The 103,893-nt window shown below is 67.6% G+C and carries 94 protein-coding genes, 3 tRNA genes and 1 pseudogene; 71 read left to right on the top strand and 27 right to left on the bottom strand.

The window, feature by feature from the left end; genetic code table 11:
• Positions 1-414 (bottom strand): chaplin family protein (locus AC1DES_RS14070; RefSeq protein ID WP_476896321.1); only part of this gene is annotated, 414 nt, incomplete at its 3' end.
• Positions 415-2,260: 1,846 nt separating this feature from the next.
• Between AC1DES_RS14070 and AC1DES_RS14065 the strand changes: the two genes are divergently transcribed.
• The 17 genes from AC1DES_RS14065 to AC1DES_RS13985 all read left to right on the top strand — a co-directional run bounded on the left by AC1DES_RS14065 (position 2,261) and on the right by AC1DES_RS13985 (position 24,865).
• Positions 2,261-3,928: a GspE/PulE family protein gene (locus AC1DES_RS14065; protein ID WP_476896320.1), complete on the top strand. Its 1,668-nt coding sequence runs from the start codon at positions 2,261-2,263 to the stop codon at positions 3,926-3,928.
• Between the two features lie 29 nt (positions 3,929-3,957).
• Positions 3,958-5,436: a type IV pilus twitching motility protein PilT gene (locus tag AC1DES_RS14060; protein WP_476896319.1), complete on the top strand. Its 1,479-nt coding sequence runs from the start codon at positions 3,958-3,960 to the stop codon at positions 5,434-5,436.
• Positions 5,437-6,666: a type II secretion system F family protein gene (locus tag AC1DES_RS14055; RefSeq protein ID WP_476896318.1), complete on the top strand. Its 1,230-nt coding sequence runs from the start codon at positions 5,437-5,439 to the stop codon at positions 6,664-6,666.
• 194 nt (positions 6,667-6,860) lie between these two features.
• A complete protein-coding gene (locus AC1DES_RS14050) occupies positions 6,861-7,298 on the top strand; it encodes a type II secretion system protein (RefSeq protein WP_476896317.1) in 438 nt (145 codons plus the stop codon).
• Positions 7,299-7,454: 156 nt separating this feature from the next.
• A complete protein-coding gene (locus AC1DES_RS14045; protein WP_476896316.1) occupies positions 7,455-8,825 on the top strand; it encodes a type IV pilus modification PilV family protein in 1,371 nt (456 codons plus the stop codon).
• Positions 8,826-8,887: 62 nt separating this feature from the next.
• Complete coding sequence (locus AC1DES_RS14040; protein ID WP_476896315.1) at positions 8,888-9,565, top strand: hypothetical protein; 678 nt, start codon at positions 8,888-8,890, stop codon at positions 9,563-9,565.
• Positions 9,562-11,433 (top strand): hypothetical protein, encoded by a 1,872-nt coding sequence (locus tag AC1DES_RS14035; protein ID WP_476896314.1) that lies wholly within the window; start codon positions 9,562-9,564, stop codon positions 11,431-11,433. The genes AC1DES_RS14040 and AC1DES_RS14035 overlap by 4 nt, the downstream gene beginning before the upstream one ends.
• Positions 11,430-12,278 (top strand): prepilin peptidase, encoded by an 849-nt coding sequence (locus AC1DES_RS14030; protein ID WP_476896313.1) that lies wholly within the window; start codon positions 11,430-11,432, stop codon positions 12,276-12,278. The genes AC1DES_RS14035 and AC1DES_RS14030 overlap by 4 nt, the downstream gene beginning before the upstream one ends.
• 57 nt (positions 12,279-12,335) lie before the next feature.
• The gene (pilM, locus tag AC1DES_RS14025; RefSeq protein WP_476896312.1) at positions 12,336-14,168 is read left to right on the top strand and encodes a type IV pilus assembly protein PilM; all 1,833 of its coding nucleotides are present in this window, start codon (positions 12,336-12,338) and stop codon (positions 14,166-14,168) included.
• On the top strand, positions 14,165-14,821 hold the full coding sequence (locus AC1DES_RS14020) for a hypothetical protein (RefSeq protein ID WP_476896311.1): 657 nt from the start codon (positions 14,165-14,167) through the stop codon (positions 14,819-14,821). The genes pilM and AC1DES_RS14020 overlap by 4 nt, the downstream gene beginning before the upstream one ends.
• Before the next feature lie 195 nt (positions 14,822-15,016).
• A complete protein-coding gene (locus AC1DES_RS14015; RefSeq protein ID WP_476896310.1) occupies positions 15,017-15,859 on the top strand; it encodes a hypothetical protein in 843 nt (280 codons plus the stop codon).
• A complete protein-coding gene (locus AC1DES_RS14010; protein ID WP_476896309.1) occupies positions 15,843-16,592 on the top strand; it encodes a LamB/YcsF family protein in 750 nt (249 codons plus the stop codon). The genes AC1DES_RS14015 and AC1DES_RS14010 overlap by 17 nt, the downstream gene beginning before the upstream one ends.
• A gap of 123 nt (positions 16,593-16,715) precedes the next feature.
• The gene (locus tag AC1DES_RS14005; RefSeq protein ID WP_476896308.1) at positions 16,716-20,426 is read left to right on the top strand and encodes a nitrate reductase subunit alpha; all 3,711 of its coding nucleotides are present in this window, start codon (positions 16,716-16,718) and stop codon (positions 20,424-20,426) included.
• Entirely contained in the window at positions 20,426-22,117 is a 1,692-nt protein-coding gene (gene narH / locus AC1DES_RS14000) for a nitrate reductase subunit beta (RefSeq protein WP_476896307.1), read from the top strand. The genes AC1DES_RS14005 and narH overlap by 1 nt, the downstream gene beginning before the upstream one ends.
• Positions 22,114-22,734: a nitrate reductase molybdenum cofactor assembly chaperone gene (gene narJ, locus AC1DES_RS13995; protein WP_476896306.1), complete on the top strand. Its 621-nt coding sequence runs from the start codon at positions 22,114-22,116 to the stop codon at positions 22,732-22,734. Before narH ends, narJ begins: the two co-directional genes overlap by 4 nt.
• Positions 22,735-22,736: 2 nt before the next feature.
• Positions 22,737-23,576 (top strand): respiratory nitrate reductase subunit gamma, encoded by an 840-nt coding sequence (gene narI, locus AC1DES_RS13990; RefSeq protein ID WP_476896305.1) that lies wholly within the window; start codon positions 22,737-22,739, stop codon positions 23,574-23,576.
• A 44-nt stretch (positions 23,577-23,620) separates the two neighbouring features.
• On the top strand, positions 23,621-24,865 hold the full coding sequence (locus AC1DES_RS13985) for an MFS transporter (RefSeq protein ID WP_476896304.1): 1,245 nt from the start codon (positions 23,621-23,623) through the stop codon (positions 24,863-24,865).
• A gap of 32 nt (positions 24,866-24,897) precedes the next feature.
• On the opposite strand, the gene AC1DES_RS13980 is transcribed toward AC1DES_RS13985, so the two are convergent.
• Entirely contained in the window at positions 24,898-26,103 is a 1,206-nt protein-coding gene (locus AC1DES_RS13980) for a DUF445 domain-containing protein (RefSeq protein WP_476896328.1), read from the bottom strand.
• A 191-nt stretch (positions 26,104-26,294) separates the two neighbouring features.
• On the opposite strand from AC1DES_RS13980, the gene AC1DES_RS13975 reads away from it, so the two are divergent.
• From AC1DES_RS13975 to AC1DES_RS13950, 6 genes are all read left to right on the top strand, one after another.
• Positions 26,295-27,194, top strand: coding sequence for a glycerophosphodiester phosphodiesterase (locus tag AC1DES_RS13975; protein WP_476896303.1), 900 nt, complete (start codon positions 26,295-26,297; stop codon positions 27,192-27,194).
• A gap of 67 nt (positions 27,195-27,261) precedes the next feature.
• A complete protein-coding gene (locus AC1DES_RS13970; protein WP_476896302.1) occupies positions 27,262-27,744 on the top strand; it encodes a DoxX family protein in 483 nt (160 codons plus the stop codon).
• Positions 27,741-28,493 (top strand): AzlC family ABC transporter permease, encoded by a 753-nt coding sequence (locus AC1DES_RS13965; RefSeq protein WP_476896301.1) that lies wholly within the window; start codon positions 27,741-27,743, stop codon positions 28,491-28,493. The genes AC1DES_RS13970 and AC1DES_RS13965 overlap by 4 nt, the downstream gene beginning before the upstream one ends.
• The gene (locus AC1DES_RS13960; RefSeq protein WP_476896300.1) at positions 28,490-28,801 is read left to right on the top strand and encodes an AzlD domain-containing protein; all 312 of its coding nucleotides are present in this window, start codon (positions 28,490-28,492) and stop codon (positions 28,799-28,801) included. The genes AC1DES_RS13965 and AC1DES_RS13960 overlap by 4 nt, the downstream gene beginning before the upstream one ends.
• Before the next feature lie 157 nt (positions 28,802-28,958).
• Positions 28,959-29,165, top strand: coding sequence for a hypothetical protein (locus AC1DES_RS13955; protein WP_476896299.1), 207 nt, complete (start codon positions 28,959-28,961; stop codon positions 29,163-29,165).
• Positions 29,165-29,893 carry an ANTAR domain-containing protein gene (locus AC1DES_RS13950; RefSeq protein WP_476896298.1) on the top strand — a complete coding sequence of 243 codons (729 nt, stop codon included), beginning with the start codon at positions 29,165-29,167 and terminating at the stop codon, positions 29,891-29,893. Before AC1DES_RS13955 ends, AC1DES_RS13950 begins: the two co-directional genes overlap by 1 nt.
• A gap of 12 nt (positions 29,894-29,905) precedes the next feature.
• Here the strand turns inward: AC1DES_RS13950 and AC1DES_RS13945 are convergent, their stop codons facing one another.
• Entirely contained in the window at positions 29,906-30,538 is a 633-nt protein-coding gene (locus AC1DES_RS13945; protein WP_476896297.1) for a TetR/AcrR family transcriptional regulator, read from the bottom strand.
• Between the two features lie 176 nt (positions 30,539-30,714).
• On the opposite strand from AC1DES_RS13945, the gene AC1DES_RS13940 reads away from it, so the two are divergent.
• From AC1DES_RS13940 to ppsA, 7 genes are all read left to right on the top strand, one after another.
• Positions 30,715-31,047 carry a thiamine-binding protein gene (locus AC1DES_RS13940; protein ID WP_476896296.1) on the top strand — a complete coding sequence of 111 codons (333 nt, stop codon included), beginning with the start codon at positions 30,715-30,717 and terminating at the stop codon, positions 31,045-31,047.
• A 54-nt stretch (positions 31,048-31,101) separates the two neighbouring features.
• A complete protein-coding gene (locus tag AC1DES_RS13935; RefSeq protein WP_476896295.1) occupies positions 31,102-31,779 on the top strand; it encodes an O-methyltransferase in 678 nt (225 codons plus the stop codon).
• A 161-nt stretch (positions 31,780-31,940) separates the two neighbouring features.
• Positions 31,941-33,047 carry a hypothetical protein gene (locus tag AC1DES_RS13930; protein WP_476896294.1) on the top strand — a complete coding sequence of 369 codons (1,107 nt, stop codon included), beginning with the start codon at positions 31,941-31,943 and terminating at the stop codon, positions 33,045-33,047.
• The gene (locus AC1DES_RS13925) at positions 33,041-34,462 is read left to right on the top strand and encodes a PIG-L family deacetylase (RefSeq protein ID WP_476896293.1); all 1,422 of its coding nucleotides are present in this window, start codon (positions 33,041-33,043) and stop codon (positions 34,460-34,462) included. Before AC1DES_RS13930 ends, AC1DES_RS13925 begins: the two co-directional genes overlap by 7 nt.
• A gap of 5 nt (positions 34,463-34,467) precedes the next feature.
• The gene (locus AC1DES_RS13920; RefSeq protein WP_476896292.1) at positions 34,468-35,262 is read left to right on the top strand and encodes a glycosyltransferase family 2 protein; all 795 of its coding nucleotides are present in this window, start codon (positions 34,468-34,470) and stop codon (positions 35,260-35,262) included.
• A 158-nt stretch (positions 35,263-35,420) separates the two neighbouring features.
• Positions 35,421-38,063 carry a cation-translocating P-type ATPase gene (locus AC1DES_RS13915; protein ID WP_476896291.1) on the top strand — a complete coding sequence of 881 codons (2,643 nt, stop codon included), beginning with the start codon at positions 35,421-35,423 and terminating at the stop codon, positions 38,061-38,063.
• Positions 38,064-38,128: 65 nt separating this feature from the next.
• Entirely contained in the window at positions 38,129-40,519 is a 2,391-nt protein-coding gene (ppsA, locus tag AC1DES_RS13910; RefSeq protein ID WP_476896290.1) for a phosphoenolpyruvate synthase, read from the top strand.
• On the opposite strand, the gene AC1DES_RS13905 is transcribed toward ppsA, so the two are convergent.
• Positions 40,467-42,410, bottom strand: a complete 1,944-nt coding sequence (locus AC1DES_RS13905; RefSeq protein ID WP_476896327.1) for a heavy metal translocating P-type ATPase — start codon at positions 42,408-42,410, stop codon at positions 40,467-40,469. The two genes, ppsA and AC1DES_RS13905, sit on opposite strands and share 53 nt — an antisense overlap.
• A gap of 251 nt (positions 42,411-42,661) precedes the next feature.
• Between AC1DES_RS13905 and AC1DES_RS13900 the strand changes: the two genes are divergently transcribed.
• The 4 genes from AC1DES_RS13900 to AC1DES_RS13885 all read left to right on the top strand — a co-directional run bounded on the left by AC1DES_RS13900 (position 42,662) and on the right by AC1DES_RS13885 (position 48,126).
• Positions 42,662-43,765 (top strand): SDR family oxidoreductase, encoded by a 1,104-nt coding sequence (locus AC1DES_RS13900; protein ID WP_476896289.1) that lies wholly within the window; start codon positions 42,662-42,664, stop codon positions 43,763-43,765.
• A gap of 134 nt (positions 43,766-43,899) precedes the next feature.
• Entirely contained in the window at positions 43,900-44,889 is a 990-nt protein-coding gene (locus tag AC1DES_RS13895) for a polysaccharide deacetylase family protein (RefSeq protein ID WP_476896288.1), read from the top strand.
• 58 nt (positions 44,890-44,947) lie between these two features.
• A complete protein-coding gene (locus AC1DES_RS13890; RefSeq protein ID WP_476896287.1) occupies positions 44,948-45,775 on the top strand; it encodes an HAD family hydrolase in 828 nt (275 codons plus the stop codon).
• Positions 45,688-48,126, top strand: a complete 2,439-nt coding sequence (locus AC1DES_RS13885; RefSeq protein ID WP_476896326.1) for a glycoside hydrolase family 65 protein — start codon at positions 45,688-45,690, stop codon at positions 48,124-48,126. Before AC1DES_RS13890 ends, AC1DES_RS13885 begins: the two co-directional genes overlap by 88 nt.
• A 44-nt stretch (positions 48,127-48,170) precedes the next feature.
• On the opposite strand, the gene AC1DES_RS13880 is transcribed toward AC1DES_RS13885, so the two are convergent.
• The 6 genes from AC1DES_RS13880 to AC1DES_RS13855 all read right to left on the bottom strand — a co-directional run bounded on the left by AC1DES_RS13880 (position 48,171) and on the right by AC1DES_RS13855 (position 53,392).
• Positions 48,171-49,181: a zinc-dependent alcohol dehydrogenase family protein gene (locus tag AC1DES_RS13880; RefSeq protein ID WP_476896286.1), complete on the bottom strand. Its 1,011-nt coding sequence runs from the start codon at positions 49,179-49,181 to the stop codon at positions 48,171-48,173.
• 38 nt (positions 49,182-49,219) lie between these two features.
• A complete protein-coding gene (locus AC1DES_RS13875) occupies positions 49,220-50,140 on the bottom strand; it encodes a universal stress protein (RefSeq protein ID WP_476896285.1) in 921 nt (306 codons plus the stop codon).
• Positions 50,141-50,242: 102 nt separating this feature from the next.
• Positions 50,243-51,361 (bottom strand): YihY/virulence factor BrkB family protein, encoded by a 1,119-nt coding sequence (locus AC1DES_RS13870; RefSeq protein WP_476896284.1) that lies wholly within the window; start codon positions 51,359-51,361, stop codon positions 50,243-50,245.
• 83 nt (positions 51,362-51,444) lie between these two features.
• Positions 51,445-52,041, bottom strand: a complete 597-nt coding sequence (locus AC1DES_RS13865; protein ID WP_476896283.1) for a DUF3618 domain-containing protein — start codon at positions 52,039-52,041, stop codon at positions 51,445-51,447.
• A gap of 14 nt (positions 52,042-52,055) precedes the next feature.
• Positions 52,056-52,457 (bottom strand): phage holin family protein, encoded by a 402-nt coding sequence (locus AC1DES_RS13860; protein WP_476896325.1) that lies wholly within the window; start codon positions 52,455-52,457, stop codon positions 52,056-52,058.
• Between the two features lie 29 nt (positions 52,458-52,486).
• Complete coding sequence (locus AC1DES_RS13855) at positions 52,487-53,392, bottom strand: hypothetical protein (protein WP_476896282.1); 906 nt, start codon at positions 53,390-53,392, stop codon at positions 52,487-52,489.
• A 208-nt stretch (positions 53,393-53,600) separates the two neighbouring features.
• Here AC1DES_RS13855 and AC1DES_RS13850 point away from each other — a divergent pair, with 208 nt between their 5' ends.
• The gene (locus tag AC1DES_RS13850) at positions 53,601-54,563 is read left to right on the top strand and encodes a spermidine synthase (RefSeq protein ID WP_476896281.1); all 963 of its coding nucleotides are present in this window, start codon (positions 53,601-53,603) and stop codon (positions 54,561-54,563) included.
• A gap of 28 nt (positions 54,564-54,591) precedes the next feature.
• Here AC1DES_RS13850 and AC1DES_RS13845 read toward each other — a convergent pair whose 3' ends face one another.
• A complete protein-coding gene (locus tag AC1DES_RS13845) occupies positions 54,592-55,509 on the bottom strand; it encodes a LysR family transcriptional regulator (RefSeq protein ID WP_476896280.1) in 918 nt (305 codons plus the stop codon).
• A 131-nt stretch (positions 55,510-55,640) separates the two neighbouring features.
• Here AC1DES_RS13845 and AC1DES_RS13840 point away from each other — a divergent pair, with 131 nt between their 5' ends.
• Both AC1DES_RS13840 and AC1DES_RS13835 read left to right on the top strand, forming a co-directional pair.
• A complete protein-coding gene (locus AC1DES_RS13840) occupies positions 55,641-57,023 on the top strand; it encodes an MFS transporter (RefSeq protein ID WP_476896279.1) in 1,383 nt (460 codons plus the stop codon).
• 109 nt (positions 57,024-57,132) lie between these two features.
• On the top strand, positions 57,133-57,882 hold the full coding sequence (locus AC1DES_RS13835; RefSeq protein ID WP_476896278.1) for a 3-hydroxybutyrate dehydrogenase: 750 nt from the start codon (positions 57,133-57,135) through the stop codon (positions 57,880-57,882).
• Between the two features lie 150 nt (positions 57,883-58,032).
• On the opposite strand, the gene AC1DES_RS13830 is transcribed toward AC1DES_RS13835, so the two are convergent.
• A complete protein-coding gene (locus AC1DES_RS13830) occupies positions 58,033-58,686 on the bottom strand; it encodes a LysE family translocator (RefSeq protein WP_476896277.1) in 654 nt (217 codons plus the stop codon).
• A 174-nt stretch (positions 58,687-58,860) separates the two neighbouring features.
• Between AC1DES_RS13830 and AC1DES_RS13825 the strand changes: the two genes are divergently transcribed.
• Positions 58,861-59,832 carry an NAD(P)-dependent alcohol dehydrogenase gene (locus AC1DES_RS13825; protein WP_476896276.1) on the top strand — a complete coding sequence of 324 codons (972 nt, stop codon included), beginning with the start codon at positions 58,861-58,863 and terminating at the stop codon, positions 59,830-59,832.
• Between the two features lie 9 nt (positions 59,833-59,841).
• On the opposite strand, the gene AC1DES_RS13820 is transcribed toward AC1DES_RS13825, so the two are convergent.
• Entirely contained in the window at positions 59,842-60,285 is a 444-nt protein-coding gene (locus AC1DES_RS13820; RefSeq protein WP_476896275.1) for a protein-tyrosine phosphatase family protein, read from the bottom strand.
• A 234-nt stretch (positions 60,286-60,519) separates the two neighbouring features.
• On the opposite strand from AC1DES_RS13820, the gene AC1DES_RS13815 reads away from it, so the two are divergent.
• The 15 genes from AC1DES_RS13815 (at position 60,520) to AC1DES_RS13745 (ending at position 76,721) form a co-directional block, all read left to right on the top strand.
• Positions 60,520-61,398 carry an IclR family transcriptional regulator gene (locus tag AC1DES_RS13815; protein ID WP_476896274.1) on the top strand — a complete coding sequence of 293 codons (879 nt, stop codon included), beginning with the start codon at positions 60,520-60,522 and terminating at the stop codon, positions 61,396-61,398.
• A 218-nt stretch (positions 61,399-61,616) separates the two neighbouring features.
• Positions 61,617-63,314, top strand: a complete 1,698-nt coding sequence (locus AC1DES_RS13810; protein ID WP_476896273.1) for a urocanate hydratase — start codon at positions 61,617-61,619, stop codon at positions 63,312-63,314.
• A 207-nt stretch (positions 63,315-63,521) separates the two neighbouring features.
• Positions 63,522-65,126, top strand: coding sequence for a histidine ammonia-lyase (hutH, locus tag AC1DES_RS13805; RefSeq protein WP_476896272.1), 1,605 nt, complete (start codon positions 63,522-63,524; stop codon positions 65,124-65,126).
• 152 nt (positions 65,127-65,278) lie between these two features.
• Positions 65,279-65,524, top strand: coding sequence for a hypothetical protein (locus tag AC1DES_RS13800; RefSeq protein ID WP_476896271.1), 246 nt, complete (start codon positions 65,279-65,281; stop codon positions 65,522-65,524).
• Positions 65,525-65,832: 308 nt separating this feature from the next.
• Positions 65,833-66,942 (top strand): DUF475 domain-containing protein, encoded by a 1,110-nt coding sequence (locus AC1DES_RS13795; RefSeq protein ID WP_476896270.1) that lies wholly within the window; start codon positions 65,833-65,835, stop codon positions 66,940-66,942.
• Between the two features lie 59 nt (positions 66,943-67,001).
• Positions 67,002-67,592: a TerD family protein gene (locus tag AC1DES_RS13790; protein ID WP_476896269.1), complete on the top strand. Its 591-nt coding sequence runs from the start codon at positions 67,002-67,004 to the stop codon at positions 67,590-67,592.
• 36 nt (positions 67,593-67,628) lie between these two features.
• A complete protein-coding gene (locus AC1DES_RS13785) occupies positions 67,629-68,210 on the top strand; it encodes a TerD family protein (RefSeq protein WP_476896268.1) in 582 nt (193 codons plus the stop codon).
• Positions 68,211-68,278: 68 nt separating this feature from the next.
• Positions 68,279-68,860, top strand: a complete 582-nt coding sequence (locus AC1DES_RS13780; RefSeq protein ID WP_476896267.1) for a TerD family protein — start codon at positions 68,279-68,281, stop codon at positions 68,858-68,860.
• A 32-nt stretch (positions 68,861-68,892) separates the two neighbouring features.
• On the top strand, positions 68,893-70,089 hold the full coding sequence (locus tag AC1DES_RS13775; protein WP_476896266.1) for a toxic anion resistance protein: 1,197 nt from the start codon (positions 68,893-68,895) through the stop codon (positions 70,087-70,089).
• A gap of 34 nt (positions 70,090-70,123) precedes the next feature.
• The gene (locus AC1DES_RS13770; protein WP_476896265.1) at positions 70,124-70,633 is read left to right on the top strand and encodes a hypothetical protein; all 510 of its coding nucleotides are present in this window, start codon (positions 70,124-70,126) and stop codon (positions 70,631-70,633) included.
• Positions 70,634-70,641: 8 nt separating this feature from the next.
• Complete coding sequence (locus AC1DES_RS13765; protein WP_476896324.1) at positions 70,642-71,184, top strand: TerD family protein; 543 nt, start codon at positions 70,642-70,644, stop codon at positions 71,182-71,184.
• A 328-nt stretch (positions 71,185-71,512) separates the two neighbouring features.
• Positions 71,513-71,968 (top strand): hypothetical protein, encoded by a 456-nt coding sequence (locus tag AC1DES_RS13760; protein ID WP_476896264.1) that lies wholly within the window; start codon positions 71,513-71,515, stop codon positions 71,966-71,968.
• 36 nt (positions 71,969-72,004) lie between these two features.
• A complete protein-coding gene (locus tag AC1DES_RS13755) occupies positions 72,005-73,189 on the top strand; it encodes an HpcH/HpaI aldolase/citrate lyase family protein (RefSeq protein ID WP_476896263.1) in 1,185 nt (394 codons plus the stop codon).
• Positions 73,186-75,831: a phosphoribosyltransferase domain-containing protein gene (locus AC1DES_RS13750; RefSeq protein WP_476896262.1), complete on the top strand. Its 2,646-nt coding sequence runs from the start codon at positions 73,186-73,188 to the stop codon at positions 75,829-75,831. The genes AC1DES_RS13755 and AC1DES_RS13750 overlap by 4 nt, the downstream gene beginning before the upstream one ends.
• Positions 75,828-76,721, top strand: a complete 894-nt coding sequence (locus AC1DES_RS13745) for an HAD family hydrolase (protein ID WP_476896261.1) — start codon at positions 75,828-75,830, stop codon at positions 76,719-76,721. The genes AC1DES_RS13750 and AC1DES_RS13745 overlap by 4 nt, the downstream gene beginning before the upstream one ends.
• Here the strand turns inward: AC1DES_RS13745 and hutG are convergent.
• Both hutG and AC1DES_RS13735 read right to left on the bottom strand, forming a co-directional pair.
• Positions 76,702-77,664, bottom strand: a complete 963-nt coding sequence (gene hutG, locus AC1DES_RS13740) for a formimidoylglutamase (protein ID WP_476896260.1) — start codon at positions 77,662-77,664, stop codon at positions 76,702-76,704. The two genes, AC1DES_RS13745 and hutG, sit on opposite strands and share 20 nt — an antisense overlap.
• 89 nt (positions 77,665-77,753) lie before the next feature.
• Positions 77,754-79,196 carry an NCS2 family permease gene (locus tag AC1DES_RS13735; protein ID WP_476896259.1) on the bottom strand — a complete coding sequence of 481 codons (1,443 nt, stop codon included), beginning with the start codon at positions 79,194-79,196 and terminating at the stop codon, positions 77,754-77,756.
• 109 nt (positions 79,197-79,305) lie between these two features.
• Between AC1DES_RS13735 and AC1DES_RS13730 the strand changes: the two genes are divergently transcribed.
• Positions 79,306-79,917: a copper resistance CopC family protein gene (locus AC1DES_RS13730; protein WP_476896258.1), complete on the top strand. Its 612-nt coding sequence runs from the start codon at positions 79,306-79,308 to the stop codon at positions 79,915-79,917.
• A gap of 112 nt (positions 79,918-80,029) precedes the next feature.
• Here AC1DES_RS13730 and AC1DES_RS13725 read toward each other — a convergent pair whose 3' ends face one another.
• A complete protein-coding gene (locus AC1DES_RS13725; RefSeq protein ID WP_476896323.1) occupies positions 80,030-80,659 on the bottom strand; it encodes an FAD-binding protein in 630 nt (209 codons plus the stop codon).
• A gap of 472 nt (positions 80,660-81,131) precedes the next feature.
• Here AC1DES_RS13725 and AC1DES_RS13720 point away from each other — a divergent pair, with 472 nt between their 5' ends.
• The 7 genes from AC1DES_RS13720 (at position 81,132) to AC1DES_RS13690 (ending at position 88,045) form a co-directional block, all read left to right on the top strand.
• Complete coding sequence (locus tag AC1DES_RS13720) at positions 81,132-82,166, top strand: universal stress protein (protein WP_476896257.1); 1,035 nt, start codon at positions 81,132-81,134, stop codon at positions 82,164-82,166.
• 52 nt (positions 82,167-82,218) lie between these two features.
• Positions 82,219-84,969 carry a PEP/pyruvate-binding domain-containing protein gene (locus tag AC1DES_RS13715; RefSeq protein ID WP_476896256.1) on the top strand — a complete coding sequence of 917 codons (2,751 nt, stop codon included), beginning with the start codon at positions 82,219-82,221 and terminating at the stop codon, positions 84,967-84,969.
• A 285-nt stretch (positions 84,970-85,254) separates the two neighbouring features.
• A complete protein-coding gene (locus tag AC1DES_RS13710) occupies positions 85,255-85,593 on the top strand; it encodes an ArsR/SmtB family transcription factor (protein WP_476896255.1) in 339 nt (112 codons plus the stop codon).
• A 1-nt stretch (position 85,594) separates the two neighbouring features.
• Entirely contained in the window at positions 85,595-86,239 is a 645-nt protein-coding gene (locus tag AC1DES_RS13705; RefSeq protein ID WP_476896254.1) for a dihydrofolate reductase family protein, read from the top strand.
• A gap of 10 nt (positions 86,240-86,249) precedes the next feature.
• Entirely contained in the window at positions 86,250-86,720 is a 471-nt protein-coding gene (locus AC1DES_RS13700; protein ID WP_476896253.1) for an SRPBCC domain-containing protein, read from the top strand.
• A 127-nt stretch (positions 86,721-86,847) separates the two neighbouring features.
• Complete coding sequence (locus AC1DES_RS13695; RefSeq protein ID WP_476896252.1) at positions 86,848-87,411, top strand: GNAT family N-acetyltransferase; 564 nt, start codon at positions 86,848-86,850, stop codon at positions 87,409-87,411.
• A gap of 226 nt (positions 87,412-87,637) precedes the next feature.
• On the top strand, positions 87,638-88,045 hold the full coding sequence (locus AC1DES_RS13690; RefSeq protein ID WP_476896251.1) for a VOC family protein: 408 nt from the start codon (positions 87,638-87,640) through the stop codon (positions 88,043-88,045).
• A gap of 134 nt (positions 88,046-88,179) precedes the next feature.
• On the opposite strand, the gene AC1DES_RS13685 is transcribed toward AC1DES_RS13690, so the two are convergent.
• Positions 88,180-88,839, bottom strand: a complete 660-nt coding sequence (locus tag AC1DES_RS13685) for a dihydrofolate reductase family protein (RefSeq protein ID WP_476896250.1) — start codon at positions 88,837-88,839, stop codon at positions 88,180-88,182.
• Between the two features lie 206 nt (positions 88,840-89,045).
• Between AC1DES_RS13685 and AC1DES_RS13680 the strand changes: the two genes are divergently transcribed.
• Genes AC1DES_RS13680 through AC1DES_RS13670 form a run of 3 tightly spaced genes read left to right on the top strand, consistent with a single transcriptional unit; the run spans position 89,046 to position 92,071 of the window.
• The gene (locus AC1DES_RS13680) at positions 89,046-90,176 is read left to right on the top strand and encodes a LolA family protein (RefSeq protein ID WP_476896249.1); all 1,131 of its coding nucleotides are present in this window, start codon (positions 89,046-89,048) and stop codon (positions 90,174-90,176) included.
• A 34-nt stretch (positions 90,177-90,210) separates the two neighbouring features.
• Positions 90,211-91,200: an ABC transporter ATP-binding protein gene (locus AC1DES_RS13675; protein WP_476896248.1), complete on the top strand. Its 990-nt coding sequence runs from the start codon at positions 90,211-90,213 to the stop codon at positions 91,198-91,200.
• Positions 91,201-91,237: 37 nt separating this feature from the next.
• The gene (locus tag AC1DES_RS13670; protein ID WP_476896322.1) at positions 91,238-92,071 is read left to right on the top strand and encodes an ABC transporter permease; all 834 of its coding nucleotides are present in this window, start codon (positions 91,238-91,240) and stop codon (positions 92,069-92,071) included.
• Positions 92,072-92,141: 70 nt separating this feature from the next.
• Here AC1DES_RS13670 and AC1DES_RS13665 read toward each other — a convergent pair whose 3' ends face one another.
• The 5 genes from AC1DES_RS13665 to AC1DES_RS13645 all read right to left on the bottom strand — a co-directional run bounded on the left by AC1DES_RS13665 (position 92,142) and on the right by AC1DES_RS13645 (position 97,192).
• The gene (locus AC1DES_RS13665; RefSeq protein WP_476896247.1) at positions 92,142-93,563 is read right to left on the bottom strand and encodes a C40 family peptidase; all 1,422 of its coding nucleotides are present in this window, start codon (positions 93,561-93,563) and stop codon (positions 92,142-92,144) included.
• 281 nt (positions 93,564-93,844) lie between these two features.
• The gene (locus tag AC1DES_RS13660; RefSeq protein ID WP_476896246.1) at positions 93,845-94,765 is read right to left on the bottom strand and encodes a cation diffusion facilitator family transporter; all 921 of its coding nucleotides are present in this window, start codon (positions 94,763-94,765) and stop codon (positions 93,845-93,847) included.
• A 10-nt stretch (positions 94,766-94,775) separates the two neighbouring features.
• Positions 94,776-95,201 (bottom strand): metallopeptidase family protein, encoded by a 426-nt coding sequence (locus AC1DES_RS13655; RefSeq protein WP_476896245.1) that lies wholly within the window; start codon positions 95,199-95,201, stop codon positions 94,776-94,778.
• A 23-nt stretch (positions 95,202-95,224) separates the two neighbouring features.
• Entirely contained in the window at positions 95,225-96,211 is a 987-nt protein-coding gene (locus tag AC1DES_RS13650; protein ID WP_476896244.1) for a DMT family transporter, read from the bottom strand.
• Positions 96,212-96,307: 96 nt separating this feature from the next.
• Positions 96,308-97,192 (bottom strand): ArgP/LysG family DNA-binding transcriptional regulator, encoded by an 885-nt coding sequence (locus AC1DES_RS13645; RefSeq protein WP_476896243.1) that lies wholly within the window; start codon positions 97,190-97,192, stop codon positions 96,308-96,310.
• A 69-nt stretch (positions 97,193-97,261) separates the two neighbouring features.
• On the opposite strand from AC1DES_RS13645, the gene AC1DES_RS13640 reads away from it, so the two are divergent.
• The gene (locus AC1DES_RS13640; protein WP_476896242.1) at positions 97,262-97,864 is read left to right on the top strand and encodes a LysE/ArgO family amino acid transporter; all 603 of its coding nucleotides are present in this window, start codon (positions 97,262-97,264) and stop codon (positions 97,862-97,864) included.
• A gap of 21 nt (positions 97,865-97,885) precedes the next feature.
• Here the strand turns inward: AC1DES_RS13640 and AC1DES_RS13635 are convergent, their stop codons facing one another.
• On the bottom strand, positions 97,886-98,905 hold the full coding sequence (locus AC1DES_RS13635; protein ID WP_476896241.1) for a PHP domain-containing protein: 1,020 nt from the start codon (positions 98,903-98,905) through the stop codon (positions 97,886-97,888).
• 187 nt (positions 98,906-99,092) lie between these two features.
• Between AC1DES_RS13635 and AC1DES_RS13630 the strand changes: the two genes are divergently transcribed.
• The 4 genes from AC1DES_RS13630 (at position 99,093) to AC1DES_RS13615 (ending at position 101,039) form a co-directional block, all read left to right on the top strand.
• Positions 99,093-99,165: transfer RNA gene (locus AC1DES_RS13630), tRNA-Glu, on the top strand.
• 96 nt (positions 99,166-99,261) lie between these two features.
• Positions 99,262-99,335, top strand: a tRNA-Asp gene (locus AC1DES_RS13625).
• A 48-nt stretch (positions 99,336-99,383) separates the two neighbouring features.
• A tRNA-Phe gene (locus AC1DES_RS13620) sits at positions 99,384-99,459 on the top strand.
• A 206-nt stretch (positions 99,460-99,665) separates the two neighbouring features.
• Positions 99,666-101,039, top strand: a complete 1,374-nt coding sequence (locus AC1DES_RS13615) for a sensor domain-containing phosphodiesterase (protein WP_476896240.1) — start codon at positions 99,666-99,668, stop codon at positions 101,037-101,039.
• Positions 101,040-101,172: 133 nt separating this feature from the next.
• Here the strand turns inward: AC1DES_RS13615 and AC1DES_RS13610 are convergent, their stop codons facing one another.
• From AC1DES_RS13610 to AC1DES_RS13600, 3 genes are all read right to left on the bottom strand, one after another.
• Positions 101,173-101,427 carry a hypothetical protein gene (locus AC1DES_RS13610; protein WP_476896239.1) on the bottom strand — a complete coding sequence of 85 codons (255 nt, stop codon included), beginning with the start codon at positions 101,425-101,427 and terminating at the stop codon, positions 101,173-101,175.
• A 199-nt stretch (positions 101,428-101,626) separates the two neighbouring features.
• Positions 101,627-102,073 carry a MarR family winged helix-turn-helix transcriptional regulator gene (locus tag AC1DES_RS13605; RefSeq protein ID WP_476896238.1) on the bottom strand — a complete coding sequence of 149 codons (447 nt, stop codon included), beginning with the start codon at positions 102,071-102,073 and terminating at the stop codon, positions 101,627-101,629.
• Between the two features lie 159 nt (positions 102,074-102,232).
• Complete coding sequence (locus AC1DES_RS13600; RefSeq protein WP_476896237.1) at positions 102,233-102,484, bottom strand: PRC-barrel domain-containing protein; 252 nt, start codon at positions 102,482-102,484, stop codon at positions 102,233-102,235.
• 475 nt (positions 102,485-102,959) lie between these two features.
• Between AC1DES_RS13600 and AC1DES_RS13595 the strand changes: the two genes are divergently transcribed.
• On the top strand, positions 102,960-103,193 hold the full coding sequence (locus AC1DES_RS13595) for a lmo0937 family membrane protein (RefSeq protein WP_476896236.1): 234 nt from the start codon (positions 102,960-102,962) through the stop codon (positions 103,191-103,193).
• A 117-nt stretch (positions 103,194-103,310) separates the two neighbouring features.
• Positions 103,311-103,547 (top strand): hypothetical protein, encoded by a 237-nt coding sequence (locus AC1DES_RS13590; RefSeq protein WP_476896235.1) that lies wholly within the window; start codon positions 103,311-103,313, stop codon positions 103,545-103,547.
• 141 nt (positions 103,548-103,688) lie between these two features.
• Here the strand turns inward: AC1DES_RS13590 and AC1DES_RS13585 are convergent.
• Positions 103,689-103,893 (bottom strand): annotated as a pseudogene (locus tag AC1DES_RS13585) (TetR/AcrR family transcriptional regulator); the annotation flags it as partial.

Genomic DNA, 103,893 nt, shown 5'->3' with positions numbered 1-103,893 from the left:
GGTCCCTGCCGTGCCGTTGGTTTGTGCGGTCGGGGCGCCGAGTACGCCTACCGAGGTCGCGCCGGGGGTGACCGGTGCGGTTACCGGTGCCACGATTTGGGTGCCGGAGAGCACACCGTCGGAGCCGGTGGTGGTGCCGGTGGTGGTGTCGGGGTTTTGGGCCGGGGCGGTTGCCGGCTGTCCGGCGGTCCCGTCCGTGCCGTTGGTTTGTGCGGTCGGGGCGCCGAGTACGCCTACCGAGGTCGCGCCGGGGGTGACCGGTGCGGTTACCGGTGCCACGATTTGGGTGCCGGAGAGCACACCGTCGGAGCCGGTGGTGGTGGTGTCTGCCGCGCTGGCGGCGGCGCTTCCAAGGGCTAGCAGCCCTCCAGCGAAGAGGGTGCCGAGCAGCCCCCGTCGAATGATTTGATGCATGATGATTCTCCTGAGAAGTTGTTGGCGGGCGCAGGTGCGGCCCGAGTGGCCTTAGTCCGCGCCGGGGCGCGGAAGACACTCAACTAGTCAGGGGACGACCCGGGGTCGAACGACACCGGTGAAGGCGCCTGCAGCAAGGCGGCCTGGACGGGGAACCCAGCCAGGGCTGGTACCTCGAAATGATGGTCAGACAACCACGCGACAGGGGATGGGCCAGCACCCGAGGTGCTGTTTCCGGCCGAACCGGATCCGGGCGCCGCAAGCAGACGCTCGGGAAGTGCGTGCAGGGGGTACTCCGCCGGATACGCGGGTACCGCAGCGGCAGCATCGGTGATCCGTGATTCCACCAATAGGCAGGGCGCGGGCGTGACAGCAGCACCAGAAGCCGGCGGCGACAGGATCGCGGCCCGTGCCCAACCCGGTGTGGCGGTGGTCGGCAGGCTCGTGGTCGACGCCCCGGAGTCTTTCCGGCTGACGGACGGTTCTGCCTGGCTCGAAACCTCACGGCCAGCCCCGCCGTCAGCAATGATTTGCGGCAGCCGGGTGCCCGTGCCAGGAGCCGGTGAGGCAGGGGGGACGATCCCCGCATCGATGACCGGATCCAGTCCCGAGTCCAAGACCGCAATTGCGGCGCTAATCGGAGGGAGTGCCGTTTCGGAAGCCGTGTCAATTGCTGCGTCAGCCAGCTGTAGGACCGGGTCCGTCAATGTCGTTGCGGATTCCGCAGGTATGAACGCTGGCACGATAGGAACACTTTGCAGGATGTCATCTGCGGCCGTCGTGACCACGTGGACTGTAGGCAGGAGCGTTTGGCGGGCGGCTGACGGCGCAGGGTCTAAGGATGTTACGCGGCTGACTTCCGGCGCCCTCTCCGTTGAAGGGAGGAGTTGATGTCCATCTGGGTCAGCAGAGGCGGGGGTGAGGGCTTCGACTGATGAGCCGATGCTCGTAAGGAGTGAGTTTGGGTCAGCCGACGCGTCCGCGGTGGCCGCAGAGGCCGACAGCGCGATCCATGACGTCGCCGCCGCGGCGGCAAGAACGACGGGGCGAAGCAGACGCCATACCGGACGTGTGTCTTCCACTCGGAACGCCTCCCCCCAGGATCAGCGAAATAGCCTTTGGTGCCACCCTAGGCACAATCCGGAAGGCAAGTCCAGAGGTTTTGGGCATAAAATCCGCCGAATGGATAAACGTCTGATCTCTCACGATGCCAGAGGAACGCCTCGGCCGGCCGGAAGAGAAAGACCGCCGGGCCCAGGCTGGGGCAGCGGACTGCGGCGATCGGGAGCCAGTTGAAGCGGCGGTGAATGCACCGGACCAGCCCGCCGCGGGTCGCGGGCCCGGGGGCCGCCGTCGCCATATCCCTGGGGCCGGACGTCGTCGTTGGCCAGTATGCGGGCCGGAGGTTCGACGTCGGGCCGCCAAACGGGGTCAGTACGAAGGCGGCCGGCGACCGCGGGGAGGGCTGGCAGAATGCCGGGGGCTGGACCACTTCACCCACGCGCTGTTCATCGACCTCGACGACACCCGCGGCAACACGATCGCCGTACTTCGATCCGCGACTCCCGGCCGAATGGGACGGACTGGCCCCGTGACCGTCCCCGAGTCAACGGTCTTCCCCAGCGGGCTTCCGGCGGCGTCGATCCCGGTCGTTCGCGCCCGCATCTGAGACGCATGAAGCCGGGCAGGAGCGGGCCGGCTGCGCACGCCGCCACGGCCCTGCCCGGTGGCGGGGTGTTCGGTTCTCGCTCCGGGGCGGGTTAGTCTGGGCAGGCTTGTCGACGAATGATGGGCATTCGTGTTTGGCCGACGGACGTGCCTGCTGCGTCCTCTGAAGGAGGCGCGTGTGGCATCCTTGACGGAAATTTTGGCGCTGGAGGGACTGCTGACTCCCGAGCACGTGGCTCGGCTCGGAAGGTACCGCTCCAACGACGCGGCGGCCATCCGCACCCTGCTCAGCGACGGCGACGTGACGAGTGCGCAGGTTGCCAGGGCGCGTGCCGTGCAGGCCAACCTGCCTTTTGTCGAGTTGCTCGTCGTCCCGATCGACCGGGCCGCGGTGTCACGGGTGTCGCCGTCGTTGTGCCGAAGGCATGAGGTGTTGCCGCTTTCCATTGCCGATGGCCGTGTGACCCTGGCGATGTGGGACCCGGGAAATGTCATTGCGATCGACGACGTGCGCGCCGCCACCCAGCTGCCGGTGGACGTTGTTGTCGCCGACCGCCCCGACCTGCTGTCCGCCCTCGACCGGTCACTGCGCGCGGACGATGAGCTGAACCATCTCACCAACACCCTTGAAGAAGAAAGTGCCGGGGCAGAGGACGACGGCCGGACTATCGGCTCCTTCGAGGACGACGTGCCGATCGTCCGGTTCGTCAACCTGCTGGTGAGCCAGGCGATCCAGGACCTCGCCTCCGATATCCACATCGAGCCGACCGCCAGCGAGGTGCGCGTCCGGTACCGGATCGACGGCGTGCTGCACGAGATGCAGAGCGCACCCAAGAGCATCCAGAACGGCGTGATCTCCCGGCTGAAAATCATGAGCGACATCGACATCGCGGAGCGGCGCAAACCGCAGGACGGCCGGATGTCCGTCAGGCATGGCAGCCGCATCGTGGACCTGCGCGTCGCGACGCTGCCCACGGTCTGGGGCGAGAAGATCGTCATGCGAATCCTGGACAACAGTGCCTCGACCGTCTCGCTGCGTGACCTGAACCTGCTGGAGCGCAACTACGAGGCGTACAAAACGTCCTACACGAAGCCGTACGGCATGATCCTGGTAACCGGGCCGACGGGTTCGGGGAAGTCCACCACCCTCTACACGACGCTCAAGACGGTGGCGCGGCCGGAGATCAACGTGATTACGGTGGAAGACCCGGTGGAGTACCGGATGGACGGCATCAACCAGGTCCAGGTCAATCCGAAGGCGGGGCTGACGTTTGCCAGCGCCTTGCGGTCCATCCTGCGCAGCGACCCGGATGTGGTGCTCATTGGCGAGATCCGCGATCACGAGACCGCGCAGATCGCCGTGGAGGCGTCGTTGACCGGGCACCTTGTCCTCTCCACGCTCCACACCAACGACGCGCCGAGTGCCATCACCCGACTGACCGAGATGGGAATCGAACCGTTCCTGGTGGGGACGGCCGTGGACTGCGTGGTCGCCCAGCGCCTGGCGCGCAGGCTTTGCGACCGGTGTAAGCAGCCGGTGGACCATGATCCCGAGAAGCTCGCCGCGCTGCGCTTCGGTTTCGATCCCGACAGGCCGCCGCCGGTGCTGTACCGGCCGGTCGGCTGCACGGGCTGCTCACAAACGGGCTACCGTGGGCGCATGGCCGTGCACGAGGTCATGACGGTCACGGAGGAGATCGAGCGCCTGGCCGTCGCCCGGTCCTCAAGCGCCGAAATCGCCCGTACGGCGCGTGAGCAGGGGATGCTGACCTTGCGCGAAGATGGTTGGGAGAAGGTCCGGATGGGCCTGACATCAATCGAAGAGATATTGAGGGTAGTGGCCTAGTGGTTCGTCGAATGCCGGAAGGGCAGTGAATGGTGGAGCGACCCGTCTATGAGGTTCCGATGGTGCAGCCCGGCGATTCCGCGGCGGGCTGGGCGCCTGAGCGCCTCGTGCCCGGAGGCCGCCGCGCGGCCCGGCTTGAGCCGGAGCCCGCAGTAATGCCGGACTTCACGGCGGATCTTGAGGGTGAGCCGGGGCCTGTTGCCGGGCGGCTATGGGACGTCACGGATCCGGCGTCCGCGGACCCTATCGACGTCGGCCGTCCGGACGCCGTCGACGCACTGGTTGACGACGCCAATGCACTGCCTGGCCGGACGCGCATTCCGGCGGCCGCGGGCCAAGACCTGGCTGGTGAGTCCGCGGGTGGCACCATCGACCCCGACCTGCTGGCGGCCCTGCACGCGGTGCTGAACCAGGGGGCGTCGGACCTTCATCTGACCGCCAACGCCCCGCCGATGATCCGCGTCGACGGCGGGCTCCGGCCGGCTGGCCGCACGGAGCCGTGGCAGCGGGACAAGGTGCTCTCCGCCCTTGGCAGCCTCCTGACCGACGAGCAGCGGACCATCTTCGATACGGAGCTGGAGCTGGATTTCGCCTACACGCTCCCGGACACCGCACGGTTCCGGGTGAACTACTATCAGCAGCGCGGTTCGCTCGGCGCAGCGTTCCGCTTGATCCCCTGGGAGATCAAGCAGTTCGGGGAACTCGGGATCCCAGAGCGGATCGGAGAGTTCGCCAAGCTGCCGCGCGGCCTGGTGCTCGTGACCGGGCCCACCGGCTCCGGCAAATCGACGACGTTGGCGGCGATGATCGATCTCGTCAACCGTACGCGGGCGGACCACATCGTGACGGTGGAGGACCCGATCGAGTTCCTGCATTCGCACCAAATGTCGCTCGTCAACCAGCGCGAGGTGGGCAACGACACGCACAGCTTCGCGGCAGCGCTCAAGCACGTACTGAGGCAGGATCCGGACGTTATCCTGATCGGGGAACTGCGTGACCTGGAGACGATGTCGGTAGCCTTGACCGCGGCAGAGACCGGCCACCTGGTCTTCGCCACCCTCCACACCCAGGACGCCGCCCAGACCATCGACCGCGTGATCGATGTCTTCCCCCCGCATCAGCAGGGGCAGGTACGCTCGCAGCTCGCCGGAGTGCTGCAGGGTGTGGTCTGCCAGACGCTCGTGAAGCGTGCCAGCGGCGTTGGCCGCGTGGTGGCCACAGAGGTGCTGGTGGCCACCCCCGCCATCGCCAACCTGATCCGGGAGGGCAAGACCTACCAGGTGCACTCCATGATGCAGGCAGGGCGCGGCCTGGGAATGCACACAATGGACCAGCATTTGGCCGAGCTGGTTGGCTCCGGCCGGATTACCCGCGCCGCGGCCAACGAGAAAGTGCATGATCCGGAGACCTTCGATCGGCTCCTTGAGCGTGGCGACTCCTCCGGCGCCATGGCCGAGCGGGCAGCCGGAATCGATTTCGGCGACTCGTTCTCGTCCGAGGCCGGCTAGGTGGGCGCCGCGCAGGCCTTTGCCTACACCGGCAGGGACAGCAACGGCAAACTCGTCAAGGGACGCCTGGAGGCCTCCAGCGAGGCCGCCGTCGCCGCACGCCTGAAAACCATGGGCCTTTTCCCTGTCACCATCGCGGAAGCGCCAGTGGGAACCGGACTGAACCGCGAGATCTCGATCTCGGGAGTCCAAAAAAGCGTCAAGGTCAAGGACCTGGCCATCATGAGCCGGCAACTGGCCACCATGGTCGGCGCCGGGCTGTCGCTGTTGCGCGCACTCAACATCGTCGCTGAGCAAACCGAGAGCAAACCGCTCGCTAAGATCCTCACCGACGTGCGCGACGACGTCGAGACGGGGATTTCGCTGTCGGACTCCATGCAGAAGCACCCCGCCGACTTTCCCCCCATCATGATCAACATGGTGCGCGCGGGGGAGATCGGCGGATTCCTGGACGGCGCGCTGGAGTCCATTGCGGACAGCTTCGAGGCGGACGTCAAACTCCGGGGCACCATCAAGTCGGCGTTGAGCTACCCCATGATCGTCCTGATCATGACGGTGTTCTCGGTGGCGGCCATGTTGATCTTCATCGTGCCGGTGTTCAAGACGATGTTTTCCAACCTTGGCGGTACCCTGCCGCTGCCCACCCAGATGCTCGTGGTGCTCTCGGAACAGATGGTCTGGCTGGCGCCCGTCGTCGTCGTCGCCGGCCTGGGCTTTTCGCTGTGGTGGAGGAAGAACAAGAACTCGCTGGAAGTGCGCAGGGTGGTGGATCCGCTCAAGCTCAAGCTTCCGGTGTTCGGGCCGCTGATGACCAAGCTCGCCGTCGCCCGGTTCAGCCGGAACTTCTCCGCCATGATCGGTTCCGGCGTGCCGATCCTGCAAGCACTGCGGATCGTGGGGGAGTCGAGCGGCAACTGGGTCATGGAGTCGGCGCTGAACGAGGTGGCGGAATCTGTGCGTCAGGGCGAGTCCATTGCCGGTCCGCTGGCCAAGTCTCCTGCCTTTCCCGCCATGGTGACGCAAATGATCGCTGTCGGCGAAGACGCAGGCGCCCTGGAGCAGATGTTGGGCAAGATTGCCGATTTCTACGACGCCGAGGTCCAGGCGACAACGGAACAGCTCACGGCACTGATTGAGCCCCTCATGGTCGCGTTCCTCGGAATCGTGGTGGGCGGCATGATTGTGGCGCTGTACCTGCCAATCTTCAACATCTTCACGCTGATAAAGTGACCGAGGCCGCCTTGGGACCAGCAGGATTAGCGCACTATTAGCGCAAAAAGACAGCGCTCCCGCCGTATTTCCGGGGACCTCGGTAATTGTTCCCAAAGATTTCCAACTGATGACGCTGACGCGTAAATTCCTCCGATACAGTTCATTTCGGCTCGCAATTGTGCGCCCTTCTTTTTAGTAATTAGGGGAATTTCATGGTCTCACGTGCTTTCCAGGCGCTCGCCGCCCGACGCAGCGCCCTCGCCGAGAAGGAAAAGGGATTTACCCTGATCGAACTCCTCGTCGTGGTCATCATCATCGGCATTCTTGCCGCCATCGCCATCCCGGTTTATTTGAACATCCAGGGCGGCGCCAAGGACAGCGCGGTCCAGTCGGACCTGACGAACGCCAAGACGGCGGTTGTCACCGCGCAGACGCAGACCACCGGCGGCGCGCTGCCCACCTCTCTTACGGCTCAGCCGGCTGCCGATAACTACAACAGCACCGGGCCACTCTCATACGCCACAAACGGCACAGACAAGTTCTGCATCGCGGGCGTTAGTAAGAGCGGCACGTCGTTCGCTATCGATGCGACCCGATCCGTTGTGAAGGGCACCTGCGACGCCGCCAACTACGTGGTCAACCCTTCCTAGTAGGAACCGCCTAAGCAGCGACCGCTGCATCGAACACTGGTGGGATGCCCGTGGGGCCGCATCCCGCCAGTGTTCGTTTCGCATTACTGCTCCCTGGAGCAAGTCCTAAACAACCACAAGAGTGCTGCCTGGTAACCCCGCTGAAAGAGGTGCACCGTGAGGTCTTTCCCCGCGCGCCTGCGCTTAGTCCTGGGGCCGGACACTCCGCCGGAGGACGGTTTCTCCCTCGTTGAGGTCCTCATCGCCATGCTGGTGTTCGCCGTCCTCTCAGTGGGTATCGCCTACTCGTTGCTCTCCGTGCTCGCCATGACCAAGGAGGGCCGCGCCCGGGAGATGGCCACGAACCTTGCCGGCCAGGAGATCGACCTGGACCGCTCGGCGAAGGACGTCTTCACGCTCGGCGATTCCACCCGGACGATCGCCAATGCCGTCGGCAGCTTCGTCGTGCAGCGCACGACCCAGTGGGTCACCGGCGCCGGTGAAGGCAACGGCTGCGGCTCCGGAACCGGTGTGCTCCAATACAAACGCATCAACGTTTCCGTCACCTGGGACGGCATGCGCGCCGGGGCGGCGCCTGTCCGCACGGACACGCAGCTGGCGCCCAAAAACGTGATCAACGACCCCGCCCTCGGCACGATCATCGTCGCCACCTTGGCCGCGGGCGGCGCCGGGAGCGCAGGGGTCTCGGTCTCCGCAGCGCCCACCCCGGGAGTGGCCGGCAACACCGCCGTCGCGGTCACGGGGGCGGCCACGAATGCCCAGGGCTGCAGCTACCTGCTGAAGGTGGTGCCCGGCACCTACGATGTCACAGTCTCCCGCGCCGGCTACATCGACAACGGCCAGGTTCCCACCAGCACCAAGGCCACCAGGATCGCCGTCACCGCCGGGACGTCCGCGTCCGCGGGGTTCGTCTTCGACCTCGCCGGCTCGTTCTCCGTCAACTATGCGTCCAACGCCGCCGCCGGAACGGCGCAGTTCCCGAGCAACCTGGACACAACCTTCCTCAGCACGGCCGGTGTCTACGTCTCCCCTGGTGCCGCCGCCGCTGCCAGCCGCACGCTGCAGCTCTTTCCGTTCCCGGGCGGCTACGCCGTCATGGCCGGTAAATATGTGGCCCCCAGCCAGAGCTCACCAGGATGCATTTCAGTTGATCCGGAGGCCTGGCCCGCGGATCCCACCCTCAAGGCGGCCGTCCGGACGCCATCGACCACGACGACGGCGGCCGCCTTGCCGATGGGGCTGCTCACCATCTCCGGCGCCGCCGGCAAGTTCGTCACAGCGGTATCGGCCGCCGGGGCGGGCACCGGCGATCCGGGCTGTTCCGTGCCGATGACGTACACCTTCGACGCCCTCGCAGCCGCCGGGAAGATTGCATTGCCCTACGGCTCATGGACCCTGTACACCGGGTCATCCAAGGGTGCGCAGACCACGGCCCTCGCTGCAGGCTCCATCGCCGTGGCGGCCCCCAGCACCGTTTCGTCCAGTGGCGTGGCGACGCTCGACCCGCGCACGGTGGTGGCGCCATGACCGCGCTGACCGCAGCATGCCGGGCGCGGTGGCGGCGCCTTTCAGCAGGCCCGGAGCGCGGCATGAGCCTCACCGAACTGCTGGTGGCCAGCATCGTGCTCATGATCGTCCTCACGGTCGCCGCCAACCTTTTCATCAACTCCACGAAAGCGATGGCCCTCGCCTCGGCCGTCAACGCCAATACCGCCAACGCCGCCAACGGCATGGATGAGGCCGCACGCGTTATTCGGTCCGGCACGTCCAACCCCGTGCAGGCACAGCTCCTGGACAATCCCGCGTTCGTCGAGGCCAAGCCGGAATCAGTCATTTTGTACTCTTTCGTGGGCGGCGACCGCACTGATCCGCATCCGGTGATGATCCGGCTCTCCCTGAATGCGCAGCGCCAACTGGTCGAAGACCGCTGGGCGGCCACGGTCCTGGCCGGCGGCTATTCGGGGTTTCCGTCGCCCTACGTCGGGGCGCCCGGATACGTCGCCCCGCAGGCGACCCGCATCCTGACCACCACGGTTTCGCCGCGCACGGGGGCGGCGCCATACCTCTTCACCTATTACAGCGACGTGCCGGGAACGGTTCCCCTGGCCCCGGCCGGAACTGATGTCCCTGCGGCGAGCCTCGCCGCGATCGTCACCGTGAAGGTCAGCCTGACCGTGCAAAAAAGCCTGACCGACAGGACGTCTCCCGTCACGCTCGAAAACCTCGTCGGCATCCCGAACCTCAACGCGTCGGCGACGATTTCATGATCGGAAGCAGAGTGGCCAGGCGGCTGTCCGCGGAAACACCCGGCCCGCGGCGCGAAGAGGGCGTGGCCCTGATCGTGGTGATCGGCATCGCCGCGGTCCTGACCGTGCTCGTTACCACTGCCCTCAGCGTCTCGCTCGGCAGCCTGGTCAGGGCCAGGACGGACCAGGACTGGAACGCGGCCATAGCCGCCGCCTACGCCGGGGTCGACGAGTATAAGAGCAAGCTCGCCAATGACAACACGTACATGCAATACGGCAATCCGGACTCCCCGTTCAGTGCCACGAGCAAGGCGGCCGGTGCGTTGGCCCTGCCGACGGGCTCCGCAACCAACCCGGCGTTCGGCATCGGCCCCACCGGCTCCTGGGCCACGGTTCCCGGCAGCGGCGGGACCGCCTCCTACCGCTACGAGGTGGACAATTCCAACTACTGGGCCACCGGAGTGCTCCGGCTCCAGTCAACCGGACGCGTCGGAAACCAGGTGCGGAGCACCGTGGTCAATCTCAAGCAGGCCGGGTTCATCGACTTTCTCTACTTCACCAACTATGAGGTCCAGGACCCCGACCTGACCGGCATGAACGGCACGAACGGACAGCCCAATTGTGCCCAGTACAAGTGGCAGGGCCGCTCCAGCTCGTGCGCCCAGATCCAGTTCGGATCCGGTGACGTGATCAACGGCCCGCTGCATTCCAATGACACCCTCTACATCTGCGGCGCCACCTTCAACGGCCCCGTGACGACTTCCAACACCGCGAACCCGCCGCGGTACGACAAGCCGTCGTCGGGTTGTTCGCCCACCTTTTCGGTTCCCGGCAGCCCGGCCTACGCTGCCGCCGTCGCCATGCCGCCGTCGAACGCCAAAATGAAAGACGAGACACGCACCGATATCCCGGCCCTCGTGCCGCGCCCGGGTTGCCTTTACACCGGGCCTACGAGCATTGTCTTCAACGCGGACGGAACCATGACGGTGCGATCGCCCTGGACGAAGGCCACCCGCGTCGTCGGAAGTCCCGCGACGGCAGTCGGCACGCCGCCGTCCGGGTCGTCCTCCTGCGGTATGCCGGGTGACCCGACGAAGAACGCCGCCGGCAACTCCGGGACGCTGGCGGGCGCGACGGGCCAGACGTTTCCCGTGCCGGCCAAGAACCTGGTCTATGTGCAGAATGTGCCCTCCAGCGGTGCCGGCGACCCCAACTTTTGGGCGTCGTCGAGCACTCCGCCGGGCCTGAGCTGCACTGGCCTCACGGGCAGCAGCGGCGCCGGCAACGGAATCGGGTACCCCACCACCAACGAGTACGCTCCCACCGCGACGTCCGGAACCCAGGCCTACGGCTGCCGTAACGGCGATGCCTTCGTCGAGGGCCAACTGCACAGCGCCGTCACGATCAGCGCCGCCAACTACCTGTACGTAACCCGAAACATCACCTATGTGGACCCGAAGGCGGACATCCTGGGGCTGGTGGCTGAGAACGCGATCTGGGTGTGGAACCCCATGCAGCGCACGTGCACGAGCAACTGCTCGGGCAGCAACCCGACCTACAAGTTCACCCCGCTCCTGAACGACAGCGCGAAGGACAACGGAAGGACGATCAATGCTGCCATCCTGTCGGTCAACCACACCTTCCAGGTGCAGAACTACGACAAGGGCAACCTGCGCGGCACCCTCACGGTCAGCGGGGCGATCGCGCAGAATTTCCGCGGCCCCGTCGGCACCAGCGGGTCCACCGGCTATGCGAAGGGCTATCTTTATGACCAGCGGTTCCGGAACATTGCACCGCCGAAGTTCATGGTTCCGGTTTCCACCACGTACGGCGTGAGCGTCCAGGTTGAGGTCGGCAAAGCCTTCAACGCAGACGGGAGCGCCGGATGAGCTTGACCAGCCCCGGCCTTTGGCTTACCTTCCTCGCCGCGTACGCAGGCATCTTCGGGCTGCTCATCGGCTCCTTCCTGAACGTTGTCGTCTACCGTGTACCGAACGGTCTCTCCATCGTGTCCCCGCCGAGCGCCTGCCCCGGCTGCGGCCATGTCATTAAGGCCTACGACAATATCCCTGTCCTGTCCTGGCTGATCCTGCGCGGAAGATGCCGCAGCTGCGCGAAGCCGATCTCCAAGCGGTACCCGCTCGTGGAGGCCGGGACCGGAATCGCCTTCGCCGGGGTCGCCCTGTGGGCGTGGACAGGCGGCGTGACGGCGGGCCGTCCCACCGAGGGCGCTCCGGGCATCCTCGTGCTCGTCGGGTTCCTGTACCTGGCGGCGGTCACCGTGGCGCTCGGACTGATAGACCTCGACACCCGTCGCCTGCCCGATGCCATCGTCCTGCCCAGCTACCTCGTGGGCGCCGCCCTCTTCACCTTGGCCGCAATCCTTTCCGGCGATTATTCCGCGCTGCTGCGCGCCGGCGCCGGCATGGCCGTGCTCTGGACCGCCTATCTGCTCATGGCGCTCGCTTACCCCGGAGGCATGGGATTCGGCGACGTCAAGCTGGCCGGACTGTTGGGACTCTTCCTGGGCTGGGTGGGCTGGGGCCCGCTGCTGGTTGGAGCCTTCGCCGCATTCCTGCTGGGCGGACTGTTCTCGGTGGGGCTGCTTGTAGCCCGGAAGGCGAACCGGAAGAGCGGCATTCCCTTCGGCCCCTGGATGCTTGCCGGAGCCTGGATCGGCATTATTGACGGCGGCTCATTGTGGAAAGGCTATCTTGCGCTGGTCGGACTCTAGAAACACAGGATCACCGGAGATGCGGGCATCCCCACTGACAGGGAAGGATCAGGGAACTTGGTACAACGCATAGGAGTGGACATCGGCAGTACCGCGGTGCGCGCCGTCGAAGTCCGTCATCCGGACAAGACCAGGCCCACCGTGCTCCGGTACTTCGAGGTTCCGCTGACGGACGGCGCGGTCAGCCGCGGCGTGGTGATTGACCCGGACGCCGTGGCTGCAGCCCTCAAACAGCTGTGGTCCAAGGGCGGTTTCAGGTCCAAGAGCGTGGTGCTTGGCATCGGAAACCACCATGTGCTGGTGCGTGACCTCACCGTCCCCGGAGCCACCCTGGCCGCGATCCGGGAATCGCTGCCGTTCCAGGTCCAGGACATGCTGCCCATGGCGGTTGCCGATGCCCAGCTGGATTTTTACCCGACATCGGACGTCCAGGGAGGTGACGGGGCCGCCGTCGCCGGGCTGCTGGTCGCCGCGGGGAAGGAAGCGGTGCTGGGCAATATTGAGGCCGCGGGCCGCGCCGGGCTCCGGACGGTCGACGTGGACCTCATCCCGTTCGCCGCCAGCCGCGTGTTGCTTCCGCGGGAGGACGGCGACGGGCTGGTGGCAGTCATCGATGTGGGCGCGAGTACCACCAGCGTGCTCATCGCGAAAGACGGCGTTCCGCAGTTCGTGCGTCTCATCCCGGCCGGTGGACGGGATCTCACGAGTGCGCTCGCGACCCGCCTGGGGATGATTCCCGCCGACGCGGAACTGCTCAAGCGACAGCTCGGACTTGGCTCGCGGAAGGGGGTGCCGGAAGAACATCACGAGGCCCTCGGAATCATTTACGAGACGACCAGTGAACTCTTGATCAGCCTCCGCAACACGGTCCAGTACTACCTGAACAGCCGGCCGGACGAGACCGTGCGGCAGCTGGTGCTGAGCGGCGGCGGAGCCGCATTGCCCGGTTTCGCGGAGAGCCTCGCGGAAGTGACCCGCCTGGAAGTGGTCACGGGGGACCCGTTCCAGCGTGTCGACCTGTCGCGACGGCTCCAGGCGGGGGAGCACGGACAGGGCCACTCGGCCCTGACCGTGGCACTCGGCCTCGCGATCGGCGACGGCGGCGCTCCAGCCGGCACCGGCAGCGTCGCCGTTGCCGCCGGAACCGCCGCCGGCGCGGGCCCGGTCCGGAAGCGGTGGAGTCTTGCCGCTGCCGCCAAAAAGCCGGTCCGCCTGCCATCGCTGCGCCCCAAGCGGCCCGCGCGCGGTGGCGGCATCGTCGTCGGCGGAAACCGCCAGATCGATCTGCTGCCGACGGAGACGCGCCAGCTCGTCGCCGCCAGGAAGTTGCGGGACCGCCTGGGACTGGCAGTCGTGGCCGTGCTGCTGCTCACGGTGCTCGGCTGGGGAGGCGCCGGCGTGGCCGCGCTCCTGGCGCAGGGCGAGCTGACCGCGGAACAGGCACAGACGGGCCTGCTCCTGGCCGAGCAACGGAAATATGGTGAAGTACGGCAGGTCCAGGATGAGGTGGCCTTGATCCAGGCCGCCCGTGGGATCGGCATGAACTCTGAAATCGATTGGAAGGCCTACCTTGATGACGTGCAGAAGACGCTGCCCGGGGGCATGACCATCGATACGGTGCAGATCGACTCGTCGTCGCCGCAGGCGGCATTCGTCCAGTCCACCGCACCCTTGCAAGGAAGCCGGGTAGCGACGCTGAGTTTTAGCGCAAAGAGCCCCACGCTCCCCGTGGTCCCGCCCTGGCTGGACCGGCTGCAGGCCCTGCGGGGCTTTGCCGATGCGCTGCCCGGTTCCGTCGTCAAAAACCCGGACGGCGGCTACATGATCAACATCACGATGCACATCAACGAGGCCGCATTCTCGAAGCGTTTCCCCGCGGGGGCAAAGTGATGGATAAGAACAGGATATTTTTGATCGGCGCGGTGCTCGCGATGGCCGTTATCGTGCTGTTCGGGTTTCTCGTTGGCGTCCAGCCCCAGCTCGCCGCCGCAGCCACGGCCCACGAGAACGCTGCGGCAGCGCGGGCTAAGAATGCCGCTAGCGCCAATGGCCTGGCTGTTTTGAAGCGGGATTACGCGACGCTGGATGTGCTGAAGCAGCAGCGTGACGCGCTGCGTCAGGCCATCCCGTCAGGCACGGACATGTCATCCTTCATCGCCGAGATCCATTCCCTGGAGGTGGCCAACGGTGTGAGCCTCACGGCATTCACCGTGACCGATGGCCAGGCCTATCTGCCGGCGAAGGCTGCGGCGCCGGCTGCGCCGGGGGCTGAGGCGCCGGCCGCTTCGCCGGCCGCGGCGTCCAGCGCCGGAGTGAATTCAAAGAACTTCACCTTGATGCCGATCCAGCTCACGGTAACCGGGCAATATGGCAAGGTCCTGGATTTCGTTCATGGCTTGCAGACCGGGACGAGGCTCATGCTGGTGACCACCTATTCGAGTTCCGCCGTGGCAGCGGGTTCTTCCCCGGACGTCAGCGCCTCGATCGGTGGCTTTGCCTATGTGCTGTCCGACCGGCAGACGGGCTCGGCGCCAACCGGGTGACAGCTGGAGCCCGGACCCGGGGGCGCCGCAGACTGGCGTGGCAGCGGGTGTGGCCGAACCGGGTGCAGATCAGGGCGGATGGCCGGCGTCGATCCGCCCTGATCTGCCCGCATCCGATCGAGGCGCGGGCTCGGCGTGGCCTAGTGTTTAGACTGGACGAAGTTCAGCACACTTATGGTTCACGGAGAGGCGACGATGGCCAAGCGCAGCAACCCTGCAATGAAGATTGCCCAGAAGACCGCACACAATGCCATGTTCGACGCCGACGGCAAGCCCAAGCCGGGCGTCCACAGCATGCTCCTGCGCGCCGTCGACGTCCAGCGGCCGCTCGTGCTCGCAAACCTCCGGCGGCTGCAGCGGAAACACCCGCAGGCGACGGCGGCGCAGCTTGCGGCGAAGCTGGAGCGCGACTACTTGGTGGCCGTCACCGGCGGCGGTGCCCTCGTCGGCGGATCGGCCGTGATTCCGGGTGTCGGGACCGTGGCTGCGCTGGGTCTTTCGGCGGCCGCGACCGTCGGCTTCCTCGAGGCCACGGCATTGTTCTCCACTTCCCTGGCAGAGCTTCACGGCGTGCGGATGGTGGATCCGGACCGCGCCAGCACCCTGGTCATGGCCATCATGCTGGGCGAGGAAGGAACGGAGCTGCTGAGCTCGCTGAGCGGCCAGGCCGCCGGCCGCAGCAAGGGGCCGTCCCAGGCCTGGGGCTCGGCGTTCGCGCGCCGCGTGCCGTCGGCCGGTTTCGGCTCGGTGCGTGAGCGGATCCAGGCGATGTTCCTGCGGAACTTGTTGAAGCGCCAGGGAACCGCGCTGCTGGGCCGGGCGCTGCCCTTCGGCATTGGCGCCGTCGTCGGCGGCGTCGGCAACCGGCTGATGGGGCGCGCCGTCATCGCAAACGCCAAGGAGGCCTTCGGCCCCCTGCCGGACACGATCCCGGGGGAGCTGCTGGCTAGCCCAGGAATGAGCTCCGAACGAAACACGGCCGGAACCCCGGCCGGGGACGTTGAGCTGGAAGGGAGAATTCATGGATCTGAACGCTGACCTCGGCGAGTCCTTCGGCACCTGGACGATGGGCGATGACGCCGCCATGTTCCCGCTCGTCACGAGTGCCAGTGTGGCCTGCGGACTGCACGCCGGGGACCCTGTGACCATGCTGGACACGTGCCGTGCGGCCTACGAACTCGACGTCAAGGTTGGCGCCCACCCCGGCTACCCGGACCTGGCCGGCTTCGGCCTCCGTTCCCTGGATATGACGTTCGATGATCTCTTCGGCGCCGTGCTCTACCAGCTCGGCGCACTCGACGGCGTGGCCCACGCGGTCGGCGCGTCGGTGGACTACGTCAAGTTGCACGGGGCGTTATACGACCGCACGGTGCGCGACGCCGAGCAGGCCTCCGCTGTGATCGCCGCCATCCAGGCCTACGATCCCGGTCTTCCCGTCCTGGGCCTACCGGGCTCCGCCCTGCTGGGCATCGCCCGGGAAGCCGGTCACCCGGTGTTCGCCGAGGCCTATGCAGACCGCGCCTACCTCCCGGACGGCACCCTCGTGCCGCGCTCGCAGGAAGGCGCGCTGCTGCACGACGAGGGGCAAATCGCCGAGCGCGCCGTGCGCCTGGCCACGACGGGCGAAGTCGAGGCCGTTGACGGCACCGTGCTGCGGCTCGAGCCGCAGTCTCTGTGCCTGCACGGCGACACCCCGGGCTCCGTCGCTACGGCCGCCGCGATCCGTGCCGCGCTCGAAGGCGCCGGGGTTGAGCTGGAGAGTTTCGCCTGAGTTTGTCGTGAGGAAGGCCGGCGGGATTCCACCGCCGGCCGGTGCCTGCCCGGTGCCTGCCCGGTGCCTGCCCAGTGCCGTAAGGCCCTATCGGGCCCAGAAAGCGCCACCTAGCTTGAAGGCATGACTGCCGGAGGCCCCGCGGGGTTAGATGGACCTGCCTCGGATGCAATGTTGAAGCTTGGCCGATTCTTCACGAAATGGGACCAGACCGACGACGGCAGGGCGGTGTTCAGGGAGGGCGGCCGCAAGGGCGACATCTTTTACCGCGACCGGTGGAGCCACGACAAGGTGGTCCGCTCCACGCACGGGGTGAACTGCACCGGATCCTGCTCGTGGAAGGTGTACGTCAAGGACGGCATCATCACGTGGGAGTCCCAGCAGACCGACTATCCGTCCGTGGGGCCGGACAGCCCGGAATACGAGCCGAGGGGCTGCCCGCGCGGGGCGGCCTTTTCCTGGTACACCTACTCACCCACGCGGGTGCGCTTCCCTTACGCCCGCGGCGTCCTGGTGGAAATGTACCGCGAAGCCAAGGCCCGGCTGGGCGACCCGGTGCTGGCCTTCGCCGACGTCGTGGGGGACCCGGAACGGCGCCGCCGCTACCAGCAGGCCCGCGGCAAGGGCGGCCTGGTGCGCGTTTCCTGGCAGGAGGCGATCGAAATCGCCGCCGCCGCGCACGTGAACACGATCAAGGCCTACGGGCCGGACCGCTGCGCCGGCTTCTCGCCGATCCCGGCGATGTCCATGGTCTCGCACGCGGTCGGGACCCGCTTCATCCAGCTGATCGGCGGGGTGATGACGTCCTTCTACGACTGGTACGCGGACCTGCCGGTGGCCAGCCCGCAGGTGTTCGGCGACCAGACCGACGTCCCGGAATCCGGTGACTGGTGGGACGCGAGCTACCTCATGATGTGGGGCTCCAACGTCCCGGTGACCCGGACCCCGGACGCGCACTGGATGGCGGAGGTGCGGTACCGCGGCACCAAGGTGGTCACGGTCAGCCCGGACTATGCGGACAACACGAAGTTCGCCGACGAGTGGCTCCCCGCCCAGGCCGGAACGGACGCCGCACTGGCGATGGCCATGGGGCACGTCATGCTCAAGGAATTCTTCGTCGACCGCGACGTGCCCTTCTTCTCGGACTACGTCCGCCAGTACACGGACCTGCCGTTCCTGGTCCGGCTGGAACGGCGCGACGACGGCTCACTCACGCCGTCCAAGTTCCTCACCGCCAGGGACCTCCCGGCCGAGGCCGGGGCAGAGGATGCGGCGTTCCGCACCGTGCTGTTCGATAAGGCCACCGGCCGGCCCGCGGTCCCCAACGGCTCCATGGGATTCCGCTACTCCGGCAGCGGCGAGGGCAAATGGAACCTGGACCTTGAGGGGATCGAACCGGCGTTGTCGCTCCGCGAAGTCTCCGGGGAAAGCGCCGAGATCCTGCTGCCGTGCTTCGAGGACGCGGGCGGGGCCGGCAGCGTGTTCCGGCGCGGCGTGCCCGTCCTTGAGCTGGAAGGCCAGCTGGTCACCACAGTCTTCGACCTCATGCTTGCGCAGTACGGCGTGGGCCGCGAGGGGCTCCCGGGCGAGTGGGCCGCCGGTTACGACGACGCCGCCACCCCGTACACCCCGGCCTGGCAGGAGGAGATCACGTCCGTCCCGGCGCAGGCCTGCATCCGGGTCGCGCGGGAGTTCGCCCGCAACGCGGAACAATCCAAAGGCCGGTCCATGATCATCATGGGTGCAGGGATCTGCCAGTGGTTCCACGGCGACGCCACCTACCGGGCCGTGTTGGCCCTGGTGATGCTGACCGGCTGCATGGGCCGCAACGGCGGGGGCTGGGCGCACTATGTGGGGCAGGAGAAGACCCGGCCCGCCACTGGCTGGGTGTCGCTGGCAAACGCGCTGGACTGGGCCCGGCCGCCGCGGACCATGATCGGCACCGGCTACTGGTACATGCACACGGACCAGTGGCGCCAGGACGGCTACTCCGCGGACGCGCTCAAATCCCCGCTCTCCACCGGAGCGTTGGACGGGATGCACACCGCGGACGCGCTGGCGCAGTCCGCCCGGCTCGGCTGGATGCCGTTCTACCCGCAATTCGACCGGAACCCGCTGGACGTGGCGGATGAGGCGGAGGCCGCCGTCGCCGCCGGAACGGCCAAGGACACCCCGGGCTACATCGCCGACGCCCTGAAGAACCGCACCCTCAACCCGGCGATCGAGGACGTGGACGCCCCGGAAAACTGGCCCCGGACCCTCGTCCTGTGGCGCTCCAACCTGTTCGGCTCCTCGGCCAAGGGCAACGAGTACTTCCTCCGGAACCTGTTGGGAACCCACAACAACGTCCTCGGCCAGGACCACGCCGAAGGGCTCAAGCCCCGGGACGTGAAATGGCACGAGCAGGCGCCGGAAGGGAAACTGGACCTGCTGGTCTCCGCGGACTTCCGGATGACTTCCACCACGCTGCTGTCCGACGTCGTGTTCCCGGCCGCCACTTGGTACGAGAAACACGACCTGTCGTCCACCGACATGCACCCCTTCGTGCACGCCTTCACTCCCGCGATCGATCCGCCGTGGGAGACCAAGACCGACTTCGAGACCTTCCACCTCCTGGCCCGGGAGTTCTCCCGGATGGCGAAAACCCACCTCGGGGTCCGGCGGGACCTCGTGAGCGTGCCGCTGCAGCACGACACCCCCGGCCAGCTCGCGCAGCCCGGCGGGATAGTCCGGGACTGGAGGGACACCTCCATCCCGGCGGTGCCCGGGCAGAACATGCCCATTTTTTCCGTCGTGGAGCGGGACTACACGGCCATCGCTGACAAGCTGGCCGCCGTCGGGCCCCTGGCGGACAAACTCGGTTTCACGGTCAAGAACGTCACCTACAAACTCGCCGGCCCGCTGGAGAGACTGAGCCGCTCCAACGGCGTCATGCTCGGCGGCGCCGCGGACGGCCGCCCCGCGATCGACACCGACGCGAAAATGGCCGAGGCCATCCTGGCGTTTTCCGGCACCACCAACGGGGCGCTGTCCGTGCAGGGCTTCAAGGACCTGGAAATCCGCACCGGGAGGAAGCTCGCGGACCTGTCCGAGGGTTCCGAGGAAAAATTCATCACCTTCGCCCAGACCCAGGCCGGCCCGGTTCCTGTCATCACCTCGCCGGAATGGTCCGGGTCCGAAACCGGCGGCCGGCGCTACGCCCCGTTCACCATCAACGTCGAACGGCTCAAACCCTGGCACACGCTGACCGGACGGATGCATTTCTTCCTCGACCACGACTGGATGATCGACATCGGCGAGGCCCTGCCGATCTACCGCCCGCCGCTGGACATGCACCGGCTGTTCGGGGAACCCAAACTCGGCCAGGACGGGGCCATGGAAGTCGTGGTCCGGTACCTGACCCCGCATTCGAAATGGTCCATCCATTCCGAATACCAGGACAACCTGCTCATGCTCTCGCTGTCCCGCGGCGGACCCACGGTCTGGATGAGCCCGTCCGACGCCGCCGCGATCAAGGTCAAGGACAACGACTGGGTGGAGTGCCTGAACATCAACGGCGTCCTCGTGGCCCGGGCCATTGTCAGCCATCGGATGCCGGCCGGCGTGGTCTACGTGCACCACGCGCAGGAACGCACCATCGACGTGCCGAAGTCGGAGGCCACCGGCCGGCGCGGCGGCATCCACAATTCTGTGACCCGGCTGCTGGTCAAGCCCTCGCACCTGATCGGCGGCTACGCCCAGCTGGCCTACGCGTTCAACTACCTTGGCCCCACCGGAAACCAGCGCGACATGGTTGCCACCGTCCGCCGTCGTTCCCAGGAGGTGCAGTACTGATGCGTGTCATGGCTCAAATGGGCATGGTCATGAACCTGGACAAATGCATCGGCTGCCACACCTGTTCCGTGACCTGCAAGCAGGCCTGGACCAACCGTGCGGGCACCGAATACGTCTGGTTCAACAACGTCGAAACCCGCCCCGGGCAGGGGTATCCGCGCCGCTACGAGGACCAGGAGAAATGGCAGGGCGGCTGGTCGCTGAACAAGCGCGGAAAACTGGTCCTCAAGGCGGGCGGCCGGGTCAAGAAGCTCTTCGGGATCTTCGCCAGCCCGGTCCAGCCCGAGCTCAAGGACTACTACGAACCGTGGACCTACGACTACAAGACCCTCGTGGACGCACCCCTCGGCGACGACTTCCCGGTGGCCCGGCCCAAATCCCTCATCACGGGGGAAGACACCAAGATCACCTGGTCCGCCAACTGGGACGATGACCTCGGCGGCTCCACTGAGCACGGCCACCTTGACCCGATCGTGGAGAAAATCCGGCGGGAATCCGAGGACAAGATCAAGTTCGCGTACGAGCAGACCTTCATGTTCTACCTGCCGCGGATCTGCGAGCACTGCCTGAACCCGTCCTGCATGGCTTCCTGCCCCTCCGGCGCGATCTACAAGCGCGTGGAGGACGGGATTGTCCTGGTGGACCAGGACAAGTGCCGCGGCTGGCGCCAGTGCGTCACCGGCTGCCCGTACAAGAAGATCTACTTCAACCACAAGACCGGCAAGGCCGAGAAATGCACCTTCTGCTATCCGAGGGTGGAAGTGGGGCTGCCGACGGTCTGCTCCGAGACCTGCGTCGGGCGGCTGCGGTACCTGGGCCTGTTCCTGTACGACGCCGACGCCGTCACCGAAGCGGCGTCCGTCACCGACCCGCAGGAACTCTACGACGCCCAGATGGACGTGCTGCTGGACCCGAACGACGCCGCCGTCCAGGCGGAGGCGCGGGCGCAGGGCATCCCGGAGGACTGGATCGACGCCGCCCGCCGCTCGCCCGTGTACGCCCTGGCCAAGGTCTACAAGGTGGCGCTGCCGCTGCACCCGGAATACCGGACCATGCCGATGGTCTGGTACGTCCCGCCCCTCTCGCCCGTAGTGGACCTCCTGCGGGACCAGGGGCACGACGGCGAGGACGCCGGCAACCTCTTCGGCGCCATTGATGCTCTCCGCATCCCGGTGGAGTACCTCGCGGAACTGTTCACTGCGGGCGACGCGGACCGCGTCACGGCCGTGCTGAAGAAGCTGGCCGCGATGCGCTCCTACATGCGCGGGATCAGCCTCGGCAACGACCCCGAGGATTCCATCCCCGAGGCCGTGGGCATGGACGGCCAGAGCATGTACGAGATGTACCGGCTGATGGCGATCGCGAAGTACGAGGAGCGCTACGTCATCCCGAAGGCCCACGTGGAACAGGCGCACGACCTCGAGGAAATGGGCTGCTCACTGGACTTCGAAGGCGGCCCGGGCATGCAGGACTCCGCGCCGTTCGGCGAGGCCAGCGGCAGGCCCGTCCCCGTGGCGGTGGAAACCTTCAATGCGCTGCGGGACCGGCAAACCTCCGGCTCCGCACCCGGAGAGGCGAGCCTGCGCGGCAGGGTGAACCTGCTCAACTGGGACGGCACCGGCGCGCCGGAGGGGATGTTCCCGGCCAAACCCGGTCCGTCTGGTCCGCCGCCGGCGGGGGACCAGCGGTGACGCGGCGCACCCAGGTCCTCTATCTGGCCGCGGCCTGGTGCCTGTCCTATCCGGACGAGGAACTCATCGGCCGCGTGCCGCTCATGCGGGCCGCGCTCGCCGAGTTCCCGGGCTCTGCGGCGGACTTCGCGGAGGTCCTGGACCGGCTCGAGTCCACCGCTCCCATGGAAATCCAGGCACACTACGTGCGCGAGTTCGATCTCGGCAAGCGCCACGCGCTGCATTTGTCCTACTGGACGGACGGGGACACCCGGCGCCGCGGCGAAGTACTGGGCAATTTCAAGAAGGCGTACCGGCAAAGCGACATCCTCGTCGACACCCACGGGGAGCTGCCGGACTACCTTCCGATGGTCCTCGAATACGCCGCGGTGGTGGACATGGCTGCCGGCCGCGAGCTGCTGACACGCTTCCGGGCGAGCCTGGAGATGCTGCGCTTCGGGCTGCTCCGGGATGAGCTTCCGCATGCGCGGATCCTGCAGGCCGTCTGCGCGACTTTGCCCGGAAAGTCCCCGGCGGACGAGCAGGCCGTCATGCGGATGGCCGGGTACGGGCCCCCTACCGAGGCCGTGGGGCTCGATCCTTACGATCCGCGGCTGCTGCCCGTGAAGGGGGCCTGACCATGCTGGTACTCGAGACCGCGCCCGGATCCGCCGTCGACATCTCCGCTGTGGACATCCTGCTCTGGGGAGTCCTGCCGTACGTCATGATGGTTGTCCTGGTGGGAGGGCTCGTCTGGCGCTACAAATATGACCAGTTCGGCTGGACCACCCGGTCCTCCCAACTCTACGAGTCGAGGCTGCTGCGCATCGCCTCCCCACTGTTCCATTTCGGCCTGCTCGCCGTAATCGCCGGCCACTTCTTCGGCCTGGTCATCCCGATGGTGTGGACCCAGGCCGTGGGCATGAGCCAGGAGTTCTACCACTTCAACGCGTTGCTGGTAGGTGGCGTGGCCGGGGTGGGGACCCTGGGCGGGATCATCCTGCTCATTTACCGGCGCCGCACCACCGGGCCGGTCTTCATGGCCACCACCCGGAACGACAAGACCATGTACGTCGTGCTCACGGCGGCGATCGTCTTCGGGCTGTGGACCACCCTCGCCAGCGTCTTTGAAGGCGAACACGGCCACAACTACCGGGAGACCGTCGCCCCGTGGTTCCGGTCCCTGTTCATCTTCAAGCCGGACATCGCCGCGATGGCCGCCGCCCCGTTCTCCTTCCACCTGCACACCCTCGTGGGCATGTCGCTGTTCGTCATTTGGCCGTTCACCCGCCTCGTCCACGCCTTCACTGCCCCGTTCCACTACCTCTTCCGGCCCTACATCGTCTACCGCTCGCGCGACCGTGACAAGGCCGGGGCCGCGGGCACAGCCGGAACCGCGGGCGCGCGGACCACGGGCACAGCCGCCCGCCGCGGCTGGTCCGCCGTCGGAACCCGGGACCGGGACACCCGGAACCGCTGAGCACAACGTCCGAACCGAAGTCCCGAACGAAAAAGGAGAACACCGTGGCCGGAGCAGCGCCCCTGTCCGCAGCCGCCCCCGCCGGCCGGACACTCAACCTGGTGCTCGCCACCTGTGCTTCGGTGGTGTGCTTCTGGGCGTGGAATTCCGTGGCGACCCTGGGTTCCTTCTACACCCAGAACCTGCACCTGAACCCGGCCGCCACCGGCGTCCTCGTGGCCATGCCCGTGTTCGTGGGATCGCTCGGGCGGATCGTCGTCGGAACCCTTGCGGATAAGTACGGCGGCCGCGCCATGTTCACCTTCGTCCTGCTCGCCGCCATCCTCCCGATCCTGGGCGTGGCGCTCGGCGGCACCCTCAACTCCTTCGCCGTGGTCCTCGGCGCGGGGCTGCTGCTCGGGGTCGCCGGAACGGTTTTCGCCGTCGGCATCCCGTTCGTCAGCGCCTGGTTCGAGCCCGCAAGGCGCGGTTTCGCCACCGGCGTCTTCGGCGCAGGCATGGGCGGAACGGCGCTGGCCGCGTTCCTCAATCCCCGCCTCGTCGCCGGAATCGGCTACTTCCCCACGCACCTGCTGATCGCGGGGCTCCTGGCCGTCATGGCCGCCTTCATCTGGTTCTTCATGAAGGAATCGCCGGGCTGGACCCGCAACACCGCACCTGTGCTGCCCAAGCTCGCCGATGCGGCCCGGACCCCGGTCACCTGGAAGATGTGCTTCTTGTACGCCGTCGTGTTCGGCGGCTTCGTTTCCTTCGCCACCTACTTGCCCACGTACCTGCGGGATGTCTACAGCTTCGACCCCGGCGGGGCCGGGGCCCGCACCGCAGGGTTCGCCCTTGCCGCGGTGCTCGCCAGGCCGGTGGGCGGGGTGCTTGCGGACAAGCTTGGCCCGAAGCCGGTGGTCATCACCTCCCTCCTCGGCGTCGCGGTGCTCGGCTGGGTGGTGAACCTGAAGGTCGACGGCGAAGTCCCCGCCGGGCTGACTTTCGTCGCGATGGCAGCGGCGCTGGGCCTGGGCACGGGAGGGGTATTCGCCTGGGTCGGCGTGCTGGCGCCGGAAGGAAAGGTCGGCAGCATCAGCGGCGTGGTCAGCGCCGCCGGCGGCCTCGGCGGCTACTTCCCGCCACTGGTGATGGGCGCCACCTACGACGCCGCGACGCACAGCTACTCGATCGGGCTGCTGCTGCTCGTGGTCACGGCGCTCGCGGCGCTGGCGTTCACGGTCTTCGCCGTCCGGGGGAGGGCCAGGCGCGGCACGCCGCCGCCCAGCGGGGCCGTCAGCCCCGCCTAGACGACGAGCCGCGCTTAGACGGCGAGCCTCGCTTAGCCGAAGACCAGGTGCGCCAGCGTGAAGATGGCCAGCCCAGCGAGGGCTCCCACCACGGTGCCGTTGATTCGGATGAACTGCAGATCCTTGCCCACCTGAAGCTCGATCTTCTGCGAGGTTTCCTCGGCGTCCCAGCGGGCCACGGTGTCGGTGATGACGCCGGCAATATCCGAGCGGTACGTTTTCACGAGGTAGCCCGCGGCGTCGCCGATCCAGGCGTTCACCTTGCCGGCCAGCTCCGGATCGACCACCAGCCGGGTGCCGAAATCATGCACGGCGGCCTTGAACTTCACCGTCAGTTCACTGTGGGGATCGTCGACGGCGGTCAGCAGCGCCGCCTTGATGGTGCCCCACGTGCGGGAGGCCAGCTCCCTGACCTCGGGATCGCCGAGCACCTGCGCCTTGATGCCCTCGGCCCGGGCGATCATGACGGGATCGTGCTGCAGGTCCTTGGCCAGCGACTTGAGGTACGTGTCGATAGACTGGCGGACCTGGTGCTGCGGATCGGACTGCACCGCCTTGGTGAACTTCAGAATCTCCAGATAGACCTTGTCTCCGACGAGGCCGTCCACGAACTGCGGAACCCACTGCGGGGAGCGGTCCGACACCAGCCTGCCGACGGTCTCGTGGTTGTCCCGCACCCAGTCCACGGTACGGTCCACGAGGAGGTCCACGAGGGTGTGGTGGTGGCCGTCGGCGAAGATCCGCTCCGCGAGCCGTCCCACCGGCGGCCCCCACGGGGGAGTGAGCAGGTGCCTGCGGACCATTCCCTCGATCACGGACTGGACGTCGTCGTCATTGAGGACCTTGAACGCGCCGCGGATGACGGCCGCGCCCTCCTTCGCGACGCGCTCGGCGCCGCCGGGACCGGACAGCCATGCGCCCGCCTTCCGCGCGATGTCCGCCGACGCCAGCTTCTCCTGGACCACCTCTTCGGACAGGAAGTTGGTCTCCACGAATTCGCCCAGCGAGGCGCCGATCTGGTCCTTGCGGCGCGGAATGATGGCGGTGTGGGGGATCTTGATGCCCATCGGGTACTTGAACAGGGCCGTGACGGCGAACCAGTCGGCCAGGGCGCCCACCATGCCGCCCTCGGCCGCGGCCCGGACGTACTCAAGCGACGGATACTGCTTCTGCAGGGCGAAGGCGGCCACGAAGACGATGGCCATCGCGATCAGCAGGGACAGGGCCAGCAGTTTCATGCTCCGCAGGGCCGCAGCCTTTTCGACGTCGTTGGATGCGTCGCCTTGCCGGCCGGCCGGGCCGGCTGCCTGGACGGCAGGCGGCACGGAGGTGCCGGCCGCGCCGCCGGAACGGGTATTTGCCTCAGTGTTCACCTGCATGTGCCCAGCCTAGTCCCGCACGGGCAGGGGCTGTCCGCTAACGTGTCACCATGACGACTGACGTGTCCATCCCCGCCCGTCCGCTGGTGTACGCCCACCGGGGCTCGAGCGGAGCTTTCGCCGAGCACACCCGGGCCGCCTATCTGCAGGCAATCACCGACGGCGCCGACGGCGTGGAGTGCGACATACACCTGACCCGGGACCAGCACGCGGTGCTGCTGCACGACGCCAACCTGGACCGGACCTCGGACGGCACCGGGCCCGTGGCCGACCGAACCCTGGAAGAGCTCCGGCTGCTGGACTTCTCCTCCTGGAAAGGTGCGAGAATCCCGGATGAATACGGTGCCCGGTCCGAACAGCTCCTGACCCTGCCTGAGCTGCTCGACATCCTGCGCTCGGCCGGACGGGAGATCGGCCTGGCGATCGAACTCAAGCACCCCAGCCCCTTCCAGCTCAAACTCGAAGACCGGATCCTCGAAATCCTCACGGCCGAAGGCTGGAATCCGGAGTCGTCGATGCTGGGGAACATCACGGTGTCGTTCATGAGTTTCAGCCCGGATTCAGTCAAGCACCTGCTCAGGTCCGTTCCGGCGTCGTCCGTCTGCCAACTGGTGGACGACGTGGTTGTGGAGGAAATCCGGGAGGAACTCGGTCTCGGGGCCCTCACCGGAAGCGCACTGGCCAACGTCATGAAAGCCGCTCAGACCGAAGCGGAGCGGATCCTCGATGAATGCGAGGCCGGCATGGCCGGCCCCGGCGTTGACTATGTCCGCAGCCACGCGCGCACAGTCCAGCGCTGGCTCGACTCCGGGCGGCGGTTCCGGGTATGGACGGTGGACTCAGAAAACGACGTGACCCTGTGCCAGGGGCTCGGCATCCACGAGATCACCACAAACCGCCCTGCCGAGGTCCTGGCCCAGCTCACGGCCGGCAGCCAGCCGCTGCGCTGAACTCCACCCCTCCGGCCCGGCTGCCTCCGGATTACGGTCGGCACTGTGGCTGTGGTTGAGTGGTTCCATGCCATTTCCCTGGTCCGGCCCGGCCACCCAGACACTGTCCGCGGCCGCCATGAGTGCCCTGCTGCTGGCCAGTGCCGGAAAGCACTTCCGCGAGCCGGAATTCTTTGACCACGTGGTCCCGGACGTTCTCTGCCGCGACGACTCGGGGGACACTCCGAACGGGCCCTTCGCCGTTCTCTCCCGCGGGGAGTGGGTCGCGGCGAGCGGGCTCCTGGAAGCCGCCGCCGCCGTCGGGCTGCTGGTCCCGGCCACCCGCCGGGCCGCGGCCGGCTGCGTCACGGCGATGTTCACCCTGTTCCTCGCCGGTCACGTTGACGCACTGCGCAAAGCCTACGGCCCGGCGGGAACGCCCCGCGGACGGAAGGCACACACAGTACGGCTGCCGTTCCAGGCTCCCCTTATCCTTTGGGCCTGGACCCTGATGAAACGGCCCGTGCGGCACCCGGCTCCGCGGAAGCCGGGTCCGGGACTGCGGCTGTGAAACTCCTGCAGTCCCCGGCTGTGCGGATCGGGCTCTCCATCAGCATCGCCACCGGCCTCTACGGGGTGTCCTTCGGTGCCCTGTCCATCACCTCGGGACTCGACTTCTGGCAGACCATGGCCTTGAGCCTTTTATTGTTCAGCGGCGGGTCACAGTTCGCCTTTATCGGGGTGGTGGCCGGCGGTGGCTCCGGGGTCGCCGCCCTGGGCGCCGCGACCCTGCTGGGCATGCGCAACGGGATTTACGGCATGCAGGTCAACGCCCTGCTGCGGCCGCGCGGCTGGCTCCGCTTCGCCGCGGCCCAGCTCACGATCGATGAATCCACCGCGACGGGCACGGGGCAGACGGACCCGATCGAGCAGAAGCGCGGTTTCTGGACCGCCGGGATCGGCGTCTTCTGCCTCTGGAACCTGTTCACGGCGCTGGGGGCCCTGGCGGGAGGTGCCCTGGGGGACCCCAAGCAGTGGGGCCTCGACGGCGCGGCTGTCGCGGCTTTCCTGGGCCTGCTGTGGCCGCGGCTGAAAGGCCGGGAACCGGTCGCGATCGCCGTCGTCTGCGCATTGGCCACCGTACTGGCCGTGCCGTTCGTGCCCTCCGGCGTTCCGATTCTCGTCGCGGCCGTCGTCGCGGCAGCGGTCGGCTGGTTCAGCCGCGGGCGCCGTGACGAAGGCCTGGAACCGGACCTGGACCCCTACGCCGGGCACCACGTTGTCCATCCCCCCGATAGCCGTCCGGGGAGCGCCGCATGAACCTCTGGATGTGGCTGCTCCTGTCCTGTCTGCTCGCCTACGCCTGGAAGCTGCTCGGATACCTGGTGCCGGCCAGCCTGCTCCGCGATCCCCGGACATCCCGGATCGCCGGAACCATGACGATCGGCCTGCTGGCGTCCCTGACGGTCGTCAACGCCGTCGCCTCGGGCCAGTCCCTCGCGTTTGACGCGCGGCTGGGCTCGCTTGCCGCGGCCGGAGTCGCGCTGTGCTTCCGGGCGCCCTTCCTCGTCGTGGTGCTGGCCGGGGCCGCCGCGGCCGCCGGACTGCGCCTCATGGGCTGGGACTGACCGGCCGCCCCCGACCGCCCGCCTCTGACCGACCGCCCCCGACCGCCCGCCTCTGACCGGCCGCAACGAATCGGCCGGAGCTCACTGGCTCCGCCGGGCGCAGCGGAATGGTCTTTAGTCCCTATTGGGGGCAGAAACCGCGTGGGAGCATTCGAAGATGAGTGAAAAAGAGGACCCGGAGGCCACTGGGGGAGCCACGGGCGAGCCAGGCAAGGGGCATCGTGCCAAGCCCCACGAGCCCTTCGTTCCCCCGGGCGCCGAGTCCACTAGGGAACTGCGGGAGATGGCCCGACGGCGCCGGGAAGCCGAGGAGAAGCTTCAGCACCACCTTCTCGAGGCCAAAGAGAAGCCGGCGGAGGACTGATGCCGGGGGCCCGTCTGTCGGAGCGGCTGCAGGACCTGGTGCTTGAGAATGCGAGCCTTGACGAGTTCCTCGACGAGCTGTCCGGCGTCTCCGCCGAGTTTGCCGTCTTTGCTGCCGGGTGCCCGGTTCTGTGTTCGGTGCGGCTGACCCGGCACCGGCTGCCGGCGGCCGTTGCCGGCAGCGCCCCCGAGGCGCTCGCCCTGGAGCAGCTGCAGGAGCGATTCTTCGGCCCGGGGCTGGAAGCCCTGAAGACCGGCAAGGCATCACGGCTCAACGGCGCCGTCGCGGAGCCGCGGATGGTCCGCTACCAGCAGGCCGCGGCCCAGCGCGGCAGCCGGAGCATTTTGAGCGTGCCGCTGGCGCTTGATCACGGGGCCGCGGCCGTCCTGACGTTCTTCGCCGCCTGCCCCGACGCGTTCGACGGCGGGATTGCCGACGCGTGCGAGGCCTTCGCCGCGACGGCCGGCAAGTCCATGCGGCTGGCCGTGCGGCTCGGGTCCGTCGAGAGCATGAACCGGGACCTGCTGCAGGCCATGAAGTCGCGCACCATCATCAATCTCGCATCCGGAATTCTCATGGCCCAGAGCCGCTGCTCCCAGGCTGAGGCCTTCAACCTCCTCAGCAAGGTCTCCAACAACCGCAACGTCAAGCTGCGGACCGTGGCCGAGGAGATCCTGCGCCGGTTCGACTACGGTGTGTGTTCCACCGACTTCAGCGCCCGGGCGTAGCCGGCAGCGGCATTAGCCCAACACGGCCTCGAATGCCGTGCCGGGAAACGGGGCCTGCGGTGGCAGGGGACGGTGCGGCCGCTCGGTCCGGATGGCGTCTTCGATGAGCGCCACAGGCCGGCGCCAGGCGTCCGAGCCGGGCTCCATGGTGTCCACGACGCCGATCAGCATGGCCAGGAGGCGGATCATGTCCGCCATTGAGATATCGCTGCGGAGGGTTCCCTGCCCCTGCCCCCGCCCCAGCAGCACTGCGACGGATTCGATCAGGCCGCCGGTGATCCCGGTCAACAGTCCCCGGCGCCCCGCGACGGCGCCCAGGAGGTTGGCGTCCTCACTGGCAACGCGCATCAGGGCATTGATGACCCGAAGCAGGCCGTCGGCGGCGTCGGGACCCGCAAGCGCCTCGTCAATGACCGGATCGACCTGCTCCCGGAGCTGCCGGTTCAGTGCCGCGAGCACGAGTTCTTCCTTGTCCGCGAAATTCCGGAACAGCGTTGCCGGCCCCACTCCGGCCGTCACGGCGATGGTCTGCAGGGGAACTTCCGGGCCGTGCTCGCGGAAGCAATCCATGGCCGCGGTGATGATCTTGTCCACGTTGCGCGCCGCGTCAGCGCGGAGCGGCCTGCGGTCTACTGCCCGGTTCATTTGCCTAGGGTAGCAACGCAGAGGTTGGAGAAACCTGTTACTTCCGGGTATCCCGTTATGTGACGTTTTCGGCCACCTGTCCGGGGCGCTGAAGCCTCTCATGCACGTGAAAGACTAGGGCCCGAAGGCCTGCAAAAGTGGCCGGAAGGCCGGATCGCGTGAAGGGAAACAACCACATGCTCGTAGCATTTTCCGTGGCACCGTCAGGAGCGCCCGCCAACGGCCAGGCGCCCGGGGACGCTTCGGTCCACGACGCCGTCGCCGAGGCCGTGCGGATCGTCCGGGAGTCCGGGCTGCCGAACCACACGGACTCCATGTTCACCACGATCGAGGGCGAATGGGATGAGGTGTTCGCTGTTCTCAAGCGGGCCACCGAAGCCGTCGGGCGCTATGGCAGCCGGGTTTCGCTGGTCATCAAGGCGGACATCCGTCCCGGGTTCTCCGGCGAACTCACCGGCAAAGTGGAGCGGCTCGAGAAGGCGATCGGCGAGGCCAGGAACGCCCGCTGAGGCCGGACCCCGGACAGCCTACCGCCCGGCCCGGGCAACTGGGAGACTTGGGGCATGATCGAGCATCAGGCCGCCTCCGGGTGGGTTGCCGTCGAGGACTTCCTTTCCGCCGTTGTGGTCCGCCCGGACCGGTCGCTCCAGCGTGCCGTGACCACCGCCCTGGAAGCGGGCATGCCGCCCATCGAGGTGGCACCCAACGCCGGCAAACTCCTGAAACTGCTGGTGCAGCTCTCCGGCGCCCGCCGCGTGCTGGAGATCGGAACACTGGCCGGCTTCAGCACTATCTGGATGGCCCAGGGGCTGCCCGACGGCGGCCGGCTGGTGACGTGCGAATACCTCCCCAAACATGCCCGGGTGGCCCGGGCAAACGTCGACGACGCGGGACTGGGCCACAAAGTGGAGATCCGGGTCGGTGCTGCGCTGGACACATTGCGGGCCCTCAGCAAAGAGGCCGTGGCGCCTTTCGATTTCGTCTTCATCGACGCGGACAAGGAAAACAACCCGCACTACCTCGACTGGGCCATCCGGCTGGGGCGGCCGGGCACCACGATCGTGATGGACAACGTGGTCTGGGAAGGCGCAGTGCTTGATCCCTCGATGGACACCGTGAACGCTCCGGGCATCATCAGCGCGCTGCAGATGATGGGCGAGGACCCTCGGCTGGACGGAACAGTGATCCAGACCGTCGGCTCCAAGGGCTGGGACGGGTTCGCCCTTGCGCTCGTGCGGTAGGGGCGGCCAGGCCATGCGCGGCAGATGCAGTAAGTCGCGGGTGGCCCGCCCGGCCGGAAGCAAGTGCTAAGTATGCTTAGATTTACTAAGCGGCGCCCCTGCCGGCGGCCGCGGACGCGAACGGACCAGACGCACTTCCCGAAGGAAAAACAGGCCTCCGAATGAACGGGACCCCCGACACCACTCTCCCTTCCGCTGTGCGGATAAGCTCTTCGGCGGCGGAACTGGACGCGATCCGTCCGTTGCTCGCGGCCGCGCAAGCGGCAGCCGGCGATGTCCCGGCGCTCCTGGACCTGGCCAAAGCCGCGGCACGGACGGCGCCGAGGCCGGGGGAGGGCACCACCGCTCTCCTGTGGGAGATCCTTGCCTCCGTCACCGCAGTCGACGTCGCGGCCGGCCGGGTGCTGGAACCGCATCTGGACGCCGCGGCCATCCTCGCCCAGGCAACCCATGACGCGACGGCGGAGGACGGAGATGTCCAGGATTTTGGCGGGGCCCACTTCGAGGGAACCTGGGGCGTGTTTGCGGCCGAGGCCCCCGGGCTGCGCCTCGGTGCCCGGGACGCCCCCGGCGGATTCCTGCTCGACGGGTCCAAGCCGTGGTGTTCCCTGGCCGCGCAGCTGGACCATGCCGTCGTAACGGCCCATGTCGAAGGCCGCGGCCGGGCCGCCTTCGCCGTCGACCTCCACGCCGACGGGGTGAGCTTCGCTGACCCCGGCTGGACCAGCCGGGGTCTGCGTGAAGTCCCCAGCGGCACCGTGCACTTCGACGCTGTGCCGGCCGTGCCCTTGGGCGCCCCGGGCTGGTACTACCAGCGCCCTGGCTTCGCATGGGGCGGCATGGGCGTTGCCGCTTGCTGGCTGGGCGGGGCCGTCGCGGTGGCGCGGAGCTTCAGGGAGTCCCTGCGGAAAGCCGCCGTCGGCGGACGCGAGCCGGACCAGATCGCCCTGGCACACCTCGGCGAGATCGACCGCACCCTGGGCTCCCTGACCGCCTATCTGGCGTTGACCGCCGCCCGGATCGACTCCGGCGAGCTCTCGGGGACGAACGCGCGGAGCGAGGCCCTGCGCATCAGGGGCAACGTCGCGGCCGCCGTCGAACGCATCCAGTCGCTGGTGAGCCAGAACCTGGGACCCGGCCCGCTGGTATTCGACGAGCAGTACGGAAAACGGATGGCGGACCTTTCCCTCTACATCCGCCAGCATCATGCGATGCGGGATGATGCCCAGCTGGGTGCCCTGACGCTGACTGGAGAAAGCCCGTGGTGAGCTTCACGCACAACGACGCCGGGACCAGCGAGGACGCCTGGGCAGCCAGCGGCCTTGCCGTGCTCCCGGAACTGCCGCTGGACGCAGCGGAACTGGCCGGCACCGCGTTCCTCGTCCTGGCCGCCCACCCCGATGACGAATCGCTCGGCGCCGGCGGCCTCCTGGCCCGGCTGCGCGCCCTCGGCGCCCACGTCCGGGTCCTGCTGTGCACGGCGGGTGAGGCCTCGCACCCCGGATCGCCGACCACGACGCCGGAACAGCTGGCCGCAGTCCGGCTCCGGGAATTCGGTGGTGCCCTCGCGCAGCTCCTGCCGGACGCCGCATGGGAGTATCTGGCACTGCCGGACGGCAAGCTTGCCGAACACCGGGAGCCGCTTCGCACTGCGCTGCAGGACGCCGCCGCTCACAGCGGCCGGGCCGCCGACAGGACCGTCCTCGTGGCCCCCTACCGCCACGACGGCCACACCGACCACGAGGTGCTGGGATCCGTCGCCGCCGAAGTCAGCGCCGCCCGGGGCTACGGGCTGCTGGAATACCCCATCTGGTACTGGCTGTGGGCTGAACCTGCCGACCCGGCGTGGCAGTCCTGGCTCCGGGTGCCCCTGAGCCCGGCCGAGCAACGGGCCAAACACGACGCCATGGCAGCCCATGCCTCCCAGGTCCGGGCCTTGTCCGGGCTGCCCGGAGACGAAGTGCTCCTGCCGGCGGCCTTCCTGGAACACTTCGAACGGCCCTGGGAGACCTTCGCCTGGCAGCGGCCGGCTGCCGCGTCTTCGGGTGCCGGGCCCGGCCGCGCCTACGCCGCCGATGACGCGGAGACCGTCTTCGACGCCGTCCACAACCGCAGCGAGGACCCTTGGCACTACACCACCAGCTGGTACGAGCACCGCAAACGATCCCTCACCCTGGCGGCTCTCCCGGGCCGGAGCTACACGTCCGGACTCGAAATCGGCTGCTCCATCGGAGCCCTGAGCGTGGAGCTTGCGCCACGGTGCGGCAGCTTCCTGGCGGTGGACGCGAGCAGTGCGGCCCTCACACACGCCGCCAGGCGGCTCGCCCACCTGCCCGCAGCCCGGACCCGGCACCTCACCGTTCCGCAGGACTGGCCGGACGGCTCCTTCGATCTGATCGTGGTCTCCGAGGTCGGGTACTACCTCTCGCCTGCGGAACTGGCCGGGTTGTTCGAGCGGGTTGAGGGCGCCCTCCTGCCCGGCGGGACCCTGGCCCTGTGTCATTGGCGGCACCCGCTCACAGGCTGGGAGCTCGACGGCGACGCCGTCCACGCCGCGGCGCGCCGGCAGCTCGGCTGGGCCGGCGGCGGCCTCTACCGGGAGCGCGATTTCGTGCTGGAGGTCCTCCTGGCGCCCGGCGCCGGACCGGAAACACCGGCGCCCGACGCCGGACCGGGCCGGTGACGGGGATGGCAGCACTTGCCCTGCCGCTGCCGCGGGGGCACCGCATCGAACGAATCGCCGTCGTCATGCCGGCCCACAACGAGGAAGCCCATCTTGACAGGGCCCTGCTGGCCCTGCAGCGGGCCGCCGACGCCCTGCACCGGGTCCGCCCTGAGGTGGACGTCCGGGTGACAGTCGTGCTGGACAGCTGTACGGACCGCTCGGCCGCCATCGCCGCAGGATATGTTGCCTCGGACCACCGCTTCAGCGCCGTCGACGTCCGTTTCCGCAACGCCGGCGCCAGCCGCGAAGCCGGGATCAGGGCCGCCGGAATCGGGGTACCGCGGCGCAGGCCGCCGGGCAAACGGTGGACCCCGCCGCCGTGGGCGGGACGGACCTGGCTGGCCAACACCGACGCCGATTCCCGGGTCCCGGAGAACTGGCTGGTGCGCCAGCTTGAGTTTGCCGAGGCGGGAGCCGACGCCGTCCTGGGGTCCGTCGAACCGGACCCCGCAGGAATGGATCCCGAACTGCTCCGCCGGTGGCTGGAACGCCACCCTTTTGAAGAAGACCACCCGCACGTCTACGGCGCCAACTTCGGGGTGCGGGCATCGGCCTATCTCGCGGCCGGCGGATTCCCCAAACTGGCATCCCAGGAGGACCGGACCCTGGTCCAGAACCTCCGCAACCGTGCGTTCGCCATCACGGCGACGGACAGCATGCGGGTGCTGACCTCCGGGCGGACCCAGGCGCGGGCCCCGCACGGCTTCGGCGCGTACCTCAAGAGCCTTGGCCGGTCCCGGCCGCCGGGGGCCGGCTGACGCTTCGCACCGGCGACGGGACGCGCCAGGAACCACGGGGCCGGCCACGCAATGACCTTTGGCCCTTACGGCCAGTGCCCGCGGGGTCCATGCTCGGTCGATGAGGGACCTGCGCGGGGACGCCGTATGGTGCTGCCCCTGAAGGGCGGAGCGGCGCTGTGAATCCCGGCGCGGTCAACCGCGGTGCCGGGCCGGTTGCGCTGCCGGGCGTCGCCGGCCTGAGCTCCGAAGAGGCCGCCCGGAGACTGCTGGAAATCGGGGCCAACAAGCTGCCCGAGGGACGCGCCGTCCCGGGCTGGCAGAAGCTGCTGGCCGAGATGACCCATTTCTTCGCCCTCATGCTCTGGGTGGCCGCCGCACTCGCGTTCGTCGCCGGCATGCCGCAGCTGGGCATCGCCATTATTGTGGTGATCGTCGTCAACGGGGTGTTCGCCTATATCCAGCAGGAGCGTGCCCAGCACGCCGCCGCAAAGCTCCGCGAACTGCTCCCGGCCATGGTCTCGGTCCGGCGGGACAACCGCGTCATCAAGGTGCACACCACCGAGCTGGTCCCGGATGATGCCGTCGTGCTGGTGGCCGGTGACCGGGTCCCTGCAGATCTCCGCCTGGCACTGGCGGCCGGATGCTCGGTGGACGAGTCGATGCTCACCGGGGAAAGCGAGGCCGTCAGCAAGGCCGCCGGGGACCTGGCCTTCGGCGGAACCTTCCTGGTCAACGGCCAGGCCGAAGGAGTCGTCGCCGCCACGGGACGCCAGACCCGGCTTGCCGAAATCGCCGCGCTGACCGGCAAGGTGGAAGCCCCGCCAAGCCCCCTGGCGGTCGAACTGCAAAGGATCGTCCGCATCATCGCCGCCGTGGCCCTGGGCATCGGCGGCCTCTTCTTTATGCTTTCGCTGCTCGTCGGTATCTCCTGGCGTGACGCATTCCTCTTTGCCATCGGTGTGGCGGTCGCACTGGTGCCCGAAGGCCTGCTTCCCACGGTCACGCTTTCACTGGCCGTCGGCGCGCAGCGCATGGCCCAGCGGAACGCGCTGGTGCGGAACCTGCAGGCGGTGGAGACGCTGGGCTCCACGACGTTTATCTGCACCGACAAGACCGGCACCCTGACCCAGAACCGGATGAACGCCGTCGAAGTCTGGACCCCGTCCGGTCTGCTCAGCATCATCGGCCAGGGATACGGGCCCGACGCCGAGATCACAGGCGGAGGCGTCCCGGAAGCACGGCAGCTGAGCGTCGCCGCACTGGCAGCCTCAGTGGGACGCGCCGTGCTCCACGGGGACAACTGGATCGCGGAGGGCGATCCGATGGAGGCCGCCATAGCTGCCCTGGCAGCCCGCCTGGCCGAGCCGGGCGGCCATCCGGAGGAACCGGCGCCGTCACACCGCTTCGCCTTCGACCCCCGCCGGCTGCGGGAGTCGGCAATCGTCGGAACAACCCTCTACGTGAAGGGGGCCCCGGAGTCCGTCATTCCGCTCTGCACCGTCGGCGGCGGCGAGGGAACCCACGCCGACCGGGCGCGGGAGATGGTTGACCAGATGGCCTCCCACGGCCTGCGTGTCCTCGCCGTCGCCGAGCGCCAGCTGCCGGGGCTTCCGGGGGCCGCGTTCAAACTGGAGAACGCAGAGATCGGGCTGACCCTCCTCGGGTTGATCGGCCTGCACGATCCGCCCCGGGCCGAAGTGCGGCTGGCCCTGGAGGCCGCCCGGAAGGCCGGGATCAAGGTGGCCATGGTCACCGGCGACCACGCTTTCACGGCAGCCGCCATCGCCCGGGAGACCGGGTTGCTGGGAGCCACGGCCACCGTGCTGCAGGGCCCGGACCTGCCCGAGGACGACGACGTCCTGGCCGCACTGCTGGACCGTGACGGCGTGGTGCTCGCACGGGTGACCCCGGAACAGAAACTGCGCGTGGCCCGCCTCCTGCAGGGCCGAGGCCACGTCCTGGCCATGACCGGCGACGGCGTCAACGACGGGCCGGCGCTCCAGCAGGCGGACATCGGGGTCGCCATGGGCCGCAGCGGCACCGACGTCGCGCGGGAAGCCGCCGACCTCGTCCTCCTGGACGACGACTTCGCCACCATCATCGCCGCGGTGGAACAGGGCCGCGCCACGTATGCGAACATCCGGCGCTTCCTGACCTACCACCTGACGGACAACGTCGCCGAGCTCACCCCCTTCGTCTTTTGGGCCATGTCCGGCGGCCGCTTCCCGCTGGCGCTGAGCGTGCTGCAGATCCTCGCCCTGGACATCGGCACGGACCTGCTGCCCGCCCTCGCGCTGGGCAGCGAGGCTCCGAGCAAGGGAACGCTGCAGCGCCCGCCGGAGCGCAGGCATTTGATGGATCGGGCACTCATGTTCCGGGTCTTCGCCCTGCTGGGCCCGGTGGAGGCCCTCTTCGAAATGTTGGCCTACACCGCTGTGCTGCTCGGCGGAGGGTGGCGGCCGGGCGCGGAACTGCCGACCGCCGACGTGCTCATGGCAGGCTCCGGAGCGGCCTTCACCACGGTGGTCCTGGGCCAGCTGGCGAACGCCTTCGCATGCCGCAGCGCCACCGTCCCGCCGTGGCGCCTGGGCTGGGTCAGCAACAGGCTGCTGCTCTGGGCCGTGCTGGCCGAGCTGGGGCTGCTGGCCGTGTTCCTGTTCCTGGGTCCGGCGGCAACGCTTCTGGGCCACGCCCCGCCATCCCCCGGCGGGCTGGCCGTCGCGCTTGCCGCCATTCCCGCCGTCCTGGTCGCGGACTGGCTCTACAAACTCGCCCGGCACCGCCGGACCGGCGCCCCGCCTGCGGCACAAAGGTCCTAAGCCTCTGACCCCCGGGACGTGAATCCCCGCAGTATCAGTCCATCGCCAATGCCAGGAGCGCAGACATGGTTGAATCGCAGGTTTTGTGGTTTGAAGAGATCGGCATGGGCGACGTCCCGCGCGTGGGCGGCAAAAACGCCTCCCTCGGCGAACTCATCCAGTCGCTCAAGACCCAGGGCGTGCGCGTCCCGGACGGCTTCGCCACCACGGCCGACGCATACCGGAGGTTCCTCGACGCGAACGGGATCGAGGCGGCCATGCGCTCGCGGATCCTCGACTACCGCTCCGGAGACGCGTCGCTGCGCGCCACCGGGGAAGCCATCCGGGAGCTGTTCCTGGGCAGCGAATTCCCGGACGACATCGCCGAATCGATCCGCGCCCACTACCGGACGCTGGGGGAGCGCGCAGGGGTGGATAAACTCTCCGTCGCCGTCCGCAGCAGCGCCACGGCCGAGGACCTCCCCGACGCGAGCTTCGCGGGACAACAGGAGACCTTCCTGAACATTGCCGGGGAGCGGGAGCTTCTGGACGCCTGCCGCCGCTGCTACGCCTCGCTCTTCACCGACCGGGCCATCAGCTACCGCGAGGTCAAGGGCTTCGACCACATGGACGTGGCCCTCTCGATCGGCGTCCAGCGGATGGTGCGCTCCGACGTCGGAGCCTCCGGGGTGATGTTCTCCATCGACACCGACTCGGGATTCCCCCGCGCGGCCGTGATCAGCGCGGCCTGGGGCCTAGGCGAGACCGTCGTCCAGGGCACCATCAACCCGGACAAATACCTGGTCTTCAAGCCTCTCCTGGCCGAGGAGAAGTTCACGCCGATCATCGAGAAGACCCTCGGTTCCAAGGACCGCAAGATGGTCTACAGCCAGGGCGGCAGCGCGCGCACCCGGATGGTGGACACCTCCGAAGCGGAGCGCCGCGCCTTCGTGCTCGACGACGCCGAAATCCTCGCCCTCGCCCGCTGGGCGGTGAGCGTCGAGAACCACTACGGCCGGCCGATGGACATGGAGTGGGCCAGGGACGGGCAGACCGGAGAACTTTTCATGGTCCAGGCCCGGCCGGAGACGGTCCAGTCGCTCAAGACCGGTCCGCGCTTCGCCCTCCACCACCTGCTGGAAAAGGGCCCGGTGCTCGCCACCGGGGCGGCGATCGGCGACTCCATCGCGCAGGGCACCGCCTGCGTGATCAGGAGCGCCTCGGACATCGGGAAGTTCCGCGACGGCGCCATCCTCGTCACCGAGATGACCGACCCGGACTGGGTTCCCATCATGAAGCGGGCGGCCGGGATCGTGACGGACCACGGCGGTCCGACGAGCCACGCGGCAATCGTGAGCAGGGAACTGGGGGTGCCCGCCGTCGTCGGAACCGGAAACGCCACGACCGTCCTCGCCGAGGGCCTCGCCGTGACCATCTCCTGCGCGGAGGGCGACCAGGGCCGGGTGTACGAGGGAAGCCTGGCGTTCGAAACCGAGGACGTAAACCTCGGGGAGCTGCCGGAGACGCACACCCTGGTCATGGTCAACATCGCCAGCCCCGCAGCAGCCTTCCAGTGGTGGCGGCTGCCCGCCGACGGCGTCGGGCTGGCCCGGATGGAATTCATCATCTCCAGCCTGATCCGGATCCATCCGATGGCGCTGGTCCACCCCGAGCGGGTCACCGATGCCCGGGAAACCGCACAGATCCGCGAGCTGACGCGGGGCTACGCGGATCCAAAAGAGTACTTCGTGGACGCCCTCGCCCGGGGCATCGCGAAGATCGCTGCGCCCTACCACCCCCGGCCGGTGATCGTCCGGCTCAGCGACTTCAAAACCAACGAGTACGCGCACCTGGTCGGTGGCGCCTCCTTCGAGGAACCGGAGGAGAACCCGATGCTCGGCTTCCGCGGCGCCTCCCGCTACTACGACGACCGCTACCGCGACGGTTTCGCCCTCGAGTGCCTGGCGCTCAAACGGGTCCGCGAACAGCTTGGCTTCGGCAACATCATCGTCATGGTGCCGTTTTGCCGGACCCCGCAGGAAGCGGACAAGGTGCTGGCCGTCATGGCAGAGCACGGTCTGGTGCGCGGGGAGAACGGGCTTCAGGTCTACATGATGTGCGAGATCCCCTCCAATGTGGTCCTGGCCGAGAAATTCGCCCCCCGGTTCGACGGCTTCTCGATCGGCTCCAACGACCTCACGCAGCTGGTCCTGGGCGTGGACCGGGATTCAGGCCAGCTCGCGGCGCTCTTCGATGAGCGGGACGAGGCCGTCATGGCCATGATCAGCGAAGCCATCCGCAAAGCCCACACCGCCGGGATCAAGATCGGCATCTGCGGCCAGGGCCCCAGCAACCACCCCGACTTCGCGGCGTTCCTCGTCCGCGAGGGCATCGATTCGATCTCGTTGAACCCGGACAGCTACCTCAGGACCGTTCCCCGGATCGCCGAGGCAGAGAAACTGGCTTCAGGCGGGTAGCGGCAGTGGCTGTCCGGCCCGCGCCTTGCCCTCCGGCGCCTGTCCCGCCCGAGCCCAGGGCGCGCAGCGCGTTGAGGATGGTGGCCAGGTCCACTAGTTCCTGGGACAGGGCGCCGGCAATGGCGGTCACGTAGCCGGCGGCGGCGGCCAGCATGAGGCCGACGCTGAGGGCAATCCCGATCCAGATACTCTGCAGGGCCACCTGCACCGTCCGCTGCCCGATCCTGACAGCCGAGGCCACCTTCGACAGGTCGTCCAGGATGATCACGACGTCGGCGGACTCGCCGGCCGCCGTCGAACCGCGGGCACCCATGGCAATGCCGACGTCGGCGACGGCGAGGACGGGAGCATCGTTCACACCGTCCCCGACCATCATCACCGGGCGTTCAGGCAGAGACCGGACCGCTTCGACCTTGTCCGGCGGCAGGCATTCGGCACGGACATCCGTCAGTCCGGCCTCCGCCGCTATGTGCTGGGCCGTGGCGAGCGCGTCACCGGTCAGCATGACGGTCCGGGTCACGCCCAGGGACCCGAGTTCAGCCAGGGTGCGGCGGGTCTCCTTACGGATCGGATCGCTCATCACGAGGCAACCGACGAATTCGCCGCCTACCCCGACATAGATGCCAAGCTCCCCGCTGGCCAACTCCGTCTCCAACACCCCGGGGGCAGATTCCGCCACGAAACCGGGCTTGCCGACCACCACGTCCTGGCCGTCGAAGCGTGCCCGGACCCCGTGGGTGGCGAACTCGGTGGCCTCGGTGGCGGTCGAGAAGGCCAGCCCCCGGGACCGGGCGGCGTCCATCACCGACGCGGCCAGGACGTGGGAGGAATACTGCTCGGCCGAGGCCGCCAGCCGCAGGACCTCGGCCTCGGGCACGGATCCGGCCGTCCTCACGCCGACCATCGCGGGGCGGCCGTAGGTCAAGGTTCCCGTCTTGTCGAAGGCCACGGTCCTGATCCGGCTGAGCTGTTCTAGGACGCCGGCGTACTTGACGATGATGCCGGAGCGCGCGGCCCGGCTCATGCCGCCCAGGAACGCCACAGGGGCGGCGATCAGCAGCGGGCAGGGGGTGGCCACCACCAGTACCTCGGCGAAGCGCGCCGGGCTGCCGCTGACGATCCAGCCGATGGCGCCAAGGATGTATGCGAGGGCAGTGAAGGGGACGGCGTACCGGTCGGCCAGCCGGACCATCGGGGCTTTGCTCTCCGATGCTTCCTTGACCAGGGCAACGATCCGGCTGTACTGCGAATCCTCCATCAGCGCCGTGACCTTCATCCGGACCGCGGCCTCGCCGTTGAGGGAACCGCTCATGAGGCCCTCGCCGGCGCTCCGCTCCACCGGAAGGCTCTCTCCGGTGAGCGAGGATTCGTCAAAAGTCCCCGAGTCGGAGAGCAGGATGCCGTCCAGCGGCACGACTTCACCTGGTTTTATGAGCAGGATGTCGCCGATTTCGACGTCGGTGGCCGCCACGTCTTCGTGCTGGCCGCCTGTTTTGGTTTCGCCGGATTGGGTTCCGGCGGCGGAGGTGCCGTCGCGTTCCCGGTGCGCCGTCTGCGGGACGCGCTCCAGCAGCGAAGTCAGCTCTTTCTTGGCCCGGCCCGCGGCGTAGTCCTCGAGTGCCGTGCCGCCGGCCATCATGAGCACGATGATCATGGAGGCGATGAATTCGCCGACCAGCACGGTGCTGACAATCGCGGTGACCGCCAGGATGTCGATGCCCCACTGGCGGCGCAGCAGCCGGCGGACCATCCCGACCGACAGATAGGCCGCCACAGCCAGCGCGTAGATACTTGCGGTGACCTGGGCGGTTCCGGCATGTCCGGACTGCAGGAGTACGAGCACCGCGAGTAGGGCAACGAGTGTGCCTGCTACAAGCGGATACCGGAGCATCAGTTTCACGGATATCCCGCCTTAGCATTCGCGTTGTCTTCACGCGTCTTCCACTACGTGCATCCTACTGCGGGGCCGGCCGTCAGGGGGCTCCCGGGACGCAGGTTAAGAGGCTCGGGCGGCCATTCCTCAGCGGCATGAGACGCTGGAGCGGGGCGGATGAGCATCCGCCCCGGCCGGACCAGCCCGACCGGCCGGACCAGCCCCGCGGGCGGTGACGCCGACGCGGGACGCTACCAGGAGGACATGGCGTGCGAAGCAGTTCAGATACAGTCGAAACCCCGGCTGCCCTCGTGGTGGGGGCCAGCGGCATTGCCGGATCCGCACTGGTGGACAGGCTTGCCGATGATGGCTGGAACGTGGTGGGGCTCTCCCGCAATCCGCTCCGCCGCCGCGACGTACGGCATGTGAGCGCGGACCTGAATTCCGCGGACAACCTGCGCGAGGCCCTGGCCGGAGAATCACCCACCCATGTCTTTTACGCGGCCTGGTCCAGGATGAATACCGAACAGGAAAACATCGAAACAAACGCGGGCATGCTCCGCAACGTCCTCGCCAGCCTGGGCGGTAAGCCGGTGAAACACGTCGCCCTCATGACGGGACTGAAGCACTACCTGGGCCCCTTTGAAGCGTATGCGGCGGGGGAGATGCCGGACACTCCGTTCCGCGAGAGCGAGCCCAGGCTGCCTGCTCCCAACTTCTACTACGCCCAGGAAGACGAATTGTGGGCAGCCGCCGGGAACCAGGGATTTGGCTGGTCCGTGCACCGGGCGCATACGGTGATCGGGCATGCCGTCGGAAACGCGATGAACATGGGACTCACCCTCGCCGTCCAGGCCTCCATCTGCAGGGAACTGGGGCAACCGTTCATCTTCCCGGGCTCCGAGACGCAGTGGAACGGCCTCACGGACATGACAGACAGCGGGCTGCTGGCCGACCACATGATCTGGGCAGCCACCGGGGATAACGTCGGCGACGAGGCCTACAACATCGTCAACGGCGACGTCTTCCGCTGGCGGCGCATGTGGCCCGCGCTGGCCGCCTATTTCGGTGTTGAACCGGTGGGCTACGCCAACGAACCCCGCCCCTTGGAGCAGCAAATGCGCGGCATGGAAGGAGTGTGGGCGGACATCGCCGCCCGGCATGGCCTGGCCGAACCCGAACTCGCGCGCGTCGCTTCCTGGTGGCACACAGACGGTGACCTGGGGCGGAACCTCGAAGTCGTCACCGATATGAGCAAGAGCCGCCTTGCGGGGTTCACCGGGTACCGCCGAACGGAAGACTCCTTCCTCCGGCTCTTCGACCGGTACCGGGCGGACCGCTTGATTCCGGCCGCGGCCTCCGGCTCGGCCTAACAACGCGGGGTCAGATCGCGCCCATCCAGAGGGGTCGTCATGGGCGCGATCTGACCCGCGTTGCTTGGGAGGTTTGGCTGATGCGGGGCCTTTCAGCCCTAGCCCGGCTGTGACCGGTGAGGCCACAGTGAACCATGTGGTCGATTTTCTCCGGCCGGCCTGTTTTTTCCGACCGGCGCAGGGCGGTGGCGGCTGGTGCCGCCGTCGTGCTCGTGCTGGTCGTGGTGATCCTGGCACTGGTCCTTTTCCCACGGCCTCCAGGGGCTGCCCCGGCGGCGGCGCCGACCGGGCCAGCGACCAGCACTCCGACTCCGACGGCGTCCGCCAGCCAGACGCCGTCGGAGACGCCCGTGCCGTCGGTCACCGCAGATCCTTCGGTGACGCCGTCACCGGCGCCGGGCAGCCCGGGCACCGCTGAGCCGGCGCCGCTGCCGCCGGCCCCCGAACCTCCCGCCCCGGAACCTCCTGCCCTGCCCGCGGTGCCGTTCCCCGCCGCGCTCGCCGGCCGCGACGTCGAGGCCATTCCGTCCGCGGGACCCGTGGTGGCCCTGACGTTCGACGCCGGGGCCAACGCTGCCGGCCTGCCTGTCATACTCCAGTCGCTGGCCGCGGCCGGGGTGCAGGGGACGTTCTTCCTCACGGGCAGCTGGGCCGCGGCCAATCCCGCAGGGGTCGCCGCGATTGTCGCCGGAGGGCACCGGGTGGGCAACCATTCGATGACGCACCCGGGCTTCACCGGGCTTTCTGATGCCGCCATCGCCGACCAGGTCGTCGCGGCGCAGAAGACAATCCAGGCCGCGGGCGCCGACCCCCGTCCGCTCTTCCGCTTCCCTTTCGGCGACCGGGATGCGCGGACCATCGCCACGGTCAACTCCCTCGGCTACCTCCCGGTGCGCTGGACCGTGGACACGCTCGGCTGGAAGGGCACCAGCGGCGGGGTCACGGCGCAGCTCGTGGCGGACCGGGTCCTCGCCGGTCTCCAGCCAGGGGAGATCGTCCTGATGCACATCGGCTCCAATCCCGATGACGGCACCACCCTGGATGCCGACGCGCTGGGCGGGATCATCACCCGGATCCGCGCGGCAGGCTACGGCTTCACCACCCTGGACCGGCTGCTGGGGTGAGGGAATACCGGGACGAACGCCACTGTCGCCCGGAGCCGAACACTGGTACCACTAAGCCATGACGGAGTCGCCCACAGTTGCCGCTGCGCTGGCGCCCGTCGACGCCGTCATCTTCGACCTGGACGGCGTGGTGACAGATACCGCGGAACTTCGGGAGGCGGCGTGGAAGCAGCTCTTCGACGAGGTCCTGCAGGACCCGCGGCTTCCCGCCGACGCCCGTCGCGGCCCTTTCACCGAGGGCGACTTCACCAGCTTTGTCGAGGGCCGGACCTGGGAGGACGGGGTGGCCACCTTCCTGGCGTCCCGCGGAGTCTCCCTCCCGCTGGGGTCGCCGACGGACGGGCCCGGCGAGTGGACGGTGTTCGGCTTCGCGCAACGCCAGAACGAACTGTTCGAGCGCCTGCTCGGCGGTAGCCCTGTCCGGGTGTTCCCGGGCACGGTGGCCCTGCTGGAGCGGCTCCGGGCGGGGCGGATTCCCGTGGTCCTGGCCACGTCCAGCCGCAACGCCGGAGCGATCGTGGCCGCCGCGGGACTCAAGGATGCGTTCGACCACATCGTGGACGGCCAGACAGCGCTGGATCGCGATGTTGCCGGCAAGCCCGCCCCGGCACTCGTCCTCGAAGCGGCGCGCCGGCTCGAGATCGTGCCCGCCGGGCAATGGTCATCGCGGATGCCGTCCCGGGGGTCGAGGCCGGCCGCCGCGGGGGCTTCGGCCTGGTTGTGGGCATCGACCGGACCGGGCGCCGGGCGGCGCTGGAAGCCGCGGGCGCCGACGTCGTCGTCGAGGATGTCAGTGAACTGGACATCGGGCTGGTCATCACGCACCCGTGGCTGCTGGTCTACGAGGGGTTCGATCCCGCGCACGAACGCCACCGGGAGGCACTGACCACCCTCGGCAACGGCTACCTGGCCACCCGGGGCGCCGCGCCCGAGCACCGCGCCGGTGACGTGCACTATCCGGGCAGCTATCTCGCGGGGGTCTACAACAGCCTCAGCAGCGTCGTCCAGGGCCAGGAAACCGTCGATGAACACATGGTCAACATCCCGGACTGGCTGCCCCTGGATGTCCGTATCGAAGGCGGTACCTGGTGGTCCGCGGGCGGGCTGACACTTCGCAGCGAGCGCCGCACCCTGGACCTTACGCGCGCCGTGTTGAGCCGGGAGGCCTTGCTGGAGGACGACGCCGGGCGGCAGCTGCAGCTGCTCCAGCGGCGGCTCGTGTCCATGGCGGAGCCGCACCTGGCCGCGCTGGAAACCACGCTGACCGCCGTTGGCTGGAGCGGCAGCATCAGCATCAGGAGCGGCTGCGACACGGGGGTGACGAATGCGAACGTGCCCGAGGACGCCCAGCTGGCCAACCGGCACCTCACGTCCGTCGCGGTGTCCGCGTCCGACGGCGGCCCCGACGCCGGTCCCGGAGCACGCCTGACGGTGGAGGTCCGGACGAGCCAGAGCAGAATCGGCATCGCCCTCGCGCTCCGCACCGAAGTCACCGGACCCGGAGAACCCGGTGACGGCGTTCCGGAGCAGTCCGGGGGGCTGCACGTGCACCGCTTCGAGTGCGCCGTCACGGACGGGGTGCCCGTCACGGTGACCAAGACGATCGCCGTCGCCACCTCCCGGGACCATGCCATCTCCTCGCCCCGGACGGCGGCCGCGGCCGTACTGGCGCGGTCGGCACACAGTTTCGCGGTCCTGCTGGCCGAACACGAGGCGGCGTGGAGCGTCCTGCTTAAGCCCTTCATCATCGAGTCCGACGCACCCTCGCAGGCCCAGCTGATCCTGAACCTGCACGTCTTCCACCTGCTGCAGACCCTCACGACGCACACGGCAGAGCTCGACGCCGGGGTGCCGGCCCGGGGACTGCACGGTGAAGGCTACCGGGGGCACATCTTCTGGGATGAGCTCTTCGTCCTGCCCGTGTTGAACTCCAGGCTGCCTTCCGTCGCCCGTGAACTCATCGATTACCGGTGGCGGCGGCTGGGCACGGCGAAGGACTCCGCCCGGGCCGCCGGGCTCGAGGGCGCGCTGTTCCCCTGGCAGAGCGGCAGCGACGGCACGGAACAGACGCCGAAGCTGCAGTTCAACAGGCTGTCGGGGCACTGGATGCCGGACTACTCCCACCTCCAGCGCCACGTCGGACTGGCCGTCGCCTACAACGCGTGGCAGTACTTCGAGGCCACCCAGGACCGGGGGTGGCTAACCCGGCACGGCGCGGAAATTGTGGTGGAAGTCGCCAGGCTGTTTGCCTCCCTCGCGGACTACGACTCCGCCGAAGACCGGTTCCACGTCAGGGGAGTGATGGGCCCGGACGAATATCACACCGGGCGCCCCGGGAACCCGGGCGGCGGCCTGGCCGACAACGCCTACACCAACATCATGGCCGCCTGGGTGTTCGACCAAGCCGTCTGGATCATGCACTCCGTGCAGGGGTTCGACATGGATGAGCTGCGGGTCCGGCTGGGGATAACGGGCACGGAAATCGAAGCGTGGGGCCACCTGAGCCGCCGCATGTTCGTTCCGTTCCACGACGACGGCATCATCAGCCAGTTCGACGGCTACGGTGCCCTCCAGGAACTGGATTGGAACCACTACCGCCGCACCTATCGGAACATCGAACGGCTGGATCTGATCCTGGAGGCGGAAGGCGACAGCGCCAACCACTATCGGCTGGCCAAGCAGGCAGACGTCCTCATGCTCTTGTATGTCCTGGGCGAGGACCAGCTCCTGGGATTCCTGGGGCGCATGGGCTATCACGTGACGTCGGCGCAGATTGCCGCGACCGTGGACTTCTACCTTGCCCGGACGGCGCACGGCTCCACGTTGAGCCGGGTCGCGCACGCCTCCGTGCTGGCGCAGCGGGATCCCGAGCAGGCATGGACGACCTTCCGGGAGGCCCTGGACGCGGACCTGGACGACACCCAGGGCGGAACGACGAGCGCGGGCATCCACCTGGGGGCCATGGCCGGTTCGATCGACGTCGTCCAGCGCAGCTTCGCCGGCCTCCGGATCACCCGCGACGCCCTGGACTTCACCCCGAGGCTGCCGGCGGAGCTGCGTCGGGTGGAGTTCCAGGTCCGCTACCGTGACCAGCTGCTGGCCGTCCACCTCGGGCCCGGCCGGCTGCGCGTCTCCGCCGCCCCCGGCGATGCCTCCCCGGTGCTGGTCCGGGTCGGGACCGAGCGGGTGCTGCTCCGGGCCGGCCAGGAGCATGAGTTCCTGCGCGACGCCGGGTAGCCTGACTGGGCCGCGGCCGCACCCCGCTTCCCCACACCGCTGCCTTAAAGAGGCGAGGCCATCCGCAGGACGGCGGCGCCGGTGATCCGGTCCTCCGCCAGGTCCCGCAGCGCCTTGTCCGCAGCCGAGAACGGGTACGGAACAGTGGTGGGGCGGATCGGAATCTCCGCGGCGATGCTGAGGAACTCTTCGCCGTCGTCCCTGGTATTGGCGGTGACGCTGCGGAGCTGGCGTTCCTCGAAGAGCTCGGAGGCGTAGTGCAGGGGAGGGATGTCGCTCAGGTGGATGCCGGCCACCGCGAGGGTCCCGCCGCGGTCCAGCGCACGCAGCGCCACCGGTACCAGGCCGCCGGCGGGTGCGAAGAGGATGGCGGAGTCCAGCGGGTCCGGCGGCGGCTCGTCGGCCCCGCCGGCGAAGGTGGCGCCGAGCTCCAGGGCAAGCTTGCGGGCTTCCGCGGAGCGTGTCATCACGTAGACCCTGGCGCCCCGGTAGATGGCGATCTGAGCGGCCAGGTGCGCGGAACCGCCGAAGCCATAGATGCCCAGCCGGCCGCCGATCGGCAGCTCCGCCCGGCTCAGGGCGCGGTAGCCGATGATGCCCGCGCACAGCAGCGGCGCGGCCTCCTGATCGGAAAAAAGGTCCGGAATCCGGTAGGCGAAGTCCTCGGCCACTGTAACCAGCTCGGCATAGCCGCCGTCGCGGTCCCAGCCCGTGAACGTGGGGGTCAGGCACAGGTTCTCCTGCCCGCGCAGGCAGAAGCGGCAGGAACCGCATGTGCCCCCCAGCCATGCGACGCCCACCCGTTCGCCGGTACGGAACCGCCGTGCCCCCGGACCTCGTTCGAGTACTTCTCCGACGACTTCATGGCCGGGGATAATGCCGGGGTGCTTGGGTGTGAGGTCCCCTTCGGCCAGGTGCAGATCGGTGCGGCACACCCCGCACACACGGACCCTGAGGAGCACTTCCCCGCGCCCGGGCCGGGGAACCGGGCACTCGGCGGCTTCGAGTGGGCCGCTGGACATGGGTCCGGGATGTCCTACCCGCCAGGCTCGCACGGTGGCCTCCTCTTCTTGCGGTTCCGATGATCTGGGAATCAGCGTGTAATCAGCACGTTGCAGCGCGCCTTGTGCAGGACGGCGGAGACTGTATTGCCGGGGGCGTCTTCCCGCGTGTGGGGTCCGAGCACCAGCACATCGGCGTCGGCTGCAGCGGCGAGCAACTCTTTGGCGGCGGCACGACTCTCCTTCAGGACCCCGGACACGGCCAGTCCGGGAGCTGTCCTGCGGGCCGCGTCGAGGGCGTGATCCAGCAACTCCTGGCCATGGAGCGGGGAATGGCGGCCGTGGTCCTCGTGCCGGCCCGGGGTCTGGGGATCAACGTGGATGAGCTGCAGGGGCGCATGCAGTGCGGTCGCCAGCCGGACCGCGCCGGCCAGGGCTGCAGGGTTCCGCGGCGAGGCATCGACCCCCACGACGACGGGGTGCCCCGGGCTGCGTGGGCGCCGGATGACCATGAGCGGGCAGGGTGCGGAGCCGGCCAGTTCCAGGCACACGGATCCCGCCAGCGTCCCCAGCACGGCGCCGATGCCGCGGCTGCCGACCACCAGCATCCGGGCGTCCCGGGCGGCTTCCCGCAGCACCGGCGCGGGGAGCCCGGCGACCATAACGCCCTGCACCGTGCCCTCGACGGCGGGCGCGGCCAAGTCCTCCGCCGCGGGCGCGGCGCCCTTGCCCGAGTCCGCCGGCGCGGGCGCCGCCGCGACGATGCTGCGCGCCAGTTCGAGGCCCTCGGCCAGGATCGTTTCGGCCGAATGCCGCAACCCGCTGCCTGCCACGCCGTCGACGGGTCCCAGGTTCCTGGTGAAGACGGGCCACACCCAGGCGTGCACCACCTTGACGCCGAGGCCGAGCGCGGCGGCGTACTCGGCGGCCCAGCGGACCGCCACCTGCGCGGCGTCGGACCCGTCGTAGCCCACCGCCACGGGACCGCGCTCTTGCCCTGCGGATGCCGACATGCTTCCTCCAGGATCGGCGGCCGTGCACTATCCCCAGCAGTATTGCCCAGTAGAGCGCACAGGGGCCGGCTGGGGTAGGGGCTTTGGTCCCGCGGGGGGCTGCTACCGCGCGGTGTTGTCGCGGTCGTTGCCGTGCTGTTCCCGCAACTCGCGGCCGCGCCGGATGTCCTCGTCCTCGCGTGCCTGCAGTTTGTCGCTCTGCTTGGTGTCCCGCGGCGGAAGCTGGATGGTCTCTTCGGCCGCAATGCCGGCCTGGAGCTGGCGGCCGCGTTCGGTTTCGGCGTCGAACTCGGCGCCGAACAGCAGCGACATGTTCAGGATCCACAGCCAGAGCAGCGCGATGATCACACCGCCGATGGCCCCGTAGGTTTTGTTGTAGTTGCTGAAGTTCGCCACGTAGAAGCCGAACGCCAGGGAGGCCAGCAGGAACACCACCAGTGCGATCGCGGATCCCATGCTCATCCAGCGGAATTTCGGCTGCTTCACGTTGGGGGTGGCGTAATAGAGGAGGGCTATCGCCAGAATGACCAGCACCAGCATCACCGGCCACTTGGCGATGTTCCAGACGGCCAGGAAAGCGCCGCCGAGCCCGACCAGGTTGCCGACCTGCTCGGCCACCGGGCCGCTGAGGACGAGCATGGCAGCGATCACGGCCACGATCAGCACGGTGGCGACAGTGACAGCCAGCATGGTGCCGCGCAGCTTGAGGAACGGCCGGCCCTCATCGATTTCGTACACCCGGTTCATGGCCCGCCCGAAGGCGCCGACGTAGCCCGATGCGGACCAGAGGGCGGTGAGGAGGCCAAGGACCAGCGTGAAGCCGGCTCCGGGGGAGCTTGCCAGGTCTTCGATCACCGGGCGGATCGTGTCCACGGTCTGGCCCGGCGCGATGCCCTGGACGATGTCGAGCAGGGCGGAGGTGGTCTTCTGGGCGTCCCCGAAAATCCCCAGGACCGACACCAGAGCCAGCAGCGCCGGGAACAAGGAGAGGACGGAGTAGTACGTCAGCGAGGCTGCGAGGTCGGGGCACTGGTCCTTCGTGAATTCGCGCAGGGTCTTCTTTGCGATGAATTTCCAGGAAGGTTTGGTGACATCGCTCGGGTTACTCGGCTTGCGGGCATCGTCAGGGGCGGGTGCTGTCCGCGCCTTGGCCGTGCTGCTCTCCTGTGTTTCGGCGTCGTTCATGGTGTCATTTTCTGCCTTGGCACCGGTCTTGGCCATGGGAATCATCCTTCTCGGGTTAATTACAGCGGCCGGCCTGCCCGCGCGGAAGCGGGGGCAGGCCGGCCTGGGTCCGGCGGGGCTTAGGCCTGCTGGACGTTGTCCTTGGCGTAGGCCGCACGGTCCTTGACGTCCCCGACCGCGCCTTGGCCTTCGGACTTGACGTGGTCCGCGGCGTCGGAGGCGGTTGCCTTGACGTTCTCCACGGCCGCCTGGGCCGGTTCCTTGAGCCCCTCGGCCAGCTGCTTTGCGGCATCGCTAAGCTCCGTGGTGAGCGGCTCGGCGGCAGTCTTCAGGGCGTCGGCGGCTTCGCGTTCCTTCGTGCTGGCCGGAATCAGCGACGAGACCAGCAGTCCGGCACCGAAGGCGATCAGCCCGGCCGCGAGCGGGTTGCCCTGGGCCTTGGTTGCCACACGGTGCGGTGCATTGGCGACGGCGGAGCCCGCGTCGCTGAGGTGCGCGGTGGTGCTTCCGGTCGCGGAATGCAGGCCGGCGCTGGTATGGTCGGCTGCTCCCATGACTTTCTCCTTCACTCCGAAGACAGCGTCCTTCACCTTGTCGGTTTGACGCTGGACGATGTGGGACGGCGTGACTTTGTCGGCCACGGCATCGACGTTGGTGCCGAGCCGGGCGCGGGTTGCTTCAATGTCGGCTCGGATGGCATCCGGGTTTTCACTCATCGTTATTCCTCGCTTTAGTGGCTGGGCTTGAGGGTGGGCGGAATTTCCTGCAGGGTCTCGGCCGTCTGGGGCATACCCTTGATGGCTTTGAGCTCCTTGCGTCCGATCGAGGCGAGCACGGCGCCGATGACGCCCCAGATGACGGCGACGACGACGCCGGACCATCCCAGCCCCATCAGGGTTCCGAGCCCCCACCATAGGGCGAGGGACAGGAACAGCAGGACGAAGTGGCCCGCTATGCCTGCGCCGGCGAACATCCCGCCGCCCTTGCCTGCGCGGGTGGCCGACTGCTTGAGTTCGGCCTTGGCGAGTTCCACCTCCTGGCGCATGAGGGTGGACATGTCCCGCGTTACGTCGCCGAGCAGATCACCGAGGGACGTCGTTTCGGCTTTCACGTGGGCCTCGGGCGGTGGCATCGGGGCGCCCGTCGTGGGCATTTCGGTACTCATCGGCGCCCGCCGTCAAAGGGGTCCCCGTCCAGCGGGTTCCGGCGGTCAGGGTCAATGGCGGGGTCGATCCGGTACGGATCCGCGGCCAGCGGATCGTCGGCCCACTGGTCGGCTGCGGTGCCGGCACCCTCCACCGGGTTCGGCGGGTAGGTGTCGGCGAAGCCGGCCGTCGTGGTTTCCGGCGCCGGCATCTGGACGGGTGGCGGCGGGACTGCCATCCCGGTGTCCGGCACCCGGGTGGCCGGGGAAGGCTCGCCGGCCTGGGCCTTTGTTGCAGAAGCGTCCGTCGCCGCGGGGGCTCCAGCGGAGAGGCTCCGGCTGAGGCGTCCGGCAAGGATGCCGGCGCCGGCCGCGAGCATGAGGAACGTTCCCGGGCGCTGGCGGGCGAAGGATTTCACTTCGGCCAGCAATGAACCGGGATCACGCTCGTCGAGCCAGCCTGCGACGGCGGAGGAGCGCTCTGCGGCCTGCCGGACGAGGTCCGTTGCAACGCCGGGCTGCTCTGATGCCGAGGCCATGGAATGGAGCTCGGTCGAAATGGACCGAAGGCCTCCGGCGACTTTCTGCTGCTGGGCGGCGGCCTGGCCGGTGAGGTCGGACTGCGCCTGGTACAGCAGATCCTTGGCGTTGGTCTTGACCTCGGCGGCAACGTTGGCCGCTTCCGACTTGGCGGTTTCAGCCACGTTCTGGGCGGAGTCTGCGGCCTGCCGCGTGACTTCGCCCGCCTCGTCCTTGGCGGTATCGGTCTTCGAGGGCGTTTCGCCGGGCGTTTCCCAGACCGTTGTCGGCGCTGTTGCCGGCGGGGTGGCAGACGGGAAAATTGCGGGTTCGCGCAGACCCGGCTGCTGGGCAGCCGTCTGGGTTCCGTAGCTTCCGTCCTGGGGCCATTGGTTCTCTGTCATCGTCGCTCTCTTTCGTTGAAGATCGGCTACTGATCACACCAGTGCTGAACTCAAATACTAAGCATGATTACCAAATAATAGTAAGCATCCTTTCCATTTGTTTTCAAGCCCTGCCACGATGGCGGAAAGTGTGGTGGCGGATGGTGGCCGGGGAAACCGGGTGGCCGGTGAACTAGGGTTGAGGCATGGGAAATGAGGCGGACGGCTGATGGCGAAGCGGGGCAGGGCGGCCGCCCGGAATGCCGCAGCCACGTCCCCGGGAGTAGTCGACGTGCCCAGGGGCGCCCGCCCGGACGGGCCGGTGGAAGGCGTCTACTACATCGATACCGGCGACTGCGAACTGATCCCGGACCAGGACAATTCCAACGGCTGGCTGCTGCGGATCAATGGTGTGATGAGTTCGCACATCGATCTGGCCGACCCGCTGTTCCTCGACTTCGAATACATGCGCTGGATCTCGGCCCTCGTGGAATCCCGCTGGCCCCGCGAATCAAAGCCGAAGCTGCGCGCCCTGCACCTTGGCGGGGGAGCATGCTCACTGGCGCGGTACTTCCATGCCGCGTACCCGGACGCCCGCCAGGTGGTGGTGGAGCTGGACGGCAAACTCGCCGCGTACGTCCGCGGCTGGTTCGATCTCCCCAAGGCCCCGCTGCTCCGGCTTCGGGTGGGGGAGGCGCGCGAGGTCACGGAGAGCCTTACCCCGCACACGCGGGACCTGGTCATCCGCGACGTCTTCGCCGGATCCATCACGCCCCGGCCGCTCACCACCAGGGAATTCAATGACCATGCCAAGCGGGTCCTGGCGCCCGGGGGGATCTATGTGGTGAACTCCGGCGACGCCCCGGCGTTGTCGAACGCCCGCGAGGACGCCGCCACCATTGCGGACACCTTCGAGCACACGGTTCTCATCGCCGATCCGGCCATGCTCAAGGGCCGGCGCTACGGCAACATGATCATGGCCGGCAGCGACCTCCCGTTCGAGGACGATCCCCGGCTGGCGCGGCGCCTGCTCGGCGGCGCGGTGCCGGCGCACATCTGGAACGACGCCAAGGTGCGGGCCTTCGCGGCCGGGGCGGCCGTCCGCCACGACCCGGAAACCGGACCGGAAACCGGACCGGAAACCGGACCGCCGACGGGGCCGCCGCCGCCGCCGTCGTCGACTGCTCCGTAGCGGCCCTTTTGCGGCCCCGAAACGGCGCTTATGGAGCAGTCGATGCGTTCCCGCCCCGGCCCAGCAGGGCCTCGCGGTGCGCGGCGGTCTGCTCGCGCAGCGCCTGCACCACGGCCGCGACGGCGGGCCGGCGCATGGAGTCGGGCCGCAGCACCATCCAGTAGGGCAGCAGCTCCGCGAACTCGTCCGGCAGCAGCCTGACCAGGTCCTGGTGCAGGTCCGCCGCGAAGCAGGGCAGGAACCCGATCCCGGCGCCGGCCCGGGTCGCCTCCACGTGGACGAAGACGTTGGTGGAGCTCAGGCCGTCCCGCATGGCTGGCACCAGGCGCCGGGGGGCGTCCAGGTCATCCACCTGAAGCATGGAATCGACAAAGTACACCAGGGCATGGGCCGTCAGCTCCTCCGCTGTGGCAGGCGTCCCGTACTCGGCCAGATAGCTGCGGGAGGCATACATGCCCAGCATGTACTCGCCCAGCCGGGCGGCCTCGGCCCGGTGCACCTGGGGTTCGCCGACCACGACCTCGATGTCCAGTCCGGAGCGCTGCTGTAGCGCCCGCCGGGTTACCGTGACGATCTCGACGCTCAGCCCGGGGTGGTCGCGGCGCAGCCGTGCCACGGCTGGGGCGGCGATGTAGGCGCTGAAGCCGTCCGTCGCGGTCATCCGGACGACGCCGGTGACGGGATCCGGCGTGTGGCCGGGCTGCTCGAGCGTGCGCACAGCGCTTTCCACCTGCTCGGCCACCCGCACGGCCTCGGCGCCCAAATCCGTGAGTTCCCAGCCGCCCGCGGCGCGGGACAGTACCCGGCCGCCGAGGGCCTTCTCCAGCGCCGTTATCCGCCGGGACACCGTGGTGTGGTTCAGGCCCAGCGCCAAGGCCGCCGTCGTGAATTTCCCGGAGCGGGAAACTGCCAGCAGGACCAACAGGTCGTCAGGGTTGGCGTTCATATCTGCAATTCTGCACATACTTCGTGCCTGTTTGGCCATTGAACCGCCGACTTTGTGCAGCAATACTCAATGGAGCCATTTCAGTGCTGTGCGTCACAGCGCGTGTCACCGTGGACACTAAGGAGAACCAGATGAGCGTAAACCAACGCTCTGCAACACCCCCCGCCGCGCCCGCATCCAAGGGTTCCGGGCTCATAAGAATTGTCGCAGCATCGATGGTCGGTACCGTCGTTGAGTGGTACGAATTCTTCCTCTACGCCACCGCCGCCACCCTGGTGTTCGGCAAATACTTCTTCCCGGCCTCCGGCAACGAGCTCGACGGCATCATCCAGGCCTTCCTGACGTACGCTGTCGGCTTTGTGGCCCGCCCGCTCGGTGGCATCGTCTTCGGACAGATCGGCGACAAGCTGGGCCGCAAGCCCACCCTGCAGCTCACCATCATCATCATCGGTGTATCGACGTTCCTGATGGGCTGCCTCCCCGGGTTCGCCGACCTCGGCTACCTCGCACCGGCACTGCTGGTCCTCCTGCGCTTCATCCAGGGCTTCGCCCTGGGCGGAGAATGGGGCGGCGCCGTGCTGCTCGTGGCCGAACAGAGCCCCAACGAGTCCCGCGGCTTCTGGTCCAGCTGGCCCCAGGCCGCAGTGCCGGTGGGCAACCTGCTGGCAACCCTGGTCCTCTACATCATGTCCAATGTGCTGAGCAGTGCCGAGTTCCTCAGCTGGGGCTGGCGGGTGGCCTTCTGGCTCTCGGCCGTGATCGTTTTCGTCGGCTACTACATCCGCACCAACGTCTCCGAATCGCCGATCTTCCTGGCAGCCAAGGCGCAGCTGGAGAAGGAGCAGGCCGTCAGCTACGGCGTTCGCGAAGTCATCCGCAAATACCCCAAGGGCATCCTGCAGTCCATGGGCCTCCGGTTCGCGGAAAACATCATGTACTACCTCGTCGTCAGCTTCTCGATTGTCTACCTCAAGACGGTCGACAAGTACGACACCTCCTCGCTGCTGCTGGCCCTGCTGATCGCGCACCTCGTGCACTTCCTGATCATCCCGCAGATCGGCCGGCTCGTGGACAGCTGGGGCCGCAAACCGGTCTACCTCCTCGGTGCCATCACAGGCGCCACCTGGCCGTTCTTCGCTTTCCCGATGTTCGACACCCGCAACCCGGTGGTCATCGTCCTGGCCGTGACCATCGGCCTGTGCCTGCACGGCTTCATGTACGCCGGCCAGCCGGCCCTCATGGCCGAGCTTTTCCCGACCCGGATGCGGTACGCCGGCGTCTCGCTCGGCTCGCAGGTCACGTCGATCTTCGCCGGTTCGCTGGCGCCGCTCCTGGCCACCCAGTGGCTCAAGGACACCGGTTCCTGGGTGCCCACCGCGATCTACCTCCTCGTGGCCTGCGCCATCACCGCCGTCGCAGTGCTCACCCTGAAGGAAACGAAGGGCATCGCCCTCGAGGAAGTGGACAGGGCCGACGCCGAACGTGAAGGCCTCGCGGTGGCAGCCGCACGCTGAGCTGCTTGAGTGCTGAGCTGCTTGAGTGCCGGGCTGCTTGAGTTTGGGGCCGGCCCCGGCAGCGCTGGGGCCGGCCGTCACGTCAAAATTTTGGATGGAAGGCTGAGTAATGGAAAACACCTTGAATGGACGTAAGGCCCTCGTCACGGGCGGAGCCGGCGGGATCGGCGCAGCGAGCGTGCGCGCCCTGGCCGCACGCGGTGCCAAAGTGGTGATTGCGGATGTTGACGAAGCCGCCGCCACGGCCCTCGCTGACGAAGTAGGCGGCACGTCCTGGGCCGTCAACCTGCTCGACGTCGATTCGCTCCAGGCGCTCAGCCTTGACTGCGACATCCTCGTGAACAATGCGGGGATCCAGCGCATCAGCCCCATCGAAGACTTCGATCCGGCCGACTTCCGCCGGATCATCACGCTCATGCTCGAGGCGCCGTTCCTGCTGGTCCGCGCGGCGCTCCCGCACATGTACGCCAACGGCTTCGGCAGGATCATCAACCTGTCATCCGTGCACGGTCTGCGGGCTTCGCCATTCAAGAGTGCCTATGTCTCCGCCAAGCACGGCTTGGAAGGGCTGAGCAAGGTGACGGCGCTGGAGGGCGGCGCGCACGGCGTCACGTCCAACTGCATCAATCCCGGCTACGTCCGGACGCCGCTGGTCGAGTCGCAGATCGCCGACCAGGCCAAGGTCCACGGGATCCCGGAGTCCGAGGTGCTGGCCAAAATCATGCTGACGGAGTCCGCGGTGAAGCGGCTCGTCGAGCCGGAGGAAGTTGCGTCCCTCGTGGCATGGCTTGCCTCCGACGACGCCGGCATGGTCACCGGCGCCAGCTACACGATGGACGGCGGCTGGTCAGCCCGCTAGGAATTCAGCACCCTATCTTGGCCCGCTGAGGCGGGACTCCGCGCCGGTTCTTGTCCAGAGCCTGGGTGCGGAGTCCCGCCTCAGCGCGTTTGATGCCGGTCCCGCGCCGCCCGCCCGCCGCGGGCCCTGTGCCGCCGCCGCAGCGGTGCGTTACTTGCCCGGCTGGAGGTCCGCCGGGTTGCCCAGCAATGCCAGGGTGCCGCCTAGGCCGATCATCATCACACCGCCGGTGGTGCTCAGGGTGGCAATCCGCCGGGGCGATCGGGCGAACCAGCGGCGGGCGGTGCCTGCCGCGAGGGCCCAGGTACTGTCTGAGACCAGGGCGATGAGCAGGAAGACCGCCCCGAGTATGCCCAGCTGCAGGGCAATCGCGCCGGCGGAGTAGTCCACGAACTGCGGGAGAACCGCCACGAAGAAGACAATCGATTTGGGGTTCGTGGCGCCCACGACGAATCCTTCCCGGAGGACGCGGGCGGCGGACGCCGTGCGCGAGGGGTCGGCCGCCGTCGGACCCCTGCCGCGGTGCCGGATCGCCTGGACTCCCAGGTAGATGAGGTAGGCGGCGCCGGCGAACTTCACCACGCTGAAGAGCATGATGGACTGGGCCACCACCACCCCCACGCCCAGTGCCACCGCTGCAATCTGCACCAGCTCGCCGATCGCGTTCCCCAGCACGCTCAGCAGCCCGCCCTTGCGCCCCAGGGCCAGCGTCCGGCCGATCACGAACAGCACGCTGGGTCCCGGGACCGCGATCAGCAGAAGGGCGGCAAGGGCAAAGGCCAAGAGGTTGGTGGCGGGAACCATGCCTGATCTTAGCCCCGCCGGGGCGCGGGCCGAAGGCCTTCCCGGCGGCGACGTGCGCCCCGTCGGAATGTCGAAAACTCTTGACGCCATGTCAGGTTATCCATACGTTCAACATGGCGGGTTCGTCTGACATTGGGAGCAACTTCCAGTACCCGGTCCTGAAGGAGAAGCACGATGAAGGCGATCATCCAGGATGTTTATGGCCCTGCGGAGGTATTGGAGCTGCGCGACGTCGACAAGCCGGCGCCGGGCGAGGACGAAGTGTTGCTCCGCGTCCGTGCTGCCGGCGTCGACCAAGGCGTCTGGCACCTCATGACGGGACTGCCGTACCTGATCCGTGCCTTCGGCTTCGGGTTGAAGGCGCCCAGGAACAGCATCCGCGGCCGGGAGGTCGCCGGCGAGGTGGAAGAGATTGGCAGGAACGTGGTCGGGTTCCGGCCCGACGATGAAGTGTTCGGCACCTGCGAAGGATCCTTTGCCGAATACGTATGCGCAAAGGAGGGAAAGCTGGCGCTGAAACCGGCGAACCTGAGCTTCGAACAGGCCGCGGCCGTGCCCATCTCCGCCGTCACGGCTCTCCAGGGCCTGCGCGACGCCGGTCAGGTCCAGGCCGGGCAGGACGTCCTGGTCATCGGCGCGGCCGGAGGAGTTGGGGCCTACGCGGTGCAGCTCGCCAAGGGGTTCGGGGCCCACGTGACAGGGGTATGCAGCACCGCGAAGACGGACCTCGTCCGGTCGATCGGCGCGGACCGCGTCATTGACTACAAACACGACGACTTCGCCGACGGTGCGAGGCAGTACGACCTCATTCTCGATACCGCCGGCAACCGCCCGCTCTCCGTCCTCCGGCGGGCGCTCAAGCCCCGGGGGACTCTCGTCATCGTGGGAGGAGAAGGCGGCGGCCGGCTGACTGGCGGGTTCGAACGCTCGCTGCGTGCGGCCATGCTGTCCCCTTTTGTGGGCCAGAAACTGAAGGGGCTCATGGCGGTCGAGCGCGCGGAGGACCTCCGGTTCCTGACGGGACTCATCGAGGCCGGCACCGTGCGGCCGGTCATTGACAGGACATACGCCCTGGCCGACGCCCCGGAGGCCATTCAGTACATGCACGAGGGCCGGGCACGCGGCAAGGTCGTGATCACCGTCTGAGCGCGGTGCTTACCGGGCCTGTTGCCCCTGGAAGCGGGCGACGAAGCGCCGTTGCCATGGCGTTTCCACCGTCCGACGGCGGTACTGCCGGCGCACGAAGGACACCGCTTCCTTAGGCGGGACTCCGTCCAGGATGGCGATGCAGGCCAGCGCCGTGCCCGTACGGCCAATGCCGCGCCAGCACGCGACTTCGACCCGCTCTGTTTCGGCCCGGCGCCACGCCTCCCTGAACGCGTCCAGCGCATCGGGTTCGTCGGCCGGCAGCCGCAGATCCGGCCAGGGGACCCACCTGGAAGCCCACTCCACGTCGGGCGGACGCGTACCCAGGAGGTAGAGCCCGAATTCCGGAAGCGGTCCGGCGGGAAGGGGATCATGCAGGCCGCGTCCGCGGATGCGCCGGCCGGAGGGAAGGACCATGACGCCGTCCTGGGATGGCTCCCACGTCTGCTTCATGGTCCAGATAGTAGCCCTTCGTTCTGCTGTGCCGAAGAGGCTGACGAGTGTGGAGCCCCGCGGGACAGGGGAGCCTGCGCCGGCTGCGGGTCCGCGGGAGCCGCCGGTTCCGCCGGGAGCGGGAAATGTCCGGGATTCCAGACATGCGGGAACGCGGTGGTCTGGCCGAGGACGGGAACCGGGCGCATGCTTAGGTACGGGATACCGGACACTGCCCGATTTCGAAGAGGATCCATGCCAATGACCAGCACTACCCTGAACCCCGCCGCGGCAGACCCGGTGGCGGTCCCAGCGGCCGCCGCGGCCGCCGTCGGGACCCCCAAGACCGCTGCCCCGAAGGTGACGTCCAAGGTGCCGGCAGCGGAGAACACCCTGCGCATCCTCAAGCTGCTTGCCTCCAAGCGGGGACCCATGGCGGCGTCGAACATTGCCACGGCACTGGGCCTTCCCCGCTCGAGCGTCTACCACCTGCTCGGCGTCATGGAGGCGAACGGCTTCGTGCTCCATCTGCACGAGGAACAACGGTACGGACTAGGCATCAGCGCGTTCGAACTCAGTTCGGCCTACTCACGGCAGGAACCGCTGTCCCGGCTGGGCCGGCCGATGCTCGCCTCGCTGGTGGACGTGATCGGCGAAAGCGCCCACCTGGCCGTACTGCACGGCCGGGACGTGCTCTACATCGTCGAGGAGCGGGCTAAGAACCGCCCGTCCCTCGTGACCGACGTCGGCGTCCGGCTGCCCAGCCACCTCACCGCCAGCGGGCGCGCGATCCTCGCGGCACTGCCGAAATCGCAGGTCCGCGCGCTGTACCCGAACGCCGCTGCGTTCACCGCCCGGCACGAGACCGAATCGCCCATCATGAAGTACTCCGCGCTGTCCTCGCACCTGGATCAGGTGCGGCAGCGCGGCTACGCCACCGAACACGGCGAGGTCACGCCCGGTTTCGGATCGATCGCCGCCGCTGTGACGGACCACGTGGGGTGGCCCACGGCCGCCGTCGCCGTGACCTTCCTCGAGGACAAGCTGCCCCCGGACCAGTGGCCGATCCTGGCCGCCCGGGTCCAGAAGGTCGCGGACGAACTCTCCATCCGGATCCACGGCCGCCCCGCCTGACGCCGCTGCCCCACCCAACTAGCTAGCAGCAGGGGCCCTTTTGAGCGCTCAAAACGGCCCCTGCTGCTAGCTAGTTGGGAAAAGACGGGCGGGTCTGGAATCCCGGACAGCACCCCTCCGCAGGCACTGTTTCCGGGGCCGCCGGCAGGCTTTAGTTGATACAGAACCTTGTTTCCCTCAAGCCCAGGCTTGGCCAACCAGTACACGAAGGAGCCCTCATGGCACCCGCCGATTTCACCACCGGTGCCCGCCCGGTCAAAGCAGCCCGCGGCACCACGCTCACCGCCAGGAGCTGGCAGACCGAAGCCCCGCTGCGCATGCTCATGAACAACCTGGACCCCGAGGTCGCCGAACGACCCGATGACCTCGTGGTTTACGGCGGCACCGGCCGGGCCGTCCGGTCCTGGGCCGCGTTCGACGCGATCACCCGCACCCTGGAGACCATGGAGAAGGACGAGACCCTCCTGGTCCAGTCCGGCAAGCCGGTCGGGGTCTTCCGCACCAACGAATGGGCGCCCCGCGTGCTGCTGGCCAACTCCAACCTCGTCGGCGACTGGGCGACCTGGCCCGAGTTCCGCCGGCTCGAGGCCGAGGGCCTGATGATGTACGGCCAGATGACCGCCGGGTCCTGGATCTACATCGGCACCCAGGGCATCCTGCAGGGCACGTTCGAGACCTTCGCCGCGATCGCCCGCAAGCTCACCGGCGACGAGAACGGCACCCTTGCAGGCACCCTGACCCTCACGGGCGGCTGTGGCGGGATGGGCGGCGCGCAGCCGCTGGCCGTCACCCTGAACGACGGCGCCTGCCTGATCGTCGACGTCGACGAGAGCCACCTGCGCCGCCGTGCCGGCAAGCGCTACCTCGACGAGGTGGAGACGGACCTCGACACCGCGATCGCCAAAGTCCTCAAAGCCAAGGAGGAGCGGCGCGGCTGGTCCGTGGGCTACGTCGGCAACGCCGCCACGGTCTTCCCCGAGATCCTGCGCCGCCACAACGCCGGCGAGCTGACCGTGGACATCGTCACGGACCAGACCTCGGCCCACGACCCACTGAGCTACCTCCCCGAAGGCATCACCGTCGGGGAGTGGCACCGCGAGGCCGCGGCCGACCCGGAAGGCTTCACCAAGAAGGCCCAGGCCTCCATGGCCAAGCACGTCCAGGCCATGGTGGAGTTCCAGGACGCCGGCGCCGAGGTCTTCGACTACGGCAACTCCATCCGTGACGAGGCCCGCAAGGGAGGCTACAACCGTGCCTTCGAATTCCCCGGCTTTGTCCCGGCCTACATCCGGCCGCTGTTCTGCGAGGGCCTGGGCCCGTTCCGCTGGGTGGCCCTCTCCGGTGACCCCGAGGACATCGCGGTCACGGACAAGGCCATCAAGGAACTTTTCCCCGGGAACAAACACCTGCACCGCTGGATCGACGCCGCCGCCGAACGGGTCGAATTCGAAGGCCTGCCGGCCCGCATCTGCTGGCTGGGCTACGGCGAACGTGCCAAAGCCGGGCTGCTGTTCAACCAGCTCGTCAAGGAGGGCAAGGTCAAGGCGCCCATCGTGATCGGCCGCGACCACCTCGACTCCGGCTCCGTTGCCTCCCCGTACCGCGAGACCGAGGCCATGGCCGACGGCTCGGACGCGGTCGCCGACTGGCCGCTGCTCAACGCACTGCTCAACACCGCCTCCGGTGCCACCTGGGTCTCCATCCACCACGGCGGCGGCGTCGGCATCGGCCGTTCCATCCACGCCGGCCAGGTCTCCGTCGCCGACGGCACCGACCTCGCCGCGGAAAAGCTCGAACGCCTGCTCACCAACGACCCGGGTATGGGCGTCATCCGCCACGTCGACGCCGGCTACGACCGCGCCGTCGAGGTCGCCAAGGAACGCGGCGTCCGCATCCCCATGAACGAAAACCACTAACGAGCCTCCAATCAACATCGATTGCTCCGTAACCGCCGTTTTGGGCCTTGAAAAGGGCCATTACGGAGCAATCGATGCCCACAAGCCCCTTAACCTCGCAAGTCCCCGCCGGCTCCCAGCCTTCGCAAGCTCCCGCCGGGTCCCTCGCCGGCCGGGACCCACGGCCAGGGAACCCTGCCTGCGTGGCCCCAATGAAGTAGGAACATCATGTCTGTACTGACCCACTCACCGCTCACCGTCACCCTCGGCTCCAGCGGCGTCACCCCCGAGGACGTCGTCGCCGTCGCCCGCCACGACGCCCAGGTGGCCATCTCCCAGGAAGCCCTCGACGCGGTCGCCAAGGTCCGCGCCCACATCGACGACCTCGCCCACAGCGAGGTCCCGGCCTACGGCATCTCCACGGGCTTCGGCGCGCTGGCCAACCGGCACATCCCCAACGAACTGCGCACGCAGCTGCAGAAGTCGCTGATCCGCAGCCACGCCGCGGGCATGGGCCCGGCCGTGGAACGCGAAGTGGTCCGCGGCATCATGTTCCTGCGCGCCAAGACCCTGGCCTCCGGCCGCACCGGCGTCCGCCCCGTCGTGCTGCAGACCATGGTGGACGTGCTCAACGCCGGCATCACCCCGGTGGTCCGCGAATTCGGCTCGCTCGGCTGCTCCGGCGACCTCGCGCCGCTGTCCCACTGTGCCCTGGTCCTGATGGGCGAAGGCGAAGCGACCGGCCCCGACGGTCAGCTTTATGGAGGGAAAAACAGTACCACGGGCGGCCGTAGCGTCGCGGAACTCCTTGACAAGCACGGGATCGAACCCGTCACCCTGGCCGAAAAGGAAGGCCTGGCCCTCGTCAACGGCACGGAAGGCATGCTCGGCATGCTGCTGATGGCCATTGCTGACATCCGCCAGCTGCTCACGACGGCGGACATCACCGCCGCGCTCAGCGTCGAGGCGCTGCTCGGCACCGACCAGGTGTTCCTGCCCGAGCTGCACGCCGCCCTCCGGCCGCACCCGGGCCAGGCCGCCGCGGCGGACAACATGCTCCGGGTCCTGTCCAACTCCCCGATCGTGGCCTCGCACCGGATCAACGACACCAAGGTCCAGGACGCCTACTCGCTGCGCTGCGCACCCCAGGTCGCCGGCGCCGTCCGCGACACCGTGGACCACGCGGCCTTGGTCGCGTCCCGGGAACTGGCCGCCGCGATCGACAACCCGGTGGTCCTGCCCGACGGCCGGGTCAGCTCCAACGGCAACTTCCACGGCGCCCCGGTGGCCTATGTGCTGGACTTCCTCGCGATCGCCGTCGCGGACCTCAGCTCCATCGCCGAGCGCCGGACCGACCGGATGCTGGACCCGGCCCGTTCCCACGGGCTGCCGGCCTTCCTGGCCGCGGACCCCGGCGTCGACTCGGGCCTCATGATCGCCCAGTACACGCAGGCCGGGCTAGTCTCGGACAACAAGCGGCTGGCCGTCCCGGCGTCGGTGGACTCGATCCCGAGTTCGGCGATGCAGGAAGACCACGTGTCCATGGGCTGGCACGCGGCCCGCAAGCTCCGCCGCGCCGTAGAAAACCTGCGCCGTGTCCTGGCGATCGAACTGGTCACCTCTGCCCGGGCACTGGACATCCGCACCCAGCTCTCCGGCGGCAAACTCACCCCGGGCCCCGCAGGTACCGCCGTGATCGCGGCGCTGCGCGACGTCGTCGACGGTCCCGGCACGGACAGGTTCCTGTCTCCGGAGCTGGAAGCGGCCGACGCTCTTGTGGCCTCGGGCAGGGTCCGGGCGGCGGCCGAATCCGCCGTCGGAAATCTCGCCTGACGAGAAACAAAATGCAGTACAGCTGAAGATTTCCCGGCGCCCCCGAAATACTTGGCAACACGGCCATCGGGGACCCGGGAAGTGTAGTAAAAAGGGAAAGTCCACACCAATGATGTTGTGGCGAAGAACATATACAAAGGGGTAAAAGTTCAATGAAAGCACGCGGGACGGTTCTGTCCAGACGCCAGGCGTCAGCCACTACGGTTTCTGACTGGAGAAGCCTCAAGGCAGGTGACCGGGTTGAAATCCTCAAGCACGCGCAGGTTCTGGCCGCCGGTGGGGTCGAAGAAGTCTCACTCAGCGGCAACGTCCTCTGGCTCGTCCCGGTGGGCCCGCCGGTGCCCTCGGAGAACGTGCTCTTCTTGAAGTCCGACGGCGTTCAGGTGCGGCGCAGCTGACCGCACGTCGTCAGCAGAAAGTCCCCGTCCCCCGGACCGGCCGCCGCATTGCGTGGCGCGCCCCGGAGGGCGGGGACTTTCTGCTTCCGCGAAATTCGTCCGGGTGCACAGCCGGTCACGCCGGCCTGCAGAACGGCAGGTGCCTCGAAGGCCGCGGCCGCAAGAAACTCGGACCGCCCTCCTAGATAGAGTCGTACCCCGCGGATATGATGTGGTCACGAAGTCTTGGGGGATAACTTCCGGGACGTTTCTCGCCGTCCTGCCGCCGTTGATCGGGCAGGACCCGTAGTTCCAGGAGTTGTCCCCGCGTGTTCTTCAAGACTTTCGGTTGGTCCTTAGCGGTCGCCATACTTGCATTGGCGGTGGCTTTTCTTTACGGCGGCCCCCAGGCGCTCGTTCTTTGCCTCATCCTGGGCATCCTTGAAATCAGCCTGAGTTTCGACAATGCCGTCGTAAATGCGCGGATCCTCGAGCGCATGAACCCGTTCTGGCAGAAGATGTTCCTGACCGCGGGCATCGTTATCGCCGTCTTCGGGATGCGCATCCTTTTCCCCCTTCTGATCGTGGGGATCACGGCCAAACTGAACCCGGTTGAAGCTGTCAGCCTGGCTTTGGAAAAAGGCGACCCCCACACTCCAGGCACCTATGGATTCCTGCTGCACGAAGCCCATCCGCAGATTGCGGCCTTCGGCGGAATGTTCCTTCTGATGCTTTTCCTGGACTTCATTCTTGAGCACCGTGAAATCAAGTGGATCAGGTTCCTTGAAGTCCCACTCGCCAAGTTGGGCAAGCTCGATAGTGCATCTTTGATTTTGGGCATGGTCGCATTGGCCGCGGCCGGGGCTTTTGCCGGCGAAAAACAGGGAATAGTGTTGCTGGCCGGCCTGCTCGGCATGATTACGTACTTCCTTGTCAACGGTCTCGGAAACCTGTTCGACGTTGACGAAGACGGCGACATCGACGCCGACGACGCAGAAATCGTGCTGCACTCCGGGCCCACCGGTGCCGCCAAACTGGCCGGAAAAGCCGCCCTCATGCTGTTCCTGTACCTGGAAGTCATTGACGCCTCCTTCTCCTTTGACGGTGTCATCGGAGCCTTTGCCATCACCGCGGACCCGATCATCATTGCCCTTGGACTGGGCTTCATTGGTGCCATGTTCGTCCGCTCCCTGACCGTCTTCCTCGTCCGCCAGGGGACCCTGGATGAATTCGAATACCTGGACCACGGCGCGCACTGGGCGATCGGTGCCCTGGCGGTAATCCTGCTGATCACCATCGTGGTCCCTGTCAACGAGATCGTCACGGGCCTCATCGGCGTCGTGTTCATCGGAGCTGCGTTTATCGGCTCCGTTCGACGCAACAAGCGGACCGGTGCCGCCGAGCAGGAAACGCTCCAGCCGGTCGACGCGATCAACTAACCGACCAGCAAACGACACAAGTTTTACGACAACCACTACTAAGAAATGCGGGTAAACCAATGGGTTTGAGTTTGCAGAAGGGCCAGTCACTGTCGCTGACCAAGCAGAACGGTGACTCCCTGACGAATGTCCGCCTCGGTCTCGGATGGGACTCCGCTGTCCCTGTCAAGAAGGGGTTCTTCGGCGGGACCAAGACTGTCGAGATTGACCTGGATGCCTCAGCCATTTTGTTTGACGCAAACCGGAACCACATCGACACGGTCTTCTTCAATCAGCTCGCCAGCAAGGATGGTTCCGTCCGCCACACCGGCGACAACCTGACCGGTGCCGGGGACGGCGACGACGAGACGCTCATGGTGAACCTCCCCGGTGTCTCGCCCGCGGTCCAGCACATCGTCTTTGTGATCACGAGCTACAGCCAGCAGACCTTCAACATGGTGGAGAACGCATTCTGCCGGGTCATCGACGACTCCGTCCCGGGCAGCCCGGAGGTCGCCCGCTACGACCTCACCGAGTCCGGTCCCTACACCGCGATGATCATGTCGAAGCTTTCCCGCAATGGCGGCGTCTGGACCTTCCAGGCAATCGGCACACCGGCCAACGGCCGCACCGCTGGCGATGTCCGCGGCATCGCGGCTTCCGCCATCTGACCTTTTCTTGTTTCACAGCACACCAAGGAGCAAAACTTGTCTAGCCTGACTCTGAGCAAGGGCAGCAACCTGTCCCTGACAAAAGCCGACCCCGGACTCCGCAAGGCCATGATCGGCCTCGGCTGGGACCCACGGACCACCGCGGGTGAGCAGTTCGACCTCGATGCCTCGGCACTCCTGGTCCGGGCTGACGGCAAAGTCCGTTCGAACGACGACTTCATCTTCTACAACCAGTTGACCTCGCCCGACGGCTCAATCGTGCACCAGGGCGACAACCGCACCGGCGAGGGCGAAGGCGACGACGAACAGATCCTTATCGACCTTGATTCCGTGTCCCTGGACATCGAAAAGATCGTCATCGTCGTGTCGATTGACCAGGCCGAGGCTCGCCGCCAGAACTTTGGCCAGGTGCGCGACGCGTTCTGCCGCGTCGTGAACCAGGAAACCGACAACGAAGTTGTCCGCTACGACCTCACCGAGGACGCGGCCGCGGAGACGTGCATGATCTTCGCGGAGATCTACCGCAACAACGGCGAGTGGAAGTTCCGCGCCGTGGGCCAGGGGTACGCGTCCGGCCTCCATGGCGTAGCGACGGACTTCGGCATTGTCCTGAGCTAGCCGCAGGGTGGTCCGGGGACACCGGACCACCCTCCAATAACTTCCTCCCACGTACAAGGAGCTAAATCATGGCTGGGCTCACCCTCACCAAAGGCAGTAACCTCTCACTCACCAAGACCGATCCGGGGCTGGCCCACGTTCTCGTCGGACTGGGATGGGACCCCCGTACGACAACCGGCGACGCGTTCGACCTCGATGCGTCGGCGCTCTTGCTCGGGGCCAACGGCAAGGTGCGCTCCTCGGCCGACTTCATCTTCTACAACCAGCCGGCGGCCGCCGACGGTTCGGTGCACCATAAGGGAGACAACCGGTCCGGCGTCGGAGAGGGCGACGACGAAGTAATCGCTGTTGACCTTTCAGCTGTTGCCATGGACGTTGAGCGGATTGTCTTCGTCGTCTCCATTGACCAGGCCGAGTCGCGCGGCCAGAATTTCGGCCAGGTCCGCTCCGCCTATTGCCGCGTGGTCAATAAGGACACCGAAGCTGAGGTTGTCCGCTACGACCTCAGCGAGGACGCCGCCCCGGAGACCTGCATGATCTTCTCTGAGCTCTACCGGCACAACGGCGAATGGAAGTTCAAGGCGGTCGGCCAAGGTTACGCCACCGGGCTCGCCGGAATCGCCGCCGACTTCGGCGTCCAGCTCGGCTAAAAACCTGTGACCCAAGAAAGAGAGAAGTAACCATGAGCATGCAACTCACCCCGCCGGACACGTCCGCGTCGACCCCGCTCGTCTTGAACGCCCCCGAGCCGGTGGGGGTCGTCAAGGTAGATGACGCTCCGGGGATGGTCCCGGTCCCGGCCGAGCGGCAGCAGGAGATCAACGCCCAGGCGAAGGCCTTCGTCAGCGAAGTCGCCGCGATGAGCCCGTTCAGCCCCGAGTACACAAGCAAGATCGATGGCATCAACCGCTTGGGCGGCCAGCAGCTCGTTGCCTCGGCGAACACCTCGAGCCGGCTGCTGGAACGGTCATCCACATCATTGGCGGGCGCGAAGAAGTCCGGCAGCAGCGCCCAGGTCCAGGTCGCGTCGACGCTCGGTGAACTTCGGTCCACCGTGGAAGACCTCACCCCCAACAACGCTGACTTGAGCGTGGGGCGGAAGATCCTCGGGATTATCCCCGGCGGCAACAAGCTGGCGAAGTACTTCCAGAAGTACGAAACCGCCCAGACCCAGCTCGACAAGATCATCAAGTCCCTCATGGCCGGGCAGGACGAACTCCTCAAGGACAACGCCGCCCTTGCGCAGGAAAAGACCCAGCTGTGGGAGACCATGCAGGGACTGAGCGAATACGCCGTGTTCGCGAAGGCACTGGATACTGCGACGGCAAACAGGATCGAAGAGATGAGGATGTCGGGCCAGATCGAAGACGCCGGCAAGCTCGACTCTGACGTGCTCTATCCGATCCGGCAGCGCCACCAGGACATCCTCACCCAGCTGGCGGTCTCGGTACAGGGCTATCTTGCGATCGACATGATCCGCAAGAACAACACCGAGCTGATCAAGGGCGTCGAACGGGCGCGCACCACGACGATCTCCGCGCTGCGGACGGCCGTGATCGTTGCCCAGGCCCTGGCCAACCAAAAGATGGTGCTGGACCAGATCGACGCCATCAACACCACGACCAACAACATGATCCTCAAGACCAGCGAAATGCTCAAGGATCAGACCGCACGGATCCACCAGCAGGCGGCCAGTTCGGGAGTCAGTGTTGAAACCCTGCAGCGGGCCTTCGACAACGTCTTCCAGACGATGGATGCGATCGACACCTTCCGCTCCCAGGCCAATAAGAACATGGAAGGTACCGTCAAGGCCCTTGAGACGGGGCTGGAGCGGGCTCGTCCCTACCTGGACCGGGTACGCAAGCAGGAGGGGAATTAGCGACCGCCTGCCCTGAGCAATAGGCTTACGGGCTATGGTCGCAAAATTCTTAGGCTCGCTGTTCGGCAACGGTGCTGTTCATCAATCCGTTGTCGAACAGCAGCCCATGGCGGATCCCGTCCGGGATGAGCTGTCGGCGACGGCGGCCGCGCTCGAAGAACTCCGCGGCAGGACATTGGGTGGGGGAGCGCAGCTGCCTACTTTGGTGCTCTCCCAGGTGCTGCAGCTGATTGATGTGCTTCGAGCGTTGATCGGCTATATCGGACAGTCAGGGGCGTCAACGGAGCAGCGCGTGCTTCTTGACGCTGTTATCACCGACTACCTGCCTTCGCCGCTGCGCGCCTACGCCAGGATGACGGCGGACGCACGGGCGGACGATTCGGCGAATACGGCGGCGTTGCTTGAACAGCTGGAAACCCTTTATTCCACTGTTCAAAACCTGGACAACCAGGTCCGCACCGGCGCCATTACGGAACTGGCCGTCCATGGGCAGTTCCTCAAGGACAAATTTGATATTGAAGGTCTTCATTTGGAGGGACGCTAGTGGCTTCGATGGTCGCGGGCAGCAACGCCGCCCTGACTGCAGAGAACCCCGGACTCTGTGCTGTGATGCTGGGGATCGGCTGGGACATCGTGCCGAGCCGCGGCCCGCAATCCGAGCCTGTTCCGATGGTCATCATGTGCGGACCGGACGGCCGTGCGGTCTCGGATGATCACCTCGTCTTCTTCAACCAGATCGCCAGCCCGGAGGGCAGCGTCGCGTTCGCCGGAGCGGAAGATCAAGAACAGATCGACGTCGACCTTAACAGGGTGCCGGATGCCGTCAGTAAGATCGCGATTCTCGTCTATATCGACCCGGATGTCCGCGGTCCGGGCACCTTCGGTGCGGTCAGAAACGCCTACCTGCGGGTTGCCGATGAGCGGAACCGCGAGCTGCTGCGCTTCAGCGTCCCGCAGGTGAACATGGATAAGATCAACGCCATGATCCTGGGGGAGCTGTACCGGCACGCAGGAGGCTGGAAGTTCCGCGCCATCGGCCAGGGCTACGAGACCGGCCTGGCGGCGGTTGCTGCCGATTTCAAGTTGAACCTCTGACATGCTTCGGGATTCAAGCACCGTCCGGCCGGACCTCAGCTATCTCAGCCGACGCCTAAAAGTGGCAGTACGGCCCGTGGAAGTCCGGCCCCTTGCGGCCGACGCAGCCGCCTCTTCGGGCACCGCGACCCCGAAACCGGCAACCTCGAGTTCCGGGCTCACCCTCAACACCGCTCGTGCCCGCCGCGCTCCAATGACGCAAACGCCAACGGCAAAAAGTCCAGCGTCACGCCCGAGCCCGGCACGGGACCCCGAGCAGGTGGCGGCGGGGCGTGCCTTCCCGGCGCCCGCCTTCGGCCAGCTCCGCCAATTGGGCGAGGCGGCCCCGGTGGCCCGCCTGAACGCCAGGCAATCAGCCATTGGGTCGCTCCTGGTAACAGGCGCCCGGTCGGTCGCCTGGGAAGACGCGCGCCTCACGACGGGCGCGCATCACATCGACGGGCGCATGGCGGGGACCCGTGTCAGCACCCCGGGGAACCGGCCACTGGTCGGTATCCAGGACGCATCCGGGGTGGTGTCCCTGCGCCACATACGGATGCTCCGCCGCGCGCTGTTCATTGCGGGGGAAACACCATTGACGATCGGGGTCTTCGACGGTGCCGCGGCGGCCGTCGCCCCGCGGGACGGCCGGGGGTTGCGCACCGTGCTTTATGCGTCGCGGATCGGAACGGTCGTTGAGCTGCGTGCGGAGTTCGTGCCGGCCGATGCCTCCGATGAAACCGTGTGGTCCATTTTCGGGTTCGCGATGACATTGCCTGTGGACCAACGGGTCCTCCGCCGCTAGGCGGACACCACTGCGCAGCTACCACTTTGGGGGAAAATGCAGCACTTCAGAACCTTGGCCGAGTCCGTCAAGGAGCGGCTCTTCCTCGTCCGGCCTGAGGTGCTTCACCGCGCGTCGGAGCCGCAACTTCTGGCTGTGGCGTTGGGCGCCACACTTTACACGCCAGCGAACAAGACGAACTTAGCGCAGGGCATCCGGAAGCAAGCCAGATCAGGGTGCATCAGCACCGTCATCTGCCTCGAGGACGCGGTGCCGGACGATGAAGTGCCCGCGGCGGAGGAAAACCTGCTCGCCGCACTGAGGGAGCTCAACGCCGACGACGATCCCGGCGAGCTGCCGCTGATCTTTATCCGGTGCCGCACACCCGAACAGCTGCTGGACGTCGGAGGACGGGCCGGGTCCGGCCTGAAGGCCGTCGACGGTTTTGTCCTGCCCAAGTTTGAGAACGAAACCGGGCGGGGTCGGGACTTCCTGGAGGCAATACAGCTGTTGAACGAGGCCTCCGGCCGTCCCGGAGCCCCGAATGCACACGTGCTGCGGGCCATGCCCATCATCGAGGACCCCGTCACGACTCATCTGGAGTCGCGAGTCCGTGTGCTGACCGACAACCTGGCGCTTATCAAGGAATTTCGCGAGCTGGTGCTGTGCGTCCGGATCGGCGCGACCGACATGTCCAGCGCCTTCGGGCTGCGGCGCTCCCGGGACCTGACGATCTACCACGTCAAGGTCGTGGCCAACATCATCGGCGACGTCGTGAACATCTTCGGCCGCCCGGAGGACGGCTGGGTCATTTCCGGCCCCGTGTGGGAGCACTTCGTGAACAAGGAAAGGGTTCTGCGGCCCCAGCTCCGGTCCACCCCTTTCGAAACCGCCAACGAGGGCGGGCTGCGTCAGCGGATCCTGATGGACAACCTCGACGGACTCATCCGCGAGATTGAATTGGACCAGGCCAACGGACTGCTCGGCAAGACCGTGATCCACCCTAGCCATGTACCCGTGGTGCACTCGATGTCCGTCGTGAGCCACGAAGAGTATCTCGACGCCCTCGACATTGCGGGGGATGCGCGCGGCGGCGCGAAGGCCTCGGCGTACGGCAACAAGATGAACGAGTTGAAGCCCCACCGGGCCTGGGCCGAGCGGACGCTGCTGCGGGCCCGCGCCTTCGGCGTCGCCAGACCGGGCGTAAGTTTCGTCGAGCTCCTGGAAGCGAGCATGCGATGAGTGCGGCCCCGACCCAAGCGCCCTGGAGCGGCGAGTATGTGCGGGACGCCCTGGGCGTCGATGTGGCCACGACCCCCGGGCGCGGGTTGCTGCCGGTGGAATCCTTGGTGGGGTTGGCGCTCCGGCGTAATCCTAAACGGGCCTTTCTGCTCGTGTCCCGGGTTCTCGCTAAGCACGTGCCTACCGAACCGGGGATCGCGACGGCGGCCGGCCGGCTGCTGGCGCTCCTGGTCCGGGAGGAAATCCAGACTTCCGCGGCAGAGGGCCCGGCCCGGCGCCAGGTGCCGCCCGCCGGGTCACTTGCCGCCGTCATCGACGAGGCCGCCGCGAAGCTCGGCGGCCTACTGGCTTCGGACGCTGCCGGGTATGGCGGTACCGGAACCCACAAGGGCGGGACACGGCACGCCCGGATGTCCGCCGTCGCGCAACTCCTCGAACTGCTCGAAACTCAGCGAACAGCGCTGCCCGGCGCCGCAACCATTGGCTACGCGGAAACCGCCACCGCCCTCGGGCAACTCGTCGCCGGTCATCTGGGAACCTACTACATCCACTCCACCAGGCACACAGCGGACGACGACGGGGTGGCGCCCTACGGCGCATTCGAAGAACTTCATTCCCACGCCACGTCGCATCGGCTCCTGCCCACGAGCCGTGCAGCCCTCGAGCTCGCCGAAACGGTGATCCTGGTGGATGACGAGCTCAGCACCGGAGCCACAATTATCAATACCATCCGTGAACTTCACCGGACGGCCCCGCATGGCCGGTACGTCATTGCGTCCCTGGTCGACCTGCGGTCCGCAGCCGACCGGGCCAGGCTTGACGCATTGGCCCGGGAACTCGGCACACGGATCAGCGCGGTGGCGCTGGCCCAGGGAAGCATCCAGCTGCCGGCGGCGCTGGCCGCGAACGCGACGGAACTCATTCGCGGCATCCTGCCTCCTGGCGGAGCGAAGCGCGCCGCGGGACAGGTCCAGCTGGTGGACCTGAACGACGTCGTCCCGCCCGTCCGGAGCGGGCGCTTCGGTGTTGCGGGCCGGCCGGACGCCCGGCAGGCCGGGGATATCGCAGCGGCCCTTGCAGCCACTCTTGAAGCCGGGGTGGCAGCGGGTGACCGCCTCCTGGTGCTGGCTACCGAGGAATTCATGGCCGTGCCGCTGGCGGTCGCTGTCCGGCTGCAGGAACTCCGCCCCGACGTCGACGTCCGGTACTCGACCAGCACGCGGTCACCTATAGCGGCCATGGACGAACCGGGCTATGCCATCCGTTCGGCTGTGGCTTTTGAGGGCGGTGACGATGTGGCGGGCGGATCCGGACCCAGGTTTGCGTACAACCTCACGGCCGCCGCGGGACGGTTCGATACTGTCCTCATCATGGCGGAACCCGGAACTCCGCCCGCACGGTTGACGGCCCCCGGCCGGATCGCGGGCGCCGTGGCGGCCAGCGGCGCCGCCGTCAAGCTCGTGCTGCTTCCCCGGCAGGCACCGTTCCCGGATCCCCTTGCCGGGCCGGCCTTCGGCACCTACGCCCCCGATGATGTGCAGTGGCTGCTCAAGGACCTGAGCTCCGCGCAGTTGGAGGCGCCCCAGGCCGAACGCGAAGCTGCAATCCAGTCCGGCCGCGCCAGCTACGCGGAATCATTGCCCCAGGAGTTCGAGCCCTCGACCGAGTACGGGGCACTCTTCCAGGTGGCGCTGGAGAGCTCAGCGGGCCGGATGGCGCACGCCGTCGGCACCCTCACGGAGCAGGTCCTGAAGCTGCGCAAAAATGCCCCCGTACTGGTTTCGCTGGCGCGCGCCGGCACACCGGTCGGGATCCTGATGAAACGCTGGGCCCGGGAAGTTCGCGGCCTGGACGTGCCTCACTATTCCATCAGCATCGTCCGGGGGCTGGGCCTGGACCAGGCGGCGCTTGGATACCTGGCCGCACACCACAACCCGGAGCAGATCATGTTCGTGGACGGATGGACAGGCAAAGGCGCGATCGCCCGCGAACTCACCGATGCTGTCGAGCTCTTCCGGAAGACCGACGGGGCAGCGTTCCAGCCGGACCTGGCGGTCCTGGCGGATCCTGGACACTGCGCGCGGATCTTCGGCACGAGGGAGGACTTTCTGGTTCCATCGGCCTGCCTGAACTCCACCGTCTCCGGTCTCGTTTCACGCACCGTCTTCAACGAGGAGCTAATCACCCCCGGCGATTTCCACGGCGCCAAGTTCTATTCGCATCTGAGTGGCAGCGATGTTTCCAACCACTTCCTGGCTGCCGTGACCGCGCAGTTCCCGGCAGTGCGGGATGACGTCTTGGCGGCTGCGGCCCACGCCCCTGTCGACGCGTTGCCCGAAGCCGACTGGTCAGGGTGGTCCGCGGTGGAAGACATCAGCCGGAGTTTCGGCATCAACAATGTAAACCTCGTGAAGCCGGGGGTCGGCGAGACCACCCGAGTCCTCCTGCGCCGCGTGCCATGGAAGGTCCTCGTGCGCCCCGACGCCATCCGCGACATCGCCCATGTGCTGCATCTGGCCGACCAGCGGGGCGTCGAGGTACTCCAGGTGCCGGGGCTGCCCTACAGCTGTGTCGGCCTGATCCATCCACTCCACACCCCGGGGGCGACGGGCGCGGACGGAAAGACGGTGATCGACGTATGAGCCCCGAGGCCGGCAACGCCCCGACCGCAGTGCTGCCGGTCATCGTGGCCTGCGACCTGGACCGGACGCTGATCTACTCGGCGAACTCCACGTCGCTGACGGGAAGCGACCAGCTGGCGCCCCGGATGGTGGTGTCCGAAGTCTACGATGCGGCGCCGCTGTCCTTCATGACCAGGGCAGCAGAGGACCTGCTGGCGGCGATTAGCGAACGGAGCACTTTTGTGCCCGTAACCACCCGAACTCAGGCCCAGTTCGCCCGGGTGCGCCTGCCGGGCCGGGACCAGGGGTACGCCGTGACGACCAACGGCGCGGTCCTGCTACACGACGGCGAACCTGACCGCGCCTGGTCACGCCACATCCAGCATTCCCTGCGGGGACATTGTGCTCCCTTGAGTGAGGTGCTGGGCCATCTCACAGGCAGCGCGGCAGTCCCCGGGATTCTGCGGGTGCGAACAGCCGAAGAGTCCTTCGTGTACGCGATCGTCAACCGGCACGAACTCTCCGATGGCTATTTTGAAGAACTGACAGCATGGTGCCTGGAACGTGGCTGGACCACGTCCCTGCAAGGCCGCAAGCTGTACTGCGTGCCGGTCCCGATCACCAAGGAAGCAGCCGTCGCCGAAGTCCGGCGGCGCAGCGGCGCGGGACTACTCGTTGCGGCCGGGGACTCGCGGCTGGATGCAGGACTCCTCAAGCTGGCGGACATCGCTATCCGTCCGGCGCACGGAGAACTGGACAGCGACGGCTTCTACCGGGAGAACCTGACGGTCACGACGGCGACAGGGGTGCTGGCAGGGGAGGAGATCCTGCGTTGCATCACCGGTGTCCTGGAGCAGGCGGGCGCCCGCCGGCCGTCCAGCCCTGAGCTGCCTACCCCAGCAGCGTATTGACCAGGCGTGCGGCCACCTTGGCGGTCCGGCCGTCGATGTCGAACCGGGGGTTCAGTTCGGCCACATCCACGTGCAGCAGTTTCCCGCTCGCGGCCACCTGGCGGCACACGGCGCTGATGACCGGCAGCGGGACACCGTACGCGGCCGGTGCGCTCACCCCTGGCGCTACCGAGGCCGGCAGGACGTCGAGGTCGATGGTCAGGTACAGCGCGTCCACCTGCGCCAGGAACGCCGCCACGAACGCGTACGCTGCCTCCGGCGAGCAGTCCTCGTCCAGCAGGTAGTCCACGCCGAGCCCCTCCGCGGTCCGGAACAGCGCCCGGGTGTTGTTCGGCTCGGAGATCCCGACGACGGCGTACGTGAGTTCGCGGCCTGCGGCGGCTTCCGCCCGGGCCATCTGCAGGAACGGGGTGCCGGAACTGGGTACGGGTTCGTCGCGGAGGTCGAAGTGGGCGTCCAGGTTCAGCACGCCCACCCGCAGGCCCTCACGGACAGCAGCCGAGCCGGCCACGCCCAGGTAGCTGGCGTACGCGGTTTCATGGCCGCCGCCCAGGACCACGGGAAGCTGGCCGGCGTCGAGCAACCGGGTGATGGCCAGTCCGGCGCGCGCCTGGCCGGCCTCGAGCGCGTTGCCCGCGACGGTGACGTCGCCGGCGTCGTGCACTTCCCGCTGCAGGTGGAAGGCGAGCGGCCCGAGCGCGGCGCGGATCGCGGCGGGGGCGGCTGCGGCGCCGGTGCGGCCCTTGTTGCGGCGTACGCCCTCATCGCTGCAGAAGCCGAGGATGACGGCGGGCCGCGTGCGTGCCGTGGCGGCGGCCGGGATCGCCTTCGGGGCGGAATGGGTGACGGACTGCCACCAGCGCCGGTGGTCGGCGCCCTCGCCGTCGAACCGCCCGGTCCAGGGCTGCGGCGGGACATCAACGGTGAGCGCGGGAGAAACCATGGTCCTAGCTCACCCCAGCCGGCGCCCGAAAACCAGCCGCGCCCCCGTCGGACCGTCCGGAATCCCGGAAACTTCGCATTGAACGCCGCCTAGTGGATCCCGAGGGCGGCTTCGATGGTGCCGATGCCGAAGAACAGGAGGAACGCCGCGGCCACAGCCCACATGAGCGGGTGCACGTCGCGGGCACGGCCCTGGAAGAGGCGGATCAGGACGAACGCGATGAACCCCGCACCCAGGCCGTTGGCGATGGAGTACGTGAACGGCATGAGGGTGAAGGTCAGGAAGGCCGGGATCGCGATGCCCCAGTCCTGCCAGTCGATCTTGCCGACCTGGGAGACCATCATGAAGCCGACGACGACGAGTGCCGGGGCCACGGCCTCGAACGGAACGAGGTTGATCAGCGGGGTGAAGAACATGGCGACGAGGAACAGCAGGCCGGTCACGATCGAGGCGACGCCGGTCCGTGCGCCTTCGCCGATGCCGGCGCCGGATTCGACGTAGATCTGGTTGGAGGAGACGGACGCGCCGCCGCCGATGATCGCGCCGAGGGCGTCCACCTGGAGCACGCGGTCAACGTTGGGGATGTTGCCGTCCTTGTCGATCGTCCCGGCCTCGGTGGCGAGGCCCACCATGGTGCCCATGGCGTCGAAGAAGATGCTGAGCAGGATCACGAAGGCCAGGAGTGTCGCGGCGACGAAGCCCAGGTGCTCAAACGCGCCGAACGGGTTGGCCTTGCCGATCAGGGACAGGTCCGGGGCGGCCCACTCGGTGAACTTGGGCGCCACGAGGGACCAGCCCAGCGGGTTGTGGTTCTTGCCGTCGAAGCTGGGGCCGATGTGGAGGGTGAATTCCAGGATCACGGACAGGATGGTGGAGCTCACGATCCCGATCAGGATGGCGCCCTTGACCTTGCGGATCACGAGGGCGATGGTCAGGATCAGGCCGAAGACAAACACGAGGGTGGGCCAGCCGAGGAGCTTGCCGTCGAAGCCCAGGCCGACCGGGACGGTGGTGCCGGCGACGTCCGGGATGCGGCGCACGAAGCCGGCGTTGACCAGGCCGATCAGGGCGATGAAGAGGCCGATGCCGACGACGATCGCGGTCTTGAGCCCGTCCGGAACAGCCTTGAACACTGCGGTCCGAAACCCGGTGAGGACCAGGATCAGCATCGTGACACCGGACAGGACCACGAGGCCCATCATGTCCGGCCAGCTCAGGCCCGGGTTGGTGGCGACCGTGACGGCGACGAAAGCGTTGACGCCGAGCCCGGTTGCCAAAGCGAACGGGTGCTTGGCCCAGGCCCCCATCAGGATGGTGAGGATGCCGGCCACGAGAGCAGTGACGGCTGCAACCGCCGGGAACCCGAGCGTGGCACCGGAGGAATCGGGGCCGGAGAGAATCAGCGGGTTCAGCACCACGATGTAGCTCATGGCAAAGAACGTTGCGAAGCCGCCGCGGATCTCGCGCGAAAAGTTCGACCCCCGCTCGGAAATCTTAAAATACCGATCGAGTGCAGAGCCCTGCTTAAGCATTGGTCCTCCGGGAGTCTTGGATGTTACCTGCATCCTATTAGGCGGGCGCGGGCCCACCCGGCGTTTTCGCCTAGTCTGTAAGGAAGACAACACTAGGAGCCCTCCGTCCATGCGCCTCATCCGACAGCTTCTGAACGCCCTGCTGGGCGCCGTGGTCCTCGCCGCGGCCCTGCTGGGTGCCGTCGGTCCGGCGTCGGCGCACGATGCCGCCGAGTCCACCAGCCCGGCCGCGGGTGCCACGGTGCCGGCGCCGCCGGAGAAGGTCTCGGTCACGTTCAACCACAATCCGCTGGCGATCGGTTCGCAGATCGCCGTGACTGATGCCGCGGGGGCAAACTGGGCCGACGGCCCCGTGGAGATCGTGGACAACGTCGCCTCCGAGAAGCTCAAGCCGGGCGCCCCGGGGGGTCTGTTCACCGTCGCCTGGCGGGTGGCCAGTTCGGACGGCCACCCCATCGAGGGCAGCTTCACGTTCACGGCCACGGCCGGGACAGCGGGCTCGACGGCGCCCGCCGCCGCCGTCCCGACGCTGGGCACCGCCCAGCCGGGCACCACGCCCGCGCCGGAGAAGTCCCCGGACGCTTCGCAGCCGTTTCCCTGGAGCATCGTGATCTTCGTGGGAACGGCGGTAGGCATCCTGGTCGCGCTCGGACTGATGGCGAAGCGCCGCCTCACCCCTGGTGACGACGGCCCGGACGACGGCCCGGACGGCGGCAGCTGAACAACAGAAGCAACGCGGGGTCAGATATGGCCCACCGCAAGGCTTCGGATGGGCTGTACCTGACCCCGCGTTGCGTTTTGGAACGGCAGTACTCCGGGTTGGTATGCTCCGGCTATGCGGGAGCCGCCAGGGCGAAGCCCCGCGGCAGGACGGACGGAATGCCGCCCGGGTGGACCTTGACGGATATTGCCTGGCCCACCACCTTCGCCTGCCGCAGAACTTCCTTGGGCGTGGGGGTAATGAGTTCGCCCACGCCAACGAGGTACATCCCGAGGGCGTGCATCGCGGCCATCAGGTTCTGGCCGGCGGCCACACCCAGGTCGGAGAGCATCCGGCGCAGTTGGCTGTGGGCGCAGCGGGTCAGGACGAGGTGGTCCGCCAGGAGGACGCCGCCCGGCGTGCGGACGGCCCACTGTTGTGTCGCAGCACCGTCAGCATCGGCGTCCACGTGGTCCAGTTGCAGGGCCCGGATGTTGTTGCGGACGTCCAGTTTGTGGCTTGCAGCGTAGTTCCGGAGGTGGCGCAGAATCTCGTTGCGTTCCCTGAGGGTCGCGGCATCCGCGGCGTCGCAGCGTTGGAGCGAGGAGGTGTTGGCCGGATGCCCGGCGCCCAGCAGGTCGAGGCCGTCCACAATGATGGCGGCCACTCCGCGGCGTTGCAGTTCGCTGGCGACGGCCAGGCCGGAGAGCCCCGTGCCGATCACCACGGCGGTGGTCCGCTCGATCCCGCCGTATTCAGGCATGCTCGACACTGCAGGGTCCTTCCTCGAATGGTGCTGGTTGCGGGGCGCAAGCCCCAAGCGCCGTCCGAGACGCCGTCCTGACGCTAGCCCCTCGAGGGGGCCGCGTTCTGAAAGACGAGTCTCGGTTCAGCAGTGCCTCGAAGACTACCTAACATTCCGGCCCGTGAATAGGGCCCCCCGAACATTCGGCAGTGCTCCGGTTTCTCCGGATTTCCGCGGCCGTCGGCAGCCGTAAATCCCAAAGTCCTGCGCCGCCATTTTGCCGGGTTAACTCTGGGTAAAATTTCGCTGCCGGGGGTGTCGTAGGCACCCCGTGCAGCATCTTGCTTGTTGGCGACGACCCGGGAATAGTGAGGAAAACCAGGGGTTCCCGCGCCCAGTTTTCGGGGCGCGATGCCGGTGGACGCTGGATTCCGACACTTCTGGCAGAATAGCCGCAACATCAGGCAAGAATCGCGAGGAGGCGGACCCCATGGGCCGTGAACAGGTGCATCCGGAACCGTCAGGGAATTCCGGCGAGTCGGCGGCGCCCCGGGGGATCGTGGTTGGCGTGGATGGTTCGGACCACAGCCACTGCGCCTTGGTCTGGGCCGCCCGCGAGGCTGAGCGCCGCCAGCGCCCGCTCCACATTGTGACCGCCTACTCGGTGCCGATCTTCGCGGCGTCAGGGCTCGACGGCGGTTACGCCACGGTGGACGATTCCGTAATCCGTGAAGGCGCGGAGGCCATCCTCAAGCAGGCCCTGGACAAGGTCTCCGGCTACAACATCGACGTCGACGCCTCCGTTGAGAACGGCGACGCGTCCGGCGTGCTGCTGGAAATGACCGAAACCGCGGAACTGCTCGTGTTCGGCACGCGCGGCCGGGGCGGCTTCGTCGGCCGCCTGCTCGGCTCCGTCAGCAGCGCCCTGCCGGCCCATGCAAAGTGCCCCACCGTCACCGTGCCGCTGATCTGCTCCGACCGCCTCGGCGAAACCACGCAGGACAAGCACGTCCTCGCTGAGCAGGCAAAGTCCGGCCGCCAGCCCGTCGAGAACGTCGTGGTGGTGGGCGTGGACGGTTCCGAACAGGCCCGCGTGGCAGTGCTGGAGGCGGCGGCCCAGGCCGAGCGGCTCTCCGCCCGGTTGCGGGTGGTGTGCGCCGTGCCCCAGTACAGCGGATCGCTGGCATGGGTGCCCGCACCGATGGACCGTGAAGCACTCTTCGCCGATATCAAGGTCCAGCTCGACGCCGGCGTGGCGTGGCTGAAGAGCCACTTCCCCCAGCTAACGGTGGAGACGCAGCTCGTGGACGGCTCGCCGGTGGAAATCCTCGTCGAGGCCAGCCGGCACGTGGAACTCGTGGTGGTCGGCACGCGCGGCCGCGGCGGGTTTGCCGGAATGCTGCTGGGATCCACGTCCGACGGCGTCCTGCACCATGCCAAGGGCCCCGTCATGGTGGTCCCTGACCGCGAGGACCCGCGGCTGGCGGACCGGCCAAGCTTCGGACCCATGCTCGGCGTCTCCTAGCCCTCACTTGCCGAAGTCCCGCTTTCTTCGACGCTGAAGGGAAGAACGGCGCATGGAGCAGCCCGGCAAACCGGAAACGCCCCCGGACGCTTTGGTGCTGGCGCTGGAGCACACGGGCAAGGCCATGCTGGCCCAGGCCGGAGGCAAGGCGGCCAACCTGGGCGAACTGATGCGGGCCGGGCTGCCGGTTCCGGCCGGGTTCTGCCTGACCACGCAGGCCTACGTGCGCGCCACGGCGCCCGCGGGACTTGGCGGCATCCACAGCGCCCTTGCCGCCACCGCCCCGGATGATCTGCCCGCACTGGCCGCGCTGGCTGCGAAGGCCCGCGCCGCGGTCATGTCCGCCGATGTGCCGGACGACATTGCGGCTGCCGTGCGCGCGGCCTACGCCGCGCTGGGGGACGACGCCGCCGTCGCCGTGAGGTCCTCCGCCACGGCAGAGGACCTGCCGTTCGCCAGTTTCGCCGGCCAGCAGGACACGTTCCTGAATGTGGTCGGTGCGGATGCCGTGCTGGCCGCCGTCAGTCAGTGCTGGGCGTCGCTGTGGACGGACCGGGCCGTGACATACCGCGCCGCTCAAGGAATCAGCCCGGCCGCCGTTGCGCTCGCCGTGGTGGTTCAACGCATGGTGGAGGCATCCGTCGCGGGCGTGATGTTCACGGCGAACCCGGTCACCGGGCGGCGGCACGAGGCCGTCGTCGATGCCAGCCCCGGCCTGGGCGAGGCAGTCGTTTCCGGGGCCGTCAACCCGGACCACTTCGTGGTGGACGGCGCCACCGGGAGGATCCTGGAGCGACGGATCGGGGACAAGGGCGTTGTCATCCGCTCCCTGCCCGGAGGCGGAACGGAGCGGGTCGCGCAACCCGGCGCAGGGGCAGCCGCCAGCCTGGACGATGCACAGCTCGCGGCGCTGGAACGCCTGGGCCGCCGCGCCGAGGTGCACTTCGGCTCCCCGCAGGATCTTGAATGGGCCATCAGTGCGGACGGTTTCGTATGGCTGACGCAGTCCAGGCCGATCACCACGCTCTACCCGTTGCCGGACCGGCCGCCGGCAGGGGAGGGGCTGCGCGTGTATTTGTGCTTCAGCCTGGCCCAGGGCCTGACCCGGCCCCTGACGCCGATGGGGCTCGCCGGCATCCGGCTCATTGCCTCCTCCGTGGCCAAGGCGGCGCACTTTGAGGTGCCGGCGCCGCGCGAGGGCCCGTCTCCCTATACCCAGGCCGGGCAACGTATTTTTTTCGACCTCACGCCAGTCGTCCGCAGCACCGTCGGCCGCGCGATCGTCCCCAAGGTCTTCGATGTCATGGAGGCCAGATCGGCCACCGTCCTGCGCCGGCTTTTCACCGATGCCAGGTTCTCCGTCACCGCCACGTCAGCATGGCCGCTCCTGCGGCACGTCGCCCCGGTAGCCGCCCACGCCAGGGTGCCGGAGTCCCTGCTCCGCGGCCTGATCCGCCCGGAGGCCGCGCTCCGCCGGGCTGACCGCGTTGGCGAGCGGCTCAGGAGCTCGCTCGCGGTCCCGGCCGGATCCACGCCCGCCGAGCGGCTGGACCATGCCGAGCGCATCCTGGGCCGGGAGGTCTTCCAGGTGGTTCCCAACATCCTGCCGCTGCCGGCGCTGGGGTTTGCGTTGCTGGCCGTGGCCGGGAAGCTGCTGGGAGGCAGGGCGTCCGCGGCGGAACTGCAGACGGTGCTGAGGGGACTGCCCAATAATGTGACGACCGAAATGGACCTCGAACTCTGGGCACTTGCCGCCTCCATCCGAACCCACCCCGACTCGGCGGCGGTGTTCGCCGACGCGAGTCTGCCCGAGCTCGCGCGCCGCTACCGGGCCCGCGGGCTTCCCGCCGTCGTGCAGTCCGGACTTTCGGCTTTTCTTAGCCGCTACGGCCACCGTGCGGTGGCGGAAATTGACCTCGGAATGCCGCGCTGGTCCGATGAACCGACCCATATCCTGGGGGTCCTGGCCAACTATCTGCGGCTGGATGACCCGGCCCAAGCCCCGGACCGTCAGTTCAGCAAGGCGGCGCGCGAGGCGGAGGCCCAGGTGGAGCGTTTCGTAGCCACCGCCCGGGAACGCAGCCGCCTGCGCGCGGGCCTGGTCCGGGCGGCACTGAGACGGACGCGGATGTTCGCGGGCCTGCGGGAACTGCCCAAGTATTACCTCGTGGAGGCGCTGGGCGCGGTCCGGGGACAACTCACGGCGGTGGGGGAGGAGCTGGCCGCGGCCGGGCGCATTGACGCTGCGGATGATGTCTTCTTCCTGGACCTGGCCGAAGTCCGCCACGGGCTGGACGGCGCACCGTTGCAGGCGGTCGTGGAGCAACGCCGCGACGCCTACGCGGCCGAACTGGGCCGGCGGCACATCCCCCGCGTGCTGCTCTCGGACGGCACGGAGCCAGAGGCGCTTCAGAACGCCGCGGCCGGTGCTGATGCCGGAGCAGCCGGGATCCTGTCCGGCACACCGGCTTCCGCGGGCACGGTCACTGCCCGGGCCCGCGTGATCCTGGACCCGCAAGGCGCGCACCTGGAACCCGGCGAGATCCTGGTAGCACCCTCCACGGACCCGGGCTGGACGCCGCTGTTCCTGACGGCCGGCGGCCTGGTCATGGAAATGGGCGGGCCGAATTCCCACGGCGCCGTCGTCGCACGCGAATACGGGATCCCGGCAGTGGTCGGCGTACCGGACGCCACGACTCGGATTTCCACCGGGCACAGCATCACGGTCGACGGCGCAGCCGGCACCGTAGCGCCAGACGCGTCATCGCCCGCTGCGCCCCGTTCTCCCGGAGCTGCCGGCTGAAGCCAGCGCGGGCGCGGCAGAGATGTGGATTTGATCGCACCTTGGCGGCGTTCCGTGATCGCTTGTCGAGCGCTCGAGCGAAGTGGGGTCGTGAGGTTCGCGCCCGAGATCCATGTAGAGGTCATCGCGTCGAACCCTGGCGGCCAAAAGGACCGCCTGATGCCGCGTCGAAACGCGTGCGTAGCCGACCAGTTTCGTCCTGGGCTGCTCAGATGTGTCACGGCTCGCAACGCTTGTCCGTGAATTGATTGACAAACCCCTCCTCCATCAAAAATACTTAGGCCTGTGCCTAAGTATTACGAACAGCTCGACTCCGTGCTCCGCGCTCTCGCGGATCCCACACGCCGAGCCGTCGTGGAGCGATTGGCGAAGTCCCCGGCGGTCGTGTCCGAACTCGCCGCGCCGTTCGAGATGGCGTTGCCGTCGCTTATGCAGCACTTGCGCGTCCTCGAGAACGCGGGAGTGGTCAGGTCGGAGAAACACGGACGCGTCCGCACCATTAGCCTGCGCCCAGGTGCCCTCGACGTTCTGCACCTGTGGCTCGGCGAGCAGCGGACACCCGCAGAACACCAGGCGGACCGGCTTGGCATCCACCTCACCCTCACCAATTCGAAGGGAACCTGATATGACCCGCGTTCGCATGGACCTGTTCACCTCGTTGGACGGATATACGCCAGCCGACCCGACGCCCAACAATCCGATGGGCACGGATTGGGGGCGCCTCACGGAGACATACGGCGCGACCCGAACGTTCCGGGAGAAGGTATTCGGCGAGACCAGCGGCGCTGGAACGACCGGCATCGATGACCGATACGCCGTCGCGTCCTTCGAGGGCGTCGGTTCCGAGATCATGGGAGCGGGCATGTTCGGGCTCCACGCCTTTCCAGGCGACCCGGACTGGAAAGGCTGGTGGGGTGACAAGCCGCCATTCGGGACCCCGGTCTACGTCCTCACGCACACCGCACCTCGTCCGTCGATCCCGATGGAGGGCGGGACTACGTTCCACTTCCGCAGCACCGCAATTGAGGACGTGCTCGCGGAGGCGGCCGAGGCCGCCGGTGGCCTGGACGTACGCGTGGGCGGCGGGTACGGCACCGCCCGCGCCTTCCTGCGCGCCGGCCTCGTGGACGACTTGCACCTCACAGTGGCGCCGATCTTCCTCGGCGGGGGCAACCGGCTGTGGGATGACCTGCGCGCCTTCGAGCTGACCCACCAAGTAACGACCGAAGTGGCCGAAAGCGGCACGATCCACGTCACCCTGGCGCGATAGGAACGTGCTCATGACGATCAAACGACGACTCGCCCGCTCTGGTTTTACCCTGACCCGCGACTACCCGGCATCTGTCGAGCGCGTCTGGAGCGCGTTTGCTGACGAGAAGCAGAAGCTGGGCTGGTGGGGCGGCGGCAACAGCTTGGAGGCCCGCGATTGGGCCTTCGACTTCCGCGTCGGCGGACGGGACGTCGCGGAGGGCAAATTTCACAACGGTCCAGTCTCTCGGTACGAGGCCACATACACTGACATCGTCGAGCACAACCGCATCGTCACGACGTATGACATGTGGCTCGACGGGATCCACGCGTCGACGTCGGTGGCGTCCTTGGAGTTCGACCCGATCGATGAGGGCACCCGATTCACCCACGTCGAGCAGGGTGTCTTCTTCGACCAGTTCCGGGCTGACAGCGACGTCCGTGAGAAGGGCACCCGGGGCCTGCTCCAGGCCCTGGGCAACTACCTCGCGTTGGGCACCTAGCGCACCCGTCAGCGACTGCTCACGCGCCGGAAACTGGATCAGTCTCCGCCAAGAAGCCGCCGCAGACGTCCGGGAAAATCACCCACCCCAGTGGCAACCAAACCCTGGGCAAACCTCTGGAGAAACTATGTTTGAAACAGTCGTGCGAGACGGGGTCGTCCTGAAGCCTCTTGAGATATGGCACGCCGGCGAGTTTGCCGAGCATATGAGCAGGGCAAGAGACCATATCCGGCCGTGGGTCGGACCGACCTTTGTCACCGACACCGTCGACGGTGCCCGCGCTACCCTTCAGCGCTACGCCACAGCCACCGCGAATGATGGAGCGCGCATCTATGGCCTCTGGGACGAAGGCAAGATCGTTGGAGGCGTGATGTTTGTTGCGTTTGACCCCGTCTGGGGCATTTGCGAGGTCGGCTGCTGGCTCGAACCCGATGCTGTCGGAGGCGGCCTCATCACCCGGTCAGTCGAACTCCTCATGGAGTGGGCCTTCGTAGAGCGGGGAATGTCTCGCGTTGAATGGCGGTGCCGCACCGACAACGACCGCAGTGTTGCTGTCGCGCAGCGACTGCGTCTGCATTCGGACGGCGTTCTTCGCAGTAGCTGGGTCTACGACGGGAATCGTTACGACAAGGAGGTATTTTCAATACTTCGTGCCGAATGGATGAGCACACGACCGTTTATCGCTCAATGACAGACGCCGCCCCGACGTATGCATTCGCGACTACGTGATCGTCCGGCCCGACGCCGACGAGCTGTTGTTGGATCCCGTCCCAGGCTGAAGCCTGCGGGCCACGTGGTTAACTGGCAACGAGACGTGTTCAAGTGAGACGAGTAGTCGCAGCCAAGGCGCGTTGCCGAGCACGTCAGCCATGAGCGTCACCGTGGGGTGGGCCATTCTACCCGGAGGGAGTATCCGCATGACCGATACAGCAGCCGCACAGCACATCCCCGGTGTGGGCACCGTGTACCTCACGGTGAGCGATCAGGACCGTGCGCTCGCGTTCTACCGCGACAAGCTCGGCTTCGAGGTGCGCACGGACAACGACGTCGGCGGGGGCTTCCGCTGGATCGAGGTGGCTCCGGTCGGCGCGTATACAGTGATCGCCCTCGTGCCGCCGATGAGCGACGAGGACCCGCAACCTGGTGGCAGGGCACCGTTTGGCTTCGACACGCCCAACCTTGAAGCAGCCATGGCCGAGTTCAGCTCGCGCGGCGTCGAGTTCGAGGACGTGAGGGGCGGCGAGAGCGGTCCGATGCCGCCGATGGCGTACTTCCGGGACCCCGACGGCAATTGCATCGCCTTGGTCGAGGAGTCCGCGCGTTGACTGCCGCCGGCACCCTTGCCTTGGCGCGTACACGGTAACCGCTACACGTCCAACCCGCGTATTCCCGGGGGTGCAGGAAGTCTCGAGCAGTGTCTTGAGAACGGTCGTCCACGGGCGGCGGCTCCCAAGTCGGCCTACCGGGCCGTGCGGCGGGTGAAGACCAGGTGGAGAACTCCGGATGGAGAAGGGGTCGCTTCGATGTCAAAGCGTTGTTCGAGTCCTTCGAGTCCATCCCAGAGCCGTTCGCCCCGGCCCAGGACGATCGGTACGAGGACGATGTGCATGTGGTCGATCAGATCGGCCTCGAGGAACTGTCGAATTGTGCTGACGCCGCCACCGATCCGGACGTCGAGGTCGCCGGCCAGGGCGCGGGCCTGCTTGAGTGCGGTGACGGGGTCGGCGTCAACGAAATGGAACGTTGTTCCGCCTTCCATCTCAAGTACCGGCCGAGGATGGTGTGTCAGAACAACGACAGGAGTGTGGAAGACAGGGTTATCGCCCCACCATCCCTTCCATTCCTCGTCCTCCCAGGGACCGCGTTGAGGGCCGAACTTGTTGCGCCCCATGATCTCCACGCCGATCCCGGGCCCCCACGCGCTGGCGAACGCCTCGTCGACGCCGAAGGATCCCTCCGACTCCCCGTGAAAGCCCATCGCGCGGAAGGTGCGCGTCTCGAAAGCCCACTCCATTAGCCGTGAGCCTGCGTGACCGAACGGAGCCTCGAGTTGCTGGCCCTCGCCGGTGCCGAAGCCGTCGAGGGAGACCGAGAAGTTATGCACGCGGACGAGGGACATGTCATCTCCTGAAGTGCTTGTCGTTGGCAGTCACTCTATGGTGATCGAACCCAACGACTCAAGAGCGACGACGGGAGAATGGCGCCGCGATGTACACGGAACCGCGCAGCGGATGCCCATCAGTGCGGCGCTCGAGGTTCTGGGTGAAGCTGGCCTTTCCAGGCGTACTGTTGAACTATGAGCTGCAAAGTTGGAGCGCGGTCCTCGTGACCCGCAAATGGTTGCGTTGGTTGCCCGCCGTGGCCGTTCCCGCCGTCATCGCCGCCGGCGCCCTGACGGGCTCCCTTCCCGCGAGCGCCGGGGATCCCCTGCCGGCCAAGTCGCCGGAGCAGGTGCTGCAGCTGCTTGCCCAGCACCGCAAAACCGCACTGTCCGGAACGCTCGAGCAGTCCTCCGACATTGGCCTTCCCGAACTTCCCACCGCTGGTCCCGGCGGCTCCTCGGATACCGCGTGGCTGGAGCTCCTGACCGGTCCGCACACGGCCCGGGTCTACACCGACGGCGAGCACAACGCCCGCGTTCAGGTCATGGACCGCCTGGCTGAACGGAATGCCGTCCGGCGCGGCAACGATCTGTGGTTCTACAACTCCAAGGACAACACCGCCAGCCACGTCCAGCTGGCGGCCGACGCCACCGACCGGCATGCGGCCGACACCGGTGCCATGCCCACCCCCGAGCAGCTGGCCGCCAAGGTGCTGGCCAAGCTCGACCCGGGCACGGATGTGAGCGTCGGCGCCGACGTCCAGGTGGCCGGGCGGCCCGCATACAACCTGGTGCTGGCGCCGAAGTCATCGGCCACCCTGGTTGCCTCCATCGCGATCTCCGTCGACGGGCAGAGCGGATTGCCGCTGGGCGTCGAGATTAAGGCGCGCGGACAGGCTGATCCGGCCTTCCGGGTCGCCTTCACCAGCCTGACACTCGAGGCTCCGGACGCGTCGGTCTTCAACTTCACTCCGCCGCCGGGGGCGACAGTCAAGGAAATACCGGTCCCTGAGCACAAGTCCGATGCCACGAAACCGCCGGCCGACGAGCCCAAGGGCGCCCACCACCCCAGCGTCACAGGATCCGGCTGGGAAGCCGTCACCGGATTCCCCGCGGGAACGGGCATGTTCCCGAAGCCCGGGTCCAAGGACCAGCCTGACCCGAAGTCGCCGGACAAGGCACTTCCCGGCGGGTCGGCCTCCGGGGCGGCGTCGCTCCTCCAGCAGGCCACCGTTCCCGTCTCCGGCGGGAGGCTCCTGCACACGTCGCTGGTGAACGTGCTGATCCTCGACGACGGCAGGATCTTCGTCGGTTCCGTGCCCCTGGAGCGGCTCCAGGCCGCGGCCGCGCAATGATGACTCTGCGGCTGGCGGTCCGGGCGGCGGCCGAGTGACCCCCGCCTCGCCGGGTGAACTGAGCATCGAAACCACGGGCCTCAGCAAGCGGTTCGGCCACCAGTTGGCGGTCGACGGCGTCGATCTGGCCGTGCCGAGGGGCTCGGTGTTCGGCTTCCTGGGCCCCAATGGCTCGGGCAAGACCACCACCATCCGGCTCATGCTCGGACTGGCCGCCGCCACGGGCGGCTCCGTGCGCGTCCTGGGCGAGGAGATGCCCCGGCAGCTCGATTCGGTCCTGCCCCGCGTAGGTGCCCTCGTCGAAGGGCCAGCGTTCTACCCGTTCCTGTCCGGCGCGGCAAACCTGCACCGCATGGATGCCGCGGATCCGCACGGATTCGCCGCCACGCGGCGGGCCCGGGTCCGGTCCGCCCTGGAGCGCGTGGGCCTGACGCACGCCGCGGACAAGAAGGTCCGGGCGTACTCGCTGGGCATGAAGCAGCGCCTGGGTATTGCCAATGCCCTCCTCGCTCCCCGGGAGCTCCTGGTCCTGGACGAACCCACGAACGGCCTGGACCCGCAGGGCACCCGCGAGGTGCGGAGCCTGGTGCGTTCCCTCGCCGCCGACGGAGCCACGGTGTTTGTCTCCAGCCACCTCTTGGCCGAGGTGGAACAGATCTGCACCCACGCGGCCATCATGAGCGCGGGCCGGCTGGTTGCCCAGGGGACGCTGGCGGAACTGCGACAGGCGGGCCAGGCCCGGATTCGCGTGCTCACGCCGGACCCCGGTACCGCGGCGCAGGTTCTGGCGGCCCTGGGCCTGACCGCCAGCACCAGCCCCGACGGCGGCAGTCCCGCCAGCGCGGGAGCAGTGCTTTTTGCACCCCTGCCGACTGCGGCCGGCGACGGCGGTGTGGCGCCGGAAGCTGTGGTGGCGGCGCTCGTGGCCGCAGGCGTCCGCGTCCGTGGCTTCTCTACCGAGGAGGTCAGCCTGGAAGACCGTTTTGTGGCGCTGACGGGGGAGGGCTTCGACGTTGTCCAGTGACTCCGCCCTCCGGCACTCGGGCCGAACTTCCGTCCCGGTGTCCGTCCCGCGCCGCCGGTGGAGCGGCGGCCTCCTTGCGTCCGAACTCGGGGTGCTCTTCCGCCGCCGCAGAACCTGGGCCATGCTATTCGCGCTGGCGGCAATTCCTGTCCTGATCGCCGTCGCCGTGCGGGTGTCATCCGCGGTGCCTCCGGGCCGCGGGCCGGCATTCCTGGACCGGATCATGCAGAACGGATTGTTTGTCGGCGTCACAGCCATGGTGGTGTCCGTCCCGCTGTTCCTGCCGCTCACCGTGGGGGTCGTAGCGGGGGACACCATCGCGGGCGAGGCCGGGCTGGGGACCCTGCGCTACCTGCTCGTCGCCCCGGCAGGCCGGAACCGGCTTCTGCTCGTGAAGTACGCAGGGGCGGCGGTGTTCGTCGTCGTGGCCCCGCTCGTGGTGGCGCTGGTCGGTGCCGGCATCGGGGCTGCCCTCTTCCCGGTGGGTCCGGTGACGCTGCTCTCCGGCGACTCGATCGGGGCAGGCGACGCCATGGTGCGGCTGCTGCTGATTGCCGCCTATCTGGCCGTCTCCCTGCTGGGGCTGTCGGCAATCGGCCTCTTCATGTCCACGCTGACGGATGTGCCGGTCGGGGCGATGGCGGCCACCGTGGTGCTCTCCGTTGTGTCACAGGTGCTGGACGCGCTGCCTCAGCTGGACTGGCTGCATCCCTGGCTGTTCAGCCACTACTGGCTGGACTTCGGGGATCTTCTGCGCCAGCCGGTCTCCTGGGACTCCTTTGCCAGCAATGCGCTGCTGCAGGGCGGCTACGTCGCCGTCTTCGGGGCGCTCGCCTACGGCAGGTTCGTCACGAAGGACGTCCTCTCCTAGGGTGCCGGCCGGGCGGCGCCCCGGGTATTCCGCGCCGGCAAGGAGAGGCCGCGCACTGATTCATGACCCGTCAGTACCGGGCGGCGTAAGGGTAGAGCTGCATCCCGGACATGGAGGCAAGGTCAGTGACGGTGATGCCGGCGTCCGGGTTCAGCGCCTGGACCACCCGGCCGCCGCCAAGGTAGATCGCCACGTGGTAGAACCCCGGTGCCGAGCCCCAGACCAGCAAGTCTCCGGACTGCGCCTGGGCGAGAGGCACGTGCACAGGTGCCTGGGCGAACTGCTGGGAAGCCGTGCGCGGCAGGTACTTGCCGGCTGCCGCGAACGCGTTCTGCACCAGCCCGGAGCAGTCAAAGCCATAGGCCCCGGTCCCGCCGTACTGGTAGAAGTAGGGCGAGCCGATCTTTGCAAGGGCCACTGATATCGCGGTCTGGTTCGACCCGCCGGGCGCGGGCGACGGAACCGGTGCGGGAACGGGAACGGGAACCGGCGCCGGAGCGGGCGCTGGAGCGGGGACGGGGGCAGGCGCTGGAGCAGGTGCCGGCGGCGCCTGGGCCGGGGCGGCAGGGGCGGGAACAGCCGGAACGACGGCGGGACGCGGCTGTTCTGCCGGCGCTGCCGGTTGCTGGGCCGCCTGGTTTGCCGGCGCCGGCTGCGGCGCGGTTCCCGACGCCCCTTGTGCCGCCGCCGCGGTCACGGCAGCGAGCCGCTCCTGCTGGCGCTGGCGGTCCAGGGCATCCACCCGGGCTGATTCCAGCGCGACGGTGGTGTTCTTGAGGCTTGCCAGCTGGTCCACCAGGACGCTCCGCTGCGCCTGGGCGTCGGACACGGCTTTTCGCTGGGCATCGCTGGCCCGCTGCGCGTCCGCCTTCCGGGATTCCGCTGTCCGGGCCGCCTCATCCGCGGCGCGGTTGGCCTCCGCGGCTGCCGCCGTCAGCGACTCCGCAGCGGAGGCGGCGGTTTCCGCGGACTGGAACGCCCTCGTACGGCCGGCCGTCACGGCCTCGAGTGTTGCCGCCTGCTCCAGGGGATTCCCGCTGCCGCTGACCAGGCTGCTCAGGGCCGGATTCAGGCCGCCGTTGCGGTACAGATCGCCGGCGAGCTGGCCGATCTGCTTGCGCGTTTTCTGCTGTTCGGCCCCGGCCGCTGCAGCCTTCGCGGCGGCGACGGCGGCCGCATCACGCCGGGTTTGAAGCTCCACGAGGGCGTCGCCGTAGTTGTTGTTGGCCTGCAGGGACGCCGCGAGGCTGGATTCCTGGGCCGTGGAGGCATCCGCCAGGAGACTGTCGATTCGGGTGACCTCGCCCGCCGTGGCGCTTTCACTGGACTTCGCCGCGGCGATCTCCTCAGGAGAAGGCGTCTCGGGCGAGGCCGGCACGGCCGTGCGGGACAGCTGAGGGGATGCGGCCTGCGCCGGCAGCGCCAGCGATCCAAGAAGTACGACGGCGGCGCAGAGCACCGCGCTCTTTCGGCCGGATCCGGTCCAACTCATGGGCAAAACCTCGCTGAAGTATCAAGCTGGAATGAGCGAGGTTGGATTCTGGCGCATGGAAAGGCCCCTCTGCGGATCACCCAGCAGGGACGAGGCTACGTGCCAAAGGCCACTTTGGCAACACGAGTCACACCAATAACATAAACAACAACAATGTCATTTGGTCACATTTGAGCGGGGCGTGTCGGGGTGGGGGAGCCTGATTTCACGGCCGGCCGGCCGGTGGGCAAGGCGCGCAAGGCAGGCGGGCAGCCCGGCTGTCGCCTTGCGCGGGGGCGTGATCAGGCGTGCTGGTGGGCCTCGTGCTCGGAGTGCGTGGCCGGTTCCAGCTGGAAGGTGCAGTGCTCGGTGTCAAAATGCGAGCCGAGGCAGCTTGTGAGCTTGTCCAGGACCTGGTCCGCGCCGCGGGCACCCAGCGCCGCATCTTCCACCACCACGTGGGCGGAGAAGACCGGCACCCCGGAAGTGATCGTCCAGATGTGGATATCGTGCACGGAGACCACGCCCTCCACGGCGAGGATGTGCTCGCGGATCATCTGGACGTCGACGCCTTTCGGGGTCGCCTCCAGCAGGACATCCACGACGTCGCGGAGCAGATGCCAGGCCCGGGGCAGGATCATGAGGGCAATGAGGATGGAGGCGATAGTGTCCGCCGCACGGTAGCCGGTGACCATGATGACGATTGCCGCGGCGATGACGGCGAAGGATCCGAGCAGGTCGCCGAGCACCTCGAGGTAGGCGCCGCGCACATTGAGGCTTTCCTTCTGGGCTCCGCGAAGGATCAGCAGTGACGCCAGGTTGGCCACGGCGCCGAGGACGGCGGCGAACAGCATGACGCCGGTCTCCACCTCGGGGGCCGAGCCGAGCCGCCGGACGGCTTCCGTGAAGATGACCACCGAGATCACGATCAGGACCAGGGCGTTGGCCAGTGCCGCCAGGACCTCGGCCCGCTGGTAGCCGTAGGTGCGCAGGTCGCTTGCGGGACGGGCGGCGATCCAGGCGGCCAGCAGGGCGATGAAGACGCCGGCGGCGTCGGAGAGCATGTGCCCGGCGTCGGCGAGCAGTGCCATCGAGCCGGACACCATGGCCCCGACAATCTGTATGACCACGACGGCGAGCGTGATGCCCAGGACGGCCATCAGGCGCTTGCGGTGTTTGCCTGTGGCGGTCATTCCGTGCGAGTGGCTGTGGTCGTGTCCCATGGTTACAAGGCTAGTCCCAGCCGAGCTCGTGGAGGCGGTTGTCGCTGATGCCGAAGTGGTGGGCGATCTCGTGCACCACCGTCACGGTGACTTCCTCGATCACGTCCTCCCGGGAGGCGCAGATGTCCAAGATCGGCTGGCGGTAGATGGTGATGCGGTCCGGCAGTGAACCGGCGTCCCACCAGGAGTCCCGCTCGGTCAGGGGCACGCCCTCGTAGAGGCCCAGCAGCACCGTGTCCGGATCCTCTCCGGGCCGCGGGATGTAGTCGTCCTCGATGAAGACCGCCACGTTGTTCATCGTCCGGGCAAGGTCCTGCGGGATCCGGTCCAGGGCGTCACTTACGGCGGCCTCGAAGTCGGCTTCGGACATCGGGAACGGCCCCTCGGCCGGGCCGCCCGGATCGATCGGCAGGCCCGGAGGCAGCGAAGCGGACATAGCTGAACTGTACCGCTGAACAGTTAGCGGGAGCGGCGCCGGGTCAGCCCTACGCCTGCCAGGCAGATCACGCCGCCGACCAGGCCCCAGATGGTGGGGATCTCGCCCAGCACCAGCCAGGAGATGAGGATCGTGGTGCCGGGGACAAGGTACGTCGTCGCCGCGAGTCGTCCGGCGTCGATCAGAGAGAGCGCATACGCCCACGTTGTGAAGGCGATGGCGGTGGGGAAGACGCCAAGGTAGACGAGTCCGAGCGTGGCCGGCAGCGGTGCCGCCTGCAGCTCGGTGAGGAGCTGGCCGCTGAACGGCAGGCAGCAGATGGCGCCCACCATGATGCCGAACCAGGTGGCCTGGGCGGCCGGGAACTTCCGCAGCACCGGCTTCTGGACGATGACGCTGACCGCCGCGAGTGCAGCCGCCAGGAGGCACAGCAGCACACCGGCTACGTCCGCCGTCGACCGCTGCCCGGAACCGAGCGCGATCACGGCGACCCCGCCGAACGCGACCAGGCTGCCGATGATGAGCCAGCGCGGGAAGCCTTCCTTCAGGATGAGGCCGGCCATGACCGCGACGAGGATGGGATTGACGTTGATCAGCAGGGCGCTGGTTCCCGCGTCCAGGAGGTGCTCGGCGGCATTCAGGGAGACGTTGTAACCGCCGAACCACATCACCCCGTAGGCCAGGATGGGCCACCATTCGCGACCCCTGGGCAGGGCGCGCAGCTTCGGCAGCACCACGAGGCCGAGGACGACTGCGCCAACCGCCAGCCGGCCGAGGGTCAGCGGACCAGGGGAGAAGCTGGGGCCGACGGCCCGGATGCCGACGAAAGCGGAGGCCCAGAGCACGACGGTGACGACGACGGCGGCGATGCCGAGTCTGCTGATCGGGGCCGGCTGGCCAGGCTGTCCGGGCAGGGTGGGCGCGGGGCGGTTGGGGCGGGTGGGAAGGGCCGGGGGCACTTCGTGGGTGCTGTCCGGCTGCGTGGGGCCTGTTTCGGCGGTTGTTGCCATGCTGCCAATCTAGTGCCTGCAGGGCCGCGGCAGCTGGCGGAAATCGGTCACTTCTAGTCGAGTTCCTGCCAAGCGGGCAACCGCCCTTGGCTGCCCTCACCGGAGCGCCCGCGCCGCTGCCTGGATGATGGCCGTGGCGACGTCGTTCAGGGCCGTGGATCCATAGCGCCATTGCTGCCAGTGGAGCGGGACGTCAACGAAGGAATCCGGTGCCATGATCTGGAGCCTTGCCTGGTCCAGATCGGCCTCGATTTCGCTCTCCGGGAGCAGCCCCCACCCCATTCCCAACCGGAGGGCTTCGCCGAATTCGTGGGCGGCCGGAACGTAGTGCCTCGGCGGCTGGAGGTCTTTGGGGCTGAACCGCCGCAAGAAGCGGTCCTGGAGATCGTCCTTGCGGTCGTAGACGATCACTGGAGCCCCTGCCAGGGTTTCCTTCGTCACTCCGCCGCCGAACCACCGTCTGGCGAAGCCGGGCGTGCAGACCGGAAGGTAGCGCATTACGCCGAGCCTACGGGAGGTGCAGCCCGGCGCCGGCTTGGCCGTGGCCGTGATGGCGGCGGCAGCAACGCCGCTGCGCAGCAGGTCCAGGGAGTAGTCCTGGTCCTCCCGAAGGATTTCAAGCTGGACGTTGCCGGACACCGCGGCCAGGCCAGGCAGGGCCCAGGCGTGCAGCGAATCGCTGTTGATCACCAGGGTCAGGCGGGTCCCTGCGTGCGGGATGCCGGGCTGCAGCTCCTCCGCCAGCTCGGTGGAGAGCATGTCGAGCTGCCGGGCAAAACGCACCACCGCCTGTCCCGAGCTGGTGAGTTCGATGGGCCGGGTCCGGCGCAGAACCGGCCGGCCCACTGCCACCTCGAGGGCCCGGACGCGTTGGCTTACGGCCGACGGCGTGACCGACAGCTCGCTCGCGGCCCCCTCGAAGCTTCCGTGGGCGACGATCGCGGCCAGGGTCCGGGCCTGCTCGGGCTGGATATCGATCATTAGCCCAGCTTATGTTGCATCAATAGCTTTAACTGGTTTCACGGCGGATGCGCGCCTAACGTGGACTGCGTGATCCTCTCCGTATTTTCGGGCCTCGCCAGCGGCCTGTCCCTCATCGTCGCCATCGGTGCGCAGAACGCCTTCGTTCTCCGCCAAGGCATCCAGCGCACCCACGTCGCCCTCGTGGTGTGCGTGTGTGCGGTGTCGGACCTTGTGCTGATCGTGCTGGGCGTTGCCGGCCTCGGCATCGTCATTGAACGTGCGCCGGCGGTCCTCGACGTCGTGAGGTGGGCCGGGGCCATCTTCCTGCTGGCCTACGGGGTGCTCGCGGCCCGGCGCGCCATCCGCGGCGGACTGCCGGACCAACCCAAGGCCCTAAACGGCGGAAGCTGGGCGGCGGCCCTGGGCACGTGCCTTGCGCTGACCTGGCTGAATCCCCACGTCTATCTCGACACCGTGCTGCTGCTCGGATCCCTCGCCAACACCCACGGCCCGGACGGGAAGTGGTGGTTTGCCGCCGGTGCGGCGCTAGGCAGCACTCTCTGGTTCACGGCGCTGGGCGTCGGGGCCCGGTTCCTGGCGCCGCTGTTCCAGCGGCGCAGCGCGTGGAGGGTGCTCGACGCCGGCATCGCGGCAGTCATGGTCACCCTCGCCGTCGTCCTCATTGCCTGAGACTGCGGGTCCCTGGCGCGCCTATCGCTTGCGGTTTGACCACTCCAGCAGCCGTTCCACCGGCCACGTGGTGACTATCCGCTCGGCTGGGACACCGTTGAAAGCTGCGCGTTCGGCCCCGTACTGGAGGAAGTCCAGCTGGCCGGGGGCGTGCGCGTCGCTGTCGATGCTGAAGAGGCAACCGGCATCAAGGGCGGCCTGGATGAGATCGTCCGGCGGGTCCTGGCGCTCCAGCCGCGAATTGATTTCGACCGCGACCCCATTCTCTGCGCAGGCCGCGAACACCCGCCCGGCGTCGAATTCGGAGCGGGGACGCGTTCCCCGACTCCCTTCCACGATGCGGCCCGTGCAGTGGCCGAGGACGTTTATGTACGGATTCCTCAGGGCGGCCAGCATCCGGCGCGTCATGGTCCGCCTGTCCGAGCGGAGCTTGGAGTGGACGCTCGCAACCACGATGTCCAGGCGGTCCAGCATGTCCGCCGACTGGTCCAGCGTCCCGTCTTCGAGGATGTCGACCTCGATTCCGGCCAGGACACGGATGCCCGTGCGGCCGGCGCCGATCCGCGCCACGGCGCCCAGCTGGTCATCGAGACGCTCGGCGGTCAGGCCGTTCGCGATTCTGAGCCGGGGGGAGTGGTCGGTCACGGCGAGATATTCCCGGCCCAGCATTTGGGCGGCGTCAACCATGAGTCCGATCGGCGAACCGCCGTCAGACCAGTCGCTGTGGGTGTGGAGGTCGCCGCGGAGGGCCGCCAGGAGCGCGTGGCCGCCCTGTGCGAGAGGCTCGGCGCCGCGCTCCCGGAGGTCGGCCAGGTACCCGGGGATCTCCCCGGCCACGGCCTGGGCGATGACCTCGGAGGTTCTGTCCCCGATTCCCTTCATCCGCTTCAGCCTGCCGTCCCGGCTCCGTTCGGCCAGCTCCACCGGGTCCAGGCCGCTGATGATCCAGGCTGCCTTCCGGAAAGCCTGCACCTTGAACGTGGCCGCGCGCCCGCGTTCGAGCCAGAAAGCGATCTCATTGAGGGCAGCGACGGCGTCCATCTGTCCATCATCCGCCTGCCGGGACGGGGCCTGTCCAGCCCCATTGTCCGGGCAGCACCGCCCGATTTTGGATAATACGGAGGTTGGCCCTATAGTTTTATAGGTCCAGTTCGGAGCAACTCGAAAGGACAAAAATGAACGGCTTCGGCCCTTTATTTTTGCCCCTGATGAGCCGAATTGAGTTCTGGCCCCCATCGTCTAGCGGCCTAGGACACCGCCCTTTCACGGCGGCGGCACGGGTTCGAATCCCGTTGGGGGTACGCAAGGAACTGGTCAGGCCGGCTGTAAAAGTCTGGTAGGCTAAAGGCCTTGAAAAATTGCGGTAGCGATACTGCAGAGAAGCAAGAAAATAGCAAGGCCCTGTAGCGCAGTTGGTTAGCGCGCCGCCCTGTCACGGCGGAGGTCGCGGGTTCAAGTCCCGTCAGGGTCGCTCTGATTGCCAGAAGAAATTCCGGCTGTCATGGTGACATGTCACCTAGGCTCTGTAGCTCAGTTGGTAGAGCGTTCGACTGAAAATCGAAAGGTCACCGGATCGACGCCGGTCGGAGCCACCAGCTAGAACCCCGCAGTTCCCAGTGTTTACACGGGAACGGCGGGGTTTTTTCTTTCCCTTCCTGTCTGCTGAGCTTCGAAGTGGATCTCTAGTACTTCGTAATGTGGGCCCGAAGTTGCCACCAGGCGACACCGGAATCGGGACGGTTTGTCGCGACTACCACACCCGTGCCGGAGTAGGCTCAGTAAACCAACAGGGGGTAGGGGTATGACGGGCAAGGTTGCGGGAACGCCGCGGGTGCAGGATGTGCTGGTGTGCGTGCTGGTGGTTCAGGTGGTGTTCGCCCTGACCGCAGGCGCGGCCCTGATCCTCGATCCCGGGGGCATCCTGGACGATCCGTTCGACCAGCTGATGGCATCGTTCGTGGTCGTAATGCCGATCATGATGGCCGTCGTTCTGGCCGTGCGTTTTCGCCGGGGCCACCGGGCGGAGCGAAGCCGCACGAGGGCGACCGCCCAGCTGATGGACACGGTTCTAAGCACCAGCCATGAGTGGGTGTGGGCGGTGGATGACCAGGGGCTCTTCACGTTTTGCAGTCCGGCCAGCGCCGACTTGCTGGGCTGGGAGCCGTCGGAACTTCTCGGCCGGCGGTATGACGTGGTTATCGACGGCCGGGACTTTACGCGGGCCAAGGCGGACGTGGCTGCAGCGGCCGGGCCGGGCTGGAGCGGGGTTGTTGTGCGTTGCCGGCACCGGGATGGAAGTGCCGTCTTGATGGAGGTCTCGGGGATGGCGCGACCGTCCAAGAAGGGCAACGGGGGTGGTTTTGAAGGCACTAGTAGGGTGCTGCCGCCGCTGACGGCACGGGAGGCGGTAGATTCCCTCAGCCGGGACCAGCTCCAGCGGATGATCGACCAGAACAGGCTGCTGACCGCTTTCCAGCCCATCCACCACCTGAGCACCGGAAAGCTCCTTGGCGTCGAGGCACTGGCCCGATTCGTCGACGAGGACGGTGCCGGAGCGGAGTTCTGGTTCGCCGAGGCCGCCGTCGTGGGCCTCTTGGGTGAACTCGAATTTGCCGCTCTGGAAACCGCCCTGGCGGCCGCCCAGGCGCTTCCCCCGGACATCTATGTGGCCTTGAACATTTCACCGGAGACCTGCCTGGATCCACGGTTGCCCGGTCTCTTGCAGCGGTCCGGCCTGTCGCTGACGAGGCTGGTCCTCGAACTGACGGAGCGGCTGGAAGTATCCGAGTACGGTCCCCTCCTTTCGGTGCTGGCGCCACTACGGGCCGAGGGTCTGCGCATCGCCGTCGACGATGCAGGCTCGGGGTTCGCTTCCATGCGGCACGTGCTCCACATCCGGCCCGACATCATCAAACTGGACCGCAGCCTCATTGCAGGGATCGACGACGACCAAGGCCAGCACGCCCTCGGTGCGGCCCTGGTCGAATTCGCGCGCCAGATCGGCGCAACCCTCGTTGCCGAAGGAATCGAAACCCCAGCGGAGCTCGCCGCCGTGGCCGGAATCGGAATGACGGCCGGACAGGGCTACCTCATCGGCAGGCCATCGATCCATCCGAAGGACTGGGCGGCCTGGTTCGAAGCCTCACGCCCGGGGACGGGCCCGGACCGGCCATAGCAGCCGCATCCACCCACCTTGCGGACGCGACGCCGGAGCAACCTGGTGCCTGTCGGGGGTGCTGAACCCGTCCCGGGGTTCCGGACGGAACGGGCTCAACGGTTCGACACGTTGAAGCAAATGTGGCAAGACCCTAGGCCAGTTCGGGGGAACTGGCCACGATGTAATCCAGTGCGGCGGGACCGGACATGGCTAGCGTGTTGTCGCCAGGTGTGATCCGGCGGCCTTTGAGTGCCGTCCAGAGGGCTTCGGCGGACTCCGGCTGGAGCTGGTTTATCAGGCACCAGCTTGTGTACAGGCCGTACAGCTCTCCCCTGTCCAACCCGTCGTCGGTTTCCCGGTCGGTGGTCAACGCCTCTGCGAGGAACCGGTCAAAATGCGCGCTCATATCCGTTCCTTCATGTTATTGGCATCCCTGGATGCTCCGCCGCTAACGCTCTGGCAGCCGGCCCACAGACCGGTAGCCAACGCTGAATTTATTCCAGGAAGACAACTCTGTCCAGTTCCCCGCAACAGCGGCGTCAAGTGTCCCGATCCCGGTTTGACGCTGCAAGGGCCGGTCCTGGGGCCCGCCTCCGGCCGGCGATTCAGCTACGGGTCGACCCCGATTGTCGAGGGCTTTGGAGGGAATTTACAAACTGGGCGAGTTGGTCCCGGAGGATTTCCCATTCGTCGAAGTCCGGGGGAACGGCGGCGTTCTCGGCTTCGCGGGCTGCGCTGAGGGCAGCTTTTCCGGCGTCAGTTATCTCGACGTTGAGCTGGCGGCGGTCACGGGGGTTCCGCTTCCGCGTGAGCAGGCCTGCCTCTTCCAATCGGGCCAGGACGCGGCCCAGGGTCTGGCTTTGAACGTGGACCAATGCGGCGAGTTGTTCTTGATTTACGGGACGGGGTGCCAAGGCTTTGAGGGCGATAACTGCGGCCCGCGTCAGGCCAAGTGGTGCGAGTGCGTCGTCAAGGCGGCGCTGAACCAGGCGGGCGGCTGTGGTGAGAAGCATGTAGCCGTCCCGGATGTGGGCCGGGGGGTCGAGGGGCATCGAGTGACGGCCTTCCTTCAGTTGAACAAAAATCAAACAGGGCGGGCAGGACGTGGGCTGGCGTTAGCCGCACCCCTGGCCTGCCCCGATCAACTACCGGCGCGTGACGCCGCCGTCGGTTTCTTCGGCGGCCACAGTTTCAGTGCCGAGGCGGACGCGTTAGACCGGAACCGTTTCCTTCTGGGCTTTGGTGTAAGGGACGAGAATGTCGCCTCCCTCAGCGCTGGTCCCTTCCAGCGGGACAAAGGATTCCGAAGTGCCGAACAGTTCGGTCTTGGCCGTGACCCACGTGGGCTGGACGTTGCCATCGTCCGCGTAGACCTGGCCGATGGATCCGATCTTGTCCCCGTCAGTGGAAAGAACGGTTCCACTGCGTTGGAGCAGGTCATCGATACCTTCCCTGGTGAGCACGATGTCTCCTTGGATCTGTGATGCGATGTGGGGTTCAACGACTCCGTGGGAAACTTTGCATGAGTCCACCATAAGCATGCTTAGTAAGTTCTTGGCAAGCTTGCTGAATAATGTCCTCTGCTGCGGCCGACGACTGCATCTGACGACGACTGCCCGATGGCCGACGCATCTGATCCGTCCGGCGTCGCAGCTGACGTCGTTCAAAATCCATTGATGGGAGACCCGGCCAGCCGTGCAGGTTCCCTGTTGCGCCACCAAACGGCAGGATCGCTATCGTTTATTGTTTTGCCGTATCCAGGACCCTAATCCTGACATAGGGTGAAGGGCACCACACGATACCCGGGTGGGCCTTCGGCCGGAATGACGAATTTGGATCGGCATCGTGGCGGGGGAGATGCGGCATCAGGGTTGATGAGAGCGAGAGGTACGAAGATGATTCTTACCGGCACTGGCCCTCGGTGTGCCTCTGACTGTCATGTCATTCCTGCCGCGTGCCAAGGTACGCAGAACGGCCGGGGCGCAGAATCAGCATTTCCGTCCGCAAACAAATAGGGAGACTCTCATGTTGCTTTGGATAGCCATCATTATCGCTGTTCTCTGGCTTCTCGGCTTGATCGGCGGTATCGGAGGAGGGTTCATTCACCTGCTTTTGGTTATTGCCGTGGTCGTTCTGATCTTCCACTTCATCCGGGGCAGGTCCCGCGCGTAAATTCGAAACAATATGCCGCCGCCGCGGTTGCCGGATGCGTCGGTTAGATCCCCGTGAGGGCCGACGCCTGGCCAGCCGTGTGCTGGCCACCGGTTCGGCGTCCCGGCAGGCGGCTGCTTGGCGTTATTCCTGCGCTGGGTGTCCCTGACCGGAACCCGTAACCACGTCCAAACTCTGGCCGAAGAGGCCGGGCCGGCCCGGCCCGAAGAGTTCGCCCGGTCCTTGCATGTCCTGATGAAGGGCTCCATCATCTCCGCGGCCGAAGGCGACACGCAGGCCGCGGCCCGCGCGCGCCAAATGGCCGGCTGGCTCATCGAACACCGTCAACCACACCGGCGAGCAGCACTCCCTTGAGGCTGCAGTCATCATCCCGGCCCGATCGTCGCGTCCGGTTGTTCCTGGAGCTCAAAAAGGCAACGGCGGACGTAGCGATCCGGGCGTCGGGTCGCGGGCCGACGAGTGGAAATACTGTGTGACTTTCTCGTAAATTTCCCCTCAGTGCAGTGTCGTTGCACCGGGCCGGGACAGGCGTGCTGCGAGGCCCGAGAGCAGGATGGTGATTCCCTCATCCAGTTCGGCTGCACCGTCGTAGTCGGCGAGGACCGGGGCCAAGGTGCGAAGGCGGGGGAAGTCCTTGGGCGGCAGACGGTGCAGGCCCAGGCGCAGAAGGGCTTCGTTTTCCTCCGGGTCGACGACGAAT

Source organism: Arthrobacter sp. 05T442, assembly GCF_056395945.1.
This window is presented reverse-complemented; position numbering and strand designations above follow the sequence as displayed.

Excerpts from the sequence above, each read along its gene's own strand:
- AC1DES_RS14060 (WP_476896319.1), top strand. The coding sequence starts at position 3,958 with ATGGTGGAGCGACCCGTCTATGAGGTTCCGATGGTGCAGCCCGGCGAT.
- AC1DES_RS14050 (WP_476896317.1), top strand. The coding sequence starts at position 6,861 with ATGGTCTCACGTGCTTTCCAGGCGCTCGCCGCCCGACGCAGCGCCCTC.
- AC1DES_RS14040 (WP_476896315.1), top strand. The coding sequence starts at position 8,888 with ATGAGCCTCACCGAACTGCTGGTGGCCAGCATCGTGCTCATGATCGTC.
- AC1DES_RS14035 (WP_476896314.1), top strand. The coding sequence starts at position 9,562 with ATGATCGGAAGCAGAGTGGCCAGGCGGCTGTCCGCGGAAACACCCGGC.
- AC1DES_RS14030 (WP_476896313.1), top strand. The coding sequence starts at position 11,430 with ATGAGCTTGACCAGCCCCGGCCTTTGGCTTACCTTCCTCGCCGCGTAC.
- AC1DES_RS14015 (WP_476896310.1), top strand. The coding sequence starts at position 15,017 with ATGGCCAAGCGCAGCAACCCTGCAATGAAGATTGCCCAGAAGACCGCA.
- AC1DES_RS14010 (WP_476896309.1), top strand. The coding sequence starts at position 15,843 with ATGGATCTGAACGCTGACCTCGGCGAGTCCTTCGGCACCTGGACGATG.
- AC1DES_RS14005 (WP_476896308.1), top strand. The coding sequence starts at position 16,716 with ATGACTGCCGGAGGCCCCGCGGGGTTAGATGGACCTGCCTCGGATGCA.
- narH (WP_476896307.1), top strand. The coding sequence starts at position 20,426 with ATGCGTGTCATGGCTCAAATGGGCATGGTCATGAACCTGGACAAATGC.
- narI (WP_476896305.1), top strand. The coding sequence starts at position 22,737 with ATGCTGGTACTCGAGACCGCGCCCGGATCCGCCGTCGACATCTCCGCT.
- AC1DES_RS13980 (WP_476896328.1), bottom strand. The coding sequence starts at position 26,103 with ATGAAACTGCTGGCCCTGTCCCTGCTGATCGCGATGGCCATCGTCTTC.
- AC1DES_RS13975 (WP_476896303.1), top strand. The coding sequence starts at position 26,295 with ATGACGACTGACGTGTCCATCCCCGCCCGTCCGCTGGTGTACGCCCAC.
- AC1DES_RS13970 (WP_476896302.1), top strand. The coding sequence starts at position 27,262 with ATGCCATTTCCCTGGTCCGGCCCGGCCACCCAGACACTGTCCGCGGCC.
- AC1DES_RS13960 (WP_476896300.1), top strand. The coding sequence starts at position 28,490 with ATGAACCTCTGGATGTGGCTGCTCCTGTCCTGTCTGCTCGCCTACGCC.
- AC1DES_RS13955 (WP_476896299.1), top strand. The coding sequence starts at position 28,959 with ATGAGTGAAAAAGAGGACCCGGAGGCCACTGGGGGAGCCACGGGCGAG.
- AC1DES_RS13950 (WP_476896298.1), top strand. The coding sequence starts at position 29,165 with ATGCCGGGGGCCCGTCTGTCGGAGCGGCTGCAGGACCTGGTGCTTGAG.
- AC1DES_RS13945 (WP_476896297.1), bottom strand. The coding sequence starts at position 30,538 with ATGAACCGGGCAGTAGACCGCAGGCCGCTCCGCGCTGACGCGGCGCGC.
- AC1DES_RS13940 (WP_476896296.1), top strand. The coding sequence starts at position 30,715 with ATGCTCGTAGCATTTTCCGTGGCACCGTCAGGAGCGCCCGCCAACGGC.
- AC1DES_RS13935 (WP_476896295.1), top strand. The coding sequence starts at position 31,102 with ATGATCGAGCATCAGGCCGCCTCCGGGTGGGTTGCCGTCGAGGACTTC.
- AC1DES_RS13930 (WP_476896294.1), top strand. The coding sequence starts at position 31,941 with ATGAACGGGACCCCCGACACCACTCTCCCTTCCGCTGTGCGGATAAGC.
- AC1DES_RS13920 (WP_476896292.1), top strand. The coding sequence starts at position 34,468 with ATGGCAGCACTTGCCCTGCCGCTGCCGCGGGGGCACCGCATCGAACGA.
- ppsA (WP_476896290.1), top strand. The coding sequence starts at position 38,129 with ATGGTTGAATCGCAGGTTTTGTGGTTTGAAGAGATCGGCATGGGCGAC.
- AC1DES_RS13905 (WP_476896327.1), bottom strand. The coding sequence starts at position 42,410 with ATGCTCCGGTATCCGCTTGTAGCAGGCACACTCGTTGCCCTACTCGCG.
- AC1DES_RS13895 (WP_476896288.1), top strand. The coding sequence starts at position 43,900 with ATGTGGTCGATTTTCTCCGGCCGGCCTGTTTTTTCCGACCGGCGCAGG.
- AC1DES_RS13890 (WP_476896287.1), top strand. The coding sequence starts at position 44,948 with ATGACGGAGTCGCCCACAGTTGCCGCTGCGCTGGCGCCCGTCGACGCC.
- AC1DES_RS13875 (WP_476896285.1), bottom strand. The coding sequence starts at position 50,140 with ATGTCGGCATCCGCAGGGCAAGAGCGCGGTCCCGTGGCGGTGGGCTAC.
- AC1DES_RS13870 (WP_476896284.1), bottom strand. The coding sequence starts at position 51,361 with ATGGCCAAGACCGGTGCCAAGGCAGAAAATGACACCATGAACGACGCC.
- AC1DES_RS13865 (WP_476896283.1), bottom strand. The coding sequence starts at position 52,041 with ATGAGTGAAAACCCGGATGCCATCCGAGCCGACATTGAAGCAACCCGC.
- AC1DES_RS13860 (WP_476896325.1), bottom strand. The coding sequence starts at position 52,457 with ATGCCACCGCCCGAGGCCCACGTGAAAGCCGAAACGACGTCCCTCGGT.
- AC1DES_RS13855 (WP_476896282.1), bottom strand. The coding sequence starts at position 53,392 with ATGACAGAGAACCAATGGCCCCAGGACGGAAGCTACGGAACCCAGACG.
- AC1DES_RS13850 (WP_476896281.1), top strand. The coding sequence starts at position 53,601 with ATGGCGAAGCGGGGCAGGGCGGCCGCCCGGAATGCCGCAGCCACGTCC.
- AC1DES_RS13845 (WP_476896280.1), bottom strand. The coding sequence starts at position 55,509 with ATGAACGCCAACCCTGACGACCTGTTGGTCCTGCTGGCAGTTTCCCGC.
- AC1DES_RS13840 (WP_476896279.1), top strand. The coding sequence starts at position 55,641 with ATGAGCGTAAACCAACGCTCTGCAACACCCCCCGCCGCGCCCGCATCC.
- AC1DES_RS13835 (WP_476896278.1), top strand. The coding sequence starts at position 57,133 with ATGGAAAACACCTTGAATGGACGTAAGGCCCTCGTCACGGGCGGAGCC.
- AC1DES_RS13830 (WP_476896277.1), bottom strand. The coding sequence starts at position 58,686 with ATGGTTCCCGCCACCAACCTCTTGGCCTTTGCCCTTGCCGCCCTTCTG.
- AC1DES_RS13825 (WP_476896276.1), top strand. The coding sequence starts at position 58,861 with ATGAAGGCGATCATCCAGGATGTTTATGGCCCTGCGGAGGTATTGGAG.
- AC1DES_RS13820 (WP_476896275.1), bottom strand. The coding sequence starts at position 60,285 with ATGAAGCAGACGTGGGAGCCATCCCAGGACGGCGTCATGGTCCTTCCC.
- AC1DES_RS13815 (WP_476896274.1), top strand. The coding sequence starts at position 60,520 with ATGCCAATGACCAGCACTACCCTGAACCCCGCCGCGGCAGACCCGGTG.
- AC1DES_RS13810 (WP_476896273.1), top strand. The coding sequence starts at position 61,617 with ATGGCACCCGCCGATTTCACCACCGGTGCCCGCCCGGTCAAAGCAGCC.
- hutH (WP_476896272.1), top strand. The coding sequence starts at position 63,522 with ATGTCTGTACTGACCCACTCACCGCTCACCGTCACCCTCGGCTCCAGC.
- AC1DES_RS13800 (WP_476896271.1), top strand. The coding sequence starts at position 65,279 with ATGAAAGCACGCGGGACGGTTCTGTCCAGACGCCAGGCGTCAGCCACT.
- AC1DES_RS13790 (WP_476896269.1), top strand. The coding sequence starts at position 67,002 with ATGGGTTTGAGTTTGCAGAAGGGCCAGTCACTGTCGCTGACCAAGCAG.
- AC1DES_RS13780 (WP_476896267.1), top strand. The coding sequence starts at position 68,279 with ATGGCTGGGCTCACCCTCACCAAAGGCAGTAACCTCTCACTCACCAAG.
- AC1DES_RS13775 (WP_476896266.1), top strand. The coding sequence starts at position 68,893 with ATGAGCATGCAACTCACCCCGCCGGACACGTCCGCGTCGACCCCGCTC.
- AC1DES_RS13770 (WP_476896265.1), top strand. The coding sequence starts at position 70,124 with ATGGTCGCAAAATTCTTAGGCTCGCTGTTCGGCAACGGTGCTGTTCAT.
- AC1DES_RS13765 (WP_476896324.1), top strand. The coding sequence starts at position 70,642 with ATGGTCGCGGGCAGCAACGCCGCCCTGACTGCAGAGAACCCCGGACTC.
- AC1DES_RS13755 (WP_476896263.1), top strand. The coding sequence starts at position 72,005 with ATGCAGCACTTCAGAACCTTGGCCGAGTCCGTCAAGGAGCGGCTCTTC.
- AC1DES_RS13750 (WP_476896262.1), top strand. The coding sequence starts at position 73,186 with ATGAGTGCGGCCCCGACCCAAGCGCCCTGGAGCGGCGAGTATGTGCGG.
- AC1DES_RS13745 (WP_476896261.1), top strand. The coding sequence starts at position 75,828 with ATGAGCCCCGAGGCCGGCAACGCCCCGACCGCAGTGCTGCCGGTCATC.
- hutG (WP_476896260.1), bottom strand. The coding sequence starts at position 77,664 with ATGGTTTCTCCCGCGCTCACCGTTGATGTCCCGCCGCAGCCCTGGACC.
- AC1DES_RS13735 (WP_476896259.1), bottom strand. The coding sequence starts at position 79,196 with ATGCTTAAGCAGGGCTCTGCACTCGATCGGTATTTTAAGATTTCCGAG.
- AC1DES_RS13730 (WP_476896258.1), top strand. The coding sequence starts at position 79,306 with ATGCGCCTCATCCGACAGCTTCTGAACGCCCTGCTGGGCGCCGTGGTC.
- AC1DES_RS13725 (WP_476896323.1), bottom strand. The coding sequence starts at position 80,659 with ATGCCTGAATACGGCGGGATCGAGCGGACCACCGCCGTGGTGATCGGC.
- AC1DES_RS13720 (WP_476896257.1), top strand. The coding sequence starts at position 81,132 with ATGGGCCGTGAACAGGTGCATCCGGAACCGTCAGGGAATTCCGGCGAG.
- AC1DES_RS13715 (WP_476896256.1), top strand. The coding sequence starts at position 82,219 with ATGGAGCAGCCCGGCAAACCGGAAACGCCCCCGGACGCTTTGGTGCTG.
- AC1DES_RS13705 (WP_476896254.1), top strand. The coding sequence starts at position 85,595 with ATGACCCGCGTTCGCATGGACCTGTTCACCTCGTTGGACGGATATACG.
- AC1DES_RS13700 (WP_476896253.1), top strand. The coding sequence starts at position 86,250 with ATGACGATCAAACGACGACTCGCCCGCTCTGGTTTTACCCTGACCCGC.
- AC1DES_RS13695 (WP_476896252.1), top strand. The coding sequence starts at position 86,848 with ATGTTTGAAACAGTCGTGCGAGACGGGGTCGTCCTGAAGCCTCTTGAG.
- AC1DES_RS13690 (WP_476896251.1), top strand. The coding sequence starts at position 87,638 with ATGACCGATACAGCAGCCGCACAGCACATCCCCGGTGTGGGCACCGTG.
- AC1DES_RS13685 (WP_476896250.1), bottom strand. The coding sequence starts at position 88,839 with ATGTCCCTCGTCCGCGTGCATAACTTCTCGGTCTCCCTCGACGGCTTC.
- AC1DES_RS13665 (WP_476896247.1), bottom strand. The coding sequence starts at position 93,563 with ATGAGTTGGACCGGATCCGGCCGAAAGAGCGCGGTGCTCTGCGCCGCC.
- AC1DES_RS13660 (WP_476896246.1), bottom strand. The coding sequence starts at position 94,765 with ATGGGACACGACCACAGCCACTCGCACGGAATGACCGCCACAGGCAAA.
- AC1DES_RS13655 (WP_476896245.1), bottom strand. The coding sequence starts at position 95,201 with ATGTCCGCTTCGCTGCCTCCGGGCCTGCCGATCGATCCGGGCGGCCCG.
- AC1DES_RS13650 (WP_476896244.1), bottom strand. The coding sequence starts at position 96,211 with ATGGCAACAACCGCCGAAACAGGCCCCACGCAGCCGGACAGCACCCAC.
- AC1DES_RS13645 (WP_476896243.1), bottom strand. The coding sequence starts at position 97,192 with ATGATCGATATCCAGCCCGAGCAGGCCCGGACCCTGGCCGCGATCGTC.
- AC1DES_RS13635 (WP_476896241.1), bottom strand. The coding sequence starts at position 98,905 with ATGGACGCCGTCGCTGCCCTCAATGAGATCGCTTTCTGGCTCGAACGC.
- AC1DES_RS13615 (WP_476896240.1), top strand. The coding sequence starts at position 99,666 with ATGACGGGCAAGGTTGCGGGAACGCCGCGGGTGCAGGATGTGCTGGTG.
- AC1DES_RS13610 (WP_476896239.1), bottom strand. The coding sequence starts at position 101,427 with ATGAGCGCGCATTTTGACCGGTTCCTCGCAGAGGCGTTGACCACCGAC.
- AC1DES_RS13605 (WP_476896238.1), bottom strand. The coding sequence starts at position 102,073 with ATGCCCCTCGACCCCCCGGCCCACATCCGGGACGGCTACATGCTTCTC.
- AC1DES_RS13595 (WP_476896236.1), top strand. The coding sequence starts at position 102,960 with ATGTCATTCCTGCCGCGTGCCAAGGTACGCAGAACGGCCGGGGCGCAG.